Consider the following 86,089-nt stretch of genomic DNA (forward strand, 5'->3'; position numbering starts at 1 on the left):
GCCCCGCCCCACGCTACCGAGACGGTGCAGGACCAGGTCCTCGACGTCATCGCCGCGCGCACCCTGTACCAGCGGGAACAGCTACCCCTGGAAGCACACCTCGAAGGCGAACTGGGCATCGATTCCGTAGTGCTGGAGTCGATCGCGGTGGCGTTGCGCACGCGCTTCGGACTGGACGAGCAGACGCTGCGCGCGGACGTGGTCACCGTGCAGGACCTGGTCGACGCGGTCGTCGGTTTGTCGGACGCGGCACCCGCACTCGTACCGGCACCGACCCGGCCGGTCGACTCCGTGGCGCGCACAGCCGCGGCATCCGCACCCGTGGCGCACCGGCCGTCGGATCCACGCTCGCAGATGCGCGAGGCGGTCATCGCCGCCACCATGCTGCACACCCACTACCAGCGCGAAGACCTGGATCCGGACGCGGACCTCGAGAGCGATCTCGGCGTCGACTCGGTGGTGCTGGCTTCGATCACCGCGGAGGTCCGCCAGCGGCTGCCCTTCGTGGGCGAGGCTCCGTCCGCGCTGGGCGCGACCACCTTGCGTGAGTTGTGTGACCGGCTCGACCCGGACGTGGCGACGCGGACAACGCCGACAACGCCGCCGACGGTGCCGGCCCGGCGGCCGGCGCCTGCCCCCGCACGGACTTCCCAGATCCGGCGCCCGGTCTCGGACGAAACAGCGTCCTGGGATACCAGGTCGATGAAGGACTTCGCCGAGGAGCGCGACCCGGACCTGTTCGCGAAGGTACGCAGCTTCGGCTCCTACCACCGGGGGCGGGAGGCCGAGCAGCTCCACTGGTACGGCATGCCGCTGCAATCGCGCTGCGAGAACCGTGCCGTGATCCACGACGAACTCACCGGCCGGACCCGCGAGTTCCTGATGTTCGCGTCCAACAACTATCTGGGGCTGGCCAACCACCCCAAGGTCATCGACGCGATCTGCGACGCCACCGGCGTGTACGGGGCCACCAACACCGGCTGCCGCCTCATCGGCGGCACCAACGTGCTGCACAAGGAGCTCGAACGGCGCCTGGCGGCGTTCAAGCAGCGGCCGGCCGCGATCGTGTTCCCCGGCGGCTACTCGGCGAACCTGGGGGTCATCTCCGCGCTGGTGAAGAGCTACGACGCCGCGGTGGTCGACAAGTTGAACCACATGAGCATCGTCGACGGGTGCCGGCTGTCCGGCGGTCAGCGCCGCATCTACCGGCACAACGACATGGACGACCTCGAACGCGTCCTCAAGCGTTGCGCCGATCAGGCGCAGGGCCGGCTCATCGTCACCGACGGCGTGTTCAGCATGCACGGCGACGTGTGCGACCTGCCGGGGATCGTTCGTCTCGCGGAACAGTACGGTGCCCGCGTCCTGGTCGACGACGCGCACGCGACCGGCGTGCTCGGCGCGACCGGCTCCGGCACCGCGGAGCACTTCGGCCTCAAGGGCCGCGTCGACCTGGAACTGGGCACGATGAGCAAGACGCTGGCCGGCATGGGCGGCTTCGTCGTGGGCGACGAGGACGTCATCGAGTACCTGCGCTTCTACGCCAACTCCTACGTGTTCGCCGCGACCATCCCCGCAGGGATCGCGGCGGGCCTGATCGCCGCGATCGACGTGATCGAGAACGAGCCGGAGCGCCTGGCCCGCCTTTGGTCCAACATCCGTACCCTGCGCCGCAACCTCGTCGAGGCGGGGTTCGACCTGGAGAACTCCGACAGCGCCATCCTGCCGGTCGTCATCGGCGACGAGCGCAAGACGATGGAGATGGGGCGCGCGGTCCGGGCGCGAGGACTCTTCTGCCAGACGGTGGTCTACCCCGGTGTCCCAGTGGGCGATGCCCGGCTGCGGATCAGCGTCACGTCCGAGCACACTCCCGAGGACCTCGACGAGGCCGCGAACATCTTCGTGGAGGCCGGCCGCGAGACCGGTGTACTGCCCTCGCGCGGCGACGCTCATCGACCCGTCACCACCGATCGACCCGTCGTCACCGATCGACCGATCGCCACCGACGCGTCGGACCGCTGGGCGACCGGCGCCGATCAGGCCAGGTGGTGAGCCGTGAACGAGATCATCACCACCATCGCGACCGGTGCCGGACCGACGTCCGCCGACAGCAGCGACAGCGTCGACGGCCTCTGCCGCATCACGCTGCCCTCCCGGTTCACTCCCGAGCAGGCGGCGCGCGCCGCCCTGCTCGGCGACCACCCGCTCAGCTACGCGGAGCTGGACAGCGAGGTCGACCGGGTGGCGGCCGGACTGCTGCGCAACGGAGCCGGCCCGGGTGACCGGGTCGCCATCTGGATGGACAAACAGCCGCGGTACGCGGTGGCCATCCTGGGAGCGCTGCGGGCGGGCTGCGCCTACCTTCCGCTCGACGCGGCGCAGCCCGCCGAGCGGGTGCAGGCGGTACTCGCCGACGCCGAACCCACGGTGCTGTGTGTCGACCGCGGCCACCTGCCCTTCGTGATGGCGTCGCGCCTACCCGCTTCGGTGCGGGTGGTCGCGATCGCGGACGGCGTCTCGGGACCGGCGCCCGGTCGGGCCGAGGTGCTGGGCTGGGAGGACTTCGCGCCCGTGGTGAGTCACCGCACCAGCGTCGCGGAGCCTGATCCCGGCTCGGTCGCGGCCGTCCTGTACACCTCCGGTTCCACCGGGATGCCCAAGGGCGTCCAGATCACGCACCGCAATCTGGGCGCGTTCATCGGGTGGGCCCGTCAGGAACTCGACGTCGGGCCGGACGACGTGTTCGCGGGCCACGCCTCGTTCAACTTCGATCTGAGCACTTTCGACCTGTTCACCGCGCTGTCCGTCGGGGCCTCGCTGTGGATCGTCCCGGACGCGCAGACCAAGGACATGGCCGCGCTCGCGGCGGGCATCGTCCGGCACCAGGTCACCGTCTGGTATTCGGTGCCCTCGGTCCTGCACCTGCTCCTCCGATCCGGTGCGCTGACACCGGACGTCGCCGCCTCGCTGCGCCACGTCCTGTTCGCCGGCGAGGCCTTCCCCACCCCGCAACTGCGCGCGCTGGCAGAGGTACTGCACCCGGCCACAACGCTCTACAACTTGTACGGGCCGACCGAGACCAACGTGTGCACCTACCATCTGGTCGGCCCCGAGGACCTGCGCGACGACGAGCCGATCCCGATCGGAGTCCCGCTTCCCGGTGCCCGCGTGTCGGTCCGGGCACCGGACGGCAGCGAGGTCGCCTCGTCCGGTGAGCTGGGCGAACTGATCGTCTCCGGCCCCTGCGTGACGCCCGGATACTGGCGCCGGCCCCGGGAATCGGCCGCGGCCGGCCACCCGGCGAGCCACGCGACCGGGGACCTGGTCTGCCTCGACGACCACGGCCGGTTGGTCTACCGGGGGCGCAAGGACCGGATGGTCAAGCTCTCCGGCTACCGCGTCGAGCTCGGCGAGGTCGAGGCCGCGGCCCTTCGCCACCCGGGCATCGCCACCGCCGCCGCGGTGGTGGCGGCCGGGCCCGGCGGCGGCGCGCACATCGTGCTGCACTACACGGTCCCCTCCGGGGCGGCGCCGCTCGGCCTGCTCGACCTCAAGCGCCACTGCGCGCGCTACCTGCCCGTCTACATGGTGCCGCGCGCGGCCGAATGCGTGGCGGCCCTGCCCTACAACGCGAACGGAAAGGTCGACTACCAGCGGCTGGCCGCCGGGGGCGACGATCCGCCCGCGGCGCCGCCCCTCGATCCACGGAGGTTGCCGTGACCGACCCGCGCCGCGAGGCCGCCACCGTCGCCGCGCTGTTGCAGCACCACGCCCATCAGCGTCCTGACGCGCTGGCCTACCGCTTCATCACCGGAGTGGACGGCACCAGCCAGGAAGTGACCTACCGTCAGCTCCAAGCGCGGGTGCGGGCCACAGCGGCCCGCCTCCAGGCCGAGCGGCTGCGGGACAAGCCGGTGCTGCTGCTTCACCCGCCTGGTCTGGACTACGTCACGGGCTTTCTGGCCTGCATGTTCGCGGGCGCCATCGCAGTGCCCGCATATCCGCCGGACGCCGCGCGGTTCGGGCAGACCCTGCCCCGGCTCGCCGCGATCGGCCGGGACGCGAAGGCCACGCACGCTCTGGCGTCCGCCCCGTTGAGCAGCCTGGCCCATGACAAGCACGCCGAACTGGCCGAGCTGGGGCTCGGTGACCTGCACTGGATATCCGCGGATGACACCGCCGGTCTGACCGGAGCCGACTGGAAGGAACCCCGGACCACCACGGACTCACTGGCGCTGCTTCAGTACACCTCCGGTTCGACCTCCCAGCCCAAGGGCGTGATGGTCAGCCACGCCAACCTGCTGCACAACCTGCGCGCGATCAACCGCCGGCTCGGGCACGACCAGGACTCGGCGATGGCCCTGTGGCTGCCGCCGTACCACGACATGGGCCTGATCGGCGGGATCCTCACCGCCTTGTACGGCGGTATCCCGTTGCACTCCATGGCGCCGATGACGTTCGTGCGGCGGCCGCTGCTGTGGCTGGAGACGATCGCCGCGACCGGCGCGGACACCGGAATCTCGCCCAACTTCGGGTTCGAACACTGCCTGCGTATGATCCGGCCGGAGCAGCGGGACGGGCTGGATCTGAGCCGTTGGCGGCTGGCCCTGAACGGTGCCGAACCCGTTCGGGCGCGCACGTTGGAACGTTTCGCAGAGTTCTTCGCACCGTGCGGCTTCGACCGGCGCGCGTTCATGCCCTGCTACGGTCTGGCCGAGGCCACCTTGCTGGTCAGTGCCACACTCCCCGGTCAGGGTGCTGACGCCTCCGTCTTCGACTCCGCTGCCCTGGAACAGGGTTCCGCCCGACCGGCGTTCCCCGGCACCGCCCGCACCACCGAACTCGTGAGCTGCGGCGGCAGCGCGCAAGAGGTGTCCGTCGCCGTCGTCGACCCCGGCACCGCTCGGCGCCTGCCCGAGGGCGGGATCGGCGAGATCTGGGTCGGCGGCCCGGGCGTCGCGCGCGGCTACTGGCGTCGCCCCGAGGCCACCGTGGAGACGTTCCGAGCAGTCATCGACGGCGAGCCGGGGCGAACCTACCTGCGCACCGGTGACCTCGGATTCCTCGGACCGCACGGCCTCTACGTTTCCGGACGCAGCAAGGACGTGGTGGTTCTTCAGGGCCGCAACTACTACCCGCCGGATCTGGAGCAGACCGTCGAACGCGTGGGGGAGGGCATCCGGACCAACGCCAGCGCCGCGTTCGGCGTGGAGCTCGACGGCGCCGAAGAACTGGTGGTGGTCTGCGAGGTGGACCACCGGCCCGACGACGGCGGCGCGGCGATGCTGGCCGCGGTCCGCGCCGCGCTCGCCGCCGAGCACGAGGTGAGCCCGCACGCGGTGGTGCTGGTGAAGCGCTCGACGGTGCACCGCACCACCAGCGGGAAGATCCAGCGTGGTGCTTGCCGGGAAGACTACGTGCACCTGCGGCTGCAAGCTCTCGCGGCGAGCGTGCTCGGCTCCGCGAGCACAGCTCCGACCGGCTCTGGAGACCGCCGCCGGCTGATGGACCGCCGCGAGGTCGAGGTCGCGGTCGGGTCCGTCCTGGGCTCCGTAACGGGGACGACCCAGATCGCCGGACGCCGCCTGGCCGACCTCGGCCTGGACTATCCGGGCCTGCTGCGAGCGGTGGCACTTCTCCAGGAGCGGCTGGGTGTCCCGGTGCCGATCGGAGAGCTGCTGACCTACCCGGACGTCGACACCCTCGTGGCGCTTCTCCTCGGCGAGGAGCCGCCGGCGAAGCGGCTCACGCCTCGTTCGACAGCGCCCACAGACGCAGGCGGTGCGCAAGCACCCAGGCCGGTGGCCGCACTCGACATCGAGCGTTGGCTCATCGAGCGGATCGCCGCCCGGCTCGGCCTGGCTCCCGACACAGTGGACGCGCACGCGCCGTTCACCGCGCTCGGACTGGACTCCAAGCAGAGCGTCGCGGTGAGCCAGGAGCTGGGAACCCACCTGGGCCGGGAGATCACCGCGAGCCTGGTGTTCGACCACCCCACGATCCGTGCCGTCGCCGACGCGCTCGGCACGGATCCCGGACCTCGGCAGACCGGCGACCACCGCCTCCCGAGCTCGGAAACCCAGGCAGCCGCCTGGGCGGGCCCGCAGGCCGAGCCCGTCGCCGTCGTCGGCATCGCCTGCCGTATCCCGGGCGCCCCGGATGTGGAGAGCTACTGGAAGCTGCTGCTGGACGGACGCTGCGCGATCGGCGAGGTGCCGCGGGAACGGTGGGACCCGGAAACCGTGCCCGGGACGCCGGGGGTCGGCGGATTCCTGGACCGGATCGACGAGTTCGACGCCCGCTTCTTCGGCATCTCAGCCCGCGAAGCCTCGCGCATGGACCCTCAGCAGCGCCTTCTGCTGGAGACCGCTTGGACTGCCGTCGAGGATGCGGGTATGGCGCCCGGCAGCTTGGCCGGAACCCGGACCGGCGTGTTCGTCGGCATCAGCAGCCACGACTACTACCAGTTGCAGATGGGCGACACCGGTGCGGCCGACATGCACGCCGCGATCGGCAACGCCCAATCGGTCGCCGCGAACCGGATCTCCTACGTGCTCGACCTGCACGGGCCCAGCATCGCGGTGGACACCGCCTGCTCCTCCTCCCTGGTCGCGATCCACGCGGCCTGCCGCAGCCTGCGCGAAGCAGAGTGCTCATCGGCGCTGGTGGGCGGGGTCAACCTGATGCTCACCCCGCAGCTCACGGCGGCCTTCACCCAGGCCGGAATGCTCTCGAAGGAAGGCGCCTGCCGCACGTTCGACGACGCCGCCGACGGATACGTGCGCGGTGAGGGCGTCGCCGTGGTGTGCCTGAAGCCGCTGTCGGCCGCGCTGGCCGACGGGGACCGGGTGCACGCCGTCATCAAGGGCTCCGCGGTCGGGCACGGCGGTCGTGCCAACGGTCTGACCGCCCCGCGCGGTTCGGCGCAGCGCGACGTGATCGAGCGGGCCCTGGCCCAGGCCGGGCTGCGCGGCGACGACGTGGACTATGTGGAATCCCACGGCACCGGCACGCCGCTGGGCGACCCGATCGAGTGGGCCGCGCTGGCCGCGGTCTACGGACGGGACTCCAGGGCCGGTGAGCCGTGCCTGGTCGGGTCGGTCAAGAGCAGCATCGGCCATCTGGAGGCCGCGGCCGGCCTGGCCGGACTGATCAAGGCCGCCCTGGTCGTGCGCGAGGGTCAGGTGCCCGCCCAGGTGAACTTCACCGTTCCCAACCGGCACTTGGCCGCGGCGGGAGCGGGCCTGCTCGTCGCCGCCCGGCGCCAGGCACTCCCGGTCGGGCGGCCACTGCGCGCGGCGGTCAGCTCCTTCGGGTTCGGGGGCACGAACAGCCACGTCGTGCTCGAAGCCGCCCCCGAGCCGCTCCAGCGCTCCTATCCGATACCGAGGCCGCTGGACGCCTTGTGCCTGTCGGCCCGCACCGAACAGGCGCTGGCCGATGTGGCCCGGAACTACCGGGCGCACCTGGTCACCCACCCGCGGGTTCAGCTGGCAGACCTCTGTCACGCGGCCAACACCGGCCGCACGCATCTGGTCCACCGCGCCGTCGCCACCGCCGCCACCACCGAGGCGCTGGATCGTGAGCTGGCGGCCCTCGCCGCCGGTGAACCGTCCCGCGCGGTCCTGCGCGGCGAGGTCCCGACCGAGGCGCCGAAGCTGGCCTTCCTGTTCAGCGGCCAGGGAACCCAGTACCCCGGCATGGCCCGGGCGCTGGCCGAAAGCCACCCGGCGGTGGCCGAGAGTCTGGAGCGCAGCGACGCGGTTCTTCGGCCGTTGCTCGGGACGTCCCTGCACGATCTGCTATCCGACCCGGCCGCGGACAGGTTGCGGCAGACCCGCTACTGCCAGCCGGCCCTGGTGGCAGTGGAACTGGCACTGTTCGATCTGTGGGGTTCGGTCGGAGTCCGACCGGCTGCCGTCCTCGGGCACAGCGTCGGCGCCTACGCGGCGGCCTGCGCCAGCGGCGTGTTGTCGCAAACCGACGCACTGACGCTGATCGCGGCGCGCGCCGCGGCGATGGACGCGCAACCCGGCCGGGGCGCGATGGTCGCCTGTTCGGGCGACGCCGAGGTGATCCGGTCGCTGGCGGCGTCTCGTCCTCGGGTCGCGGTCGCGGTCGTCAACTCCACGACACGGTTGGTGCTGTCGGGCCCGGCGGAGGACATCGAGGCGCTGACCGTGTCCCTCGGGCGTGCGGGTGTCGCCGCCAGGCCGCTCCAGGTCTCGCACGCCTTTCACTCCTCGATGATGAGCGGCGCCGCGGACGCTCTGCGGCGTGCTGCCGGCTCGGTGCATCACCACGCTCCGCGGTTGCCCTGGATCTCCGACCTGACCGGACAAAGGGTCGACCAGATCAGTGACCGGTACTGGGTGGACCACATGCTGAGCACGGTCCGCTTCGGCGACGGCGTCGCCGCGCTCAATGAGCTGGGCTGCACCGGCTTCGTGGAGATCGGCCCGCACCCCACGCTGCTGTCGCTGGTCCAGGCAGACGGCGAAGCGAACAGGGCCCTGCGTCTGCCCACCATCCGCCGCGGCGGCGAGGACTGGGAGACGTTCCTACAGTCCTTGGCCCGGCTGCATTGCGCCGGCGGCGAGGTCGACTGGGCGGGTCTGGACCGGCCGCACGGGCGGGTCCGGGTCCCGGTTCCACGCACCGTGTTCCACCGACAGTCCTACTGGCGCCAGACCGCGCCTTCGAACATGCCGGGGACCGATCCCGTCCCGGCGACACCCCTGGAAGCCTCCGCCGTCGATGCCCCCCGAAGGGAGAGCGCCGTGCACACGCAGGCGTGGACTGAGGACGTCGTGCCGCTCGACGCGGTCGTGACGAGCGACGTGATCCGTTATGTGGGCCGCGTGAGCGGGTTCCCCGACCATCAGGTGCCCCTGGACGCGCGCCTCGGGCCGGATCTCGGATTCGACTCGCTGATGAAGCAGGAACTGGAGCAGCGCATCGCGCAGAAGTACGCACACCGCCTGCCGGAACTGCGCCGTTCGCTGCCCGAAGACCCGACCGTTCGGGATCTGGTGCGGCTGCTGGGGGTCTCCGGCTCCCCGATGCCGCGACCCGAACCCGCGGTCCCGACTTTCGTCCCCATGGTCCCGGCCCCGGCAGCCCGCCTCGCGCCCGACACACCCGTCAAACGCGAGCGGGTGGTGGAGGAGTGGGCCGAGTACCACGAGATCCAGCAGCGGCTGCGGCGGATCGAGGCGGCCGGCGCGAACGCCTACGGCCGCGTCCACGAGGGGTTCAACACCGGGCGGATCGAACTCGGCGGCCGCTCGGTCATCAACTTCTCCGCCTTCAACTACCTGGCTCTGTCCAGTCACCCGCGGCTGTTGGCCGCCGCCAAGGCAGCCGTGGACAAGTACGGCACCTCCAGCTCGGCCACTCCGCTGCTGTGCGGTGAGACGCCGCTGCACCACGAACTCGACGCCGAGATCGCGTCCTTCCTCGGCACCGAGGCGGCGATCGTGTTCGCCGGCGGCCACGCCACGAACGTGGCGACGGTGGGCCACCTGTTCGGCCCGGAGGACCTGATCCTGCACGACGAGTGGATTCACGACAGCACCGTGCGCGGGGCCATGCTCTCCGGTGCCCGCCGACGCCCTTTCCCGCACAACGACTGGGCCGCGCTGGACCGGATGCTGGCGGCGATGCGCGGTGAGTTCCGGCGCGCGGTGGTCGTCATCGAGGGCGCCTACAGCCAGGACGGCGACATCCCCGACCTGCCCCGGTTCATCGAGGTCAAGAAGCGGCACGAGGCGATGCTCATGGTCGATGAGGCGCACTCGATCGGAGTCCTGGGCCGCACCGGTCGTGGTATCGGAGAGCACTTCGATGTCGACCGGCAGGACGTGGACCTGTGGATGGGTACCCTCAGCAAGGCTCTGGGCAGTCTGGGCGGCTACATCGCCGCCCGCGGACCGCTGATCGAGCTGATGAAGTTCACCACCCCGCTGTACATCTTCAGCACCGGGATCTCTCCGGCGAACGCCGCGGCCGCGCTGGAGGCGTTCCGCGCCATCCGGGACGAACCCGAAAGGGTCGCCCGGTTGCGGGAGTTGTCCGAGTACTTCCGGCAGCAGGCCCGGGACCGAGGCTTCGACATCGGGGTCTCGCGGGCCTCCGCGGTGATCCCGGTGATCACCGGAAGCTGGGACCGCGCGATGGCGGTTTCCCACCGGCTGCTGGAGCGGGGTGTCAATGTGATGCCCATCGGCTACCCGGCAGTCGCGAAGGATCAGGCCCGGCTGCGGTTCTTCGTCAACGTCGACCACCGTGAGGAGGACCTGGAGCACGCCCTGGACCTGCTGCAAGAGGAGACGCAGCCGCAGCCGCGGAATCAGAGCCGTGCTGACGGCGAGCGGTACCAGCCCAGGACCGCCGCGCGCCCGGCGCGGTCCCGCCCGCCGGCACCCGGTGCGGCGGACGTCCTGGTCGCCGGGGCCAGCGGCTTCATCGGCGGCCACCTGACCCGGCGTCTGGTCGAACGGGGCCGCCAGGTCCGCGTGCTGGTCCGGGCGGACAGCGACCGGTCCGTGTTCGACGGCCTGCCCGTGCAGGTCGAGGTGGGCTCGCTGGCCAACGTCGAGAGCCTGCGACGCGCCACCGCCGGGGTGCGGCAGATCTTCAACTGCACCGGCATGTCGGCGGACTGGGGCCCCTGGCAGCAGTTCCAGCAGACCAACGTGGAAGGCGTCCGAAACCTGATGGAGGCGGCGGACCACGCCGGCACCGTCGAGCGGTTCGTCCACCTGAGCACCACCGACGTGTACGGGTATCCGAAGCGCCCGTGCGACGAGGGAACGGTGCTGAACGACATCGGGCTGCCGTACAACCGCAGCAAGGTGCTCGGTGAGACTGTGGTTCGCGAGTCCGCCCAGCACACCGGCGTCCCGCTGACCGTCATCCGGCCCGTGTCCGTCTACGGGCCCCGCAGCAAAGACTTCGTCGTCGAACTCGCCAACCTGCTGCTCCAGAAGCAGATGGTCTACATCCGCCACGGCGACGTTCCGGCCGGCCTGCTGTACGTGGAGAACCTCGCCGACGCGATGATCGCCGCCTGCGATGCCCCCGTGGCCGAGGGCCGCGCCTACAACCTGCGCGACGCGGAACTGACGACCTGGCACGACTACATGGAGGCGCTGGCACAGGGGCTGGGCGTACCGGCGCCGAAGTTGAGCCTGCCGACCGGTGTGGCCACCGGAGTCGCCACCGTGTCGGAGCGGATCTGGGGCACGTTGCGGATCAAGTCCCGGCCGGTGCTGACCCGGCACGCGGTCAATCTGTTCGCGCGGGACCAGTCCTACCCGATCGAGCGGGCCCGCGACGACTTCGGCTTCAAGAGCGAAGTCGACTTCGCCGAGGGCATGCGCCGCACCATCGCCTGGCTCGACTCCGACGACGGCCGCCGGCTGGTGAAGCGCTGATGACCACCGTCCTGGAACGCTCCGGCCCGTGGCTTCCGGCCGCGGATCCGGACCGCACACTGCGGTTGATCTGCTTTCCCCACGCCGGCGGCACGCCGTCGCTGTACCACGATTGGCCGCCCCTGCTGGACCCGGCGATCCAGGTGGTGCCGGTGCTGCTGGCCGGGCGCGGACTGCGCTCCCACCAGCAGCCGGCCTCCGTCCTTCAGCCCTTGGTGGAGGAGGTGGTCCAAGCCCTGGTCCGGGCCGGCCACACCGATCGGTTCGCGATGTTCGGCCACAGCATGGGCGCCCTGCTCGCCTACGAGGTCGCGTGCGCCTTGCGCGAGCGCGGTCTGCCCGAGCCGGAGCACCTGTTCGTGTCCGCGAGTAAGGCCCCGCATTTGTACGGAGCCGCGGCCGGTTGGCCGACCGACGACACGGACCTGCGCCGGATGGTCGGTGAGCTCGGCGGGCTCGGCCCGGACGAGGAGATGGGACTGGCCTACCTCGAGCGGCGGCTTCCGGTGCTGCGGGCCGACCTGCGGCTGTGCGCCGAGTATGTGTGGACGCCGCGCGCGCCGCTGAACTGCCCCATGACCGCCTTCTCCGCCGACGGCGACCCGGTCGCCACGCCGGCGCAGATGGAGGCGTGGCGGGAGTACACCGCGAATTCGCTGCTGCGCCGCCATCTGCCGGACGGCCACTTCTATCTGAACCACGAGGCGGGCCGCGCCGCGCTGTTGCGTTTCGTGCGCGCGGACTTGGACCGGCTGTTCCACACGGCCGGCGCCGGACACACCCACCAGCTATCGGAGGACTCGCGATGGACCGGCTGACCCTGACCAGAATCGTCAAGGAGCGCCAGCTACCACTGCTGCTGTCGGCCACCAGACGTCTGGTCACGCCGATGTACCGGGCCGCGTTCCTGGCCGCGGCCGCCCGTTCCGGGGTGCTCGGCCGTCTCGCCGTGCGGCCCTGCGACCTCCAGACACTGGCCCACAGCCTGGACGTGGACCAGCACGCCGAGGAACTGCGCACCTGGCTTGACATCGGTGTCCGGCTGGGGGAGCTGGCCTGGTTCGACGACACCTACCGGTTGCGGAGCCGGACCGCCAAGGCGTTGGCACGTCCCGGACGCGAACCGGTCGCCGCGGCGCTGGAGGAGGTCCTCCGCTTCCATCTTCCGGTGCTTCTGGAGGCCCCGCAGATGCTGCGTGATGGCAGGAGACTGTCGCTGAGCGACCAGGACGGCCAGGTCATCGCGCGCTCGACGCGGGTGGTGGAGCCGTTCGTGGAGGAGGCCGTGCGCCGCACCCTGGATCGCGACCGGCCGCTGCGGCTGCTGGAGGTCGGCTGCGGCGCCGGCACCTACGTGCGGCTCGCGGCCCAGCTCAATCCGCGGCTCACCGCATTGGCGATCGACCTTCAGGACGAGGTGGCCGCCGAGGCGGCCGAGAACATGGCCGTATGGGGTCTGGCGGGCCGCGTGCAGACCCGCCAGGGAGATCTGCGGACCCTGATCGCCGAGCCGCAGTTCGACCTGGTCACGCTGCACAACAACATCTACTACTTCCCGCCCGGGGACCGTGTCGACGTCCTGCGCAAGGCGCGCTCGCTGCTGGCCCCCGGCGGCCGGCTGCTGCTCACCACCGCGTGCCGGGGCGGCAACCTGGGCCTGGAGGTCCTCAATCTGTGGTTCACCCACGCCGATTTCGGCGGGCCGCTGCCCACGATCGAGGACCTGGTCCGGCAGCTGGACGACGCCGGTTTCGCCCAGGTGACGACTCGTCGGCTGATCCCCGGCGACCAGTTCCACGCCGTCGTGGGCGTCAACGCCCCGGCCGGCCGGCCGTGACCGGTCCCGGTACCGACAAGGAGGTTCCCCCGTTGGACACGACGACAGTGAACGAGCGCGGCAGCGCCGTCATCCACCTGGACCGGGTGGACAAGCCCGACGACCAGGTCCTGGGCGGCAAGGCCGCCCGCCTGGCCGAACTCATCGCCGCTGGACTGCCGATCCCGCCGGCGTTCTGCGTCAGCACCGCGATGTTCCGCCAAGCACTGGAACACCTCGGCATCGACGAGGCGGGCGACAACGAACCCGGGCCCGTACTGCGCCGCCGCGTCCTGGACGGCACCCTGCCCGCGGCGATCACCGAACCGATCCTGGCCGCCTACGCCGAGCTGGGCCGTCCACGCGTGGCGGTGCGATCCTCCGCGGTCCGCGAGGACTCGGCGGGGCAGTCGTTCGCCGGCCAGCACGACACGATCCTGGACGTCGCCGGGGACGGCGAGCTGATCGAGGCGGTCAAGGAATGCTGGGCCTCTCTGTGGTCCGACCGGGCGCAGGTCTACCGCGACGGCCCGGAACCGGCCGGCGCGATCGCCGTGATCGTGCAGGAGATGATCCACGCCGATGTGAGCGGGGTGCTGTTCACGACCGATCCGGTCAGCCCGCGGCCGCACCAGATGGTGGTCGAGGCGTGCTGGGGCCTGGGTGAGGGCCTGGTGTCGGGCAAGGTCCCGTCGGACTGGTTCCTCGTCGACGAGCGCACCATGTCACCGGTGGAGCAGGAGATCCGTTACAAGGTCACCAAGTGCGCCCCGCTGGAGCCCGGCCGGATCGGCATCACCAAGGTCGATGAAGCCGACCGCAACCTACCGTGTCTGACCCGCGATCAGCTGGAGGAACTCGCCAGGCTGGCGGTCTCGGTCCGCACCTACTACGAGGCCGAGCAGGACCTGGAGTGGGTGCTGAAGGACGGCCGCTTCCACCTCCTACAGGCCCGTCCGATCACCACCCGCCCGCAGCGCACCGACCGCAACCGGCTGTACGTCACCGAGCAGCCCCGGCCGATCGCCGAGGGCACGCTGTGGTCCCGGATGGACATCGGCGAGATCTTCACCGGGATCATGTCCCCGCTGGGCCAGTCGTTCGCCCGCTACTACCAGGCGAACGTGCACACCGATTGTGCGCGCGCGGTCGGGGTGCTCGACCCCGGTGACCCGGCCCTGCACATGGGCTACCTCCAGGGTCACATCTACCTCAACATCTCGTTCACCTCCTACATGCTCGGGCAGTGCCCGCCGACGCGCGACCAGCGGCACTTCACCGCCCGGTTCGCCAGTGAGGAGGCGGACCTGACCGACTATCACAATCCCTTCGGGTCCTTCCCCGGCGGCGGCGAGGGTCGGGCCGCGCTGACGCACTGGCTGCGGTGCACCGCGGTAGAGATGGCGCAGATGAAGCGCCGCGCGAAGCGGATGGTCCGCTCGCGCGAGTACGAGTTCGACCGGGCCCGCGCCCTGGATCTGACCCGGTTGAGCCGCCGTGAGCTCGACGCCGAGATGTCCCGCTACCTCGGCTACTTCCACGACATGCATGTCGGCTACATGCCCTACTACATCAACGCGTTCGGCTTCTACGGGGTCCTGGCCGAACTGTGCGCGAAGTGGCTCGGCAAGGACGGCCACAACCTGCAGAACCGCGTCAAGACCGACATGTCGAGCCTGCGCACCGTCGAGTCGGCCCGGGACATCTGGGTCGTGGCCCAGGCCGCCAAGGACCGGCCGGCGGTCATGCGCCTGATCCGCGAGACCCCTCTTGAGGCTCTGCCCGCCGCGCTGCTCGCCGACGACGCGGGACGGGAGTTCTGGAAGAGCCGGGTCGAGCCGTTCCTGCGCGCCAACGGCACCCGCAGCCACCAGGAGATGGAACTGACCCACCCGCGCTGGATCGACGACCCCTCCTACGTGTTCCAGATGATCCGCCGGTATGCGGAGGACGGCTTCTCCATCGACGAGATCCTCGGCCGCAGCCGCGCCTACCAGGACGGCGACGCCGCCGTGGTGCTGACCCGGCTGCCGCGCACGAAGCGCACGGTGATCGAGAAGGTCATCGCGATGTACGTGCAGTGCAGCGAGCTGCGGGAGACCGCGCGGATGTCGATGATCACCTCGATCTGGCTGGTCCGCAACGTGGTCTACGAGGTGGGCCGCCGGCTGATCGCCGCCGGCGTGCTGCGCTCGCCGGACGAGGTGGCCTACCTCGACTTCGGGGACGTGCTCGGTTATCTGTCGGGCACTGGCGAGCCGCAGGAGGTCTTCTCCCGTGTCCGCCTGGAGGAGGCACGCCGTGAGTTCCAGTACGTGCGCCGGCTTCCCGAACCCCCGCTCACGCTGATCGGCGAGCACGATCCCACGCGGGCCGTGGTGCCGGCTCCGGACGGCGCGCGCCTGGAGGGGCTGGCCGCGAGCCCGGGGCGCGCGGTGGGCCGGGCCCGGGTCATCGAGGACCTGGTCTGGCAGGCCGACGAGTTCCAGGCCGGCGAGATCCTGGTGACCCGCTTCACCGACGCGTCCTGGACGCCGTTGTTCGCCATCGCAGGCGGCGTGGTGACCGACATCGGGTCGATGCTCTCGCACAGCTCCATCGTGGCCCGTGAGTTCAACGTGCCCTCGGTGGTCAACACCAAGCAGGCCACCCGCCGCATCGCCACCGGCGACATGGTCGTGGTCGACGGCGACGCCGGCGTGGTGGAGGTCGTCGAGGGCTGAGCCCGGCCCGCCTCTGGCCGGCGCCCGCCGTCCTTCCCCGCCTACTTCCCGCATCCCGAAACCGGGCAGCGCTCGTCGGTGCCCGGGTCCGCGAAGGAGACAGCACAGTGATTCCCGATCAGTGGTACGCGATCACGCGCTCCCAGGACGTCCGCAACGACCGGCCTGTCGGCGTCCGCAGGCTCGGTATGGACCTCGTCCTGTGGCGCTCGACCGACGGCACGCTGGTGTGCCAGTCCGCACGGTGCCCCCACAAGGGCGCGAACATGGCCGACGGCCGGTTGCGCGGCGACACCCTCGGCTGCCCCTACCACGACTTCCGCTTCGACGCCGACGGCCAGTGTGTCCTCGCGCCCTGCCTGGGCGCCGAAGCCCGGATCCCCAAATCGATGCGCCTGGACACGCACGAGGTGCGTGAGGAGGCCGGGCTGATCTGGCTGTGGTGGGGTCGGCGGTCCGAGCCCCTGCCCGAGGTGCAGATCCCGCCGGAGGTGCGGGACAAGCCCGAGCTGTACGCGACGTCCAGCTGGTCCCAGCCGGTCAACTACACCCGGTACATCGAGAGCCTCCTCGACTTCTACCATGTGCCGGTCGTGCACCGGGACCACTGGTTCAACTGGTTCGACTATGTGGGATGGAGCGGCACCGCCAAGCACCTCGGTCTGGACGGCAGGCGGCGCTACTTCGCCATGACCAAGGTCGAGAACAGCCGCCTGACGGTCGAGGGCACCACGCTGCGCCACGACTTCGACTTGTGCCAGGAGGGCGACCCGACCAACCGGGCGCCGATGAACGTCACCTTCACGTTCCCGGGCATGGTGCACATCCACACCGAGCCTTTCGACGTCACGATCTGGATGACCCCGATCGACGAGGAGCACACCCAGGTCCTGTTCCGCTGGTACGAGGACGCGCATCTGAAGAAGGCGCTGCGGTTGCCGGCTTTGCGGCGGCTGATCCCGCGGATGGCGCTGTTCGCGCAGAAGCGGGTCCAGGAGGTGCAGGACATGCGGGTGGTCAGCCAGATCCAGCCGCGCGTCTCCGGTCGGCAGGTGAACCGCTTCGTGGCGGTCGACGAGCTCAATGCCAAGTACGTGGTGATGCGCGACCAGCTCAAGAAGCAGGCCGGGGCCGGGCCGGACGAGGCCGACGGGGCTTTCCGCGTCGACGACGCCGATCTGGAAGCCGACCTGCTCGCCCCTTCGGAGTGAGGCAGCCGCGTGACACAGAGCGTCGCCGGCGCTATGCTGTGAGTCATTGGGCAAACGCCCAAGGCGATCGGCCAAGGCAAACGCCTAAGGCGATCGCCCAATCGATGGTGAAACGGACAGCGGGCCGCCGACCGGCGGCGACCGACGCCGGCCGGTGATGACGGAGCGCAAACGGATGACACCCACGTCAGTGGAGCGGGGCCAGGAGACCAGGGCACGGCTGATCGCCGCCGCCGGCCGACTCATCGTCGAGGAGGGGTGGGGTGCGGTGACCACGCGCAAACTGGCGGCCCGGGCGGGCGTGCGCCCCGGCCTGGTCCACTACCACTTCGGTTCGGTCACCGACCTGCTCATCGAGGCCTCGCTGGAGACCGTCGAGCGCGAGGTCGGGATCGTGATGGGCATGCTCGCCCAGGCCCCGGCCGGCCTGCCGGGCGTGGAGATGGCCGTGACGGGGATGGCGCAGTACTCGGCCGACCCCGCCTCGACCGTCCTGACCAGCGAGATGCTGCTCGCCGCCACCCGGAACGAGCGCCTGCGCACGGGGCTCGCCGCCTTGCAGGGCAAGTGGCTCCAGGCGGTGGCGCAGTGGCTCGGCGAGCACGGCCTGACCGCGGACCCGGAGCCGACGGCGCTGGCCCTGGGCGCCCTGTTGGACGGCCTGGTCCTGCACCGCCTGGTCGACTCCGAGCTCGCGGTGCCGATCGACGGCCCGCTGCGCCGGCTGGTCGGCCTGCCCGAGGCGACGAACCGACCGGCCACCCCCTGACCGACGGCCGGGGTTCCCCGTCCCCGGCCGTCTGAGCCACTCAACCGACCGCGAAGGAGCTGCTCCGCCATGGATCTCCCCCCGAGCGAGCCCGTCGCGATCGTCGGGATGTCGGCGCTGTACCCTCGCGCTCGCGGCGTCGAGGCGTTCTGGGACCTGGTGACCGCCCCGCGGTTGCGGTGCGCCTGCACCGATCCTCCGGCCGGCGAGGACCCCGCGGGGCGCCCGGCTGTGCCGCACGGCCTGCTCGACATCGAGATCGATGTCGCCACCTTCAAGATCCCGCCGGCGCAGTCGGCCTCGATGACCCGGATGCAGAAGCTCATGCTTGAGGCTTCCCGTCAGGCGATGAGCGACGCGGGTCTGGCCGACCGGCCGGTCCGCGGCGAGCGCTTCGACGTGATCGTCGGCGTCTGTGGCGGACTGGATCGGCAGTATCTCAATGCACTGAGGGTCGAGGCGCAGCGCCTGGCCCGGGATCTGCGCTCCGCCGGACAAGACGGTCGCGACCCGGACATCGACCCGGACATCGACCCGGACATCGACCCGGACATCGACCCGGACATCGACCCGGACATCGGGCCGGCCGCCGGTGTCGCGGCGGCGGAACTGCTGGAGCTGCTGGAGCCCCGCCTGGCCGGGTCGCCCCATGACCGGGTCGGTGAGATGGCGAGCACCATCCCCGCGCGGATCGCGAGCGTCTTCAAACTCCGCGGCCGGACCCTCGCCCTGGAGGCCGCGGACGGTACCTCGCTCGTCGCGCTCGCCCACGCGGTCGGCAGTCTGCGCCGCGGCGACTCGGACACGGTGCTGGTGGTCGCCGGCCAGCTGCGGGAGAGCGGGCTGCTGGCCGGCGCCCTGGATGCCAAAGGCCTGACTTCGGCCTGCGGCCACCCCTTCGCGGGGCCGGGGGAGGGGTTCACCTTGGCCGAGGGTGTGAGCGCGGTGCTCCTCAAACGACTGTCCGACGTGGCCGAAGACGACCGGGTCCACGCGCTGATCCGCGGCTGCGCTCTGGGACAGGACCCGCGTCCGGGCACCTTCCGTTACTCGGTCTCGGTCGAACACCGCCGGGAGGTCGCCGAACTGGCCTACCGGGACGCGGACGTGCCCGCCGATTCCATCGGCCTGGTGGAGTGCTTCGGGTCCGGCTTCCGCGCTGAGACACAGGCCGAACTCACGGCACTGTCAGGCCTCTACACGGGCTCGCCGACCAAGGCGGTCCTCGGGAGCGTCCGCGACCGTCTCGGCCACACGTTCGCCAACGCGGGCCTGGCCAGTGTGATCAAGGCGGCTCTCGCGCTCCACCGCGGCACCCTGCCGCCTGTGTGGTCGCCCGCCGGCGCCCTGCCGGCTCCCGGCTCCGCGTTCCGGTTCCTGGCGAGCGCACAGCGCTGGGAACGGTCGGCCTCGCCGCGCCGGGCCGCCGTCAGCGGCGCGTCGCTGACCGGGATGCTGGCCCATTTCGTCCTAGAGGAACACCAGGCCGTCCCGGTCCCACCCGAACGTCGGCCGGTACGCCGGCCGGTGCGCGTCCGGGAGGGCGAACCGGTGGCGGTCATCAGCTGGGGTGCGCACTTCGCCGGTGCCAGCGGGCCCGCGGCCGTGTGGGACGTGTTCCGCTCGGGACGGGACCGCATAGGCCCGCTGCCGACCCGGATCCTGGACCGGGAGATCTACTTCGACCCCTCCGCGCTCAGCCTCATCCACACCTACACCGACCAGGGCTCGCCCGCCCCGGTCCCGGCCGTCCCGCCCCCGGGCCTGCCGATCACCCCGCGCCGGTGGACGGCGATGGACGCCGCGCAACGGGTGGCCCTGACCGTGGCGGCCCAGCTGTTCACCGGCGGTGGTCCGCCACCGGACGCCCTGCACGGTCCGGGTCTGATCGCCATCGGCTCCTCGCTGAGCCTGGGCCGCGAACGAGCCCTCAACAGCGCCGCCGAGCTGGATCTGGCCGCCCGGGCGATCCCCGCCCTGGACGCGCTCGCCCACCTGGACGGCGAAGACCGCAGGGGACTGGCGGCCCGTACACGCCGCCGGTTCGGCGCCCCCGAGGACCCGGGCGCGCCGGGCGCGCTGGACGGCTGGCTGGCCAGCGGGACCGCCGCCGTGATCGCCGGCGAGTTCCGCCTCGCCGCGGTCCCGGTCGCGGTGGAAGCCGCCTGCGCGTCCTCGCTGGCCGCTCTGGACCTCGCGGTGGGCGCCCTGCGCAGCGGTACCGCCCGCTACGCGATCGCCGGCGGGGTGGAACTGGCCTGCAACGTACGGGATCTGATCTTGTGCTCATCGCTCGGCCTGCTCTCGCACAGCAAGATCACCCCCTTCGATGAGGCGGCCGACGGCTTCTCGCCCGGCGACGGGTGCGCGCTGTTCCTGCTCAAGCGACACAGCGACGCCCTGGAGGACGGCGACCGCATCCTCGGCGTGATCCGCGGCGTGGGGGGATCCAACGACGCCCACTCCCTGATCGCGCCGGACCGCGGCGGCCAGGCGCGCGCCATGCGCCAGGCGTTCGGCGACGCCGGCTTCGGCCCCGACACGGTCGACTACCTGGAGGCGCACGGCACCGGAACCCGGGTCGGCGACCGGGTCGAACTGTCGGCCGTCACCGACGTCTACGGCGGGGGCGAGCGCCGGCGCCCCCTCCAGGTCGGCTCGGCCAAGTCGTTCTTCGGCCACACCTTCGCCGCGGCCGGGGCCGCCGGCCTGCTGCGGGTGCTCCTCGCCCTCCAGGCCCGCACCTTCCCGCCGAACGCCAACCTGCGCACCATCAGCCCCGAACTGGATCTCGACGCGATCCCCGCTTTCATCGACCGCCGGCCCGCCCCGTGGCCCGCCGGCGGGACCCGGCCGCGCCGGGCGGCCCTGAGCTCCTTCGGCACCGGCGGCATCAACTACCACGTCCTGATCGAAGAACACCCGGACGGAGTGTCATGAAACTCGACCTGGAGCCCGAGACGCACCAGATGCGCGACCTGGTCCGCGACTTCGCGCGCAGCAAGCTGACCGGCCCCGCCGATCCCCGTCCGGAGCAGTTCCGCGCACGCTGGCGCGCGGCCGCGGACCTGGGGCTCGCCGGCTGCTGCGCGCCGGTCGAACACGGTGGCAGCGGCATGGGAGCCGCGGAGACCGCTGGCGTGCTGGAGGCGCTCGGCGAAGGCACCGGCGACACCGGATTCGCGTTCTCCGTCGCAGCGCACTTGCTCGCCTGCGTCACCCCGCTGGTGCACTTCGGCAGCGACGAGCAAAAGCAGCGCTGGCTGCCCGGGCTGTGCTCGGGGGAGTTGATAGCCGCCCACGCGGTGACCGAGCCGGAGGCGGGGTCCGACGCGATGCACCTGCGCACACGCGCCGAACGGGTCGGCGACCACTACCTGATCACCGGGGCCAAGGCCTTCATCACCAACGCGCCGGTCGCCGACGTCTTCATCGTCCAGGCGGCGACCGAACCCGGCGGCGGCGTCTTCGGCCTGACCACGTTCCTCGTCGAGGCGGGAACACCGGGCCTGGGCGTCGGCCGGCCTGAAAGCAAGGTGGGTCTGCACGGATCTCCCATGGCCGAGATCCACCTCGACGGCTGCGAAGTGCCCGTGGGCCAAGTCCTGGGCGTTCCCGGCGGGGGAGCGAGCGTCTTCACGGCCTCCATGCACTGGGAGCGGACCTGCTTGTTCGCGGTCTACCTGGGGGCGATGAAGCGCGTGATCGACTCGACGATCACCCATGTCCGACAGCGCGAACAGTTCGGCACGCCGATCGGTGCCTTCCAAGCCGTCAGCCATCGAGTCGTCGACATGCTCCTGCGATACGAGGGGGCGCGCCTGCTCCTTTACAAAGCCGCGCACGACCTCGACCAGGGTGCCGTCGACGGTGTCTCCGCCGCGCTGGCGAAGATCGCCGTCAGCGAGGCGGCGGTCCAGGTCGGCCTCGACGCGATCCAGCTGCGCGGGGCGCAGGGCGTCATGCACGGCGAGGCCGAGCAGATGCTTCGGGACTGCCTGCCCGCCCGCATCTTCTCCGGCAGCAACGAGATCCAGCGCAACAACGTCGCCCGCGCCTTACGCCTGGACCGCCTTGAACGTCCTGAACGCGGTGCCTGACCGGTCGGCGTCAGTCCCGTCAATGCCGAATCAGATCCACCCCCGAGTTCCGATCGACGATGGAGTCGCCATGCACGTGATCGTTCATCCCATCCGGCTGCGCCCAGGAGTCAGCCCCGCCCGATTCGAGGCCTGGGTCCGCGAGACCGACTACGCGACCTGTCCTCAGCTGCCCAGCGTGAACGCCTTCACCGTGCACCGGGTCTCCGATGATCCGGATGCCAAGGTCCACTTCTTCGAGATCATCTGGGCCGCCAGTCGTGCGGCGTTCGAGCGGGACATGCGGATCAGCGCGTTCCGCTCACTCAGCGCCGAGTTCTCCGCGCTGGCCTCGGTCGTGTCCGAGATCTCCGGGGATCCCATCGAGCCGGGCTACCTGGCCGCCTGAAAGGACGAACCATCCGATGACGACACAACGACCTCCCTCGTCAGAATCGCCCGCCGCATCGCCTGCCGCATCGCCCGCCGGAACGGCGCCGCCGCGGTCGGCGAGCAGCACCTTCCTCCCGTTCCGGCGCCGCCGGGTGCTCTATCTGGTGGTCGTGCTCTGGCTGATCGTCATCGGCACCACGGCCGGCTTCTCCAGCAAACTCTCCGGCGCTGAGAAGAACACGGTCGAGGAGTCCCTGCCCAGCAGCGCGGAGTCCACCCAGGTCTACAAGATCCAGTCGCTGTTCCAGAACCCGGACACGGTACCGGCCGTCATCGTCTACGAGCGCGCCGGCGGCCTGACGGCGCAGGACCGGGCCAAGGCCACGGCCGACGCCAAGCAGTACGCCACCCTCACCGACCTCAGTGGCCAGGTCTTCGGTCCGCAGTTCTCCACAGACGGCCAGGCCGCCCAGACGGTGATCCCGCTCAACCTCGGCCAGAACTACCTCACCAAGGCCAAAGGCGCTGTGAGCGCGCTGCACGGCATCGCCGCGAACCAGGCGCCGCCCGGCCTCGCGATCCATGTCGCCGGACCCGCGGGGTACTCGGCCGACCTGAGTAAAGCGGTCGGCGGCATCGACGGCACCCTGCTGTACTCCACGCTCGTCGTCGTCATCGCCATCCTGCTGTTGACCTACCGCAGTCCCGTGCTGTGGCTGTTCCCCATCATCTGCGCGGGCATCGCGCTGACGGTGGCGCAGGGGATCATCTACCTGCTGGCGGCCCATGCCGGACTCACGGTCAGCTCCGACGGCGCCGGCATCCTCACCATCCTCGTCTTCGGCGCCACCACCGACTACTCGCTCCTGCTGATCGCCCGCTACCGCGAAGAGCTGCGCAACCACGACAGCCGCGTCGAGGCCATGTCGGTCGCCCTGCGCCGGTCCGGGCCCGCGGTGATCGCCAGCGCGGCCACCGTCGCGATCAGCATGCTCTGCCTCAGCTTCGCCGACATGAACGCCACCAGGGGCCTCGGGCCGGTGTTCGCGGTCGGCATCGCGGTGGGCGCCTTGGTGATGCTCACCTTGTTCCCCCTGCTCATGGTCCTCTGCGGCCGGTGGATCTTCTGGCCCTCCGTTCCCCGCGTCGGCGACGGCGAGCACGCGAACGTGGGCCGTTGGGCCGCCGTCGGCGACCGGATCGCCCGCCGCCCACGCCTGGCCTGGATCGGCACCGCGCTGATCCTCGCCGTGGGGGCCATCGGCATCGGGCAACTGCATTCCGGCGGCCTGTCGGTCGCCCAGGAGTTCACGGCCACCCAGGACTCGGTGGTCGGCAACGCCGCCGTCGCCCGCCACTTCGACGCGGCGGTCGCCAGCCCGCTGGTGATCACCGCGCGCGCCGGGGGCGCGGACCAGGTGCACCAGGCACTGCAAACGGTGCCCGGGATCGCGCCGGGCAGCGTCACCGCGCCCGTGCTGAAGAACGGGTACGCCTACCAGGAGGCGACTCTCACCGGCGCGCCGGACAGCTCGGCGGCCTACGTCACCGTGCGAAACGCCCGCACCGCCGTGCACGCCGTCGCGGGCGCGGACGCCAAGGTGGGCGGGGACAGCGCCATGAACCTGGACGCCCGAAGCGCCAGCGAGCACGACCGCGAGCTGATCGCGCCCATCGTCCTGGCCGTGGTGCTCGCCATCTTGATCCTCCTGCTGCGCGCGTTGGTGAGCCCGTTGCTGCTGATCGGCACGGTCGTGCTGTCCTGCGCCACCACCCTGGGCGTGAGCGCGCTGGTGTTCCGGCACGTCTTCCACTTCGGGGCCGAGGACAATTCATTCCCGCTCTACGTCTTCGTCTTCCTGATCGCATTGGGGATCGACTACAACATCTTCTTGATGACCCGGATCCGAGAAGAAGCCCACAATGTGGGAACACGTCCCGCCACGTTGCGTGGCCTGGCGTCCACCGGCGGTGTCATCACCTCCGCCGGCATCGTCCTCGCCGGCACCTTCGCCGTCCTGGGCACCCTGCCGTTGACCCAGTTCGCCGAGCTCGGGTTCGCGGTCGCCTTCGGCGTCCTCATCGACACCGTCATCGTCCGTTCGGTCATGGTGACCGCCCTGAACCTCGACATCGGCCGCCGTATCTGGTGGCCCAGCGCGCTGTGGCGTAAGCCGGATGCCACTGAGGCGACCCCGGTGCGCGATGCCGAAACCCCCGCGCGGTCCTGACCGTCGGCGGGACCGTACCGACCGGCGACGGCAGTGCCGAACTGCCGTCGTTCCGGTCGCGTGCCACTGAGATTGTCGATCCTGGTTTAAGGGCAGGATTTTCGCATAGCGTGACCACTCGGGTACATAATATGGGGGATTTCATGAACGTCGGATCTTGTCGCGTGTCGCAGGGGCCTGACGCGGCCCGTGTGCTGCCCCGCGCTGACGCGCACCGCCATGCTGACGCACACCGCCAAACTGGCCGTCGTCATACCGGAGCACGGATATGAAGCTCAGAGTCCTTCTATGCTGCGATGGATCGATGCTGTCCGGTTGTCTGCGGCTGCTTCTCACGCAGGCGGAAGACTTCACTGTGGTCGGCGAGGGCGCCGGTGACGTCATCCTGGACGCCGCCCGAGAACTGCGGCCCGACGTGACAATCGTCGTCTCCCCGGCCCTGACGATCAACGACGTCCACGAGCTCGGCGCCCTCGCCGAGGTCACCAAGGTGGTCCTGGCGGCCAAGGGGGAGAACGCCCACCGGGCCGTCGAGGCGATGCGCCGAGGCGTGCATGCCATCTTGTCCCAAGACGGCTCGGCGGAAGACCTGCTTCAGGTTCTGCGCATGGTCGTGATCAGCGACATGATGATCATGCCGGCCGCTGCCGCACTCGAGCTTCGACGCGAGCCGGGGCACTGGCACTCCGACGCATCCCAGCACCTGGCCGCCAAGCTGAGCGCACGTCAAGCAGAGACCATGCTCCTGCTCGCGCAAGGATGTTCAAACGTGCAGATCGCCGAGAAGCTGGCGGTGTCGGACGCGACGGTGCGCTCCCACGTCCACCAGCTCCTCGGCAGGCTCGGCGTGCGAACCCGCGCACAGGCCGTCGCGGTCGCCTACGAGACCGGGCTCATCACCTTGCTGGGCGAAGGCTCAGCAATGCATACGTGATCCCACCGTGGCTGAGCGGGAAGCAGAGAGCTCCCGTTCGGTCCACACCACCGAGAGATCGTTCAAATCCGGTGCCTGTTCCAGGATCTGCGCCTGCCGGCGCAGGAGCCCGTCGCCGGGTCGCACACCCAGCTGGTCGTCAAGGTGGCGACGGGTGATGGCGTAGGCCTCCAGCGCCTCGCTCTGCCGGCCGGTCCGGTACAGAGCCAGCATCAGCAGTTCGCAGAAGCGCTCACGCAGCGGATAGCGGGCCGTCAGCTGCTGGAGTTGAGGAACCGTCTCCCGCTCGTGGCCCAAGGCGATCCTCGCCGTGATCAGGTCCTCCCACGCCACAAGCCGGCGCTCGTCCAGGAGCGCGGCGGCGCCCCGGCAGCGCATCCCATCGCCCGCGTCGAACAATGCCGACCCTCGCCAGAGTTGCAGACTCGACTCCAGCAGTTCCGCGGCGCGTAAGGGATTCTTCGCCAGCTGAGCAGTTCCCTGCGCAGCAGTGTCGAGGAACCGGTTGCTGTCGATCCACCCCGCCGGCAGATCCAGCAGGTAACCCTTGGGTACGGCGCGAAGCAACGTCCCTACGGAAGCTCCCCCCGCTGTATCAAGGATCTTGCGCACCCGCGTCGCCGTCACTTGGAGGGCATTGTGCGTGTTGCGCATCGGCTGCCCCGCCCAGAGCTCCTCAGCGAGTTCGACACGTGCCACGGCGCGCCCGGGCTCCAACGCGAGCGTGGCGAGCAGAGCCCGCACCTTGCTCGCTTTTATCTCACGGTGAATTCCATCGTGCACAATTGATACTGGACCAAGAATACTGATCTCCATGCTTCCCCTCGCAAAGGTGATCAAAGGTCAAAGGCTTCCCCGCATCCCCCGATCGAATCGCCTCAGTTCGTTCTCGAGTCTCCCAGATCGAACACGGAGGCGCCATCCAACAAACGTATGTAGTGATTGGATAGGCGTCGAGGCGAGTCAGGGGGCTGTGGCTCAACCTTTCGTTTAGCGGGCATGGCTCGTACTGCACCGTTGGTGCGGTTGCGGAGTGGGGATGGCGGATCTTTGTGATCCGTTCAAATCTGATCTGTGCAGTACTGCCAGCGCGTTGCGGCGTTCTCTTCGTATTGCAGAAGTTGTTGATTCAATTAGTGTTGCGGATCCAGGTCCAGGCGCGAGCGGCGACGCTCTAGCATGACGAGAATCTCACGAACTACGGTGATACGGGTAGTATGTGCTGCTGAACCTGTGGGCCTCGGATATACGAATCCGGATGTGACCTGCAATCGTCTGGTATCGATGGGGCGCTGACTGACCCGACACACGTCCACCACCCGTGGCGGCTCGGACCAGTCACGCTGCGTCAGCGCGACTGCCCCGCGCCGATCGTCGAGGTCCGCGACGGAGGAGTCGGCAGGCGGATCACCGACTCGACCGACGGGCTGTTCTGAGCGCGGACCACCGCCAGTGCCGCTGCGGGCTCAACCTGCGTGGTGTCGATGCCGCCCTCAAGTGTTATGAGTGGCCTCGATCCGTCGGTGCGAAGGGGGCTGGATGACCGCCCGCCGCTGGCGGTGTGGAAGCGCTCACCCGCGGCGCTGGCGGCGCTGCCACGTGTGGGTGAGCGACTCGCCGATCGGCAGCGCCGACCATGCCCGGCGGGCCTCGAACAGCTCGGTCACCGCCGTGATTATCCGACCCCGGTCGATGATCGCCTCCACGGGAGGGCGGCGTCGGGCGTCGAGCAGGACCGCCAGAGCCGGCACGTCGGGCAGTCGGCCTGGAGGGGACCACCCTCGTGCTGTCGCCTCGTCGAGTACGGCGGCGACCTTGGTCACAAGGTCCTCATTCCAACCGTTGTATCCCTTGGTCAATTCACGGTTATGCGACCGCGGACGCCGCCGTGGGCCGTTGTGGATAACGTTGATGTTGGCGAACTCGGCGCCACGCCACACCCTTCCCCAGAATCCCTGATGGCAATCGAGCGCCGCTTCGACGATGAGGTGCTCAAGGTCGTGGGGCAGGCCGTCCTTGGCTGTGGCTGTCGTCTCGATCATCGCCGAGTCAGCGCGGCGAGCACGCGCCAGGCACGCCTGGTCGGAGACTTTGACGAATTCAACGCTGAGTGTGTTCCCCACGCGGACTCCTTTGACAGGCAGTGCCGGTCACGGGCGCCTCACTCTGCTTGGGACGGGCTGCCGAGACCGCAATCAACGTTTACCAGACCAGCCAGCCGATAGCGACTGTATAGATGACGTCGATCCGGTTCACGGCGGCTGTGCCAAAAAGATGGCGTTGATTCTCGCATCCACAACGGCGGCGTGACAGCTGCCGACGATGTCGGCGGGGCAAATGCCTTTGCTATGCCAGACCCGTCGGGTACTGCGACGTTGACGGTAGCTACACGCGAGATGCGCGTGTCCGGCGCCTCGGGAAGGTGCTCACAGCGTTTCGAGAGCAGTTGTGAGTGATGTCTTGTTGTGGCCGACGAAGGTGAGTCTGGCCGGCTCCGGTCGTTCCAGGCGGAGCCGACGACGGCGTTCGTGTAGGGCGGGAGCGCTTCAGGCGATACCGAAGGCCATCTGGCGGATGTGTCTTGACGCGCTGTCGGATGACGGCGTCCGGCGTCTGGATGCACCCTGCTCGCAAGGCTGGCTGGCGGGTTGACGCCGTCGACGAGGCGGTCGAGTGGTCGGCCGAAGCCTGGTTTGTGCGGTGGGTGTGATGCAGATCTCCGTATAGAGCCGACGCGGAAGTGGCTCAAGCGCAGCTTTTGCAGATCCATTCGCGGCGAGTGTGGCGGGCCAGGAGGCTTCGGTGTTGGACCAGAAAGCACCTGGTGCAGGTGAACTCGTCGCTTTGGGGCGGCAGGACTCGAACGGTCAGCTGTTCGTTCGAAAGGTCCGCTCCGGGCAGCTCCAGTGACTCGTTGTCGCTCTCGTCCAGTTCAGCCACCTGGACGACGGCCTTGGTGCGGGTGGCTTTCAGCTCCTCGATGCTGTCCTCGGCGAGGTCCTCGTCGGTCTTGCGTGGGGCGTCATAGTCCGTAGCCATAGTTCCTCCAAGATTTTGACGTGCACGGCCGCGAAAACGCGGCACGGCGGGATAATATTCCAGCTATCCGCAATCCCGCTATTTGCGGCGGCGCCCGAGCGACGGCGTCGCGGATCAGCCCCGCTGAAATTGCTCCGCGGCTCATGGTATCCAGTACGCGGAATTGCAAACAATTCAGCTGGCTCGTAACCGCCGGTGCGGCGGTCGGACCCCGTGACAGCCGCGGTATCCAGCGCCGTGGCCACCGCGACCCGCCGGAGCACTCGCCCGACTGCTCGGCGACGGGCCGCCGCCGGCCGCCTCCTGCGAGGTCCTGGAGCGTCGGCCGAGACCGGTGCCTTTCGGGCGCCTGACCCGAGACCGTGACTCGATCTTCACGTACTGCCGGCTTCACGTACTGCTGGGGCCCGAGCGAAGCTGGAGGTTGACAGTTCTACCAAAAGCGGCGAATGCGATGCTCAGCGGGTGATGCCGCGCAAAGACGATCATACTTTTCTCAGCGGATCGATCGCCGATCGCCGGCTGTGGAGGGAAGCGCGCGATGTCTCAGCACACCAACTCGACCACCGTTGTCCGTTTGCCCCGCGCCATCGCCGACGACTACATCCGCACGCTGGCCGGGCTGGATGCCTATCTGGCGGTGCGGACCGGGCTCGACACCCCCGACGGCAGGCTTCCGGATCTGTCGCCGGCCGGCCTGGCCGCCGTCGCAGACCTGGCGCGCAGCACGCTGGCCGAGGTGGACGCCGCCGTACGGTCCGGCGGTGTCGTCGATGCCGGGGAGCAGCGCTGCGGAAAGCTGCTTCGGGAGCGTCTGACCGCCGAGCTGGCGCTGCGCGAGGCCGGTGAGGACCGGCGCTCGGTGCTGCCGTTCAACGTCCTCACGCTGACCGCGCCGTCGGCGTCGCCGCTGATGGGCCTGCGCGACATCTTCACCCTGATGCCCACCGACACCCCCGAGCACTGGCAGGCCATCGGCCGCCGGATGGCGAACATCCCGGAGGCGCTTAAGCAGTACCAGGCCACGCTGGCCGACGCGATCGGCCGCGAATTGCTGTGCGGTCCGAGACAAGTCGCCGCCGTGCTCGACGCACTGGGCCAGATGACGTCCGGGAAGGGTGCGGCCGGCTGGTTCGGCGACTTCGCCTCCGGGGCGCCGGAATCGGTCCGATCCGAGGTGGCCGTGGCTGCGGCGTCGGCGAATGCCTCGATGGCCGGGATGAAGGACTGGCTGAGCCGGGTCTACGCTCCGGCCGCAGCCGGTCGGCCGGAAACGGTCGGGTCGGAGCGTTACGCGCGCTGGGTGCGCTTCTGGTGCGGCACCGACCTCGACCTGGAGGAGGCCTATAGCTGGGCGTGGGAGCAGTTCGCAGATGTCGGCGCGCAGATGCGGCAGGTCGCCGACGCGGTGCTGCCGGGTTCGACGCCGCTCCAGGCGATGGCCTGGCTCGACGAGCACGGCGAGGCCTATGACGGAGTCGACGCCATCCGCGCCTTTCTACAGGAGCAGATCGACCGGGTGATCGACGACATGCAGGGCGAGTATTTCGACCTCGCCGAACCGCTGCTCAAAGTGGAGGCGATGATCGCGCCGGCCGGCGCGTCGGCGGCCGCCCCTTATTACAGCCCGCCGTCTGTCGACTTCTCCCGTCCGGGCCGGACCTGGTTGCCGACCGGCGGCAAGGACCGCTTCCCGGTCTGGCGGCTGGCTGACCTGTGGTACCACGAGAGTGTCCCGGGCCACCATATGCAGCTGGGTCAGTGGACGTACCTGGCCAAGGAACTCACCGTCTACCAGAGCACCATGGGCTTCGTCGCCGCCAACGCCGAGGGCTGGGCGATGTACGCCGAGCAATTCATGGACGAGCTCGGCTATTACGCGAACGACCCCGGGGTCCGGTTGGGCTATCTCAACGCTCAGATGCAGCGCGTCCAGCGGGTCGTCATGGACATCGGCCTGCACGCCGGGCTCGCCTTCCCCGCGACGTCACCGGTCTTCCCCGGCCAGACGATGACCCCGGACAACGCCCGCGAGTTCTACGGTGCCTTCTGCGGGCTGCCCGCCGACCAGCTCGACGCCGAGATCATCCGCTACCTCAGCCTGCCCGGGCAGGCCATCACCTACAAGGTGGGCCAGCGGGTCTGGCTCGCGGGCCGGGACGCCGCCCGCAAGGCCCACGGCGAATCCTTCGACCTGAAAGCCTGGCACATGGCCGCGCTCTCCCAGGGCTCCCTGGGCTTGGACGAGCTCGCCACCGAACTGGCGACAATCTGATGTGGACGATCTGACGTGGATGTGTAGGCGCCACGTCCCTGGTGCGGGCGTGCGGGCGTGCGGGCGTGCGGGCGGCGCCATCTGGGCGTCGACACGTTCGCTGTCGCTGCGGCGGTCGGTGCGGCCAAGGTGAAGCCGCAAGTGCGGCGGCGGATCACAGCGTTGTTCGTTGCGTTCGAGGCCGGGATGCCGCTGGTCGGCCCCGCGCTCGGTTCCCCGCTCGCGCACGCGTGAGGCGGTGGAGAAGGCCGCGGGGGTCGCGTTGGCTGCGCTCGGTGTCTATCTGCTGGGCATCGATACACCACGGTGGCGTTGAAAGCGCTAGATGACGGGTGCCTGTGGACAAGATCGTGGAGATCTTGGACTGATCAGCCTGTCAACTCAGCGTTCTGCGTTCAAGCGCGCATTCGACAGTTGCCTGACCCACGGCCCAAACCGCAGGCAGCGGCGTTGTCGCGTCGGGGGAGCGCCGCATAGTCGCGGGCTGGTCTAGCTGCCGGTCCGGGGCGTCGCCGACGATGGGCAGCTCGTGTTGCCGGTGTCCGCATGACCTGCGCCCCTCCGGCCGGGCTCGAACGAATGCCGCGTCGCCCATCGGTTCCCGTGTTGCTCCTCGCAACCACACGCCAAGGATTGGAACGTGTCATGAACCAGTTTGTCGATAGCCATCGGTTGTCCCGACGCAGGCTGCTGACCCTCGCCGGTGGCGCTGCTGTGGCCAGGTCCAGGACTGCTCCAGCGGCGACGACGTCCGCGCTGCGCAGGTGGAGCTGAACCGCTTCGGCTATAACCTCTCCGTCGACGGCAACTTCGGTTCCGGCACCGTCAGCGCCGCCCGCGCCTTCCAGTCCGCGCACAGCCTGGGCGTGGACGGCCAGGTGGGACCGCAGACCTGGCAGATGCTCGTCGGTAGCTGACCGCCGAGCTCTGATGGCGACCGCGGAAGACTGCGGAGACCGCTGCGGTCGCCACCTCGACCAATGCAGAGCTCTATGAGTTCTACGCGGCGAGCTTCTTGAGTGCGGCCTCCAACGCGTCCAGTACGCCGAGGGCGTCGCTGTAGCCGGACGGCAGGAAGTAGACGGTCCCGTAGAGGCGATCAGTGGTCACCGCGGGCAGGGTCTTCCACAGCGGTTGCGCGAACAGCTGCGGACCGAGGTTCGCGGGCGCTCCGGTGTTGGTCGCGTAGTAGAAGATCGCGTCGGCGTTCTGGAGCTTGCCGATCGTCTCGTAGGACATGCTCTGCTGGCCGGTGGCGCCCACGGCCTGCGAGGCGTCGGCGAACTTCACCCCGGCGTCGGCGAGGATGCCGCCGATCGGGGAGGCCGCTCCGTAGAGCCAGAACTGGCCGTTGTCGAAGCCGCCTTGAAGCAGGTTCCAGCGCAGCTTGCCGAGCTCGTCCGCGTACGTGGCCTTGATCCCGGCGGCACGCTCGGTGTAGCGCTTACGCAGCGCGGCGAGGGCGTCGGCCTGTCCGAGCGCGGTGGCGGTGTCCTGGGCCATGTCGCGCCAGGGGGCGTTGCTGGCGTTGAACGGCAGGATCACAGTCGGCGCGATCTCTTTGAGCTGTTCGTACGGCGGCTTCTGTCCGTCGATGCCGAGGATCAGGTCTGGCCGCAGCGCCACCACCTTCTCCAGGTCCACCGCGCCGCCGACGGTGCCGTCGGAGATCTTCGGAATCTGCCGCCAGCGTTCGACGAACTGCGGCTCGACGTACTGTTCCCCGGCGCTGTAGACGCCGATCGGGGCCGCACCCAGGTCGAACATGGCGGCCATGGTGAAGCCGTCGAGCGTGACCACCCGGGTCGGGTTGGCGAGCACCGCGATGGCGCCGTTGACGCTGCTCACGGTCCGGGTCGAGCCCGATGCCGAGGGAGTGTGGCCTTTGCCATCGCTCCCGCCGCACGCGGCCAGGCCGAGGCCGGCCAACCCGGCGATCCCGCCGGCCAGCAGTCCGCGCCGGGTCAGCTCGTTGACGATGCGGGTGAACTCTTCGTCCACCTTCAGATCGGGCGGGGTGGTCAGGGTGGCGCTCATCAGCGAGTCTCCGAGGCTTGGGCCGGTCATGGAATGAACCTAGGCTGGAATGAACTTAGGTTAGCCTCACCTAAGAGGCGTGCCAAGATCTGGAGTTGGCTCAGCTGCGGTGCCGGGACCACGCCAGCCAGAGATGGGCATAGTGTCCGTCGGCCGCCAGCAGCTCGTCGTGGGTACCGCGCTCGACGACGCGGCCGTCGGCCAGCACGACGATCTGCGCGGCGGCCACCACCTGGGAGAGCCGGTGTGCGATGATCAGCGCCCCGCGATCCCGGGTCGCCGCTCGCGCCGCCTCGTCCAAAGACCTGGCCGCGTCGCTGCCGCCCTCGGCGGTCGCCTCGTCGAGGATGACGAAGGGCGGGTCCAGCAGGAGCAGCCGGGCCAGGGCGAGGTGCTGGGCCTGGCCGCCGGTCAGCGGGTGGCCGCCGGCGCCGATGAGGGTCTCCGTGCCTTGCGGCAGGGCTGATACCCAGGACAAGGCGCCGGTGGTGGCCAGTACGGCGCTGATCCGTGCGTCGTCGGCCTCCGGCGCGGCCAGGCGCAGATTGTCCGCGACGGTTCCGGCGAACAGGTGCGGCTGCTGGGCGATCAAGGCGACCCGGCCGGCGACCGGCGCTCCGCCGATGGTGACGCTGCCTGAGCCCGGCGTGTACAGGCCGGCTGCCAGGCCGGCGAGCGTGGACTTGCCGGACCCGCTGACTCCGACGACCGCGACGTGCCGGCCGGGTGCGACGTCGATGCTGATCCCGGACACAGCCTCCTGCGTACCGGGCGGACCGTAGCGGAAGCTGACCTCGTCGATGATTAGAGAAGAGTCGGCAGCGGCAGCGGCGCGGTCGGACCTCGGGACAGGGACAGGGACAGGGACGGCCTCATGGTCGCGGACCCCCAGCAGCCGCGCGATTCCGGCACCCGCCTGCTGAAGATCGTCGAACACGCCGAGCACTGTGTTGATCGGGTTGAACAGACCGACGAAGAACAACGCGGCGCTTGTGGCGGCGCCGACAGTGGTACCGCCGTCGTGGATCAGGACCGCGGCCGTGGCCAGGATGGTGCCGAGGCCGATGAGCTCGGCCCCGTTCAGCCGACCGTAGAACCTGGTGGCCAGGCGGGTCGCCTGGATCTCATACGACACCGCGTCCAGCGAGGAGCGCGCGGCCGCGGCGCGGCGGGCCGGCCCGAGTCGCAGGGCACGAACAGTGGGCAGGGCGGCGAACGTCCCGAGCAGCGATTCGGTGCGCCGCCCCTCGGCGATCCGCCCGGCGGCGTAGACCGGCCGCGACGACCGCAGATACCAGCGCAGCGTCCACAGCTGGATCGGCACGGCCGGCAACGCGGCGAGCAGGAAGCGCCAGTCCAGCGCGGCCAGACCGATGAAGGCCGCGCAGACGGCCAGTGCGGCGGAGGTGAAGTCCGCGAGGGATTCCTGCGCGGCCTCGGTGATCTGATCGACGTCGTTGCAGACTCGGGAGATCAGGTCCCCGGAGCCCCCGGCCTCGGCCACGTCCACCGGCAGGGCGACAGCGGCGGCCAGGACGTCCTCCCGCAGTTCGGCGACGGCCGGCAGGACCAGCCGGGCCGAGAGCCGCCCCGCCGTCCGGGCCGCCAGCGCGCCCACGAGCACGGCCAGCGCGAGGCCGATGACGGGACCGACCGCCGCCCCCCGCCCGCGCCGCTCTACCAGTGCCTGCACGATCTCGCCGGTGGCCAGTGGCGCGGCCAGGCCCATCGCCGCCGTCACCACCATCGCGCCGAGGGCCGCGGCCAGCAGCCCCGGCCGACGGCGCGCGTGGCCGGTGGCCCAGGCCAGGCAGTGGCGGTTGTCGGCGACCGGTAGCAGGCGTGCGGTGGCGGCAGCAGGGGCGGTAACGGGGGCCATAGCAGGCGTGATAGCGGCCCCGACGCTCACCGGACCACCACGGCGCGGTAAGCGTCCAGCGACGCGACGAGCTCGTCATGAGTGCTGTCCACCGCTCCCCGGCTGTCGCAGAACACCACCCGATCGCAGCGTGAGAGCAGCGTCGGGCTCGTGGTCACGATCAACGTGGTCTGATTCTCCCGGTAGCGGCGCAGGTTGTCGGCGATGACGGCCTCCGTGGCGCTGTCGACGGCGGTCGTGGGATCGTGCAGCACCAGAACGGCGGGCCGCGCCGCGAGCGCCCGGGCCAGCGCGAGCCGCTGGCGTTGCCCGCCGGACACCGATCGGGTCCCTTCGCTCAGTACCGTGTCCCAACCCTCCGACAGGGTACTGATGACCTGGTCCGCGGTAGCTGTCCGCGCCGCATCAGCGGATCCGTGTGCCCCCAGGTTGTCGCGGACCGTCCCCGGAAACAGGGCGGCATCGTGGAGCGCGACGAGCACCGTCGACCGCAGGGTGTCGAGATCGTAGTCCCGCAGGGCCCTGCCACCGAGCCGTACCTCGCCCCGAACCGGGTCGTATTCGCGAGCCAGCAGCGCCGGGACATCGGCCGCCGCGCGGGTGTCGTCCACGACCAGCCCGGTGATCCGGCCGGGCTGGACGGTGAAGTCCAGCGCGGTGCCGGAGCGTCCGACCGCGGCGCGGAACTGTAGATCGGCGTCAGATGCATCAAATACATCAGATACATCAGATACGTTGGATGCGTCGCGACCGTCCGGAGCTTCGAGTCCCGGCACTTGTGGCTCGATGACGCCGACCGGAGCTCGAACCAACTCCAAGACGCGTTCCGCCGATGCGATCGCCCTGGCGCGCGCCGGACCCAGACCGAACAGCGTCTGGAGCGAACCGGTGAGGAACTGCGCCAGGCCCAGCGCCGAGACGAGATGTCCGAGACTGAGCCGGCCGCCCAGGGCGAGCCATCCGCCGACCCCGGCGATCACCATCAGGTAGGTGCCGGTGGCCAGGGTCCTGAGTCCGGCGAGCGAGGATTCCATGCGCGCAGTGCGTGCCGCCGCGTTGAGCGCCGATCGGCTGGCGGCTGTATAGGCGTCGGCGGCCGCGCGCTCGGCACCGATTCCGCGCAGGACTCGCAGACCGCGCACGATGTCCTCGGCGAGGGTGGCCGCGTCCGCAGAGCCCTGCTGTTCTCCCCGGTAACCGGCGCGCAGCCGGTCCGAAGCCTTGCTGATGGCGAGCAGCAGCACGGTCACGCAGACCAGGACCACCGCGCCGAGCACGGGGGAGAACCACATGAGCAGCGCGGTGGCGACGACCAATGCCACCGCGGCGGCCAGCCCGGAGGCGCAGATGCCGGCGAAGGCACCGATGCGTGCCGCGTCGCTGCCGGCCAGGGTCAGCAGCGCTCCCGGCGGGGGTTCGACGCCGCCGCCGGGCCGGACGGCCCGGTCGACGACCAGCATGCGCACCTCGTGGGCGGCGTATTGCTTGGCCCGCTGGCTGGCCCGGGCCCCGAACCGGAACGACAGCGACAACAGCGCGAAGTCGGCGGCGAGCACGGCCAGCCAGGGCGCGGTCCTCGCCGGCCCGCCGTCGGCCGCCGCCGCGATCGCCGCGCCGACCACCACCGGCACCAGCGATTCGCCGAGCTGGTGGCTGCTGTACAACAGGCACGCCATCGCCAGGTCTCGTCGTCGCGACAGCAGAGCAGCGCGGATCAGCGAAGGCGCGGAGGCGGGCAGGGTCTCGGTATCCACGGGAGCGGCAGACCTCTACGACAGCGGGGAGGTCGGCCCGATGCCGGGCTTCGCGGAGGCGAGGTGGTCGGCCAGTCCCGTGAGCAGCCCGGTGAAGTTGGCGTAGCTGTAGGTGTACCAGGAGGCGAGCTCGGGCCGCCAGGACTGGCCGGCCGCGACCGCCGGGATCTTCGCCCACAGCGGATTGGTCGGCAGCGGGTCGGTGACGGCCCACACGAGCAGGTCGGCCGGGATCTGTGGCGCGCGTTCCCAGCTGATCGGCTCGCTGTAGGTGTTCTTCTCGCTCTGCGCGATGGCGACCAGCTCGACGCCGAGCCCGGCGACGGTTTTCAGGATCGGCCAGGTGCCGCTGTTCATCACACCCAGTTCGGTGGCACCGATGTCGAACACGAATCCGACGCGCACGCCGGGGTTGCTCTTCACCGCGCTGCGCACCTTCTCCGCAGCGCTCTGATAACCGGTCTTCGCCTCGGTGTCGGCCAGCCGTGCGCCCACGGCCGCGGTGATGTTCTCCGCGGTGGTGACGATGTGCTCGATCGGCTGGTACATGCTGATCCCGACGACCGGTGCGATCTGCGCGGCGGCCGCGGTCTTGCTGATGGTCTGCAAGGCGCCGTCGGCCTGGACCACGTCGATGAGCAGATCGGGCTTGGCGCCGGCCAGTGCCTCCAGGTCCAGCTGCCCGTCCTTGCCGCCGATCTGGACGATGCCCTCCTTGGCCAGGTTCAGCTGGACGGACTCGGTGGTGGCCGGGTCGCTGGCGAACGCGGCGACGGGACGCAGCCCGGCGGGCCACAGTGCCGAGGTCACGGTGTCGGTGAGCAGGGCCACGCGCCGCGGTTGGGTCGGCAGCCTCACGGTGGTGCCCCGGTCGTCGGTGAAGGACCAGGACCCTGAACCGGCCGCCTGGGCGGCGGGGGTCTGGTCCGAGCCGCAGGCGGCGAGCAGGCCGGAAAGGCCCGCCCCGGCTATCGAGGCGCCGAGCAGGCGGCGCCGGGACGGGACGAACGGGACGGAGGCCCGGTAGCGGGTGCTGCGGGTGGGGGCGATGGGTGTGGCGAAGGGTGTCGGCGACATGGTGCGCGGTTCCTTTGGGGTGGTCAGTGGTCGGGAAGTAGTCGTGGGGTGGCGCCGGGCAGCAGGGCGCGCACCGCGCGCAGGGCTTTCACGACGAACTCGCTTCTTGGCGCAGGGGGTTCGGTGCCAGGGGGATGACCAGCGGGGTGCCGGTCTCGGGATCGTCGATGACCCGGCAGGGCAGACCGAAGACGTCCTCGATCAGCTCGGGGGTGACGACCTCGCCGGGACGGCCGACGGCCGCGATCGCGCCGTCCCGCATGGCGATCAGATGGTCGGCGTAGCGGCAGGCCAGGTTGAGGTCGTGCAGGACCGCGACCAGGGTCCGTCCGGCGGCGTGCAGCCGGGCGCACAGGTTCAGCACTTCGACCTGGTGGGCCAGATCGAGGAAGGTGGTCGGCTCGTCCAGCAGCAGGATGCCGGTCTCCTGGGCCAGGGCCATCGCGAGCCAGACCCGCTGCCGCTGGCCGCCGGAGAGTTCGTCCAGGTAGGCGTCCGCGAGCTCAGTGGTGTCGGTGGCGGCCATCGCGTCGCGGACCGCGCGCTCGTCGGCTTCCGACCATCGGCTCAGCAGGTTCTGGTGCGGGTGCCGGCCGCGGGCGACCAGGTCCAGCACGGTGATGCCGTCCGGGGCGACAGGGCCCTGCGGTAGCAGGCCCAGGCGACGTGCGACCTGTTTGGGAGGCAGCGCGTGGATCGGTTCGCCGTCCAGGAAGACGGTGCCCCGCAGCGGCGAGAGCACCCGGGCCAGGGTGCGCAGCAGAGTCGACTTGCCGCAGCCGTTGGCGCCGACGATCACCGTGAAGGATCCGTCGGGGATGTGTACGTCCAGCTCGTCGATCACCGGCTTGCCGTGGTAGCCGACGGTCAGGTTCCGGGCCGACAAGCGGTGTCGGTCGGTGGAGTCGGTACCCATACCCGTACTCGTACTCGTGTCGGTGTTCGTGTCGGGGCTCATGGGCGTCCCTTCCGCCATTCCCGGCTCAACAGCCAGGCCAGATACAGGCCGCCGAGGACGGCGGTGACCACCCCGACCGGCAGGCCGGTCGGGAACTGCTGGGCCGCCAAGTCGCTGCCGGCCAGCAGGACGGCTCCGGCCAGCGCCGAAGTCAGCGTGTTGGGACCGGCCGTCGCGGTGAGCCGGCGGGCGATCTGCGGGGCGGACAGCGCCACGAAACCGACCGGTCCGGCCGCGGCGGTCGCGCTCGCCGCCAGCGCCACGCCGACCAGCAACGCGGTGCCGCGCAGCCACTCGACGCGCAGACCCAGCCCGCGGCTGAGGTCGTCGCCGAGTTCCAACACGCCCAGCGCCCGCGAGATCCACCACGCGGCGGGCAGCAGCACCGCCAGCGCCAGGGCCTCAGGCCCGACGTAGTCCCAGCCGCGGCCGTTCAGGCTCCCGATCAGCCACAAGGCGGCCGACTGCGCGTCGTTCTCGCTGGCGCGGATGAGCAGGTACCCGTTCACCGCCGACAGCAGCGCGCCGACCCCGATGCCCACCAGGATCAGCCGGTAGCCGTGCACACCGTGCCGCATGGCCAGGAAGTAGACGGCCGCCGCCGTGGCCAGGCCGCCGAGTACCGCTCCGGCGGCGGTCTGGGCGGCCGTGCCGTGGATCAGGGTGATGACGATCAACGCGCCGGTCGCCGCCCCGGTGTCGAATCCGATGATGTCGGGGCTGCCCAGCGGATTGCGGGAGACGCTCTGGAACAACGCCCCTCCGGCGCCCAACGCCGCACCGACCGCCAGCGCGGTCAGCAGCCGGGGCTCGCGCAGCCGGGTGATGATGAACCGGTCCAGGGTGCTGCCGTCGCCGAAAACCGTGCGCACCACATCCGAGAGCGGGACGTGATAGCTCCCGGTGCTCAACGTCAGGGCGCTGATCACCAGCCCGGCCGCGACCAGGGCCGCGATCACCAGGCAGGCCCGCAGACTCAGACGGAAGGAGATGACCGAGCGACCCGGTCGGCCGCGCTTGGCGCCGATCCGGACCGTGACCGGGCGCAGGCGCGCCGCTCGGCCGGAGCCGGCCGGCACCGTGGATATCCGGGCCCTCATATCTATCCGAGCACTCATACCTATCCGGGCCCTCATACCTGCCTCACCCGGCGCCGACGGGCCAGCGCGATGAACACCGGAGCCCCGACGAGCGCGGTGACGATCCCGACGTCCACCTCGCCCGGCGGCGCGATGAGCCGGCCGACCACGTCGGCGGCCAGCAGCAGGGTCGGCGCCAGAAGCATCGTGTAGGGCAGCAGCCAGCGGTGGTCCGGGCCGGTGATCTGGCGTGCGGCGTGCGGCACGGCCAGCCCCACGAACCCGATCGGGCCGGCGGCGGCCACCGCGCCGCCGCACAGCAGCGTCACCGAGACCAACGCCAGCGCGCCGACCCGGCCCGGGCGCACGCCGAGCGCGCGACCGGTGTCCTCGCCCAGGGCCAGGGCGTTGAGCGAGCCCGCCAACGGCAGCGCGATCAGCGCGCCGAGGAGCATGAAGCCCCCGGTCTGCCCCAGGACCGACAACGAGCGCCCGGCCAGCGAGCCGACCGACCAGAACCGGAAGTCCTGGAACGCCGACCGGTCCGACAAAGTCAGAGCACTGACCAGGGCGCCGAGGACGGCGCTCACGGTCGCACCGGCCAGCGCCAACCGGATCGGCGCGGTCCCGCGCGGCCCCCGCCCGCCGAGGGTGTGTACCAGCAGCGCGGCTATCCCGGCACCGAGCAGGGCCGGCCACACCTGAGCGGTCTGCGGGTCCAGATGCAGGACGGCGATGCCGACCACCACGGCGGCCGAGGCCCCCATGTTGACGCCGAGCAGCCCGGGATCGGCCAGCGGGTTGCGGGTCACGGCCTGCATCAACGTCCCGGCCAGGCCGAGGGCGGCCCCGACGGCGAGGCCGATCACCGTCCGCGGCAGCCGCAGATCCCTGACGATCAACGCGTCGTCGCTGTTGTCGTGATGGACGAGCGCGTGCAGCACCGTCCCCAGCGCGATCGGCTTGCTCCCCAACGCCAAGCTGGCGAAGGTCGCCGCCGCGAGCAGGACGGCGCACGCCGCCAGCCCGAGGAACAACCGCGTGCGCTTGTTGCTGCCGGGGACGACCGGAAGGGGCGGAAGGAGCGGAACGGAGGCCGCGATGGTGCGAACGTCCCCAGCCTGTTCCATGGCTTCCTTCCGGAGGGTTGATCAAAAGTGAGGTTAGGCTAGCCTAACCTCACTTGCGCAGCAAGAAGCGTCCGCTGCGCGACCCGGCCGGAGACGACAGATGACAGACGACAGACGACAGACGACGTGCGGATTCCGCACGCCGCCTGGGAAAGGGGGGAGTTGGTGCTGTGCTACTCCCGGATCTGGGCCATCAGGTCGGCGGCCCGGTCATCCGGTCCGAAGTCAGGGCGCGCCGCGTGCTCGGCGGAGGCCCGTACCTGGTCGGCGGCGTCTTGCGGGAGGGCCATGCGTTCGGCCAGCCAGGTGGTGAGGTCCGGGAGCAGGCGCAGCAGGACGTGGGCGAAGTCGGCGTCGTAGAGGTCGCGGATCGCGGTGGCGGTCAGGGCGATCTGGTGGGGTGAGCAGGTGTGGGCGAGATCTGGGAACTCTTCGTCGAGCCAGGTGAGAGCGAGTTCGTTGTAGACCTCTGACTCCTCGATCCGTTCGTTGTCGACTGTGAAGCCCTCGGGTACCGCACTCTGGCCGGGCCGGTGTTCGGCCCGCCAGGTCACGAACTCGGCGATCCAGGCGTCCTGGACCGCCTGTTGCTCCGGCCAAGCGGATTGGGTGCGGGCCCCGCCGCCCAGGCGGTCCGATGCGCGCAGTTCCTGGGCCAGGCGGCGGCAGCGGTGGAATTCGGCGAGCTGCGGTTCGGATTCGCCGCCGTCGCGGGGGACGCTGGCCACCGGGAGGATCCGGGCTGCCAGGTCGGCGTCGGACACCGGCTCGAACCGGGAGCGGCTCGTCGCATCCGGTCCGACCGCCGACTGCCAGGCGGTGAACGCCTGCTCGGCGTCGGCGAAGTAGCCGGCGCCGACAGTGTGGGGCTCGCCGCTGCAAACGTCGATGTCCCACAGATACCAGCGGTCGGTGCCCTCGGCGGCGGTGAACGGTGCCGTGATGGCGAACCGGGTGCCGTAAACGTCGCGGCACCACAGGGCCGAGCCGGTCGGCGTGCAGTCGATCGAGGCTTCCGGGAACTGGGGAACGGACTCCCGTAGATTCTTGACCGCACCGACGGGAGTCTGGGAATCCGGGTGCGGGACGATCCGGGCCAACGCCAGCAGCAGCCGCCACGTGCTGTTCTGCTCAACGGGATCGTCGACGCCCACGATGGCTTTGAAGGCCGTCACCGAGACGACCTCGTTGAACGCGTCGAGCAACACCTCCGGGCCGTAGGCGTCGAAGTCCGGTGCCTGTCCTGATTTCCCGAGGGCGTCGGTCCTTAGGGCGTCGGTCAGTGCGTCCTGGGCAGCCAGGATCCCGCCCAGCCGCCGACACAGCTCGTCCTCGAACCAGGTCACCGGCTGGTCAGCGGCGATAAGCTCCGCGACGACCGGCTCGGCGTCAGCCTTCGCACGTTCCATCCCTTCCTGGACGAGCTCCTGATCGAAATCCGGGAACAGGCCCGCCGCCAGCGACCACTCAGGTCCGGCGAGGCGCTCGGTCCGCACCGCCTCCTCCTGGACTCTCGCCGCCTGCTCCTCGACCCGCCGAACGGCTGGGCTTCCCGAGCGGCTCGCCCGACCGCTTGGGCGGGCTGACTTCTTCTTACGCGGTTTGGAGGCTGGCATGTGTCAATCCTACGGAGACGTGGCTTGGCGATGTGCGAGATCCGGGGACGGCCACGAAACGCTATCGCGCGGTCAACTGGCCGGTGAGAACATGTCGGCCTACCACCACGATGGAGTCCCGGTGAGACTGACGTTAGACACAGCGTTCGGCGAGGTTGATCTCAAGGCCTCGGCAGAGGAGCTGATCGCCCTAGCCGGCGCCGTGGCGCGAGGCACTGGGCGCGTCGATTCCACGGCTACTCGGGACAGCGGCGGGTTGGCGGGAATCCAGGTAGTGCAGTCCTCGGGCCCTGGCGTTCGGATTGACCTCGATACCGGGCGGAATGTCCTCGTCATCAGTGGCGATCAGGGGTCCAGGAGGCTCCTCGCCGAGAACCTTCACGACTTGGCCACCGTAGAGGATGGTTACCACCTTCACATCGACTACTTCCCCGACCATAGTTACCTAGCCGAGGGGTCTATGTCGCTAGTGGTCAGCAGCCCCCGCGGAGGCATGCCGGCCCGGTGAATCGTTCGCTGGGGGAGCCGTACCCAGCCATACCCCGGTGTGTCCCACGTAGAGTGCTGTTGCCACCCAGGAGGAGCGTGCGTGCACACCATTTCTGACCCGACCGGAAAGCGGTTCGTCGTCGCCGACGTTGCCGCGAGCGGCCTTCCGGCCCGGCTGTGGTCCATCGCCGAGCGCCTCACCGACACGAAGCTGGTCTTCTAGGATGCGCCGGGCGGCAGCAGCCCTACTGGCGTTGACCGTGGGGTGTGTGCTGGCCGACTCGGCGGTGGTCACCCTCGCCCTGCCGGAGATCCTGGAGCGCCTCCACACCACGGTGGGTCAGGTCGCCTGGGTGCTGATCGCGTTCAACCTCGTTCTGGCCGTCGTCGCTCGGCCCGCCGCGTGGTTCTACAAAGGACGGGATCCGGCTGTTCTGTGTGCGGCCGGCATCGCGGTGTTCGCCGGGGCCTCGGCGTTGTGCGCGGTGGCCGGTTCCCTGGACGTTCTGGTCGCCGCCCGGTCAGTTCAGGCCGTGGGCGGCGCGTTCGCGGTGATCGGCTGCCTTCAGCTCCTGGTCGACGAACTGACCGAGCGTCGCGGGATGGCATGGTGGATCGCCGCCGGCGTGTTCGGAACCGCTGTCGGCCCGGTCGCCGGTGGGCTGCTCACCGATGCGTTCTCCTGGCGCTCGATCTTCATCGTCCAGGTGCCGATCGCGGTACTGGCCGTTCCTGCCGCGCTGGCCAAGCGCCGCAGGAGCGGGCAGGGCCTCGCCGACGAGACACAGGAACACCTCACACAGGAACACCTCACCGAGGAACGTGACGCCGAGGAACGCGACACGCAGGAACACCACGCACCGAAACATCGCGTGCGGATCCGGCCGAACATCGCCCTGGCGCTGCTCTCGGCGGCACTGACCGCGGCGCTGTTCCTGTTCGTGCTGCTCCTGGTCGACGGCTGGCGTCGATCACCGGCGGTCGCAGCCGTCACGGTCTCGGTGATACCGCTCGCGGCACTCCTCGCCCGGCCGCTGACCCGGACGCTGCGATCGGGGCCGATGGCACAGACGACGTCAGGATGCCTGCTCATCGCGGGCGGCCTGACCGGGTTGGCGCTGCTGCCCTCGGCCGATCTCGCGTGGACGATCGCACCCCAGGCGCTCGTCGGACTCGGGCTCGGTCTGACGTTGGATCCTCTGACCCTGCAGGCGATGGACGGCCGCACGCCGCTCTTCCGGCACGGTGGCTGGACCATCGCGGCCCGGCACGCGGGGGTGGTGCTGGGACTCGCGATTCTCACGCCTGTCTTCACCGCGGACCTTCGCAGCGCTCAGCCGCCCGCGGAAGACGCCATCACCGCGCTGGTGCTGAACGCTCCGCTGGCGCCGCAGGACAAAATCACGATCGCTCGCGGACTGGCCGATCAACTGAAGCAGGACAGCGGCCGGGTGCCCGACCTGGACCCCGCCTTCCAGCAGCTGAGCGTGCCCGCGGCGGAGAAACCTGCCGTGGCGCAGCTCGAACGTGACCTCAACCTTCAGCTCCAGCGGGCAGCCACCCATGCGTTCCGCAACGCCTTCCTGATCGGTGCGGCACTGGCCCTCGTGGCGTTGCTGTCCCTGATCCCGCTGCGTCGAGGAGGCGTGCGATGACCAGCGCGGCCCGCCTGCGAACGGCGGCGCTCCCGGCTCTGGCCGCCGTACTGGTGAGCGGGGTGCTGGCCGTCCAGCTCGCCAACGGCGGCGGCCGCTACAGCCCGCTTCGCCCAGCCAACTCATGTCTCGCGGCACCGGTCAGCTCAGTATCGACCGGGATCGACGGCCTGACCGAGGAACTCGTCCTGACCGGTCTGGCCGCCGCGGCCTGCCAGATCGGCGTGTCCCGTGAGGCCTTCGCCCTACAGCTCGCCCAGCCCGGCACCCGCACCGACGCGCAGATCAACGCGCTGCGAGCCGGACTGCTCACCGCCGTCGACAGTCTGAAAGCCGCCGGCAAGCTCCCGCGGGCGTCGCAACTCGCCCGCGAGGCAGTCGACGCCTCGAACCTCAGCGGCCTGCGCAAGGCAGCGATCCGCGCGATCCCCGACGCGCTCATCGACAAAACCCTCACGACCGACGACGTCCTGCGTCGCACTATCAACGACCTTGATCTGCGCGCCCTGCTGGCGAACCTTAGCGACCGTCAAAAGCTGACCACCCAGGTGGACACGGCCGTCACGAAGGCGGTCATGGAACGCCTCGCGGATGATCTGCACTGATCTGCACTGATCTGCACTGATCTGCACTGATCTGGGCTGATCCGTAGTGATGCGAATCATGAAAGGTGAGTCGGCGTGGACGACACCGAGGAGCTGGCGCGCGCCAAAAAGCGCGGATGGCGCGAGATCGCCCGCATCGACGAGGACTACGCCGCCGGCCGGATCGATCAGGCCGGCTGGCACGACGCCGTCCTGGCCCTGATCGAACCGGCCTACCTGGGCGGCGACAACCCGCGCGCCCAGTCCGGGCACTCCGGCGACGCCGCGCGCTGGCGCCGGGCCCGCGCCCTGCTCGTCGACGCCCTTCCCGCCGCCGGCGGCTCGTTCCTGGACGTCGGCTGCGCCAACGGCTACCTGATGGACACCCTCACCGGCTGGGCCGCCGACGCCGGAATCGCCATCGAACCGTTCGGCGTCGAGATCTCCGCCAAGCTGGCCCAGTTGGCCCAAGACCAACACCCCGCCTGGGCCGATCGGATCTGGACCGCGAACGCCGCCGCCTGGTCGCCGCCGCGCCGCTTCGACATCGTGCGCACCGGCCTGGACTACGTACCGGCGCCGCGCAGACCCAGCTACCTGGCGCACCTGCACGCGAACATCCCGGCCCCCGGCGGCAGGCTGGTGGTCGGCGCGTTCAACGAGGAGAGCGGCCAAGAAATCCTGGAGCAACAGGTCTCAGCACTCGGCTACCGGATCGCCGGGCGGACCCGTGCGGTGCATCCGCACCCGGCCTTGAGCTACAAGGCGTTCTGGATCGACTCGGACGACGCCTCCTCCTGACCACGCCCGCAGACTGACGCCTGGACGTGCGCGACGGTTCCAGCGTGAGCGGCACCGAAGTGCTCTAAGACTTCCCGCATCCGGTCGGAGAGGCTCTCGCCGAAGCGGTCGTGGAAGATGGAGTACGCCGAGGTCCCAGCCGCCGTCCACGTCTCCGATTCGGCGTCGAGGCGCCTGGCGAGGTACCGGCGGGCTGCTTGCGCCAGACTCTCCCGGCCGGCTCGTACGGACTGCCACGCCTGACGGCCCTGCGCAACGATCCAGAGGCACAAGTCTTCAGTGTCGTCCTCCGAGAAGACGAACGCGTCGACGCACGGCCCGTCGGAATAGTCGGCGAGTTCCTCCGCGGCGAGCTCGAACGCCAGTTGGTACTCGACTATCTCGGACGCTGTCGCAACACTCAGCCAAGCGGTCGCGCCCTCATCGCCGGGGCCGGCGGATCCGACGCGATCCCAGAACGCGTCTGGGATCTCACCGTCTTCCAGCCACCCAGGAGTCTTGCTCACCGCGGCCACCTCTCACCTTCCCGAACGCAGGGTACCCACGATTCCCGGTGATCAGATGCACGCAAGCCGTCGGACGCCTTCTGTCGGAGCGGATCACCGTACACCAGAGTCATCTGATCTTTTATGTTTCCCACTCTTTACATGCTGGACACGCGAGGAGTAAAACTACGGCAATCCGACGAATCATCGGATCAATCCCCGCGAGCGTGACAGCCCACTGAGTCGAAGTCGCCACCGGCGACGCGGCCCAGGCGAGCACGAATTCGGCGCCTCCCAGCTGTGGGCGATCGGTCAACGGGACCAACGTCACCACGTCACCACGTCACCGCCCAAGCCGGCTGGCGGCCGGCGCAACTGTCTGACAGGGAGGACCCGTTCCATGTCGCATCATCAATCGATCATGCGCAGGCTGTGCCGCGTGATCGCCGCGACGAGCGCGCTGCCGCTTGCCGTCCTGGCACTGCCGCTGATGAGCGCGCCCGCGGCGCGCGCGGCAGGCGCGGCGGGCGCGACGACGTTCTATGCCTCGCCGTCGGCCGGCTCCGGAACTGCATGCACGCAGGCCGCCCCGTGCACCTTGCCGGGTGCGCAGGCGGCGGTGCGCAGCTTCCTGAAATCCAACCGGGGCGCCGATGTCACGGTCCTGCTCGAGGATGGCACGTACCGGTTGTCGAGCACGTGGGCATTCACTGCCGCGGACTCCGGCAGCGCCGGGCATCCGGTGGTGTGGCAGGCCGCACCTGGCGCGCACCCGGTGATATCCGGCGCATCTCAGATCGGTGGGTGGTCCCAGGTCGGGACCAGCGCGGTGTGGTCGGCAACCGTGCCAGCCGGAAGCAACAGCCGCCAGCTGTACGTCAACGGCCAGGAGGCGCCGGTCGCACAGGCGACGCCGAGCAGTCTTGGATGGTCCGGGGGATGGGGCGGATCGCCGAGTGGATACACGATCGGCGGCGATGCCGGTGCGATGGCGTGGTTCAAGGGCCTGACTCCCGCGCAGGTGTCGGCGGTGGAGTTCGACTATCCCGGCGGCAACGGTGCCTGGGCCGAGTCGCGCTGCCGTGTCGCCGGCTTCTCCGCGAGCGCCGGCACCCTGACCATGGACCAGCCGTGCTGGAGCGATGTGACCGACCGCGCTTCGTTCAGCCAGGGCAGCGGGGGACTGCCGTCGATGTCCACCAGCCGGATGCCCTCACTCATCGAGAACGCCCGGGCGCTGCTGCATCCGGGCCAGTGGTTCCTGGACTCGGCGTCTACGCCGAACACGCTGTACTACGTCCCGCCGTCAGGGGCGATGACGGGTCTGGATGTGGAGCTTCCGCACCTGGAGTCGTTGCTGACCGGCTCGGGAACGCTGGCCGCGCCGATCCACGACCTCACCTTCAGCGGTCTCCAGTTCTCCTACGCCACCTGGAATGATCCGTCGACAAGCGTGGGCTTTGCCGACGTACAGAGCAACCTGCGGATGACCGGTGCGACCAACCAGGGCATGTGCACCTTCTCCAACCCCGCGGGTTCCTGTCCCTGGGGTGCGCTGAGTCAGCCGTTGGCGAACGTCGCGTTCAGCGGCGCCGTCGATATCGCCTTGCGCGGCAACCGGTTCAGCGAACTCGGCGGGGCCGGGCTGAGCGTGATGTACGGCTCGACCAACACCGTCATCGACGGCAATGAGTTCACTGATATCGCCTCCACCGCGATTCTGCTGGGCTGCGCCTACGATCCGAACCCCCTGGACCCATCGCAGGCCGCGGGTATCAAGGCGCATTGCACGACCAATCCCTCCGCGGTCGGCGGCGATTCGGTCGGTGCCAATGAGATCCTGACCGGCACCACCGTGTCGAACAACGTCATCCACCGCATCGGCACCGACTACTCTTCGGCGTGCGGCATCACCCTGCTGTTCTCACAGCACACCACGATCTCTCACAACGACTTGTACGACCTGCCCTACACCGGGATCACCGCCGGCGTCATCCAGGGCCACGTCGACCAGTACAGCCAGGACCCGAACAACCCGGGCAACCCCGAGCCGCCGTCGTCGCAGAACTCGACGAACATCAACGAGTACAACACCGTGAGCGACAACCTCATCCACGACTACCTGACCCAGCGCCAAGATGGTGGCGCCATCTACGTCGAAGGTCACCAGGCTCAGTACGTCCACAACTCCGACGGCACGCTCAACTCCTCAGCCACCCTCGCCACCGGCCTGCAAGCTACCGGAAACGTCGCTTACAACGGTGCCACGAGCAGCAACACCTACTACGACGACGCCGGCTCGGAGTGGATCAACTGGCAGGGCAACGCCGCGTTCGCCACCGGCGGGATCTCCTCGCAAGGCGGCTGCAACCCGACCGGCCACTTCTGGATCACCGGCAACTACTTCGCCGGTGCCACCCAGGCCTACAACGGGTGCAACCCGTCGGTAACGGACTCCAACGCCAGCGGCAACACCACCATCCCCAACGCCCTCGGACCCGGCGTCATACCCGACAACCTGCTCAGCGCGGCCGGATCGACCACGACCAGCGATTGGCCGGCCGCGGTCCGCACACCGCGGATCTACTACCGAGGACAGAACAGCGCCGCGACGCAGGCGCTAGTGGGCGGCGAGGGCTTCAGCAACGGCATGCCCGTCTACGTCAAGGGCAGCCTGGCCGGCGGCGTGACCTACCTATCCGGTGGCTTCCTGCTCGTCCCGCTGTCAGGCGGAGCGCAGGCCGCTGACATCACCCTCGACGGATCACAGCCTGGCGCTACCCGCGTCAACGACACCGATCCGTCGATCGCGTACAGCGGGTTCTCCTACTTGGCGAATCGCGGCTACGGCGACTTTGACGACGATGTCCACTACGCCACGGCGAACGGATCGACCACGAGCTACCAGTTCACGGGCACCGGCATCCAGGTGTTCGGCGAGCAGTACACCGACCAGGGGAATATCGGCGTGAGTATCGACGGCGGGGCGCAGCACAGCGTCAACACGGTGCCCGCCGACGACCAGCGCCATGCCAACGTGGCCGTCTTCACCGCCACCGGACTGTCCTCCGGCACGCACACCGTCACGGTGACCAAACTGTCCGGGACCTACAGCACGCTCGACGGCTTCGCGGCCCTCAATCCGGTCCGTGCCAACGACACCGATCCGTCGATCGCGTACAGCGGGTTCTCCTACTCGGCGAACCGTGGCTACGGCGACTTTGACGACGACGTCCACTACGCCACGGCCGACGGATCGACCGCGAGCTACCAGTTCACGGGCACCGGCATCCAGGTGTTCGGCGAGCAGTACACCGACCAGGGGAACATCGGCGTGAGTATCGACGGCGGGGCGCAGCAGAGCGTCAACACTGTGCCCACCGACGGCCAGCGCCACACCAATGTGCCGGTGTTCAGCAGCGCGACGTTGACTGCGGGAACGCACACCGTCGTGATCACCAAACTGTCCGGAACGTACGCGACACTCGACGGTTTCGGCATCGTCAACTGATCTGTGGCCTTGGCGGTCGCGGACGAGTAGGCAGTCGCCTGTCGTCGGGCTTGATTACCTACCCGGCTGCCGAATCGGCCTCACCTCGGCCACGGATGTCATAGCAGCGGACGCCCGTCACAGGACGAGTGTGACGGGCGTCCGCAGTTGGTTGCGCGCTATGTGGGTTGCCGGTTGCCGGCTGCCGGTTGTCAGCCGGCCGTGCCGTGGACGGCCTTGACGATCGCCGTGAACGTCGGGCCCCTGATCGCGGCCTGCCCGCCGAAGATGGTGACGGCAGTGAACTGCGATGCCCAGCCGGACAGCACCGCGGCCGTGGGCGCCGACAGGCTTCCCGGCGCGGTGAGCAGCAGCGGCTCGGCGGCGTTGGCCGCGTAGGCGCCGCCGGTCAAGGCGTCCGGGAAGGTCGTGCCGGAGGCGATGCCGACCGTGGTGGGGACGTGTCCGGTCACGCCGGCGACAGCCTGGGCGACGGCGGCGCCGGTGGCGTACCGGTCCGGGCCGGCCAAGCTGTCGTTGATGTTCTTGCCGCCGGCGTTGAGCACCGCCCGCAGAGCCTGCCCGCCGACGGGGTCGATGAACTGGTGCTGCGTGATGAACGCCTTCGTGGCCGGGTCCAGGGAAGTGTTGTCGGACAGCACGATCGGGGCGCCCTCCGCCGCGCCGAGGGGCCCGGCGGCCAAGGCGTCCGGGAAGTCGCGTCCGGTGGCCACGATGACGTGCTGGGTGGTGCCGAACGCGGCGGCGATCTTCAACGCGGTGTCGAAACGGCTGGTGCCGCCGTAGCGGGTCACGGTGTATCCGGCGGCGCGCAGAGCGTTCTCGATGGTGGGGGAGACGGCCGAGGCGCCGCCGAGGATGTAGATCGGCTTGTGGGTCTGCGGCCCGCCGGTCGCCCGGTCGATCTCCGCGCGCGTGGCGGGGTCCAGGGCCGTGGGGGAGGTCAGCAGCAGCGGGCCGTGGACATGCGCGGCCAGCGGCACCCCGGCCAGCGCGTCAGGGGCCTGATCGCCGCGCGCCAGCACGACGGCCTTGGCCTGCCCGGCCTGCCACTGGGCCTGGGACACCTGGCGTCCGGTGGCGTACCGGTCGGTGCCGCCGATGCGCTTGACCGGCGTGGTGCCCCCGCCGCCCCCGGTGCTCCCGGGTGCCTGCACGATGACCTGGAACATGCCGTTGGTGGTGTCGGTCCCCGACCCGCTGACGACGCTCTCTTGCCAGGTGACCGAGTACGTACCCGGCTTGGTGAAGGTGTGCTTGAGCGGGATGGTCTCGGACACCGCGGAGGTGTCCGGGGTCCCGTCGGCCCAGTGGACGACCAAGGTGCAGCCGTGCGCCGGGTCGATGGTGTTGCCGGTGAGGTCGACGGTGAACGTCAGCGGCGCCGGGCCGACGCCGGGCGAGGCCTTCAATATGGTCCCGGACGTGTCGTTGGGGCAGTGGCCGGTCAGCGCCGGCGCCACGGATGCGGACGCGTGCGCCGGCGCCTCAGCCACGACGGACGCCGCACCGGCCAGGGCCGTCGCGAGCGCCGCGGCCGTGGCGTACCGACGCCGGGTGAATGCTGTGGTGGACATGGAAAGTTCTCCCCTGACTTCCTCGATCGAGCTCTTCAGTGACTTGCTAAGTAGCTTGCCAAGTAACTTGCTAAGTAGCCTGCTATAAGCACCGTGGTGTGAGCAGCAGCTGCTATCACGGCCCCGCCGTGCAGGGCCGTGCTGGCGATGCGTCTGGATCCCCGTTCCCTCCCCGTCGGAGGTGGACGAAGGCCGGCGCCGTCACACTCGGCGCGCCTTCGCGCACTTCCAGCTACTCGGGACGGGACTCTATCCGGGGGCTAGTCGGCGGCGCAACGCATGTCAAGGTGCTTGATGACCTTCGGCGGCCCGGCGCTTTCGGCGTTTCCGGCGTTTCCGGTCCCACGCCGCCGGCCGACCGCCCCCGCACGCCGTGATTCACGCGGCAGTCCGATCAGGCTGCCAGTCAGGCTGCCAGATGTCGATCGGCGCCGAGTCCACCGCGGCGCCCCGTTCGTCGAAGAGCCGGCCCATGTGTTTGAGCGTGCGCAGACATACGCCGCGCCGCGTCACGACCAGCTCGGGGTATCGGGTAGCGAGTGCGGCCTCCCACTCCGGGAGGTCGGCGGCGTCGCGGAGCCAGACGATCAACAGGAGGTTCTCGGCGCCGGTCATGCCGGCGGCCAGGCGGGTCTCGGGCAGGTGCGCGGCGGCCCGGGCCACGGTGGCCAGCTGTGCCGCGGGCACGTGGCACCGCAGGACGGCGGTCACCGGCCAGCCGGAGACCGACTGGGCGATCTCGCAGCGCATCCGGATTCTGCCGTCGGCGAGCAGGCGGGCCAGCCGGCGGCGGACCGTGGCGTCGCTGATGCCGACGTGTGCCGCCAACTCGGTGTGGGACCGGCGTGCGTCGGTGGTCAGGGCCCTGATCAGGTCCTCGTCGGTGTCGTCCAGCGCCCGGAGGGTCTCCGCCATCGGAGCGCCGGTGCCGCGCAGTTCGTGCTGCCGGGCGGGTTCCAGCGTGCCGAGGCGCCATCTGCTGGCCTCGCTGAAGGTGGTGACCAGCAGTTCGGGGTGGTGAGCGCGGGCGCCGGGCAGGGCGTCCAGTTCCCGGCGGCTGTAAGCGGAGGCAGCCGGCAGGTCGGCGACGGCGATCGCGGCGAGCAGGGAGCGCGCGCCCGTCATGTGGTGCAGGTAGATGACGTGCGGCTGGGCCAGGAGGTGGTCGATCGCCGGGCTCAGGCCGTTCGGCGCGCACTCGATCTCGACGTACATCATGCGCAGTAGACCGGTTCGGGCGATCGGGCCGGGCACACAGAAGGTCCAGGCCAGTCCGGCCTTCTCCAGACGTTCCCATCGTCTGGCCACGGTCACCGGGTCGATGTCCAGGGCCCGGCCGAGGGTAGACCAGGAAGCCCGGGGGTTGAGTTGCAGCGCGTGGACCAACTCCAGGTCGAGCTCGTCGACCAGATCCTGCGACATGTGCCCTCCAGGAGGTCGGAATCGGGACCATGGCGCGGCTTTCTGGCCACGCTGTGCAGGATTCCTGCACCTGACAGGCCATTCGCGACGGCATGCTGATCCTAATGGGTACCCCTGACCCCGGCTTTCTGGAGTACCTCATGTCGCTACGCGATGACGCCCGCTTGCTGGCCGACGACCTGGTCGGCCTGCGCCGGGAGCTGCACGCCGATCCGGAGTTGGGACGCGCGCTTCCCCGCACCCAGCGCCGGGTGCTGGCCGCACTGGACGGGCTTCCCCTAGAAGTCGCTGTCGGCACGGAGTTGTCGTCCGTCACCGCGGTGCTGCGCGGTGCCCGCCCCGGTCCGACGGTGCTGTTGCGGGCGGACATGGACGCGCTGCCGGTCACCGAGGACACCGACACCGACCTGCCCTTCGCTTCCCGCAACGCCGGCGTCATGCACGCCTGTGGTCACGACCTGCACACGGCGATGCTGGTCGGCGCTGCCCGGCTGCTGGCCGACCGCCGCGACGCGCTGGCCGGTTCGGTGGTGTTCATGTTCCAGCCGGACGAGGAGGGCACTGACGGCGGCGGCGCGGAACAGATGCTCGCCGAAGGGCTGCTCGACGTCTCCGGTGAGCGACCGGTGGCCGCGTACGCGCTGCACGTGGCGGCCAACCGTCTGCCGCGCGGTCTGTTCGCCAGCCGACCGGGCACGGCCACGGCGGCGTCAGACGGATTGGAAGTCACCTTCCGGGGTCGCGGCGGTCACGGCTCGGCTCCGCACAAGGCGCTCGACCCCATTCCGGCCCTGTGCGAGGCGGTCACCGCTTTGCAGACGTTCGTGACGCGCCGGTTCGACGTCTTCGACCCGGTCGTGCTGACGGTGGGCGCGATCCGCGGCGGCACCAAGGCCAACGTGATCCCCGGTGACGCCTCGTTTTCCGCGACGGTCCGTACCTTCTCGCCGACCGCGCGCACGCTGATGCGACAGGGCACCGCTGTTCTGATCGAGAACATCGCGGCGGCTCACGGCCTGACAGCGCGGGTCGACTATCGACTGGGGTATCCGTCCACGGTCAACGACGCGGCCGAGGTCACGCTGGCCGCGGACACCGTCACCGGGCTGTTCGGTCCGGGCCGCTATTTCTCCGCGCCGCACCCGACACCGGGGGCGGAGGACATGGCGTTCGTGCTGAACCAGATTCCCGGTGCCTACCTGATGCTGGGCGCCTGCCCGCCGGACCGGGATCCGGACACGGCCCCGTACAACCACTCGCCGCAGGCGGTCTTCGACGATGCGGTGCTGCCGGACGGCGCCGCGTTCCTGGCGCAAGCGGCGGCCGCCCGCCTCGCACTCGCCGGAGCCGGAGCCGGAGCCGGAGCTGGAGCTGGAGCTGGAGCCAAAGCCGGAACCAAAGCCGGAACCAAAGCCGAACCCGGCGGCCGGCCGCGACCTGCCCGCGCCCCGAAGGCCGACGCCTGATGGCCGAGGCGGCCACGCTCGGCGTCCCGGCCGACGCGGCGCCGAAACCGGCCCTGACCCGCCGCAAGCTGGCCGCCTTACTGGCCCTCGCCGTGTCCAGCGGGTTCCAGCAAGGCTATTTCGTCCCGTTGTTCCCGATCATCACCGACCGCTACCGGATCGGTGTGGCGGCTCTGGCCTGGACGGTCACGGCTCCGGCGCTGGTGGCTGTCGTGGCCACCCCGGTCCTCGGCGTCCTCGGCGATCGCCTCGGCCATGCGCGGGTTCTGCGGGCGACCGCTTGCGTGGTGGCCGCCGGTGCGACGCTGATCGTTTTCGCACCGGACTACCCGGTGTTGTTGTGCGGCCGGGTCTTGCAGGGATTCCTAGCGGGGTTCCTGCCGCTGATGTTCGCGCTGATCCGCGCCCGCCACAGCGCCGAGGACACCCGGCGGGCGATCGCTCATCTGTCCGGGGCGCTGCTGTCCGGTGTGCTGATCGGCAACATCTGCGCCTCGAAGTTGCAGACTGCCGCGTTGTCGGTGGCTGCCGTCGGCGCTGTCATGGGTGTGGTCATGCTGTGGCGCGTTCCTGAACGTGGCATTCGTCCACGGCTCACCCCCGAAGCGGTGGGCGTCGACTGGTGGGGAGCTGTTCTGCTGGCGGCGGGGCTGGTGCCGGCCCTGCTGGCGTTACATGAAGGTGCGGCTTGGGGATGGGGCTCGCTGCCGGTGATCGGGTGTGTGGGCGCCGGGATGGTGTCGCTGGTGACGTGGGTGGTCGTGGAGCGGCGCCGCGTGGCTCCGCTGATCGACGTGCGCCGGCTCTTCCGCCCCCGGCTGCTGCCGGTCTTCATCGTCGGCTGGTGCGTGCACTTCGTGGTGCTCGGCGGACAGATCTCGTACACCACCTACTTCACGGCGCGCGGCGGACTGGGGCTTTCCTCGTCGGCGGTGGGGCCCATCCTGTTGCCCGCCTTCAGCGCGATGGCGTTGTTCAGTGCCCTGACAGCCCGCATCGGCAAGGCGATCGGCTACCGGTCGGCCCTGATCCTCGGCGCGGCGCTGCTGCTGGCCGGGTCGGCCGGAGTGCTGATCCGGCACGGCAGCGGTGCCGACTTCGCGGTGCTGCTCGCCCTGGCCGGCGCCGGGATGGGCCTGATCGCCGGTGCCGGCCGCATCCTGGTGATCGACGCGGTCCGGCCCGAGGAGGTCGCGACCAGCGAGGGGCTGTTCGAGCTGCTGATCACCCTGGGCGCGGCGGTCGGCTCGGCCGGCTACGCCGCGATCCTGTCCTCGGCCGCGAACAGCGACGGAACCGGTGGCTATCAGGCCGCCTGGAGTGTCGGTGCGGGGATGGCGGCAACCGGTCTGGTCGCCGCCACCGCTCTTGCCTACCGCCGAGGGCGGGATGGGCCTCAGGCGGCCTGACGAGGCCCGAGCAGGCCTGGAGCAGGCCTCAGAGGCCACTGATCGTCAGGCTGCTGCCGAACCGGCTCCGCGCAGCAGCAGCTTGGCGATCCCGTTCTTCTGGATCTCCGACGTGCCGGTCAGCACCCGGAACATCCGGACCCTGCGGAACAGGTACTCGACCTCGTTGCCCTGGGTCAGGCCTTCCTTGCCGTGGATCTGCACCGCCTCGTCCAGGATCCGGAAGGCGGTCTCGGCGACGTTCAGCTTGCACATGAACGCCTCCAGACGCGGCACCGTCCCGGTGTCCAGCTCCGCCAGCGCCGCGTAGGTCATCGCCCGCGCCGCGTAGTAGGAGGTGGCCATGTCGGCGAGTTTGTGCTGGACGGATTGCAGTTCGCCCAGCGGAGCGCCGCGGACGATCCGGGTCCGGGCCCGCGACAGCGTCAGCTCCAGCGCACGCCGCGTCATACCGAGCACGCTGGGGCAGTGCAGGAGCCGGTTGACGTTGACCCGGCCCAGGCCCAGTGTGAAGCCGTCGCCTTCCTTGCCGAGCAGGTTCGCGGCCGGCACCAGGCAGTCGTCGAGCACGATGTCGCTCTCGATGTGCTCGCCGGACATCGGGGTGGCGCCGGGCAGCACCCGGCAGCCGGCGCCGTCCAGATCGACGAGGAACGCCGAGTAGGTGTTCTCGGCGTCGGCCATGCGAGCCACCACGATCGCGAAGTCCGCGACCGGGCCGGCGCTGGAGAAGACCTTGTGACCGGTCAGGCGGTATCCGTCGGCGACGCGCACCGCCGTGGTGTGCATCGCCCGCACATCCGATCCCGCGTCCGCCTCGGTGAGGGAGAAGCAGCAGGCCCGTTCGGCTCGCACCACCGGCAGGAAGTACTTCTCCAGCTGGTGTTCGGTCGCGGCGGCCATGATGTCGCCGACCCGAAGCGGGCCGCCCATCTCGCCGAGCACGCTGCTGCCCAGGACCCGGCCGCTGGCTGCGACCTCCTCCTTGAGGGCGGCGAGCTGCGTGTAGGTGAGGCCTTGGCCGCCGAGGCCGGGCGGCAGGTGGATGCCGTAGAACCCGAGCTCGCGGCTGCGGCGCCACACCGGTGCCAACAGCTCGCGGGTGATCGGGGTGGACGGGGTGAGGGCGTGTTCGTGTTCGTATTCAGCCAACTCGCCGTCCAGGTACTGGCGAAGCCGCTCGACCAGATTCCGCAGAAACGGATCGGACGCGTAGTCCGGGCGCAGGGAGAACAACATCTTCGACCGCCCCTCAGTTGACCCGGCGCTCGGCGCCGGCCCAGTACGTCTCCCGGACCGCCTTGCGGTCGATCTTGCCGTTGCGGTTGAGCGGGAGCATCGGGACGAAGTCGACGGAGCGCGGTTTCTTCAGCCGATCCAGCCGTCCGGCGCAGAACTCGATCAGCTCCGCCGCCAGGTCCGCGGCGCTCGCTTCCGGTTCGGCGGGGGAGCGCAGCACCACGACGGCCTTGACCGCCTCGCCCCACTGTGCGTCCGGGACGCCGACCACACATGCTTCGAGCACTGACGGATGGTCGTACAGCACGGTCTCCACCTCGGAGCTGTAGATGTTGTAGCCGCCAGAGATGATCATGTCCTTCTTGCGGTCGACGATGAAGACGTATCCGTCCTCGCGCATCCACGCCAGGTCGCCGGTGTGTACCCAGCCGTCGCGGATCGTCTCGGCGGTCAGCTCCGGCGCGCGCCAGTACTCCCGCACACAGTCCGCGCCGCGCACCACGATCTCGCCGACACGCCCCGGCGCCACTTCCCGGCCCTGCTCGTCGACCACGCGGACCTCGGAGTCGTATTCGGGCCGGCCGCAGGACTGCAACAGCTCGGGATCCTCCTCGATGGCGCGGGCGATCTCGCCGGCGCTGATCGACAGCACCACCGACGTGGTTTCGGCCAGGCCGTAGCCCTGGCCGACGATCGGGCCGAACGCGGCCACGGCCTCGCGCAGCCGGGCCGGCGAGATCGGCGCGCCGCCGACGCGCAGATCGGTCAGGCTCGACAGGTCGTGGGCGGCCGCCTGCTGGTGGGTCACCAGCATGGTGAGCATCACCGGGACGACGAAGGTGGCGTTGATGCGTTCACGCTCGATCGTGGCCAAGAACGCCTCCGGATCCCAGGCCGGCAGCACGTGGACGGTGGTGCCGGCGAAGACGCACGCCAGCAGTGGCATGCCGGCGGCGTGGGTCACCGGGCCGACGACCAGATAGCGCGTGTCCGGGCGGGGCCGTGGGTCGCCCATCAGCTGCTTGCGCATGTTGGCCAGGCGGTTGCCGAAGGTCTGGACGGCGGCCTTCAACAAGCCGGTCGAGCCGGAGGTGTAGTTGAGGACCGCGGTGTCGTCGGGGGCGACGTCGATGAGTATCGGTGCGTTCTCGCCGGTCTCCAGCAGCGCTTCATAGGCGAGTTCGACGTCGGTCGCGGGGCCGTCGAAGACGACCGGGACGACGGCGTTGCCGTCGCCGTCGCCGTCGCCGCCGCGTTCGCTGAGCGAGTCCAGCGCTGTTGAGGCGTCTTCGCGATGAGCGGCGTCATACAACACCACCTTCGCCTGCGACGAGGCGAGGATGTGCGCGATCTCCGAGCGTCCCAGCCGGGCGTTGATCGGCACTCGGGCGAGGCCGGCTTTGTACAGGGCGAACTCGACGACGACCGACTCCCCGCGATTCCAGGCCAGACTCGCCACGGCGTCCCCGGGCCGCAGGCCGCGGGCCAGCAGCGCCGAGGCCAGCCGGTTGGCCTCGGCCTCCAGCTCCGCGAAGGTCCACGACCGAGGACCGCTCACCAACGCCGGCGTGTCCGGCCAGGAGCGCGCGGCACGCGTCAGATAGATCCCCAGGTTCATCGTGCGACTCCTTCAGAGTAACTGAACTACATGTTTGTTTCCAGACGATCAGTTCAGTATCGTTCATCCTGTCAAGAGTCCCTAGACTGGGCCGCGCGACGACGACGGAAAGGCGGCCATGGCGGAGGACAGGCGGACGCGCCGTACCCGGCGGTCCTTGCGTGACGCGCTGGTGTCCCTGGTGCTGGAACGGGGATTCGCGACGCTCACCGTGGACGACATCACCGAGCGTGCCGACGTCGCCCGAGCCACCTTCTACAGCCACTGCCGCGACAAGGACGACCTGTTCACGCGCGTCACCGCCGACCTCCTCCAGGAACTGGCCGCCGGTCTGGAAGGGGTGGCCGACGAGACCGCGGTCGGCTTCACGGGCAAGCCGCTGCTCGAACTCTTCCGCCACGCCGAGGCCGAGCGCGATCTGTACCGCGTGATCCTGCGCGGCGAGGGAGACGGCAAGCCGCTGAGAATGTTCACGGACGAATCCGTCACCCGCGTCGCAGCCGTCTTCCGCGAACGCTCCGTGACCACCGGTACCGAACCCCGCATCGAACCCGAACTCCTCGCGCGCGCCTGGGTCGGCGAGCAGTTCGCGGTCCTGCGCTGGTGGCTCGAACAGGACCCGAGACCCATGCCCGCCGAGGAGTTGGCGGACAACCTCCGGATGCTGGCCGTTCACGGCCGCTACTGGGCCAGCGGCTCGGACGGCGCGCCATAGTCGGGCGTAGGGCGGGGATAGGCGTAGGGCGAACAGGCGTCAGCCGAAGGCGGTGCCCTTGGCACCGCGGCCCTACTCCCTCAGCCCGATGGCCTCGACCGGCCGGGCCCGCAGTGCCAGCCGGGTGGGGATCAGAACCGCGGCGGCCGCCAGGGCCGATGTCGCGGCGACGATCGCCAGGTAGAGCAGTGGCGGTATCGAGGGAACCGGCGATCCGGTCAGGCCGAGGCTGACCATTGTCAGCGGCAGCATCGGCACCAGCGTGCCGACGGCCACCGCGATGAGGACCACCAGCAGGGTCTCGGTCCTCATCATCCGCAGCACCTGGGCCGGGGTGGCGCCGACCAGCCGCAGCAGCGCGAACTCCCGGGCCCGGGACAAGGTGGTCATCACCAGGGTGTTGGCGACGGCGACCGCGATGTAGCCGAAGATCAGCAGCAGCGGTATGGCGCTGCCGACCAGGCCGGCCGTCGCGGTGCGCTGTTGGGCCGCGGACAGGCCGCCTTTGTCCTGGACGTGCAGGCCCGGGTAGCGGGTGCTCAGGGCCTTGAGTTCGGCGAGGGCGGCCTTGCGGTCGGCGCCGGGCTGGAGCCGGACCAGTATCGAGTCGTACAACCGGTGCGAGCTGTGCCGCAGCAAGGTCTGCGCGGACAGGGTGATGTCGCCGAATCCCAGGCCGCGCTGGTAGGTCGCGACCACCTGCGGCTGGATCGTCTGCCCGTCGGGCAGGTGGATCCGCACGGTGCCGCCGACCCGGGTGCCGAGCGTCGCGGCCGCGCCGTCGCTGATCGCCGCGGTGGTCTCGGACAGCCGGCTCAGGTCGCCGCCGGTGACATCCAGGTCGAGAACCTGGCCGAGGATATGGCCGAGAGCCTGGTCGGGCCCGTCGGTCGCCGGCCCGTCGGTCGTCAGCCCTTCGGCCTGGTAGTCGAAGACCTCTGGATCGCCGAGCATCTTCACCGACGAGTACAGGTCGACCCGGACCACCCCGGCGACGGCGGCGACGCCCGGCAGCGCCCGGACATCGGCGACTGCGTCGGTCGGCAGGCCGCCGGCGTCGCCGGTCAGCGTGTAGTCGGCGAGGACCCCGGCGCGGGCCTGATCGTTCGCGGCCGCCGCGGTGGTGGTCGGGATGAACAGCTGGAGCGAGGCGAAACCGATCGCCAGGATCAGGGGGCCGATACCGGCGGCCAGGCGGCGGGCGTTGGCCCGGGTGTTGGCGACGGCCAGGTAGCCGAGGTTGCCGAAGCGGCGTCGGAACGGCGCGGCCAGCAGCCGGGTCGCGCGGGCCACGAGCGGCGGCGCCAGCATGAGGAACGCGATCACCATGATCAGGCCGCCGCTGCCGGCTCCGGCCACGGCGAAGATGCTGCCGAAGAACAGCGGCAGCAGCGAGGCGGCGGCACCGAGGACCAGCAGCACGGTCCCGAATACGACGCGGGCCCGGCCCAGGCCCGGCTGTTCGGTGGCGGCCTGGCTCAGGGCCTCCACCGGCCGGATCGCGACGACGCGGCGGGCCACCGCGAACCCCGCGGCCTGCGCGGTGACCACCCCGATGGCGACCGCCGCGGCCATGGGGATCGGGCCGTAGGAGAACACGAAGTCCTGCGGGAGGACGCCGATCACCGACAGCGCGCCGCGCAGCGCCTCGGCCGCCAGCACGCCGGGCGGACAGCCCAGCAGCGAGCCGGTCAGCGCCACCACCAGCACCTCGCCGGCGATCATCTTGTGGATCTGTTTCGGGGTGGCACCGATCGCCCGCAGCAACGCCAGTTCGCGGCGCCGCTGGTGAACGCCCAACGCCAGGGTGCTGCCGACCACCAGCATGGTGATCAGCACGACGGTGCCGCCGAGCGATCCGGCCAGCACCTTCAGGGTGCCGCGGGCCGAGGCGACGTCGGGGTTCTCGGCGCTGCTGCGTCCGGCGCCGATATGGGAGCTGACGCCGGCGCCTTTGAGCGCGGCGTCGATGCGGTCGTCGAGCTTGCCGGAGTCGGTGCCCGGCGTCGCGAGCACGCCGATCGCCGAGACCTGGTCGGCGCGGCCGAACAGGGTGGTGGCCGTGGCGTCGGTGAAGAAGATCGGCGGGGTTCGCAGGGCTCCACCGGCGCCGGTGTATTTCACGGTGCCGACGACGGTGTAAGGGCTCGCCGCCCGCGTCGAAGCGATGCGGACGGTGTCCCCGAGCTTCGCCTTCGCCCGGTCGGCGACGGATTGTTCGAGCACGATCTCCTCGGGACGCCGCGGTTCCCGGCCGCTGAGCGTGAACGGCCCGAGCGCGGCGCTGCTCCAGTTCGCGCCGAGGGAGCGCCGGTCGTCGGCGCCGGTGACGAGTCGGCCGTCGGTGCCGACGACCTGCGCCGGGAAACTGACGACGGCGACGGCGCGCGCCACGCCGTCGGTGTGCGCGACCGTGCCGATCAGGTCGGCCGGGACCGCGACCGGGTCGGTCAGCGGCTTGGTCTTGCTCTTCTTCCCCTCGTGCACCGTGACGGACTGCTTGCCGCTGATCACGACCGAGGCGTCGGCATAGCGCTGCACCGGGACGCCGTCGCCGATGCCGGACTGCAGGATGATCCCGAAAGCGGTGATCAGCATCGAGGCCCCGAGCAGCGCGACGAAGGCGCCGACGAACCCTGCTTTACGTTCCCGGACGGTCTGCAGCACGAGTCGGAACACGGCTACCACTGCCCCAGCGAGGTCATCCGCTCGGCGACGCTGTCCGCGGTGGGCCGCGTGAGCTCCTGCGCGTAGCGGCCGTCGGCGAGGAACACCACGCGGTGCGCGTGGGAGGCGGCGACCGGGTCGTGGGTCACCATGACCACGGTCTGGCCGAGGTCGTCGACGACGTCCCGAAGCAGCTGCAAGACCTGCCGCGCGGTGCGGGTGTCCAGGGCACCGGTCGGTTCGTCGGCGAACACCACCTCCGGCCGGGCCGCCAGCGCCCGCGCGATGGCGACCCGCTGCTGTTGGCCGCCGGAGAGCTCGGCGGGCTTGTGGTGCATCCGGTCGGCGAGCCCGACCCGCTCGGCCACCTCGTGCAGCCAGGACCGGTCCGGGCGGCGGTCGGCGAGCATCAGCGGCAGCGTGATGTTGTCGGCGACCGACAGCGCCGTCATCAGGTTGTAGGACTGGAACACGAACCCGACGCGCTCGCGGCGCAGCAGCGTCAGCTCCACTTCGCTGAGCGAGGCCAGATCGGTGCCGCCGAGGACCACCGAGCCGGCATCCGGCCGGTCGAGTCCGGCCGCGCAGTGCAGGAACGTGCTCTTGCCGGCCCCGGACGGGCCCATCACCGCGGTGAACGTCCCCCGGGCGAAATCGAGCGTCAGGCCGCGCAGCGCCGGGACCGCGCCGGCCCCCTTGCCGTAGGTCTTGCGGACGCCGTCCAGGCGCACCACCGGATCCTGTTCTGTACTGGTCACGATTTCTGTACTGGTCACGATCATGAAGGTACGTTCGCGGCGGCGCGCCGAACCAGGGTGTGGACTGGAGACTTCCTGGTGCAGAAAACTGCTACCCGCCTGCGACTACCCGCCCCCGACCTGCGGTGTGGGTAGGCTGATCACGATGCTTGAGCAGTGGGTCCGCCAGACCGCGGCCCGTTTCCCGCCGATGGCCGGCTACGTGCTGCTGTGCCTGGGTACCGGGCTGGCGGGGTTGGTGCTGCTCGCGCTGACCGCCGCGGTCTGCGTGCTCTGTCTGGTGGGGACCGGCTTCCTCGTGCTGCCCGCGACGCTGCGGGTCGTGGCCCGGTACGCGCAGTTCCACCGCCGCCGGGTGGGGAGGTTGCTCGGCGTCCAGGTGCGCACCGCGTACCAGGGCGTGCCGGACGGCTCCGCGATCCCGCCGAAGCCCTCGCTGCGCGACCCGGCGGTCCGCAAGGATCTGCTCTGGCTGCTGTGCCACAGCGTCCCCGGCACGGCTTTGTGCGTGCTGGCGCTGGTCGTGTGCGGCCACGCGGTGAACTGGCTCACCGCGCCGCTGTGGTGGCTGCTGCTGCCCGCGCAGCGCGACCGCATCATCTTGCTGACGGTCGACTCGTGGTGGAAGGCGCTGGCCGCGGTGGTCGTCGGCGTCGGCTACGCGTTCGTGGCGATGGCGCTGATGCGGCCGCTGGCGCTGCTGCACGCGCACGCCTCCCGCCGGCTGCTGACCGCGCGGGCCCGAACTGGCCTGGCCGAGCGCGTCCGGGCCCTGACCGTCAGCCGCGCCGAGGCCCTGGACGCCCATGACGCCGAGCTGCGCCGCATCGAGCGAGACCTGCACGACGGCGCGCAGGCCGACATCGTCGCGGTCTCGCTGCGGCTGGGCATGATCCGCCGGGCCCTGGACCGCCGTCCCGAGCAGGTCCCCGAGCTGGTGGACGTCGCCCAGCAGCAGGCTGAGAAGGCCTTGGACGCCCTGCGGCAGCTGGTCCGCGGCATCTATCCGCCGGTGCTCGCCGACCGGGGGCTGGTCGAGGCGGTGCGGGCCCTGGCCGCGTTGTGCGCGGTGCCGACCCGGACCGACTTCGGGCCGGCCGGGGCGGCTCCGCCACCGCGCGCGCCGGCGGCAGCCGAGGCGGCGGCGTACTTCGTGGTCTCCGAGGCGCTGACCAACGTCGCCAAGCACAGCGGGGCCCAGAACGCCTTGGTGCGGCTGCGGATCACGGCCGACCGGATCTCGATCCGGGTCGAGGACGACGGCCGGGGCGGCGCCGTGGAGAGCGCCGTGGGCGCGAGCGGGCTCGTGGGCCTGCGGCGGCGGGTGGCCGCGTTCGACGGCGGTACCGAACTGTCCAGCCCGTCCGGGGGCCCGACCGTACTGAAGGTGGAGATTCCATGCGGATCCTGATCGCCGAGGACAACGCGCTGCTCCGGGAGGGGCTGGCGGCGCTGCTCACCAGCGAGGGGCACCAGGTGTGCGCGACGGTCGACCACGGCGACCGGCTGCTGCCCGCGCTGCTGGAGCACCGTCCCGACGTCTCGGTGGTGGACGTGCGGCTGCCGCCGGGCTTCCGCGACGAAGGGCTGCGGGCCGCGGTCGAGGCGCGGCGGCAGATCCCGGCGTTGCCGATCCTGGTGCTCTCGCAATACGTCGAGCGCACCTACGCCACAGAGCTGCTCGCGCACAGCGCAGCCGGGGTCGGCTATCTGCTGAAGGACCGCGTCGGCCGCACGGAGGAGTTCCTGGAGGCCCTGGAACGGGTGGCCGGGGGCGGCACCGCGATGGATCCCGAAGTCATCTCGCAGCTGATGGTGCGCCGGGCCGAGGCAGACCCGCTGGCCGCGCTGACCCAGCGGGAGCGGGAGGTGCTGGCGCTGATGGCCCAGGGCCGGAACAACTCCACCATCGCCGAGCTGCTGGTCATCGCCGAGAGCTCGGTGAACAAGCACATCGGGAGCATCTTCGCCAAGCTCGGGATGCCGACGCCGGACAGCGGCCATCGACGGGTGCTCGCGGTGTTGGCCTACCTACGGGCCTGACCCCGCGGGCTTGACCCCCGGGGTGCAGAAAAGTGCACCCCGGAAAGGGTGGTCAGCGCCGATGTGCGGCAGCGCGCACCAGCCGAGGATGATTCCCATGAACGAATCAAGCAACTGGAAGCCGCCCGCCGAGCGCCCGATGTGGCCTTACGTCCTGCTGGCGGTGATCGTGGTCGGGGTCGCGATCAACGTGCTGCTCACGGTGTGAGGGGCGGCTTGCGGTGCGTCCCGCCGTACTCCCGATCGTGCAGTCGGCCGACCTGCGATCATCCGCTCGTCAGCACCTCCAGATCGCGCAGCAGCTCTGAGGCGCTGACGGCGTCGAGCGTGCCCAGCGGCAACCGGCCCTTCGTCTCCTGCCAGAGCTCGACGTCCGGCAGCGACGTGACCCAGACCGCGGTGATGGTCTGTTCATCGGCGAGTCCGGAGAGTGATCCCATGGCGACGCCGGGCTCGATCCCGAACGCGACACACCCGCCGCCGGGCACCGGACGGGACATCCAGGTCTGCAGGCCGTGGTCGCGGGGGTCGCCGCGGCGCCAGCCGAAGCGCTCCAGCCCGACGACCTTCCCGGTGGGAACCGTCTTCCCGGTGAACCGGTCCAACGTGAGCGCCGACTTCTCTTGCTCGGTGAGGGCCCAGGTCGCGCGGCCGAGTTGCTGGAACGGTTGCACCAGCTCGTAGTCCGCGAACAGCTCCGACCATTTCACGGCAGAGTCGCCGAACTCCAGCGGGTGTGCGACGCCGACCCGCACGTTGTCCTCGAGGACGAAGCTGGCGTCGTCGGCGTCGGCGAACGTCAGATCCTCCGCGATGCGGAAGCAGACTGGCGCCGCCGCCTCGGCGCAGTACGCACTCCACACCAGCCGACGCGCGATGTCGCGCACCACAGGATGGTCCACGACGTACGTCCGGAACTCCGCCGCCGACCAGCGCCGACCGACCAGCAGGGCCCGCTCCAGCCGGTGGGCCTGATCGGAGGCCAGGGTCCGCGCGTCCTTCTTGAGCTGTGCGTACCGCACCCGGGACTGTTCGGCTGTCGCCGCGTCATCGTGGGCGCCGGGCTTGGGCAGGTCCTTCAACCGCTTCCCGTCCTCGGCCACGACCAGCGGCTTGAGGTGTTCGTCGAAGCCGACCGTGAAGCTGCGCGGACCGAAGGAGAGTCGAAGGGTGCCCGAGGGGTCCAGGCCGAGGCCGGGGACGAGGCGGTCGCCGAGCTGATCGGCGGTGAGGCCGAGCGTCGTGGCGACCGTGTGGATCCGCTGCGCCGCACGCTCCTTCAGGGCTTTGAACTTCACCCGCTGCGAGATCGCGTATAGCTGCCCGAGCGCGGCGTCGGTGCCGATCGCGCCGAGCACGTCCAGGCCCTGCACAGCACGGTGGTGCGCGTTCTCACCGGGCCAGGCGCGGATCAGCGCGGCCAGCTTCGGGACGATCGTGTCGTCGCCGAACCGGCCGAGCGCATCGAGGGCCCAGGCTTCGGAGACGGGCATCTCGGCGTTGCGCCAATTCTCGAACAGTGCCCACACGAACGCCGTCAACGACCGCGGATCGCACCCCGAGCGCACCTCGTCAAGCGCGGGCGAGGGCACGCCGGGCTTGGCGATCGCCAACAGCAGGCACAGGTTCCGGACCGCATCCGCGGGCAGCGCGGACGTGCCACCGGTTAGAAGGATCGGCGGCAGCTGACCCGATTCCGCCCACGTCGGCAGCGTCGGCATGGATTTCGGGATCGCGGGGGCAAGGTCCTCGGTGAGGACGGCGGATACGACGGCCTCGACTCTCGCACCGTAGGCCGACGCCGCCGCGGAGACGTTCGCCTCGAAGCCTTCGTCGACCAGTGTCCGCAACGCGCGCTCTGCTTGCCTGCGTGCCGTGCCCGATTTGCCGACCGCGGCGGGGATCAGGGTCCTGGCGGCCAGATCGGGGTGACGCCGCAACCACGCGATGGCATGGGGACGCGCAGGCTTCGGTGTCGCCAGCCAGCCGGCCATGATCGTGGCGACATCGGAGTGCGCGAATGGGATCAGTACCTCGCCGTACATGCCCGGGTCTTCTCGGACTCGGGCGGTGAGCAGCGGCAAGGCATCGTCCTCGAAGCGTACCGCGAACGCCCGGTCGAGATCGGGCCCCCGCCACCAGCCGGGGTTCCACGCGTCGAAGAGCGGTCGTACGAGCTCTTCGGGTCCTTCGCGGAAGAATTCGAGAAGGTCACCGTACTGCGGCTTCAGGATCTTGATGGACTCGGCGATCTCCTCCCAGGTGAGATTCAGGCTGCGGTGATACTGGTACCCCCAGTCACTGTTCCAGAGTTTGCGCTCGCCCGGCAGCCAGACCATGCCCGACTCCCGCGCCACGGCTAGTCCGGTGACCGGCCTCGGCTTCGCCTGCCGAGGCTGGCCGGTCCACGGCGGCGTGACGAGCACTGCGGGCACACCGTCCGCTGCGGCGTCGGCGATCCGCGGACCGTCGCCGAGCAGTGCCTTCACGCGGTCGCGGGCTCCGCCGTCGAGGTGCTCCAGCTCAGCCGCCGCGATGTCCAGGTGGCTGAGGACATGCGCGCGCAGCAACGGCTGTACCCGTTCCGAGGCCGACGCGGCGAGTAGCCGGACGCCGCGACGGGGATACCGTTCAGCGGCGGCGAGGATCGCGGCGGCTGCCTTAGGGCGGTCGACCCGGTCGATGAGCGCCTGCAACGCCTCGTCGGTCGGGAAGGCGCCGACCGCGGTCAAGATGCGCTCGACCACCTCGGACCGGGCATAGCCGACGTCGGCGTACTTGAGCAGATAGGGCAGCACGTCGGTGCCCAGCCCGTCCATCAGCGTCGCCAGCGTCTCGGTGTCCGTGCTGCCGCCCCAGGGCAGGGTCAGGAACAGCGCGTCGGCCTGCTCCACCGTCGATACGGCGCCGAAGGTCAGCGGCGAGTTGTTCGGGCGGACCTGCATTTGATTGATGGCCGCGGTGACCCAGGCCGTCTGGTCCGGCATCAGGAACGCGGCGGCCAGGCGCTGCCCGTCGCCGGTGAAGGGATGCGTGCTGAGGAGCGAGGCCACGGCGGCGTACTCGCCGTCATCGGCCGCGGACAGGTGATGACGCAACCTTGCGAGCATGGCCGGCCGAGGTTGCCAGCCGCCCCACATCAGCCAGGGATCCGCTCGGATCAGGGCGCACGCGGTGTGCTTCAACTCCTGCGCCGCCATATCGCAGCGCTCGAGCACGGCCAGAACTGCGAACTCCAGGCCGCGCGCCGTGACCCACGCGTCGACAGTTGTGCGCGCCTCAGCCGGCTTCCGCGAACCTGAGGCCCAGCGCAACGTGGCGGCAACAGCCGCGCCGGTCGGTGTGACATCGGACAGCGGCCGGCCCGCCTCGGCGCGATAGACGGCGGCCAGCGCCGCATCGGCGTTCGGGGCGGTCAGCGCCTCCGTGACCTTGGCCGCGTCAGCTGCTTTCGCTTTCTCGTAGGCCGCCACGGCGTTTGCCGCGACGGCCGGCGCGGGACCGGGACGCTCGCGCCGTCGGGGGATGACCAGCCGCTGCCAGCCCGACGGCCACAGCAGGACGCTCTCGTCGCCGCCTGGCGGCTCCGTGTCGTCGGCCTTCTGTCTCATCGCAATGCCCTCCCCAACCGATCACACGTTCGGGAGTGACTGTAGGGCCGGGCGCCGACAGCACGCGCCGGCTCTGTGCCCGGTGCGCGAGACGCCACCAGCAAAGCCTGCAGGCACAGCGCAATAACGGCTCGGGTCCCCGCCGTCAGCCGGCGGCGAAGTAGTGACCGTTGTCCAAATCGGCGAGCAGGCCGGGCTGCGTGGGTTCCCAGCCGAGGGTCCGGCGGGTGATGAGGTTGGACGCCGGGAGGTCCAGCGCGACCATATTCGCGAGGAACCCGAAGTGTCCCGGCAGCATCAGTACGTCCGCGGGAATGCTCACGGCGGGCAGGCCCAGGCGGCTGCCAATGGCCTCGGCGATCTCGCGGAACGGGATGCCCTCGTCCTGAACCGCGTGCCAATAGCTGCCAGCCGGGCCCTTCTCCAGCGCCAGGCGGAACAAGGAGGCGGCATCGCGGATGTGCACGGCCGGCCACAGGTTCGCTCCGTCTCCGGGGTAGCCGACGACGCCCTTCTCTTTTGCGAGCGCGATCAGCAGCGGGAGGAATCCGGCAGTGTCGGTCGTGCTGTGCGCGATGGTGGGAAGCCGCACGATCGAAGACCGCACTCCCTGCTCGGCGAGGCCGACCACGGTGGTTTCCACGACGTTGCGAACACGCAGGGTACCCCCGTACTCATCGCCGCCGGGAAGGGCCGGGTCCTCCTCGGTGGCCGGCCGACCCAGGTCCTCCCACCCGGGCGAGCCGATGCTTCCGGCCGCGACCAGCGGCTTCCCGGTCCCCGCGAGTGCCTCGCCGAACGCGAGCACGGCCGAGAGCTCCGCGGCGGTCACGGCGTTGATCCCGCCGGAGGGAAGCAGTTCACGCCTGAACCCGACGTGGATGACGCCGTCGGAGTCCGCGGCCGCCTCCTTGAGCCCGTCGAGATCCTCGAGGCCGCCGCGACGCACCTTCGCGCCGAGCGCGGACAGCGCCGTGGCGGCCGTGTCCGACCGGGCCAGGCTGGTGACCTCGTGCCCGGCGGCGATGAGCTCGGGGATTATGTACGAACCGGAATGGCCGGTCCCGCCGGTGACGAAAACGCGCATGCTGCTGCCCTTTGCAAGTGATGTGGCGTAAGAAGATCTGGCGTAAGAAGATCTGGCGTAAGGAGTGGTGGTGCGGACGCGCTCAGTTGAGGATGCTGACGCCGAGGACGAAGTTGGTGTGCTTGACGGAGTGGGCGACGAGGCCCAGCTCCAGCAGGGCGGCGTTCTCCAGTGTCCGCGCCATCGGCAGCTCACCGGTGTCCAGCGGGCGCAGTCCCAGGCTTTCGACGAATGCTGACACGCGTGCCTTTGCCCGCGCGTCGTCGCCGGCGATGAACACGTCCAATTGGCGACCCTCGGCTGAGCCGGCCGCCAGAACGTTGGAGAACAGGGTGTTGAACGCCTTGACGACGTGCGCGCCGGCGGGGGCGGCCTTGGCGATCTCCTGCGCGCCGGAACTGCCGTCGGGGGTGAGGAGTTCCTTGAAATCGGAGGAGACGGGGTTGGTGATGTCGATGATGACCTTGCCGCGCAATGCGTCCCCGTACTCGCTGACCACCGCCGCGGCACTGGCGTACGGCACGGCGAGGATGACGATGTCCCCGGCCGGGGCGACGCCGGCCGTCCCGACACTGGCGCCGCCGACCGCGGCGGCCACTTTCTCGGCCTTGGCCCGGTCACGGCCGATGATCTCGACGGCGTTGCCGCCGGCGAGCGCCCGGCCGGCCAGGGCGCCGGCCATGTTCCCCAGGCCGATAATGCTGACGCTGCTCATTGGTGTTCCTGCTTTCTGGAGCTGATTTTGATCTGGGCCCGGCCACATCGAGGCCTGATGCCGAATCCTTATACCGGGCCCTTATGGTGAATCTTTATGCCGAGCCCTTATGTCGAACCGTTATGGCGAATTCTCATGTCGAACTCTTTCCGGCCGCATTAGGTGCCTTTTAAGGATGCGCTCGGCCTGAGCGGGTGTCCAAGACCTCTTTCAGCCGTGGCGATACCCTGGAGGCATCGCCGGACCGGGAGGCCCCATGGATCTGGACCTGCGCAAGTTGCGCTACTTCGTCGCCGTCGCCGACAAGCTGCACTTCGGCCGCGCCGCCGACGAGCTGCACATCGCGCAGCCGGTGCTCAGTCGGCAGATCCGCGCGCTGGAACAGGACCTCGGCGCCGCGCTGCTGACCAGGGACAGCCACGGCGTGGCGCTGACCGACGCCGGCCGACAGCTGCTGACCGACGCCGGCCCGCTGCTGGCCTCCGTGCACGCGGTCCGCCGCCGGGTGACCGTGGCCGCGCGGGGCAGCCGGCGGCTCATGGTCGGTTTCCGGGCGGGCATCGCGGTCACCGCGGCGGTACGGCAGTTCGCCGACCGGCACCCGGATGTTCTGGTGGACGTGCAGCGGATCGAAGGCGACGAGCAGGCCGCGATGCTGCTCGACGGCCGCATCGACGTCGGCTATGTGCGGCTGCCGATCGACGAGGCCGGCCTGCGCGTCACCCCGCTGTACACCGAGCCGCGGGTGGCGGTGCTGCCCGCCGGCCACCGATTCGCCGGCCGCGAGCAGATCACCGAGGCGGACCTGGCCGGCGAGCCGCTGCTCTGGCATGCGGACCCGAGCACCCAGCCCACCAGGCGCCCGCACCCCAACGCCGGGTACCTGGTGCGCGGGGTGGACGAGACGCTCGAACACGTCGCAGCCGGCCGGGGCATCTCGTTCCTGGCCCGTTCGGCGACCGTGTTCTACTCACATCCGGAGGTCAGCTACGTGCCCATCCCGGATCTGGCGCCCGACCAGGTGTGCCTCGCGGTGGCGGCATCGCGCACCTCGCCGGTTCTCGACGACTTCCTCACCGCGGCTGAGGCGACGGCCGGGATCACGGCGGAATGCGGGAACTATGAAATGTGGCAGCTCGGAAACGGCACCGCTTCAAAGCGGGGTTGAGTAGTTCGACTGGCAAGAACCCTTACATACAGCTCAGGACGGCGAGAGCGCGGGTTGCCCGGGCGCCGCGACGGCCTCGTCGATGTTGTCCTCGACCCAGGCGCGGAGCCGGTTGAGCGGGACGGCGGCGCTCTCGCCGAGCGCCGTGAGGGTGTATTCGACGTGGAGCGGGACGGCCGGGTAGACGGTTCGGTCGACCAGACCGTGATCCTCCAGCCGTCGCAGGGTCTGCGTCAGGACCTTGGGACTGACGCCCTGAAGCCGCCGCTGCAACGCGCCGAACCGCTGCGGTCCCTCCTCCATCGCGCCGATGGCCAGGGCGGACCACTTGTTGGCCAACAGGTCGAGCATCGCGCGGCAGGGGCACTGCGCGGTGTAGACGTCGTGGTGCGGGTGCTGGCCGGTCGGGCATTGGGTCGCCATTAGGCCCTCTCATCAGCATGCTATCCAAGGGGAAGTAGTAGCCCTTGATGGTAACCACATTCTCGGAGGTAGCTTCATCTCACTTCGACGAGAGGCCGGTATACGGCTTTTCGCCACTTTTCCCAAGGAGATGAAACATGTCTGCCGACACGATGCGAGCTGTGGTCCAGGACTCCTTCGGCGGGCCGGAGGTGCTGCGTGTGGAAAGCGTGCCGCGTCCCGAGCCGCTGCCGACGGAGGTCCTGGTGCGCGTGCACGCGGCCGGGATCAACCCGGTCGACTGGAAGACGCGCGAGGGCACCGGCATGGCCGGGGTGCTGGGCGCGCCGCCGTTCGTGCTGGGCTGGGACGTCTCGGGGGTGGTGGAGGCCGTCGGATTCGGCGTGACCACGCTGTGCGTCGGCGACGAGGTCTACGGGATGCCTTGGTTCCCGCGCGCGGCCGGCGGCTACGGCGAGTACGTCACCGCACCGGCCCGCCAGTTCGCCCGCAAGCCGGCCGCCGCGAGCCACGAGCAGGCCGCCGCGGTGCCGCTCGCGGCCCTGACCGCGTGGCAGGCGTTGGTGGACACCGCTGACGTACGCCCCGGACAGCGGGTACTGGTCCACGCCGCCGCCGGCGGGGTCGGCCACTTCGCGGTGCAGTTCGCCAAGCACTTGGGCGCGCACGTCATCGCCACTGCGAGCAGCGCGCGGCACGAGTGGCTGCGCGAACTCGGCGCCGACGAGGCCGTGGACTATCGGGCGGTCCGTTTCGAGGATGTCGTGGGAGATGTCGACGTCGTGATCGACCTGGTCGGCGACGCCCATGACAAGACGTCACTGCGCTCGCTGGAAGTGCTGCGCCCCGGCGGCCTGCTGGTCGCGATTCCGGCGGGCGTCTCGCCGGAACTGGCCGAGGACGCAGCCGAGCGCGGGGTCCGCGTCACCCCGTTCCTGGTGGAGCCGGACGGCCCCGCACTGCACAAGATCGTAGAGCTCATCGACGCCGGACAGGTCGTGGTCGAGGTCGCGGCGGTGTTCCCACTGGAGCAGGTCGCCCAGGCGCACATCCAGGGCGAGGGCGGCCGGACTCGCGGCAAACTCGTGCTCCGTGTCGCCGAGTGATCTCGCAACCCTGACATCCATCGCCACAGACATCGAATGAGAACCGGGAGTTTCGAGATGTTCTACGAGATACGCCGCTACCAGGTCCGTCTCGGCCGCCGCGCGGAGTGGGTCCGATACATGGAGGACGTGATCGTCCCGTTCCAGTCGTCGAAGGGGATGGACATCACCGCCTCGTTCGTCGACGAGCAGGACGAGGACGCGTACGTGTGGATCCGGCGCTTCGACGACGAAGCGCAGCGTGAGGCCTTGTACGCGGCCGTCTACGAGAGCGGGCAATGGAAGAACGAGATCGGCCCGGTGGCGTATGACCTGCTGATCGCCGAGAATTCCGTCGTCACCCGCGTCGTCCCCACACCCGCCTCACCGCTTCAGTAGGAGGGTGAACGCGGCCGTGCGGACGGTGTCGTCGTGCTTGAAGTCGAGGAAGAGCCGGTAGGTGCCGGGGCCGGGAACCATGGCGTGGAAGGAGATGTCCGGGCCGGGTTCGGTCACGCCGTCGCCAGGTGCCCCGTCGGGGTGCACGTGGATGTAGGCCAGGTCGCCGGCGCGCAGTACTACCAGGTGGCCGTAGGCGGCGAGGTAGGGCTGGAGGTCGGTGACCGGCTGTCCGTCGCGGCTCACGGTCATGGTGAGGTTGCGGCCTTCGCCGGCGACGAGGTCTCCGGCCAGCTTGATCTCGTAGCCGTCGACGGTGAACAGGCGTGCCGGCTGCGGCGTGGGGCGTGGTTCGTACAGTCCGCTGACGGCCAGGTCGGCGCCGAGGGTGATCGTGTGGCCGAGCCCCCGGGGAGAGATGTCGGTGAAGACGCGGTAGGCCCCGGCTTCGGGGAGGTCGAGCCGCACCGACCAGGTGCCGTCGCGGTCGCGTTCCGGGTGGACGTGCCAGAAGCCGGTCAGCTCTCGTCGCGCGACGATCAGGTGGAGTTCGCGGTCGTGGATCGGGGTGTAGTCGGTGACGGGGTTGCCGTCGGGGCCCAGGATCCGAAATCGGAGCAGTGTGGTGCCGGGTTCCAGGATGGTGTCCGCGAGGTCGAGCGTGTAACCGTCCTGCGAGATCTGTAACCCGCCCGGGACTGCTCCGGCCTGGTGTGCCGAGTGGTCGCCGTGGGTGCCGGATTCGTTCGCGATGTGCCCGCTGTGGCTGCTACCAGTGGCGGTCATGTCAATCGCCTCCTACTCAGATGCTGTCCCCGACGGCCCCAACGATACCCTCATGGGGTATATTCCGCCCGGCCGGAAAGAGCCTTCGGCGAGTCGGGTGGATCCACACCGCCACCTGCTTCGAACACGGCGACAGACTCCATCACCCGCGCCAAAGTCTCAGCATCGTCAGGAGCGAACGCCGCCGTATTGATGTGCAGGCCCAGGCTCACACCGCCAGGAATGTCGTCGATCTGCAGGGTGAGATGCTTCAACGGTGAACCATCGTTCCGGTCGGTCCAGCGGAAGGTGCTGGGCGGCACCGGCCCTTGGGAGAACTCGGGCGCCGGGCCTGCACGAAACCGGTTGTTCAACCGGCAGTGGGTGTCGAGTGACGCCTCTCGCTCGATCTCAGCACGCTGGATGAGCGCGTCCACGTCCCACGGGTCGACGTAGGCGTATTTGAAGGCGGTACGCGCCGACCGGGCGGCGCGCTGGAGCACCTCTTTGAACGCGGTGCCGGAGACCTCGATCAAACACACGCCATGCTGCGCGGCCGTACCCACCGCATCCGCGAGCCCTGGGCGAAACCGGTTGTCCACCACCGGACGCACGACCACAGGGTCGACGCCATGCACCCGGTGCATGGCGACCGCGAACAGAGCGAGGAAGACCGTCGGCAGATCGAACCCGCTGCGTTCGCTGATGACCTGCACGGCCGGGAGCAGAGCGTATGAGTCGTAGGCACCGTGCCAGATCCCGGGGCTGAGCGGCCCGTGGGGATTGTGGAATCGGGACGGCGGAACCGCGTTCAGCACCTTGCCCCAGTAGCGCAGCGCCGCGGCGTTCTGGCGCCGACCGGCTGCTGAAGCTTGCCAGGCCGCCTGTTCCAGCGAAGTCTGGCCGCGCGGTGGCGCCTCAGGGCGTGCTTCTGTCTCCGATACCAGTGCCCTGATGCCCGCAGCGTCGATCACCAAGTGGCTGACCAGTACCACAACGTGGGTGGGCTGACCGTTCCGGCACACCACGGCCATCCGCATGGGCCAGTCGTTCTCGTGGTCGAACGCCGTGTCCGTGTACTGCGCCGCCAGACGTGTGGCCACCACGAGAGCGTCTTCATCGCCGACCTCGGCAACGTCGATCTCGAAGACCCCGGAAGGAGACACCCTCTGCCTCGGCCGGCCATCGGCACCCATCTTCACTCGGGTGCGCAACGCTGGAAAACGACACAACCGCCACCGCGTCTCCTCCACCAGGTCGCCCAGACTCCGACCGGGCGGCACCCTCACCACCCCGCCGAGCGGCCACCAGCCTTCGTCCTGCAGCATCTCCTTCCACCACTCGCGCTGCCCCCACGTGAACTCACCCTCGCCCGCACCCGCGCCAGCGAAGCAAACCGACACCTGATGCACCTCGTAAGGCACTGGTCATCACCCTTCATCGAGACCGTGCCATCTTAAAGAAGGCGCTATTCGGGCGCGCTGGCGTGGCGATGATCAGGGCGTTTGGGGTGTTGTCGAACTCTGCCCGCGGTCACCGCTCAGCACGACTCAGATTCTGGAAGCCACAGCCGCGGTGCCCACTGGAGAACCGTCGGTACGGCGTCCCCTGCTGCGCCGACGGGCAGGCCCAGGTGTTCGTGGACGACGAGGAGCGGCTGCGGTGATTCGATCCGAGCCCAGGTGATGCCGTCGGTCAGTCCCGCGCCGGCGATCGCTTTCCCGTACAGGACGGTGGTGTGGAGGCTGCGGGTAGATAGGGCCCCGGGTCGGGGGCGTGTTCGAGGTCGTGGAGGTGCGCCTCGGCGACGGCCTTGACGACGGTGGTGCCGGCCATGAAGCGACAAGGATGCCTACCTCAAGCGCCTGCGCCGTATCGAGGGGCAGATCCGCGGCCTGGCCCGGATGGTCGAGGAAGACGTGTACTGCATCGACATCCTCACCCAGGTCTCAGCGGCGACCAAGGCGCTGCAGGCGGTGGCCGTGGGCCTGCTCGATCAGCACCCGCACCACTGCGTCACCGACGCGATCGCCGCCGGCGGAGACGAAGCCGACCAGAAGGTGGACGAGGCCGTGCAGGCCATCGGCCGCCTGGTGCGCTCCTAGGAGCGCTCGTCCTGGCTGTGCACACTCCTGCCGACCTCCAGCGCCCGCATGGCGCAACCGGTCAGGCAGCGCAGGACGGCGCGCCCAGGCGGCGAGGCGACCACGGCGACCAGGGCCGGCAGGGCCGACAGGGGACTCGCCGCAGGCCTTCGATTCACTGATTCGGACATGAGCCGACGCTCCTTGCTATACCGGGCATGGGTATATCTCGATCGAGTCTACATACCACCCGGTGGTATGCCAGATCGAGCAGCACCCGAGACGCAGTCCTATGGCTGGGGCATCAACGGCAGCGCCTACAACCCTGCCGAACCTCTAAATCCACCCGCGCTGCTTCGCCTCGCGGGCGGCGGCGTGGCGTGACGAGCCGCCTGTCTTCTGCATCGCCGAGGACAGATAGTTGCGGACGGTGCCGGTCGCGAGGTGCAGCCGTGCGCTGATCTCGCGGACGGTGAGGCCCTCCGTGGTGAGCCGCAGTGCGTCGAGTTCGCGGTCGGTGAGCGGGCAGTCGTCGGTCATCGCGGCGGCCGACACCTCGGCGTCGATCCAGCGTTTGCCGCCGTGGACGTGGATGATGACGCGCTCCAGTTCAGCGGGATCGACTGACTTCAGAAGGAACCCGCGCACTCCGGCGGCCAGGGCCAGTCGCAGTACCCCCGCGCGCCCGTGCCGGGTGAGCAGGACGACGGCCTGTCCCGGCCGGGCCGCGATGACGCGCCGGGCGGCTTCGATGCCGTCGAGGCCGGGCATCTCCAGGTCGAGCACGACGACGTCCGGGGCGTGGGTCCCCGCCAGGGCCACGGCCTGCACGCCGTCGGCGGCCTGCGCCACGACCTCGATCCGACCCGACAGGCCCAGAAGGCTGACCAGTGCGGTACGCAGGAGGGTCTCGTCGTCGGCGAGCAGGACGCGGATCATGCTCGGGCCTGCGAGGACGCGGGCAGGTCGGCTGTGTCGCGGGCTGAGGTCGTGAACGTCTGTCCGTCGCGCGAAGTGGTCAGCGTGCCGCCGGCCGCCGCGAAGCGCTCGCCGAGCCGCGCCAGTCCGCTCAACGCCCGAGTGCCCTCGGTCACACCGTCGTTGACGATCTGGACCGAGTCGGCCCCGACGATGATGGCGACGTGCTCGGCGTGCGCGTGCCGCAGCAGGTTGGTGGTCGCCTCGCGCACGACGAGGCCGAACAGCTCGTCGAGCCGATGGCCCGGGGGGACCGTTCCGTCGAGGGTGAGAACGATCCCGGCGGCCCGGATGAGCGACTCGGAGTTCGCCAGCTCCCCGGCGAACGTGAGGGTCCGCTGCCCGTAGGCCAGACGCCGGGTCTCGGCGATCGCGTCCGCGATGAGTTGTTCGGCCTCCCGTACCTGGATCCGGGCCAGCGCGGGGTCGCCGTCGAGCAGCTTGTCCGCCAGCCGGAGTTTCAGGCGGCTGACATGCAGGGCCTGGCCCTGGATGTCGTGCAGGTCGGCGGCGAAGCGGTAGCGCTCGCGCATGACCGCGAGCTCGGCCGTGGCCTGCCGGGCCTGGTTCACCTCCAGGAAGAGGCCGAACCCGAAGCGGTTGCCGCGGAACAGGGCCACCGAGGCCGTCATCATCACGACCACGCCGGCGACGTAGCCGCAGTCGGCTCCCAAGACGAGCGCGGGAAGGACCGCGAGAGCGACGGCGAGCAGGGTCCAAGGCCACTGGCTGAAGGGCGGTGCGGTCACCACGAGTCCGATCGACAAGGCGAAGGCGACTCCGCCGATCGGATTGATATGTGTGCCGACGACGACACAGAACAGAGCGTAGGAGGCGCCGACCGCCACCGCGGTGAGAGCTCTGGGCGCTCCGTGCTCCCAGTACCGGCACTGCCAGCAGACCAACGCCCCGACTCCGAGCGTGGCTGCCAGAATCCACGGCGAATGGCTCCCCCCGGCGACGAGGAACACGTAAGCGGCGACGACGAAGACCATGGTCCACGTCGTGTAGCTGCGCATCCTGGCCAGGGCGGGCACGTCGGCGTCGCTGTCCGGCCATTTTCCCTGGATCTCCGGCGTCACCAGGCCACTCTATGGCGCCGGCGCTGATCGCGATTCCTCGGAATGTCACCGCCGGACCTGATAAATGTCACGCCGGACGATGAGCCCGCGACACTACGCGGCGGCCGGCTCCGCGGCGATCGTTGAGGCCATGAGGCCATCCATGCAGGACCCCGTCATCGAGGCTCGCGGCGTGAGCTTCGCCTACCGGGCCGGATCCGGACCCGGATCCGGATCCGCGAAGACTCCGCACGTAGCCGTCCGGGACGTCGACCTGGCCGTCCGGCGCGGCGAGATCTACGCGCTGCTGGGGACGAACGGCGCGGGCAAGACCACGACGCTGGAGGTGCTGGAAGGACACCGGGCCGCCACATCGGGGACCATCAGGGTCCTGGGAGGCGATCCGGCCGACCGCCGGCGCATCCGGCCGCGCCTGGGCATCATGCTCCAGGACTCCGGGCTCGCCGCCGAGCTCAGCGTGCGCGAGAGCGTGGCCCTGGCCGGTGCGGTCTCGGGGCGCCGCGACGACGTCGACAAGCTGCTGGACCGCGTCGGCATCAGCCATCGGAGCCGCACGCGTGTCGCGCAGCTCTCCGGCGGGGAGAAGCGCCGCGTCGACTTCGCGATGGCGGTCTGGGGCGGTCCGGAGCTGGTGTTCCTCGACGAGCCGACCACCGGACTGGACCCGGCCGCGCGCGACGCCCTGTGGACGGTCGTCGACGAGCTCAAAGCCGACGGCGTCACCTTCCTCCTCACGACGCACTACCTGGAGGAGGCCGAGAAGCACGCCGACCGGGTGGGCCTGATGCACGCGGGCTCGATCCGACGCCAGGGCACGCTGGCGGACCTGACCGAGGGCGGCCTGAGCACGATCCGCTTCGTGCCGCCGGGAGCCCTCGACGACATCCCGATCCCACTGGCCGGGACCCAGAACGGGCTGGCGGTGATCGAGACGACAGACGCCCAACGGGACGTGGCCGCCCTGCTGGCGTGGGCGGCCGGCCATGGCCACCCGCTGCGCCGGCTCACGGTCCGGGAGTCAGGGCTCGACGACATTTTCCGCGCACTGGGGCACGAAGCACCCGGACACGAAGCACCCGGACATGAAGCACCCAGCCACGAAGGAGCGAACCTATGAACGCCATCGCCATAGCCGAGTCGAGAATGCTCCTGAGGAACCGACTGGTCAGCGGCTGCGCCATCCTGCTCCCACTCGCCTTGGGGCTGATCCTCTACGCGAGCAGGGACACGCACAAACCCGGAGGCACCATCGCCGGCATGCAGACCGTGCTGATGATCGCCATGGGCACCTACGTGACGGCGACGACGACCCTCGCCGCCCGCCGCCAGACCCTCTTCCTGAAACGGATGCGCGGTGCGGCGGTCAGCGACAAGGCGATCATCACCGGCCTCCTGCTCCCCGTCGTCGCGGTGAACCTCGTGCAGATCGGCGTGGTGTTCGGGATCCTCGCCGCCACGGACACACCCGCCAACCCGCTGCTCCTGGCCGTGGCGGTGCTGCTCGCCGAGGCCATGTTCACGGGGCTGGCGCTGGCCACCGCCGGCTTCACGAACTCACCGGAACACGCGCAGTACACGACGGCGCCGGTCTTCCTGGCCACCGCGGCCGCATCGTTCTGGTCCCAAGCACCGGGGCTCGGCGGGCCCATCGCCGTCAAGCGCGCCCTGCCCGGCGGCGCGGTGGCGGAGCTGGTCTCGACCGCGTGGAACGGAGGGAGCCTGGCGTCCGTGCCGGTGCTGCTCGCGGCGAGCCTGGGGTGGGCCATCGCGGGCGTCCTCGCCGCACGAACCTACTTCCGCTGGGAACCTCGCCGCTGACCGGGCGCTCGCGGTTGTGAACCGAGCGCTTAGACCGCGCCAGCCATCAGACCGCGCCCGCTATCAGACCGTGCCCGCCGGAATGAGCAGCGCGTTGAGCGCGGCGGTGCGGATCGTGGTCGCGACGCTGTCCGGGTCCAGGCCGCTGTTGAATTGCGGGACCGAGTTGATCATCGAGGCGATCGTCGTCGGCGAAGCGCGTAGGTATCTCACGGTCCTGATCGAGCCGAGTCCAGCTGCGTCCGCGGCGGCGGCGGCTGTGGCTGCGGCTGCGGCTGCGGCGGGGGCCGGGCAGCAGCAGCCGGCGGCGAAGCTGGCCGAACGGCTGCGCGCGGAGGTCGATCGGGTCAACACGGACCTGGCACGGGTGGAGCAGCTGAAGGACTTCCGGGTGCTGCCGCGACCGTTGGCCGCCGAGCGCGGCGAGCTGACCGCGAACGGCAAGGTGCGACGCGCCGCCGTCGTGGACTCGTTCGCGGCGCTGATCGACGAGATGTACAGGACGGACGACGAGGCGGCGATCGCGAAGCACATGCGGTCCCGATGACAGTTGATCGGTTGGGCCTGCCGGCTGGCCGAGCCGACCGGGCCCGCCGGGCGCGCCCGGCGTCCGTAGCCCGAACGGACGGGCGTCGAACGCGCGGGTGCGCCCGGTTCAGTAGTCTCGAAGACCGGCCCGACGGCGGAGCAGGCTCCATCGTCAGTCCCCGACCCCGCTGAGGTGATGGCTGTCATGGACCCCGCCCAACTCGCCGTGATCCGTTCGGCGCCCGGATTCTTCGCGGCTCTGGACCAAAGCGGCGGCAGCACGCCGAAGGCGTTGGCCGAGTACGGCGTGGACGCTGACCGGTATTCGACCGATGCCCAGATGTTCGACCTGGTCCACGCCATGCGCACGCGGGTGGTGACCAGTCCCGCCTTCACCGGGGAGCGGGTCCTGGCGGCCATCCTCTTCGAGCAGACGATGAACCGATCGGTCGAGGGTGTGCCGACCGGCCGCTATCTGTGGGAGACCAAGCACGTCGTGCCGTTCCTGAAGGTCGACAAGGGGCTGGCGGACCAGGGGCACGGCGTGCGCCTGATGAAGCCGATCGACACTCTCGACGATCTCCTGGCGCAGGCGAACGAGCACCGGATGTTCGGGACCAAGATGCGCTCGGTCATCGCCGACGCGGACCCGGCCGGGATCCGGGCTCTGGTCGATCAGCAGTTTGCCGTCGCCGCACGGATCGCCGCCGCCGGTCTCGTCCCGATCGTCGAGCCCGAGGTGAGTATCACCAGCCCGCACAAGGCCGAGGCCGAGGAACTGCTGGGCGCGGAGTTGCAGCGGCAGGTCGCCGCGCTGCCGCCGGACGCGGTGGTCATGGTCAAGCTGACCATCCCCACCCGGCCGGGGCTCTACGCGGAACTGGCTGCCGATCCCCGCGTGCTGCGAGTGCTGGCCTTGTCCGGCGGCTACTCGCGTACCGAGGCGTGCGAGCGGCTGGCCCGGGAGCCGAGCATGATCGCGAGCTTTTCCCGCGCGCTGCTGGAAGGACTGCGCGAGGACCAGAGCGACGAGCAGTTCAATGCCCGGCTTGAGGCCTCGATCGCCGAGATCTATGCCGCTTCGGTCACCAAACTCACGGCCTGAGAGTCGTCGGGTCACTATGAACGAGCCCTGACTTTGAGTTCCTAGCTGGGACTCAGTTGTCTGCACCGTCTGTACTGTCTGCACGGTCTGTACCGTCTGCATGGTCTGCATGGTCTGTACCGTCGGGACTTTTCGCTGCCGGAAGTTCCAGCAGCCGCAGGACGTCCGCCGTCGTCGCAGCGGTTTCCACGCCGGGCGCGGGGGCCGGCGGATCCACCATGGTCACCGGAATGCCTCGTCGGCGGGCGGCGGTGAGCTTCGCCGCGGTCGCGGAGCCTCCGCTGTTCTTGGTGACCAGAGCGCCCACGTCGTGGTGGGCCATCAGCTGCGCCTCGGCCTCGATCGAGTAGGGGCCGCGGTCCAGCACGACGGTGTGGCGCGGGGGCAGCGGGCCGTCCGGTGCGGTGACGGCGCGGATCAGGTAGGCGTGTCGTTCGTCACCGGCGTATGCCGCCAGCTCCATCCGGCCGGTCGTCACGAACACGCAGCGGCCATCGGCAAGCGCGGCAACGTGTTCGGCGGCTGTCTGTACGTCCGGCACGTGGGTCCAGCGGTCGCCGGGCTGCGCCGCCCATGCCGGACGGCGCAGCGCCAGCAACCGGACACCGGCTGTCCGCGCCGCGTCGACGGCGTGTGCGGACATCACGCGGGCGAACGGGTGGGTCGCGTCGATCAGCACGTCGATCGACTCGGCGCGCAGGTACCCGCGCAGGCCCTCGACCCCGCCGAAACCGCCGACGCGCAGCTGTCCGCGGGGGAGATCCGGGAGGGCGGGTTCGTGTGTCCGGCCCGCCAGCGAGAAGATGATCCGGTACTCGTTCCGGGAACGCAGGCCGGTGGCCAGCTCGCGGGCTTGCGCCGTGCCGCCCAGGATGAGTATCCGCACGAAACGACCCTACCGACCTTACTGACCCTACCGATCACGAACGTCGGCCCCGCACCCCCGCGGGGCAGGCGAAAGCACACAGATGAGACAGGCGAGGACGAAAAGACATGCGACAGATCCTCGTGATCGGGCTCGGCGCGGGCGACCCTGACTACGTCACCATGCAGGCCGTCGACGCGCTCAACGCCGCCGAGGTGTTCTTCGTGGTGGACAAGGGCGAGGACAAGAGCGGCCTGCTGGAGCTGCGCGAGCAGATCTGCGACCGTTACATCCGCGACGACGGCTACCGGCTGGTCGCCATCCCGGAGCCGCCCCGCGACCGGCGCGCCGCCGCCTACGTCGGCGCGGTCGACGACTGGCACGAGCGGCGCGCGCAGCTCTTCGAGGCCGCGATCCTGGAACACCTGCCCGAAGACGGCTGCGGCGCGTTCCTGGTCTGGGGCGACCCGGCCCTGTACGACAGCACCCTGCGAATCATCGACCGCATCCTGGCCCGCGGCGCGCTGGACTTCGACTACCGCGTCATCCCCGGCATCACAGCCGTCCAGGCCCTCGCCGCCCGCCACCGCCTGCCCCTGAACCGCATCGGCGAGCCGATCCACATCACCACCGGCCGCCGCCTCGCCGCCGGCCTGCCCGAAGACCTCGACAGCGCCGTGGTGATGCTGGACGCCGGCTTCGCCGCCGCCGACCTGGACGACCCCGATCTGCACGTCTACTGGGGCGCCTACCTCGGCACACCCGACGAGGTGCTGCGCTCCGGCCCGCTCCCCGAGGTGGCCGAGGAGATCGCCGCGACCAAGCGCGAGCTGCGCGAGCGGCACGGCTGGATCATGGACACCTACCTGGTGCGCCGGGAGCGGCCGGAGGGCTCGGCGTGACCCGGCCCGTCTTCGACACCAGACCGGCCTGCGGGCCCCACGGGCGAACTGACGGATTCCGTGTCGGCTGAGTAGCCAGCCACTACTGACCCACGCCCATAGCCGGTCTCGGCCGACGCCCGCGGCTACCGCGCCGTAGCCTCCATCAGCTCCAGCACATGCTCGGTGGCCTCCTTCGTCCCGGCCGAGCCGCCCAGGTCCGGCGTGAGCGCCGCCCCGTCGGCCAGCGCCGCGGTCAGGGCGTCGGTGACGTCCTCGGCGGCGCGGGTGTGGCCCCTCGGCCACCGTCACCTCGGCCGACGGCACCCCGGTCCAGGTGTGGTCGGCCCGGCCGCGAGCCGCCGCCGGGCCCGGGCCGCTGGTGCTGTCCGTGCACGGCGGCCCGAACATGGTGACGGTCGACGGCTACGTCCCCGAGGCGCAGGCGTTCCTGGCCGAGGGCATCGGCTACGCGGCCGTGAACTACCGCGGCTCGGTCACCTTCGGCCGCGATTTCCGGGAAGGATTCCGCCCCGACATCGGCGACCGCGAGATCGAGGACATCGCCGCGACGGTGAACTGGCTCGTGGAACAGGAGATCGCCGAACCCGGCAAGATCTTCATCACCGGCCACTCCTACGGCGGATTCCTGTCGCTGCTGTCCTTGGGCCGCCTGCCCGAGCTGTTCGCCGGCGCGCTGGCCTTCGTGGCGATGGCCGACTGGACCGCCGCCTACCGCGACATGAACCCGGCGATCCAGGCCGCCTGGCGCTTTTTCATCGGCGGCTCACTCGAAGAGGCACCCGAGCTCTACCGCCGCGCGTCCCCGATCACCTACATCGACCAGGTCCGCGCCCCGGCCTGGATCCGCCAGGGCCGCTACGACACCCGCACCCCGGCCGCCCAGGCCTACGGCTACGCTCGCGCGCTGGAAGCCGCCGGCGGGGACGTGATCGTGGACTGGTTCGACGGCGGCCACGAGATCACCGGTCGCGACAACGCCATCGCCGACCACGAGCGGACACTGTCGCTGATCCGCGCCGCACTGGCCGGGCGGCTGTGGGCTACGGGGCCGGTCGGGCCTTGAGGTAGCAGGGTGCCCCAACCCTCCAGAGCAGCGCGCCACGCCTGAGACTGATCAGGGTTCGCTAAGCCTCCAGCGCAGCGCGCTTCGCCCGCGTCAGCGACTTCACCACCAGGTCGTAGGAGTCCTCGATCATCTCGACCACCATCCGCCCGCTCAGCGAACCGTCGATCGTCACCGTGTTCCAGTGCCGCTTGTTCAGGTGGTACCCCGGGCGGATCGCGGCGTGCGCGGCCCGCAGGCTCTGCGCGAGCTCCGGATCGCTCTTCAGGCTCACCGCGAGCGGTTCGGCGTCCAGCCTGGTGATCGCGAAGACCTTCCCGGCGACTTTGAACACTGAGGTCTCGGAGCCGAAGGGGAAGTCCTCGACGGCTCCGTGGAGGGCCAGGCAGGCCTTCTTGAGCTCGTTGGGTGTCATGGGCCCAGCGTATGCGGAGCCTCCGACGTCCTCGCCGACCTTCACCGAGCCCAGGTCGCGAAGGTGTATCCGCGCGCTTTCAGGGTCTTGAGGATCCCGCTGAGCGCCGCGACCGTCTGGCTGCGATCGCCGCCGCCGTCGTGCAGCAGCACCACCGACCCCGGCCGGACGTGGTCGAGCACCCGGGCCCGAATCGCGCCGGCGCCGGGACGGGACCAGTCTCGCGGGTCGACCGTCCACAGGGCGATCTTCTTACCGAGCGCCGCCGCCCGCGCCCGCACGGTGCCGTTCACCGCGCCGTACGGCGGGCGCAGGCAGCAGGGACGGTAGCCGGTGTGCGAGCGGATCTGCCGGTCGGTGGCGGTCACCTGGTACGCGAACTGCGCCGCCGAGAGCGTCCGCAGATCGGGGTGGGACCAGCTGTGGTTCTGCACACTGTTGCCCTGGCGGTACACCTGCGAGGTCAACGACGGGTGCGAGGCCACGTTCTGACCCACTTCGAAGAACGTGGCGTGTACCCGGTACTGCGCCAGGACTTTGAGGACCTGCGGCGTGTAGACCCCGGGCCCGTCGTCGAAGGTGATGTAGACGACCTTGCCCGCCGCAGCAGCCGGCGTCGCCGACAGGCCGGCGCCGAACAGGGCGAGGACGGTGGCGACGATGAGGGCTCGGGCCCTACGGGATAGTCGTGGCATCACGTCCAGCCGATTCCCGGAGTCGCCGGGGGGATGCCTGGTTGGTGTGGATTTCCCCCGTTAGGCCCTGAGCCGTCGCGCAGATCGACCTAGGGCCCTAGCGCCCTAGCGTCCTAGCGCTACGAGTGACGAGTGCGAGTGGCAGGGTTTTGGCTTGTGGCTTGCGGTTGGCGCTTCGGTTAAAGGCAATTTTTTACGGAACTACCTAGTATTGACTAATCACGGATCGAGACGCAGTTCACTGTGCCACTCGGTTTGCGTTGGCGGGTGGCGGTTGTGTGGGTGGTGCGCGCGGGTCCGAGTCACTGCGCACGCGTTGTGTTGGCGGCAATCGCTGCGTGTGGTGGGTGCCTGAAGTCAACGGCAGGCGCCTCCGGCGGGGGCTCTTGGCTCCCTCGGGGAACTGGCGCGGTTCCATAGG

Annotated in this window: 64 protein-coding genes and 2 pseudogenes; 36 read left to right on the forward strand and 30 right to left on the reverse strand. The window is 70.0% G+C overall.

Annotated features, from left to right (window positions below; translation table 11 throughout):
• Positions 1-24: 24 nt before the first annotated feature.
• The 13 genes from IZR01_RS06700 (at position 25) to IZR01_RS06760 (ending at position 25,594) form a co-directional block, all read left to right on the forward strand.
• The gene (locus tag IZR01_RS06700; RefSeq protein WP_194923330.1) at positions 25-2,052 is read left to right on the forward strand and encodes an aminotransferase class I/II-fold pyridoxal phosphate-dependent enzyme; all 2,028 of its coding nucleotides are present in this window, start codon (positions 25-27) and stop codon (positions 2,050-2,052) included.
• 3 nt (positions 2,053-2,055) lie between these two features.
• Entirely contained in the window at positions 2,056-3,720 is a 1,665-nt protein-coding gene (locus tag IZR01_RS06705; protein WP_323746933.1) for an amino acid adenylation domain-containing protein, read from the forward strand.
• A complete protein-coding gene (locus IZR01_RS06710) occupies positions 3,717-11,438 on the forward strand; it encodes an aminotransferase class I/II-fold pyridoxal phosphate-dependent enzyme (RefSeq protein WP_323746934.1) in 7,722 nt (2,573 codons plus the stop codon). The genes IZR01_RS06705 and IZR01_RS06710 overlap by 4 nt, the downstream gene beginning before the upstream one ends.
• Positions 11,438-12,256 (forward strand): thioesterase II family protein, encoded by an 819-nt coding sequence (locus IZR01_RS06715; protein WP_194923294.1) that lies wholly within the window; start codon positions 11,438-11,440, stop codon positions 12,254-12,256. Before IZR01_RS06710 ends, IZR01_RS06715 begins: the two co-directional genes overlap by 1 nt.
• Complete coding sequence (locus IZR01_RS06720; protein ID WP_194896849.1) at positions 12,244-13,275, forward strand: SAM-dependent methyltransferase; 1,032 nt, start codon at positions 12,244-12,246, stop codon at positions 13,273-13,275. Before IZR01_RS06715 ends, IZR01_RS06720 begins: the two co-directional genes overlap by 13 nt.
• 32 nt (positions 13,276-13,307) lie before the next feature.
• Complete coding sequence (gene redH / locus IZR01_RS06725) at positions 13,308-15,977, forward strand: undecylprodigiosin ligase RedH (RefSeq protein ID WP_194923295.1); 2,670 nt, start codon at positions 13,308-13,310, stop codon at positions 15,975-15,977.
• Between the two features lie 107 nt (positions 15,978-16,084).
• Positions 16,085-17,188: a Rieske 2Fe-2S domain-containing protein gene (locus tag IZR01_RS06730; protein WP_194896847.1), complete on the forward strand. Its 1,104-nt coding sequence runs from the start codon at positions 16,085-16,087 to the stop codon at positions 17,186-17,188.
• A 175-nt stretch (positions 17,189-17,363) separates the two neighbouring features.
• On the forward strand, positions 17,364-17,957 hold the full coding sequence (locus IZR01_RS06735) for a TetR/AcrR family transcriptional regulator (protein WP_194923296.1): 594 nt from the start codon (positions 17,364-17,366) through the stop codon (positions 17,955-17,957).
• Positions 17,958-18,026: 69 nt separating this feature from the next.
• Entirely contained in the window at positions 18,027-20,897 is a 2,871-nt protein-coding gene (locus tag IZR01_RS06740; protein WP_194923297.1) for a beta-ketoacyl [acyl carrier protein] synthase domain-containing protein, read from the forward strand.
• The gene (gene redW / locus IZR01_RS06745) at positions 20,894-22,057 is read left to right on the forward strand and encodes an L-prolyl-[peptidyl-carrier protein] dehydrogenase (protein WP_194923298.1); all 1,164 of its coding nucleotides are present in this window, start codon (positions 20,894-20,896) and stop codon (positions 22,055-22,057) included. The genes IZR01_RS06740 and redW overlap by 4 nt, the downstream gene beginning before the upstream one ends.
• 70 nt (positions 22,058-22,127) lie before the next feature.
• Positions 22,128-22,445 carry a RedY/HapK family protein gene (locus tag IZR01_RS06750; RefSeq protein WP_194892224.1) on the forward strand — a complete coding sequence of 106 codons (318 nt, stop codon included), beginning with the start codon at positions 22,128-22,130 and terminating at the stop codon, positions 22,443-22,445.
• Between the two features lie 16 nt (positions 22,446-22,461).
• Complete coding sequence (locus tag IZR01_RS06755) at positions 22,462-24,660, forward strand: MMPL family transporter (RefSeq protein ID WP_194923299.1); 2,199 nt, start codon at positions 22,462-22,464, stop codon at positions 24,658-24,660.
• A gap of 304 nt (positions 24,661-24,964) precedes the next feature.
• A complete protein-coding gene (locus tag IZR01_RS06760) occupies positions 24,965-25,594 on the forward strand; it encodes a response regulator transcription factor (RefSeq protein WP_228553984.1) in 630 nt (209 codons plus the stop codon).
• Here the strand turns inward: IZR01_RS06760 and IZR01_RS06765 are convergent.
• The 3 genes from IZR01_RS06765 to IZR01_RS06775 all read right to left on the reverse strand — a co-directional run bounded on the left by IZR01_RS06765 (position 25,577) and on the right by IZR01_RS06775 (position 28,633).
• Positions 25,577-26,410 carry an AfsR/SARP family transcriptional regulator gene (locus IZR01_RS06765; protein WP_194892221.1) on the reverse strand — a complete coding sequence of 278 codons (834 nt, stop codon included), beginning with the start codon at positions 26,408-26,410 and terminating at the stop codon, positions 25,577-25,579. The genes IZR01_RS06760 and IZR01_RS06765 overlap by 18 nt on opposite strands.
• Positions 26,411-27,165: 755 nt before the next feature.
• Positions 27,166-27,717: a hypothetical protein gene (locus IZR01_RS06770; RefSeq protein ID WP_194923300.1), complete on the reverse strand. Its 552-nt coding sequence runs from the start codon at positions 27,715-27,717 to the stop codon at positions 27,166-27,168.
• Positions 27,718-28,339: 622 nt separating this feature from the next.
• Positions 28,340-28,633: a DUF4193 domain-containing protein gene (locus tag IZR01_RS06775; RefSeq protein ID WP_194892219.1), complete on the reverse strand. Its 294-nt coding sequence runs from the start codon at positions 28,631-28,633 to the stop codon at positions 28,340-28,342.
• 541 nt (positions 28,634-29,174) lie between these two features.
• Between IZR01_RS06775 and IZR01_RS06780 the strand changes: the two genes are divergently transcribed.
• Both IZR01_RS06780 and IZR01_RS06785 read left to right on the forward strand, forming a co-directional pair.
• Complete coding sequence (locus IZR01_RS06780) at positions 29,175-30,908, forward strand: DUF885 domain-containing protein (protein WP_194923301.1); 1,734 nt, start codon at positions 29,175-29,177, stop codon at positions 30,906-30,908.
• A 749-nt stretch (positions 30,909-31,657) separates the two neighbouring features.
• Positions 31,658-31,825: pseudogene (locus tag IZR01_RS06785) on the forward strand (peptidoglycan-binding domain-containing protein); the annotation flags it as partial.
• 82 nt (positions 31,826-31,907) lie between these two features.
• On the opposite strand, the gene IZR01_RS06790 reads toward IZR01_RS06785, so the two are convergent.
• The 8 genes from IZR01_RS06790 to IZR01_RS06825 form a co-directional block, all read right to left on the reverse strand.
• Positions 31,908-32,975, reverse strand: a complete 1,068-nt coding sequence (locus tag IZR01_RS06790) for an iron-siderophore ABC transporter substrate-binding protein (protein WP_228558985.1) — start codon at positions 32,973-32,975, stop codon at positions 31,908-31,910.
• Between the two features lie 70 nt (positions 32,976-33,045).
• Positions 33,046-34,824: an ABC transporter ATP-binding protein gene (locus IZR01_RS06795; protein WP_194923303.1), complete on the reverse strand. Its 1,779-nt coding sequence runs from the start codon at positions 34,822-34,824 to the stop codon at positions 33,046-33,048.
• Between the two features lie 26 nt (positions 34,825-34,850).
• Complete coding sequence (locus IZR01_RS06800; protein ID WP_194923304.1) at positions 34,851-36,578, reverse strand: ABC transporter transmembrane domain-containing protein; 1,728 nt, start codon at positions 36,576-36,578, stop codon at positions 34,851-34,853.
• A 15-nt stretch (positions 36,579-36,593) separates the two neighbouring features.
• Positions 36,594-37,655, reverse strand: coding sequence for an ABC transporter substrate-binding protein (locus tag IZR01_RS06805; protein WP_194892212.1), 1,062 nt, complete (start codon positions 37,653-37,655; stop codon positions 36,594-36,596).
• An 88-nt stretch (positions 37,656-37,743) separates the two neighbouring features.
• Positions 37,744-38,571: an ABC transporter ATP-binding protein gene (locus tag IZR01_RS06810; RefSeq protein WP_369125350.1), complete on the reverse strand. Its 828-nt coding sequence runs from the start codon at positions 38,569-38,571 to the stop codon at positions 37,744-37,746.
• A gap of 38 nt (positions 38,572-38,609) precedes the next feature.
• Entirely contained in the window at positions 38,610-39,713 is a 1,104-nt protein-coding gene (locus IZR01_RS06815) for a FecCD family ABC transporter permease (RefSeq protein ID WP_228558986.1), read from the reverse strand.
• Between the two features lie 32 nt (positions 39,714-39,745).
• Positions 39,746-40,822: a FecCD family ABC transporter permease gene (locus IZR01_RS06820; protein WP_194923306.1), complete on the reverse strand. Its 1,077-nt coding sequence runs from the start codon at positions 40,820-40,822 to the stop codon at positions 39,746-39,748.
• A gap of 173 nt (positions 40,823-40,995) precedes the next feature.
• A complete protein-coding gene (locus IZR01_RS06825; RefSeq protein WP_194923307.1) occupies positions 40,996-42,318 on the reverse strand; it encodes a hypothetical protein in 1,323 nt (440 codons plus the stop codon).
• 211 nt (positions 42,319-42,529) lie between these two features.
• On the opposite strand from IZR01_RS06825, the gene IZR01_RS06830 reads away from it, so the two are divergent.
• From IZR01_RS06830 to IZR01_RS06845, 5 genes are all read left to right on the forward strand, one after another.
• Complete coding sequence (locus tag IZR01_RS06830) at positions 42,530-42,946, forward strand: Imm32 family immunity protein (RefSeq protein WP_194923308.1); 417 nt, start codon at positions 42,530-42,532, stop codon at positions 42,944-42,946.
• Positions 42,947-43,027: 81 nt separating this feature from the next.
• On the forward strand, positions 43,028-43,150 hold the full coding sequence (locus IZR01_RS52135; RefSeq protein WP_267254771.1) for a hypothetical protein: 123 nt from the start codon (positions 43,028-43,030) through the stop codon (positions 43,148-43,150).
• Position 43,151: 1 nt separating this feature from the next.
• Positions 43,152-44,582 (forward strand): MFS transporter, encoded by a 1,431-nt coding sequence (locus IZR01_RS06835; RefSeq protein WP_194923309.1) that lies wholly within the window; start codon positions 43,152-43,154, stop codon positions 44,580-44,582.
• Positions 44,579-45,187, forward strand: a complete 609-nt coding sequence (locus IZR01_RS06840) for a hypothetical protein (protein ID WP_194892205.1) — start codon at positions 44,579-44,581, stop codon at positions 45,185-45,187. The genes IZR01_RS06835 and IZR01_RS06840 overlap by 4 nt, the downstream gene beginning before the upstream one ends.
• A 75-nt stretch (positions 45,188-45,262) precedes the next feature.
• On the forward strand, positions 45,263-45,967 hold the full coding sequence (locus IZR01_RS06845) for a class I SAM-dependent methyltransferase (protein WP_194923310.1): 705 nt from the start codon (positions 45,263-45,265) through the stop codon (positions 45,965-45,967).
• On the opposite strand, the gene IZR01_RS06850 is transcribed toward IZR01_RS06845, so the two are convergent.
• A complete protein-coding gene (locus tag IZR01_RS06850; RefSeq protein ID WP_194923311.1) occupies positions 45,925-46,473 on the reverse strand; it encodes a hypothetical protein in 549 nt (182 codons plus the stop codon). The two genes, IZR01_RS06845 and IZR01_RS06850, sit on opposite strands and share 43 nt — an antisense overlap.
• Before the next feature lie 379 nt (positions 46,474-46,852).
• Here IZR01_RS06850 and IZR01_RS06855 point away from each other — a divergent pair, with 379 nt between their 5' ends.
• On the forward strand, positions 46,853-49,963 hold the full coding sequence (locus tag IZR01_RS06855; RefSeq protein WP_194923312.1) for a hypothetical protein: 3,111 nt from the start codon (positions 46,853-46,855) through the stop codon (positions 49,961-49,963).
• A 191-nt stretch (positions 49,964-50,154) separates the two neighbouring features.
• Here the strand turns inward: IZR01_RS06855 and IZR01_RS06860 are convergent, their stop codons facing one another.
• Together IZR01_RS06860 and IZR01_RS06865 are read right to left on the reverse strand one after the other, a co-directional pair.
• Complete coding sequence (locus IZR01_RS06860; RefSeq protein WP_194923313.1) at positions 50,155-51,540, reverse strand: cell wall-binding repeat-containing protein; 1,386 nt, start codon at positions 51,538-51,540, stop codon at positions 50,155-50,157.
• Positions 51,541-51,918: 378 nt separating this feature from the next.
• Positions 51,919-52,962 carry an Lrp/AsnC family transcriptional regulator gene (locus IZR01_RS06865; protein WP_194923314.1) on the reverse strand — a complete coding sequence of 348 codons (1,044 nt, stop codon included), beginning with the start codon at positions 52,960-52,962 and terminating at the stop codon, positions 51,919-51,921.
• Between the two features lie 140 nt (positions 52,963-53,102).
• Between IZR01_RS06865 and IZR01_RS06870 the strand changes: the two genes are divergently transcribed.
• The gene (locus IZR01_RS06870) at positions 53,103-54,428 is read left to right on the forward strand and encodes a M20 metallopeptidase family protein (RefSeq protein ID WP_194923333.1); all 1,326 of its coding nucleotides are present in this window, start codon (positions 53,103-53,105) and stop codon (positions 54,426-54,428) included.
• A complete protein-coding gene (locus tag IZR01_RS06875) occupies positions 54,428-55,837 on the forward strand; it encodes an MFS transporter (protein WP_194923315.1) in 1,410 nt (469 codons plus the stop codon). The genes IZR01_RS06870 and IZR01_RS06875 overlap by 1 nt, the downstream gene beginning before the upstream one ends.
• Before the next feature lie 45 nt (positions 55,838-55,882).
• Here the strand turns inward: IZR01_RS06875 and IZR01_RS06880 are convergent, their stop codons facing one another.
• Together IZR01_RS06880 and IZR01_RS06885 are read right to left on the reverse strand one after the other, a co-directional pair.
• Complete coding sequence (locus tag IZR01_RS06880) at positions 55,883-57,076, reverse strand: acyl-CoA dehydrogenase family protein (RefSeq protein ID WP_194923316.1); 1,194 nt, start codon at positions 57,074-57,076, stop codon at positions 55,883-55,885.
• Between the two features lie 13 nt (positions 57,077-57,089).
• Positions 57,090-58,694 carry an AMP-binding protein gene (locus IZR01_RS06885; RefSeq protein ID WP_194923317.1) on the reverse strand — a complete coding sequence of 535 codons (1,605 nt, stop codon included), beginning with the start codon at positions 58,692-58,694 and terminating at the stop codon, positions 57,090-57,092.
• Between the two features lie 118 nt (positions 58,695-58,812).
• On the opposite strand from IZR01_RS06885, the gene IZR01_RS06890 reads away from it, so the two are divergent.
• Positions 58,813-59,409 (forward strand): TetR/AcrR family transcriptional regulator, encoded by a 597-nt coding sequence (locus IZR01_RS06890; protein WP_194892196.1) that lies wholly within the window; start codon positions 58,813-58,815, stop codon positions 59,407-59,409.
• 72 nt (positions 59,410-59,481) lie between these two features.
• Here IZR01_RS06890 and IZR01_RS06895 read toward each other — a convergent pair whose 3' ends face one another.
• Positions 59,482-62,088: an ABC transporter permease gene (locus tag IZR01_RS06895; protein WP_323746935.1), complete on the reverse strand. Its 2,607-nt coding sequence runs from the start codon at positions 62,086-62,088 to the stop codon at positions 59,482-59,484.
• A gap of 2 nt (positions 62,089-62,090) precedes the next feature.
• Complete coding sequence (locus tag IZR01_RS06900; protein WP_194892195.1) at positions 62,091-62,858, reverse strand: ABC transporter ATP-binding protein; 768 nt, start codon at positions 62,856-62,858, stop codon at positions 62,091-62,093.
• Positions 62,859-62,979: 121 nt separating this feature from the next.
• Between IZR01_RS06900 and IZR01_RS06905 the strand changes: the two genes are divergently transcribed.
• Together IZR01_RS06905 and IZR01_RS06910 are read left to right on the forward strand one after the other, a co-directional pair.
• Entirely contained in the window at positions 62,980-64,245 is a 1,266-nt protein-coding gene (locus IZR01_RS06905) for a sensor histidine kinase (RefSeq protein WP_194892194.1), read from the forward strand.
• Entirely contained in the window at positions 64,233-64,877 is a 645-nt protein-coding gene (locus tag IZR01_RS06910; RefSeq protein WP_194923318.1) for a response regulator transcription factor, read from the forward strand. The genes IZR01_RS06905 and IZR01_RS06910 overlap by 13 nt, the downstream gene beginning before the upstream one ends.
• A 266-nt stretch (positions 64,878-65,143) precedes the next feature.
• On the opposite strand, the gene IZR01_RS06915 is transcribed toward IZR01_RS06910, so the two are convergent.
• From IZR01_RS06915 to IZR01_RS06925, 3 genes are all read right to left on the reverse strand, one after another.
• Positions 65,144-68,488, reverse strand: a complete 3,345-nt coding sequence (locus IZR01_RS06915) for a DUF4132 domain-containing protein (protein ID WP_194923319.1) — start codon at positions 68,486-68,488, stop codon at positions 65,144-65,146.
• Positions 68,489-68,633: 145 nt separating this feature from the next.
• Positions 68,634-69,575, reverse strand: a complete 942-nt coding sequence (locus tag IZR01_RS06920; RefSeq protein WP_194923320.1) for an SDR family oxidoreductase — start codon at positions 69,573-69,575, stop codon at positions 68,634-68,636.
• Between the two features lie 82 nt (positions 69,576-69,657).
• Entirely contained in the window at positions 69,658-70,290 is a 633-nt protein-coding gene (locus tag IZR01_RS06925) for an NADPH-dependent F420 reductase (RefSeq protein ID WP_194892191.1), read from the reverse strand.
• Between the two features lie 256 nt (positions 70,291-70,546).
• Between IZR01_RS06925 and IZR01_RS06930 the strand changes: the two genes are divergently transcribed.
• Entirely contained in the window at positions 70,547-71,458 is a 912-nt protein-coding gene (locus IZR01_RS06930; RefSeq protein WP_194923321.1) for a LysR family transcriptional regulator, read from the forward strand.
• A 33-nt stretch (positions 71,459-71,491) separates the two neighbouring features.
• Here the strand turns inward: IZR01_RS06930 and IZR01_RS06935 are convergent, their stop codons facing one another.
• On the reverse strand, positions 71,492-71,881 hold the full coding sequence (locus IZR01_RS06935) for a winged helix-turn-helix transcriptional regulator (RefSeq protein WP_194892189.1): 390 nt from the start codon (positions 71,879-71,881) through the stop codon (positions 71,492-71,494).
• A 137-nt stretch (positions 71,882-72,018) separates the two neighbouring features.
• Between IZR01_RS06935 and IZR01_RS06940 the strand changes: the two genes are divergently transcribed.
• Complete coding sequence (locus IZR01_RS06940) at positions 72,019-72,987, forward strand: NADP-dependent oxidoreductase (RefSeq protein ID WP_194923322.1); 969 nt, start codon at positions 72,019-72,021, stop codon at positions 72,985-72,987.
• A 57-nt stretch (positions 72,988-73,044) separates the two neighbouring features.
• A complete protein-coding gene (locus IZR01_RS06945) occupies positions 73,045-73,365 on the forward strand; it encodes an NIPSNAP family protein (RefSeq protein WP_194892187.1) in 321 nt (106 codons plus the stop codon).
• Here IZR01_RS06945 and IZR01_RS06950 read toward each other — a convergent pair.
• On the reverse strand, positions 73,351-74,151 hold the full coding sequence (locus IZR01_RS06950; protein WP_228558988.1) for a DUF8832 domain-containing protein: 801 nt from the start codon (positions 74,149-74,151) through the stop codon (positions 73,351-73,353). The two genes, IZR01_RS06945 and IZR01_RS06950, sit on opposite strands and share 15 nt — an antisense overlap.
• 50 nt (positions 74,152-74,201) lie before the next feature.
• The gene (locus IZR01_RS06955) at positions 74,202-75,554 is read right to left on the reverse strand and encodes a condensation domain-containing protein (protein ID WP_194923323.1); all 1,353 of its coding nucleotides are present in this window, start codon (positions 75,552-75,554) and stop codon (positions 74,202-74,204) included.
• Positions 75,555-75,968: 414 nt separating this feature from the next.
• On the opposite strand from IZR01_RS06955, the pseudogene IZR01_RS06960 reads away from it, so the two are divergent.
• A pseudogene (locus IZR01_RS06960) lies at positions 75,969-76,235 on the forward strand (metal-sensitive transcriptional regulator); the annotation flags it as partial.
• On the opposite strand, the gene IZR01_RS06965 reads toward IZR01_RS06960, so the two are convergent.
• The 3 genes from IZR01_RS06965 to IZR01_RS53010 all read right to left on the reverse strand — a co-directional run bounded on the left by IZR01_RS06965 (position 76,232) and on the right by IZR01_RS53010 (position 78,274).
• Positions 76,232-76,405, reverse strand: a complete 174-nt coding sequence (locus IZR01_RS06965) for a hypothetical protein (RefSeq protein WP_194892184.1) — start codon at positions 76,403-76,405, stop codon at positions 76,232-76,234. The pseudogene IZR01_RS06960 and the gene IZR01_RS06965 overlap by 4 nt on opposite strands.
• 145 nt (positions 76,406-76,550) lie before the next feature.
• A complete protein-coding gene (locus IZR01_RS06970; protein ID WP_194892183.1) occupies positions 76,551-77,153 on the reverse strand; it encodes a response regulator transcription factor in 603 nt (200 codons plus the stop codon).
• On the reverse strand, positions 77,150-78,274 hold the full coding sequence (locus IZR01_RS53010; protein ID WP_194923324.1) for a sensor histidine kinase: 1,125 nt from the start codon (positions 78,272-78,274) through the stop codon (positions 77,150-77,152). The genes IZR01_RS06970 and IZR01_RS53010 overlap by 4 nt, the downstream gene beginning before the upstream one ends.
• Before the next feature lie 130 nt (positions 78,275-78,404).
• Between IZR01_RS53010 and IZR01_RS06980 the strand changes: the two genes are divergently transcribed.
• The 4 genes from IZR01_RS06980 to IZR01_RS06995 all read left to right on the forward strand — a co-directional run bounded on the left by IZR01_RS06980 (position 78,405) and on the right by IZR01_RS06995 (position 81,725).
• Complete coding sequence (locus IZR01_RS06980) at positions 78,405-79,391, forward strand: ABC transporter ATP-binding protein (RefSeq protein WP_228558989.1); 987 nt, start codon at positions 78,405-78,407, stop codon at positions 79,389-79,391.
• Positions 79,388-80,092, forward strand: a complete 705-nt coding sequence (locus IZR01_RS06985) for an ABC transporter permease (RefSeq protein ID WP_194892180.1) — start codon at positions 79,388-79,390, stop codon at positions 80,090-80,092. Before IZR01_RS06980 ends, IZR01_RS06985 begins: the two co-directional genes overlap by 4 nt.
• 82 nt (positions 80,093-80,174) lie before the next feature.
• Positions 80,175-80,639 carry a hypothetical protein gene (locus IZR01_RS06990; RefSeq protein ID WP_194923326.1) on the forward strand — a complete coding sequence of 155 codons (465 nt, stop codon included), beginning with the start codon at positions 80,175-80,177 and terminating at the stop codon, positions 80,637-80,639.
• A gap of 186 nt (positions 80,640-80,825) precedes the next feature.
• The gene (locus IZR01_RS06995; protein WP_194923327.1) at positions 80,826-81,725 is read left to right on the forward strand and encodes a fructose bisphosphate aldolase; all 900 of its coding nucleotides are present in this window, start codon (positions 80,826-80,828) and stop codon (positions 81,723-81,725) included.
• A gap of 52 nt (positions 81,726-81,777) precedes the next feature.
• Here the strand turns inward: IZR01_RS06995 and IZR01_RS07000 are convergent, their stop codons facing one another.
• Positions 81,778-82,611, reverse strand: coding sequence for a cobalt-precorrin-6A reductase (locus IZR01_RS07000; RefSeq protein WP_194923328.1), 834 nt, complete (start codon positions 82,609-82,611; stop codon positions 81,778-81,780).
• Between the two features lie 107 nt (positions 82,612-82,718).
• Here IZR01_RS07000 and cobF point away from each other — a divergent pair, with 107 nt between their 5' ends.
• Together cobF and IZR01_RS07010 are read left to right on the forward strand one after the other, a co-directional pair.
• A complete protein-coding gene (gene cobF, locus IZR01_RS07005) occupies positions 82,719-83,492 on the forward strand; it encodes a precorrin-6A synthase (deacetylating) (RefSeq protein ID WP_194892176.1) in 774 nt (257 codons plus the stop codon).
• A gap of 316 nt (positions 83,493-83,808) precedes the next feature.
• Positions 83,809-84,558, forward strand: a complete 750-nt coding sequence (locus IZR01_RS07010) for an alpha/beta hydrolase family protein (RefSeq protein ID WP_194923329.1) — start codon at positions 83,809-83,811, stop codon at positions 84,556-84,558.
• 61 nt (positions 84,559-84,619) lie between these two features.
• On the opposite strand, the gene IZR01_RS07015 is transcribed toward IZR01_RS07010, so the two are convergent.
• The gene (locus IZR01_RS07015) at positions 84,620-84,973 is read right to left on the reverse strand and encodes an MmcQ/YjbR family DNA-binding protein (RefSeq protein WP_194892174.1); all 354 of its coding nucleotides are present in this window, start codon (positions 84,971-84,973) and stop codon (positions 84,620-84,622) included.
• 41 nt (positions 84,974-85,014) lie between these two features.
• Entirely contained in the window at positions 85,015-85,668 is a 654-nt protein-coding gene (locus IZR01_RS07020; RefSeq protein WP_228553976.1) for a polysaccharide deacetylase family protein, read from the reverse strand.
• Between the last annotated feature and the right edge of the window lie 421 nt (positions 85,669-86,089).

Source organism: Catenulispora pinisilvae, from assembly GCF_015356865.1.
Taxonomy (GTDB): domain Bacteria; phylum Actinomycetota; class Actinomycetes; order Streptomycetales; family Catenulisporaceae; genus Catenulispora; species Catenulispora pinisilvae.

What these genes read in the sequence shown, in the direction of transcription:
- IZR01_RS06715 (WP_194923294.1), top strand. Translation starts at nt 11,438, where the DNA reads ATGACCACCGTCCTGGAACGCTCCGGCCCGTGGCTTCCGGCCGCGGAT.
- IZR01_RS06720 (WP_194896849.1), top strand. Translation starts at nt 12,244, where the DNA reads ATGGACCGGCTGACCCTGACCAGAATCGTCAAGGAGCGCCAGCTACCA.
- IZR01_RS06735 (WP_194923296.1), top strand. Translation starts at nt 17,364, where the DNA reads ATGACACCCACGTCAGTGGAGCGGGGCCAGGAGACCAGGGCACGGCTG.
- IZR01_RS06740 (WP_194923297.1), top strand. Translation starts at nt 18,027, where the DNA reads ATGGATCTCCCCCCGAGCGAGCCCGTCGCGATCGTCGGGATGTCGGCG.
- redW (WP_194923298.1), top strand. Translation starts at nt 20,894, where the DNA reads ATGAAACTCGACCTGGAGCCCGAGACGCACCAGATGCGCGACCTGGTC.
- IZR01_RS06750 (WP_194892224.1), top strand. Translation starts at nt 22,128, where the DNA reads ATGCACGTGATCGTTCATCCCATCCGGCTGCGCCCAGGAGTCAGCCCC.
- IZR01_RS06755 (WP_194923299.1), top strand. Translation starts at nt 22,462, where the DNA reads ATGACGACACAACGACCTCCCTCGTCAGAATCGCCCGCCGCATCGCCT.
- IZR01_RS06760 (WP_228553984.1), top strand. Translation starts at nt 24,965, where the DNA reads ATGCTGTCCGGTTGTCTGCGGCTGCTTCTCACGCAGGCGGAAGACTTC.
- IZR01_RS06765 (WP_194892221.1), bottom strand. Translation starts at nt 26,410, where the DNA reads ATGGAGATCAGTATTCTTGGTCCAGTATCAATTGTGCACGATGGAATT.
- IZR01_RS06775 (WP_194892219.1), bottom strand. Translation starts at nt 28,633, where the DNA reads ATGGCTACGGACTATGACGCCCCACGCAAGACCGACGAGGACCTCGCC.
- IZR01_RS06780 (WP_194923301.1), top strand. Translation starts at nt 29,175, where the DNA reads ATGTCTCAGCACACCAACTCGACCACCGTTGTCCGTTTGCCCCGCGCC.
- IZR01_RS06790 (WP_228558985.1), bottom strand. Translation starts at nt 32,975, where the DNA reads ATGACCGGCCCAAGCCTCGGAGACTCGCTGATGAGCGCCACCCTGACC.
- IZR01_RS06795 (WP_194923303.1), bottom strand. Translation starts at nt 34,824, where the DNA reads ATGGCCCCCGTTACCGCCCCTGCTGCCGCCACCGCACGCCTGCTACCG.
- IZR01_RS06805 (WP_194892212.1), bottom strand. Translation starts at nt 37,655, where the DNA reads ATGTCGCCGACACCCTTCGCCACACCCATCGCCCCCACCCGCAGCACC.
- IZR01_RS06810 (WP_369125350.1), bottom strand. Translation starts at nt 38,571, where the DNA reads ATGGGTACCGACTCCACCGACCGACACCGCTTGTCGGCCCGGAACCTG.
- IZR01_RS06815 (WP_228558986.1), bottom strand. Translation starts at nt 39,713, where the DNA reads ATGAGGGCCCGGATATCCACGGTGCCGGCCGGCTCCGGCCGAGCGGCG.
- IZR01_RS06820 (WP_194923306.1), bottom strand. Translation starts at nt 40,822, where the DNA reads ATGGAACAGGCTGGGGACGTTCGCACCATCGCGGCCTCCGTTCCGCTC.
- IZR01_RS06830 (WP_194923308.1), top strand. Translation starts at nt 42,530, where the DNA reads ATGTCGGCCTACCACCACGATGGAGTCCCGGTGAGACTGACGTTAGAC.
- IZR01_RS06835 (WP_194923309.1), top strand. Translation starts at nt 43,152, where the DNA reads ATGCGCCGGGCGGCAGCAGCCCTACTGGCGTTGACCGTGGGGTGTGTG.
- IZR01_RS06840 (WP_194892205.1), top strand. Translation starts at nt 44,579, where the DNA reads ATGACCAGCGCGGCCCGCCTGCGAACGGCGGCGCTCCCGGCTCTGGCC.
- IZR01_RS06855 (WP_194923312.1), top strand. Translation starts at nt 46,853, where the DNA reads ATGTCGCATCATCAATCGATCATGCGCAGGCTGTGCCGCGTGATCGCC.
- IZR01_RS06860 (WP_194923313.1), bottom strand. Translation starts at nt 51,540, where the DNA reads ATGTCCACCACAGCATTCACCCGGCGTCGGTACGCCACGGCCGCGGCG.
- IZR01_RS06865 (WP_194923314.1), bottom strand. Translation starts at nt 52,962, where the DNA reads ATGTCGCAGGATCTGGTCGACGAGCTCGACCTGGAGTTGGTCCACGCG.
- IZR01_RS06870 (WP_194923333.1), top strand. Translation starts at nt 53,103, where the DNA reads ATGTCGCTACGCGATGACGCCCGCTTGCTGGCCGACGACCTGGTCGGC.
- IZR01_RS06875 (WP_194923315.1), top strand. Translation starts at nt 54,428, where the DNA reads ATGGCCGAGGCGGCCACGCTCGGCGTCCCGGCCGACGCGGCGCCGAAA.
- IZR01_RS06880 (WP_194923316.1), bottom strand. Translation starts at nt 57,076, where the DNA reads ATGTTGTTCTCCCTGCGCCCGGACTACGCGTCCGATCCGTTTCTGCGG.
- IZR01_RS06885 (WP_194923317.1), bottom strand. Translation starts at nt 58,694, where the DNA reads ATGAACCTGGGGATCTATCTGACGCGTGCCGCGCGCTCCTGGCCGGAC.
- IZR01_RS06890 (WP_194892196.1), top strand. Translation starts at nt 58,813, where the DNA reads ATGGCGGAGGACAGGCGGACGCGCCGTACCCGGCGGTCCTTGCGTGAC.
- IZR01_RS06900 (WP_194892195.1), bottom strand. Translation starts at nt 62,858, where the DNA reads ATGATCGTGACCAGTACAGAAATCGTGACCAGTACAGAACAGGATCCG.
- IZR01_RS06905 (WP_194892194.1), top strand. Translation starts at nt 62,980, where the DNA reads ATGCTTGAGCAGTGGGTCCGCCAGACCGCGGCCCGTTTCCCGCCGATG.
- IZR01_RS06910 (WP_194923318.1), top strand. Translation starts at nt 64,233, where the DNA reads ATGCGGATCCTGATCGCCGAGGACAACGCGCTGCTCCGGGAGGGGCTG.
- IZR01_RS06915 (WP_194923319.1), bottom strand. Translation starts at nt 68,488, where the DNA reads ATGAGACAGAAGGCCGACGACACGGAGCCGCCAGGCGGCGACGAGAGC.
- IZR01_RS06920 (WP_194923320.1), bottom strand. Translation starts at nt 69,575, where the DNA reads ATGCGCGTTTTCGTCACCGGCGGGACCGGCCATTCCGGTTCGTACATA.
- IZR01_RS06925 (WP_194892191.1), bottom strand. Translation starts at nt 70,290, where the DNA reads ATGAGCAGCGTCAGCATTATCGGCCTGGGGAACATGGCCGGCGCCCTG.
- IZR01_RS06930 (WP_194923321.1), top strand. Translation starts at nt 70,547, where the DNA reads ATGGATCTGGACCTGCGCAAGTTGCGCTACTTCGTCGCCGTCGCCGAC.
- IZR01_RS06935 (WP_194892189.1), bottom strand. Translation starts at nt 71,881, where the DNA reads ATGGCGACCCAATGCCCGACCGGCCAGCACCCGCACCACGACGTCTAC.
- IZR01_RS06940 (WP_194923322.1), top strand. Translation starts at nt 72,019, where the DNA reads ATGTCTGCCGACACGATGCGAGCTGTGGTCCAGGACTCCTTCGGCGGG.
- IZR01_RS06945 (WP_194892187.1), top strand. Translation starts at nt 73,045, where the DNA reads ATGTTCTACGAGATACGCCGCTACCAGGTCCGTCTCGGCCGCCGCGCG.
- IZR01_RS06950 (WP_228558988.1), bottom strand. Translation starts at nt 74,151, where the DNA reads ATGACCGCCACTGGTAGCAGCCACAGCGGGCACATCGCGAACGAATCC.
- IZR01_RS06965 (WP_194892184.1), bottom strand. Translation starts at nt 76,405, where the DNA reads ATGTCCGAATCAGTGAATCGAAGGCCTGCGGCGAGTCCCCTGTCGGCC.
- IZR01_RS06970 (WP_194892183.1), bottom strand. Translation starts at nt 77,153, where the DNA reads ATGATCCGCGTCCTGCTCGCCGACGACGAGACCCTCCTGCGTACCGCA.
- IZR01_RS06980 (WP_228558989.1), top strand. Translation starts at nt 78,405, where the DNA reads ATGAGGCCATCCATGCAGGACCCCGTCATCGAGGCTCGCGGCGTGAGC.
- IZR01_RS06985 (WP_194892180.1), top strand. Translation starts at nt 79,388, where the DNA reads ATGAACGCCATCGCCATAGCCGAGTCGAGAATGCTCCTGAGGAACCGA.
- IZR01_RS06990 (WP_194923326.1), top strand. Translation starts at nt 80,175, where the DNA reads ATGAGCAGCGCGTTGAGCGCGGCGGTGCGGATCGTGGTCGCGACGCTG.
- IZR01_RS06995 (WP_194923327.1), top strand. Translation starts at nt 80,826, where the DNA reads ATGGACCCCGCCCAACTCGCCGTGATCCGTTCGGCGCCCGGATTCTTC.
- cobF (WP_194892176.1), top strand. Translation starts at nt 82,719, where the DNA reads ATGCGACAGATCCTCGTGATCGGGCTCGGCGCGGGCGACCCTGACTAC.
- IZR01_RS07015 (WP_194892174.1), bottom strand. Translation starts at nt 84,973, where the DNA reads ATGACACCCAACGAGCTCAAGAAGGCCTGCCTGGCCCTCCACGGAGCC.
- IZR01_RS07020 (WP_228553976.1), bottom strand. Translation starts at nt 85,668, where the DNA reads ATGCCACGACTATCCCGTAGGGCCCGAGCCCTCATCGTCGCCACCGTC.